The organism is Chlamydia abortus, from assembly GCF_002895085.1.
In the GTDB taxonomy this organism is placed as follows: Bacteria; Chlamydiota; Chlamydiia; order Chlamydiales; family Chlamydiaceae; genus Chlamydia; species Chlamydia abortus.
Window position 1 is genome coordinate 574,875 of sequence record NZ_CP024084.1, and the last position, 115,343, is coordinate 690,217.

Sequence of the window (115,343 nt, forward strand, 5' to 3'; positions counted from 1 at the left end):
GAAATCGCCTATCTACTCAAGTATGCCTCAGGAGAAATGAGTATTACAGAAGTAGGAAAAATAGTTAAAGGTAGTGTAGATACAGATAAACAAGTGCTCAGAGATAAAGCTAAATACCTTTTAGAGGTTCTTTTAACATTATTTAGAGATAGATTTATACTTTCTTTAAATGTAAGTGCGAGTGCTATGACTTATCCGCAATACGCTAAAGGTATTCTTAATCTGCCTGTACTTCCTCTTGAAAAGGTACTTGTGATTATAGAAAAAGCCTATCAAGCTTTGGATAATTCTTCATCAGCGACAAGCTGTATGGAATGGGTAGCCTTACAACTTGCTTCACTGAATCATCGCTCTTCGATATTAACTGAACGTACTTGTCCATAGGGGAAGGGTTTCCTGCATTTTTTGTAAAACAAGAGCAGGAATTTCATGCCCGCCATTAAAAGAAATAAACTCTCCATGTAAACGTGAAGATAAGAGCTTGTTTAGCCGTTCCCCATGGTAATAAGGCAAAATAGCATCTTGATATCCGTGACTTTGAATAAAAGGCACCTTAGCACATAAATGTATATTATTTTCCCAGCCTTTATCTAATAGTAAAGCACCAGAACAAATTAAAGCGCCTCGATAAGGGATTTTTGAAGATAAAATCAGATGCGTGGTGATCATGGCACCTTGGCTGAAGCCTCCTAGAATAATATCGTATCGTGGACGATCCAACTCTTCAATCAGGTTTTCTAAAGCTGCTTTTGGTTTCTCAAAATCTATATTGAATAACTTTTGGTATTGTTCTTCTGTTTCCGGGGTAATATCCGGATTAGAAATCAAGCTCTGAAATAACGGAACGTCTAAAGGAAACCAAGCCCTTCCACCCCCAAATTCATAAGAAAGTTGTTCAATACCATGAGGAAATACCCATGTAGGACGTATACCTTTAAAAGGACATGCCGAAGGGAAAAATGCTAAATTGTCAGCATTTGCGCCGTAGCCATGACAAAAGATAATCACAGGATCATCAGGATCCCCAGGACAGACTATGGAATCTAATCCAGCAAACTTACGACGAAAAAATGAATACTCCATGAATGCTCTCAAAAGTAACTTACGGTAAAAATTGAGACCAAATTAGTCGGATTGATTTTAGAGATCAAGGGTTTCTTTGAACCAATAAGATATAGAAAAATTTATAATTTTTTCTTCTATAGAGGAAATAATTCATGTCATTTGTTTTAAATCACTTTAATACTTCTTATGAAATAGATTCTATATTGAAAAAATTGGATTTAGAAATATGTCTGTGTTAAAGTCTCCTATAAAAATACCACCCATTTCAGTGTTTTGCAGAGAAATATTAGGGAATGGTTAATTCTGGAGTTTTTATGTCTGACACAGATCCAGATGTTTTTTTACAACAAGCTGCAGATTATTTAGATCAAGGCAAGATTGTAGCCTTCCCTACAGATACAGTTTATGGTTTGGGGGTAGCATTAAATTATCCGAATGCCGAAGAGAAAATCTACGCTTTAAAGCACCGGGATAGGGGAAAATCGTTGGTCGTGTATGTGAATACTATCGAGGATATGGAAAAATTCTCGGGATGTACATTGTCAACACGCGCACTTAAGTTATCACAGAAATTCCTTCCTGGGCCTTTGACTTTGCTCGTTGACCATAAAAACCCTAGATTTCACCAAGAGAAACTAGGATTTAGGATTCTTTCTATTCCCATAGTGAACAAGCTCATCGATCTCGCGGGCCCGCTACTTGGCACTTCTGCAAACATTTCTAATTTCCCTCCAGCAATTACCTCTAATGAAGTGACGGAAGACTTCTCTCAGGAAGATATTTGTGTGATTCCAGGCTGTTGTTCCTACGGATTAGAGTCTACTGTAGTCTCTGCAGATCCTCTAAAGGTCTATCGTGAGGGAATGGTTCCTCGTCAAGTCATCGAAGACGTTGTAGGGGAAAAGGTAGAGACTTGCTTACACACACGTCACGTATTTTCTCAACACATACAAGTTTATACAGTTAAAGATGAAGATGCTCTCAACAGTTTTCTTGAGAAAAACTCTCGATTTCAGGGGGTCATCTGCAACAACCCTAAACCACGTGATTTTTACCCTACCCTAAGACAAGCATTAAGATCTGTCGAACCTGTAGCGGTATTTATCTATGATCCGGAAACATCAGCTTATCCGGAGCTCATCCCCTACCTCATTCCGTATAGTTATACATCCCCTCGGTGAACGTCATGATCATAGATATGCACTGCGACCTTCTTTCTCATCCAACTTTTTCCTCTGAGGATCCTTGCGTGCGCTGCTCTCCAAGTCAATTACTCTCTGGGGGAGTAAGAAAGCAAGTGTGTGCTATATTTACTGAGCATAGCGAGAGCTCTCCAACCGCTGATACACAAAATCAACGATTTTTTCACCTTCCTGATGCGGATCATCGTATCCGATTAATTACTTTTGACTCTGATAACGTCAATCATGACGCAGGGGAAAATACCCTCTCTATTATTCGTAGTATAGAAAATGCTTCGGGATTAGGTTCGGATTCTCAACACCTCAGTAAGCTATTTACAAAACTTCTAGATCTCTTTTCTATGGGGCCTATTGCTTATTTGGGGATTGTATGGAACGGAAGAAATCGTTTTGGCGGAGGAGCTTTTGACCCCTATAAACTTACCTCTGATGGGAAACGTTTATTAGAAATTATGCACCAATTGGCTATTCCTATAGACCTTAGCCATTGTTGTGATCAACTCGCCGATGATATTCTAGACTATACTGTAGACAAACTTCCTAATATGCAAGTTCTCGCTAGCCACTCTAACTTTCGATCAGTACAAAATATCCCCAGAAATCTTACTGATGCCCATGCAAAAGAAATCGCCTCTAGAGGAGGGGTCGTTGGTTTAAATATCGTAAATTACTTTGTGGGGTCTTCTTTACAAGGATTACAACAGCATATCTATCATGCTGAAAAATTGGGAATTATAGATCAACTTGTCCTAGGAACAGATTTTTTCTATTCTGATGAAAAAGAAAAGTTTTTCCCAGAGTGCTCTACAGCCCAAGATTATCCCAATATCTCTCGAATTTTATCCGATAATTTAAGTAGGGAATCTGCAGAAAAAGTCTTCTGGAAATCTGCTCAACAATTCTTAAATCAGACGATTCGTCTTCAAAAAGAACGAAGGAATATGTGTTTAGATATATAAAAAAAACCCGAGGCATTGTGCCCCGGGTTTGTGACGAGAGAGCTATATGCAGAAGAAAGAATCTTAAGATTCTTCTTCGTTAGCCTCTTCAGCTATTTCAGTATCGTTCTCGTCGCTATCTTGATCGCCTGGATCCGGTTGATCACTTGAAGACGCACTCCTAGAAGTTGGGGTAACAGCTCCAGAGGAGGACTTTTTAAATTTACTGAATAGGGCGGCAATGCGATTGCTACGTTCTGTTGGGCTACCAGAATGCCCATTTAATGAAAACGTAGAACTACTTTTTCTTAAAGGTCTAGGAGAAGAAGGGGGGAGAGTCGAAGGGGTAGGTGCTGACAACTGCCTTTGTATTTGTCTAATTGTTTCTTGAGCTGCGTCTAATTCTTCCGTTTTTGTCGCTAATATGCGTGTTAATCTCGTGATTTCAGAATCATGATCGGTGGTAAGCCGTTCCATTAAATCTTGCTGACTAGCAATAGCTCGATCAAGATTTTCGGATGTTTCCTGAAGTTGAGACGCTAACTCTCTAACTCTAGCCTCTAACTGTCCTGCCTTAGCTTGTTCACCTTCTAAAGCACCTCGAGATCTTTCAAGTTGTTCTTCTTTTTGACTGAGGCTTTCTTCCGTAGCTTGTAGGCGCGCTTCAACTGCCACTAAGCTTTCACGAGATTGAGTGAGTAGTTGTGAAAATTCGTCTAGACGAGTTTGCAGGTCACTTCCCAATTCTTTTGTAGTTGTTAGTTCTTGAGAAATTTCTGCAAGTTGTGCTTGAGATGCACTCACTTCTCCTTGCAATCGGTTAACCTCTTCTGTTTTCTGCTCGACTACTTGTTTCATATTAATAAGTTCAGTAGCCAAAACGACTTCACCCTCATTATTCGCCTGTGGCTTTTTAAGAATACGAAGAGCCACTCCAAAGGAAGCCAAACTCGTTCCAAGGGCAAGAACCGTTGCTCCTAAAGCAATAGAAAATCCCGCAGGTAAACTTGTAATTGTTAAGGTTAAGAGTAAAATACCGGATATAACTAAAATAATACCCACAGCAATAAGGGTCAAACTCACAGTCTTGCGACTAACGTGAGAGTTTTGGCAAATCCGATTTAATACAGAAACCCTTTGCAACGCCTCTTCATGAGAGGAGGACCTTAATATAGAAGGTATCATATCTGAAACTATTTAAAAATAACAAAACCAGTAGGATTTTAACAAATTCATTATTATTTTTTTAGAAAAAAGAAAAATTAAATAAATCTTTATAATAAATTGTTTAACTACAAGCAAATAATGAGATGAACCGTAATTAAAAGAATTAAAAGTTTTTCTTTGACTAAAAATAAGACCTATTACATAGCATCCAGTTCTTCTGAAGCATCTTCGAATGAGTCTTCATATTCATTGCTCTCAGAAAGAAGGCGAGAGGTTTCATCTTGAAGTTCTGTGTGCTCATTCATAGATTGAGGAAAGGTAAGGGCTGGTAAGCCAGCATGCGCATGATAAGTCGTGGAGGATGTAATGAAAAATCGTGAGAGTGAAGAGACGGATGAAGAAATCGTATCGAACCAGGTCGAAGTCACTTCTTCTTTGGGTTGAGGAACGGGAGTCGCTTCTAAAGTAGAAATACGATTTTGAAGATAACTAATTCTGACACTCTGTGTGGTAATCTGAGTTTGTAAATCTAGATTTCTTTGATTGGCTTGTTCTAAATTACTCTCTAATAGAGTTGAGCAAGATTTTGCACTTTCTACTACGCGTTCCGCAAGCTCTTTTTCGGCCTTTCGTTCTTGCTGTTCATACTGCATCAAATAGAGATGAGAAATGCCTTGAGCACTCAAGCTGAAGGTACGTATATCCTGAATTCCTCCAACAAATAAAGCGGCTCCTGTAATACCCAAACCTAGACTGATACCCGAGCGGAACCAGGTAGTTAAAAGAAGTTGGGAAATGACAGCATCCACTATACAGCCTATACCCAGAACGATTTTCATCATGGCGATGACTGTTCTTACTTTCCCCATAGGGTGTATTCTACCGTATGTGAGAATATCTAAAGAAGAAGGGAAGAGAATGGAAAGAATGGGATCTGTATTCTTTTCTTGGGGCACAGGCAATCCGTGTTCCCTGAGAACATGTCTAATCTCTAAATAATTTTTCCTCCAGATTGCGTTTTGATAGTAAACGATCTTAAGACAGTAGGCGATGGCTACTGAACCTATAACTATTCCTGATACGCCTAAAGGGATACTTAGAGCCGAGGCCAGTCCTAAAGGAAGAATCAATACACAACTGGCAACTATAAGAAGAATGGTTCCTAGAGCAAGAGCTGTAGTAACGGCGAGAAAAGTTTGTCGCTCATTTTTAATGAAATTAAGATTATTTGCTAATATGGAAATAGTTTTAACTTCATTATCTGAATTTTTAAATTGAATTTCAGGAGTAACAATCATAAGTTTAAGAAAAAATACTAAAAAACAATCATGTTACCACCTCATTATAAATGATGTAAATCTAATTTTATTTACAAAAAAAGAAGATTAGTTTGCGTATTCTAATAAACGCAACAAAATATCCTGCTATTCTTTTTTTTAAAATAATAGCTAAATTTTTTTTGAAATAGTTGCCTACATTTGGATTTAGTTAGAAGATCAGTTATACGATTGGCTCTTGTGATGAGAAAAAATGATGTCCACAGCTTCCTCTGATGAATCTACGAGGTACAAATATCCCGGACATGTATGCGTATAATGTAAGTTTTTCATCCACTCTACTAAAGGCCCCCAAAACTCCATGTCTACAAGAACAACAGGATGGGGCACCTCTAGGTATCTGAAGTTGTCCAGGGCAAAAAAACATTCACTTACGGTACCTAGCCCTCCAGGAAACACGATACATCCAGAAGCTTTGCCAACCATTCCTTCTAAACGATGAGAGATATGGGAAACCTGTAAACAGTTGTCTTTGGGTATATGATCATTCAACTCCTCACCCTTTAAGATAAATCCTAAAGATGTCCCCTCAGCTCGTACAGCACCAGCATTAGCCGCTTCCATAATTCCCGGACCTGCTTCAGTAACTACAGAGTACCCATGTTTAACTAACCCATGTTTAACTAATAGATATCCTATAGTCTGAGCTTTTTTATAATTTTCATCTGTAGGGCAGAGACCACCAGCGACAACTATCCAGGGACCATGATCTTGATGAAATTGTGTAGCGGAAATGATCTGCTCACAATCGTGAATATCCAGAGCTTCCCAATTTTGAGAAGAACCGACGGTAGGGGAAATACACAGTAATAATGTGAAATAAAAATAAAGAAATCGCATTCTATAGAACTAATCTTATTAATAAATGGATTACTATATATAATCCCCGATATTTAATTAACAAATACTATAAAGATAGAGCAGGGGGAAATTAGTTTATAAACTTTACACTATTTTAGTTATACGGTAGCGTGTATCTCTCACCCTATTTTAGGATAGGCATTTGTTATCCACAGACTTGAGAAATTAAAAATGTTTTCCTTGCAGATAAAATATTTCAAACAATTATTAAACATAAAATACGCGGTATTTTCTGCCTTATTTCTTTCTGCGACTACGGTATTCGCTCTAACATTCCCTGAAATAGCATTAGGATTTAGTGAGAAAGGACTTTCCACTATACTCATAGGTGGATGTGCTTTTCTATGTGCTAGAACTGTAGGTATACTGGTAAACCAGATCATTGATCGTGATATAGATAAGAAAAATCCGAGAACCGCTTTTAGAGTGTTACCCGCGAAAAAATTATCGATAAATTTTGTTTTCTTCATCACAGTACTGGCATCCTTATGTTTTCTAGTTCCCTGTATATTTATAAGTAAAGAATGCTCCTGGCTCGCCTTATTCGCTATTCTACTTATGATTATTTATGCCTATGCAAAACGTATCACCTACTTGTGTCATTGGATCTTAGGTCTTATTTATTACCTTGCGATTCTTATGAATTTCTATGCTTTATCTTCAGGGCCTCTCTCTTTAAAGATGTTCATCATAGCCTCCCTATGGGGAATAACGGCTGCTATGATCATTGCGGCCAATGACATTATCTATGCTATTCAAGATTTAGAGTTTGATAGGGCAGAGAAGCTCTATAGCATTCCTGCATGTTTTGGGAAAGCAAAGGCTATTCGTATTGCTTCAGTATGTTTACTACTCAGTTTGCTATCTTATGTCGCTATGGCCGTGCTTGCATCCTTTAGTAAATTAGGGCTTATATTGTCTCTACTCCCTGTATTCGTTATTGGGAAAACCATCAAAAACTATTACGTATTGGATAAGAAACATGTGAATCTCGAAAGATGTTTTTTCAAAGGAAACATCTACCTTGCTTTATCCTTTTTTATCGTCATGATAAGTTTATTAATTTCATAATCGATGGATACGAATGAAACGTTATATCGTAGGGATTTCAGGAGCTTCAGGAATCGTATTAGCCGTGAAACTCATAGAAGAACTATCTAAAATGCAACATGATGTTGAGGTTATTCTTTCTCCAGCAGCAATGAAAACGCTCTATTATGAATTGGATACCTCTTCTTTGCTGTCTTTAATTCCTAAAGAAAACCATCGGTATATTCACCAACACAATATCAAGTCTATAGAAAGCAAATTGGCTTCAGGGTCCTGTCGTGTTGATGGGACGATTATCGTTCCATGTAGTATGGCTACAGTAGCCGCGATTTCCATAGGCTTAGGAGATAACCTGTTAAGAAGAGTTGCTGATGTCGCTTTAAAGGAACGAAGGAAGTTGATCTTAGTTCCTAGAGAGAGCCCATTGCATTCCATCCATTTAGAAAACTTATTAAAATTATCGCAAAATGGGGCCATCATCTTGCCTCCGATGCCTATGTGGTACTTCAAACCACAAACGATTGAAGATATTACTAACGATATCGTCGGAAAAATTCTCTCTTTGCTAGATATAGAGAGCAATTTAGAAAAGATTTGGCTCAACCCAGCTTAATTGGTACGTTTACCATTGATGACTTCGTGAAGATTTTCAATAGCGATAAAAGCATAAGGATCTTCTCTGTGAACGATTTCTTTAAGTTGTGAAAGCTGTAAACGCTCTACAACAATATAAAGGATGTTTCTAGGTTCTCCAGAATAGCCACCTTCGGCTTGAATATAGGTAAGACCTACTCCCAAGTTTTCCATAAGGATTTGCCCTAGTTTTCTTGGGGATGAGGTGATGATGGTAACAGATTTCGTATCTTCAAGACCTAGAATGACCATATCCATAACTTTCGTTGCAATGCCGTAAGTTAAGAAGGATACGAATGCCGTATGCCAATTCTGATAGACAATACCTGCCAAAGCAAAGATAAAAAAGTTTACGAAAAGGATAACCTGGCCAACAGTGTATCCTCTTTTTTTATTTATAATGATACCCATAATCTCGGTACCATCGGTAGATCCTCCGTGACGGATGATCAAACCGCAACCGACTCCTATAATGGCTCCACCAAACACGACGGTTTCCATCTCAGAGCCTTTAAAAACTATAGGGCTAAATCCAAACCATAATGGTAGGGAATCAATAAGCCATAGGGCACATGAAAAGATGATCACAGCCGTCATCATTTGAATGACAAAGTACTTACCAATCTGTTTAAAGGCTAAAATAACAAAAGGTAGATTGAATAGTACTAAGCAAAACGGCAAATACTTATGACCGAAGAAATGTGAGGCAATCAGGGATAAACCTACGATACCACCATCGATAAGTTCATTTGGAACTAAAACCATTTGAACTCCACAAGCAGCTAAAAACCCTCCAAGAATAAACCAGCTTAGAGTCTTGGAAAAGTACAGAGGAAAGCTAAACTTCGTTAAACGAGTTCCATGGGGCATTTTCAACCTCTGATTGTATGTTCGCGAGAGACGGGGCTTGAACCCGCAACTTCCGCCTTGACAGGGCGGTGCTCTAACCAATTGAACTACTCCCGCAAATGGACACGACAGGATTTGAACCTATGACCCCCTGTGTGTAAGACAGGTGCTCTAACCGCTGAGCTACGCATCCAAACAAGATTAGGTGCATAAGTTAGCAGAAGAAATAGTTTAATCACAACAATTTTCACTCTGACAATTAAGAAAGCTTGTTGTTCTCAGTAAAAGTGCGAGAAAGACACACCCTAAGATATTTCCGTTAGCATTTTTGATTTTAAGAAAATGCGAAGATACAAAGACCATGATCTATTGTAATTTGCTTTGTTTCTTTAGAGAAAAGATGGATAAATTTAAAAAAAGATCTAGAAGAACTCCATTGTGTTCTTAAACAAAAATTTCTCTTGTTTTTCGAGTACACGGAAACTGCGCGTAAGATTCAAGAATCTATAGAATAGATCGGTAGAGATCGTGTTCTACCGATATTTTCATAGGGAATACTCAGCGGGATTCTCTCAGTTTAATCCAAGAGTGTGGCACCTGATGCAGAGCTAATAAAATTATCAAAGGCTTCTTGTAACTGTTGAAACTTTGTTTCGCTAATCAAAGCTAAGGGAGAATTTCTTACAAGTAAAGGAACCACGGTGATGTAATTTTCTAAAAGAGTTCGGCACTCATCAGAAATATCTTCATCCATGACTATTTGACAATCACTTAAAGAAAAGAACTTACGTTTTCCATCATCGACGAGAAGCTTGGGCATGCCGCAGGCATATTCTTTTCCTGTAGTCACAAGGCGCATGCCTTTCCACTCTTCGTTACGTTCACTAGCAGGGAAATTTACATTAAAGCCTGATAAAATGGGGAAGGGCATCGATAAAGCATATAAAGAGAGTTTCTTTAGTATTTCAGGGGCATGGACTTCCTGAAAGAAAGAAATGTGTTGTTCTTGAGAAAAAGCTATGGAGGGGACACCTGATAAAATGGCTTCCATAGCAGCTCCAGCAGTGCCAGAATAAAAGATATTTCTTCCTGCATTAGATCCATGATTGATTCCAGACAGTACAAGATCAGGCAGAGCATTGCGGAATAGATCACCTAAAGCTAGCTTAACGCAATCTACCGGGCTACCAGAAACAGCCCAGGCGCCAGCAACAGGCTGAGGATAGTCGACCTTTTCTATAGAGACCGGTTGTGTGTAGGAAAACGACATGCTTTTCCCTGATTGTTCCGTAGCAGGAGCAACTATATAGAGATCAGCAAAGTCTGCTTTTAATAAATTTGCAACTAAAAGACTCATTCCTTTAGCGGAAATGCCGTCATCATTAGTTAACAGAATTTTTAATCTTCTGTGCATAAAATTACCGAAATAAATAAATCTTACTATAATTAAAATAGTAAGATTAATCTATAAAAATATGTTTAATTAATTTTGTTTTTTTTTGAGCTTTCGACAACCCATGTTGTTCAATAGCGAGAGCAATATTATGTCTTGCTTGAGGAAAAACATCTTCTAATAATTTTAATGCTTCTTCTGTTTTTGTTCTTAAAGATACCACTGGACAACGACAAGTAACTCGAGCGAATCCACTTTCCTTAGCGAATTTTCTTATGTAAGATTCAGGAGTGAATATTAAAGGGCGTAAGATAGTAATCCCAAAGTGAACCATATCTAAGACCGGTAACATTCCGGCAAATTCTGCTTTATGTAAGAGATTCATCAAAGCTGTTTGGACTACATCATCACGGTGATGACCAAAAGCGACGGCAGTAGCCCCCACATCTTTTGCGGCTTGGAACAGCAAACGCCTTCTAACTTGAGAACATGAATAACACTCTGGCACTTCAGGGTCATAGGGGGAGGTTACCGAACTATAGGGAACGTGAATTTTATCACAAATATTCGCTAGATACTGCTTGCTTACTTCGGAACCGCAAGAATATTTCCCTCCGATATTGACAGCATAAAGATCAAGTTTTGGAAAGCCTCTCCCAGAAATAGCTTTAAGCATTAAAAGCAAAGAAAGGCTATCTTTGCCTCCACTAAGAGCTACCACGATCTTGGTATGATTTTCCAACATGGAATAGGTATACAAAGCTTTACGTACTAAGCTTTCTATACGTTTTCCAGATTTAGTCCACGGGGGGTGTACATGTAGAATAGACATACAAAAATAGTAAAAGGATAGAATAAAGCTTGCAATACCATACTAATTTTGATGAAAACTTGTAATTGGTTTTTATCCTTATCTTATTTAAACTTTCCTTTAAAAGCCTTGCTTTGAGAACAATTGTATGACAAAAAAAGTTAACAGAAATGATCCGTGCCCGTGCGGTTCTAATAAGAAATATAAGCAATGTTGCCTTAAGAAAGACAGTCAGCCAGCACGCTATACCTCAGAAGGCAAGTTCAAATTTTCTGCAGAAGTTGTAAATCCGAATACAGCAGGCAATAGCTGCACACAACTGTTCCAACGTCTTTCTGGAAGCATCTCATCTGAACAAAAGCAAGTGGTTGATAAGTATTACGAAATTACTAAAAACAAGACTCCGCTGGGAAAGAAAACCATTAAAAAAGCTAAGTCTAAAGAAGATCGTTTGGTTTCCGAACAATTGAAAAAACATGATTTTCAAGTTATGGATACGAACTTGTCTTTAGATCCTTCCAATAGAGGGGACGACTTTGTTACCGAAGAATTTATTCCTACTCAAGAAGATTATCGTATTTCAGAAAATACTGATTCTGACTTGGAAGAAAATAACCAATAGCGTATAAATTGACTTCTTATTGTTTAACTAAAGTTTTCTCTTCAAGCAATAGGTTTACGATTTTCGCTGGAGTAGCTCAATTGGCAGAGCATTCGATTTGTAATCGAACGGTTGAGGGTTCAAGTCCTTTCTCCAGCATTCTATGGGGGTGTCGCATAGCGGTCAATTGCATCGGACTGTAAATCCGACTCCTTACGGATACGTTGGTTCAAATCCAGCCGCCCCCAAGATTTCCTTCATCGCATCTCTTTCTTTGTATTATCATTTTTATTTATTATATCCAATTAATTTTTATCATAATTAAACTAAACAGATTAAAAATTGACCTATAATTTATTATCTGATTTTTATTAGAAAAAAAATCGGAATAATAAATGACTACTTCTAATAATAACACTAATGATTGTTATTTTTCTGTAGATTCGACTTTTGAAGGTGACGTTGCTGCTGGCAACGTACAGACTAACAACGTCTCATCTCAAAGTATAGAATCCACGAACAGCTTAGTTGTAAATCCTCCTGGAAAATCAACTTTTTTAGGAACAATCACTGTGGAAGGACTTACTTCAGCTAACGACCTGAGTATCACTGGCAGCGATGTATCTGTAAATTTGCACGGTAATAGATTGAGTAACGTTGCCAGACCTTCAGCCCCGTCCTCTCCAGTCCCGGCAAATTATATACGTTCTCCAGAGTACTTTTTCTGCTCACTCAATGAGTTTGGAAGGATCAACATTAATACACAGCAACCCGTTCCCATTCTCGGCCCCGATAGGCTGGTCTACCAATCGCAAAATATTTTCTCCCACATACGCTTTGTAGACTACCCTTATGGAGCTTCAAAAGTCACGTATCCAGGATCCCACTGGGTGCAATTATTAAGCAAAGGCATCTACATGATCGATTACGGCATTAATAAACGCTGGGGATGGAATAATGGCTGGGGAGGCGACGTGCATCTGAAAAATGCTTTAGGCACGATTTATAGCAGCAATACTATCTATAGTGGGGGAGGATACTCTGGATTTGCAAGTTTATCTACAGCTTTTCGTGTCTCTAATCTAGCTAAAGATCCAAATGGCACTATAACAAATAATGCAAAAGACAGCATAAAAGAAAATTTATTCTGCGCACAGCTAACAACTAATTGGACAGTTTTAAGTGCTTTTTATTTTGGAATCATTTTCTACCCAGACCAAGGGGAATAGCCATGGATGATAAAGACAAAACTATTTCTAGATTCACATCAGATAATCCTAATAATCAAACTAGAGAAACTAATTTCGATGCGACAGGAGTTAAAGACCAAAACCTCTACCTAGAGAATGCTACGTTAAACATTGAAGGCAATTTAAATATCGAAGATGATTTTGATGCTGAGACATTAACTGTAACAAAGGACGTAAATGCAAACTGTGATTTCTTTGCTGGTAGTGAACTCTCAGGAAACAATGGGTTTTCTTTGCGTGAGACAGTTTTAAATGGGGACATCAGCATTAACGCCTCTCGAAGTTCGAGTATTGGGAATATCTCAGACCCCCTTTCTCAACGCGACGCTTTAACATTCAACTACTATAAAAAAAGCTCCGTACAAGCCTATACCTGTATGTTAGACCATCGCGGTACATATAACATTCCTGCACATTCTATTTTAGATTTAAAAAGCGGAACTTCAAAAGATATTGAAAATTACACATCGATGTATCGCAACTACTTCTATGTGGAGGGTAAGGATCTTGTGATTAAAACTCCAGGAATCTACCAGGTCACTTTTGAAATCACTAGAATGGGAGGGCAGCACTCAGGAAATGATGAAGTGAATTTATTTTTAAGGCTGGATCAAGGCAGTCAATTCGAGAACTTGTGCACAGCAGACACTCGAGGCCATTATCCTACAGATAGGACATCCACGGCCTTGTATGCAATTTTCTCTGTTTCAGATATCTCTTCACAACCTACCGTCAGAGTCTATACACATGCTCATATACGAAGTATGTTTTCTACGATAAGTGTGATTTGGTTCCCATTTGCATCAAGATTTCCTGAGGAGGATTAAAATATGTCAACACCTAAAACTAATATTAGTTTACCTACATTTGTTCGTTTTAATATCTACTCTAAGGATCTATCAGAAGAGAAAAAAAAACGGGCTATAACGGTATCGAAAACAATAACAGCCAAAAACACTAACCTTCAAAACCTAACTTGCACAAGCGGGAACCTTAACTGCAAGCAGGACCTATTTGTTAGTGGGAACATGAAGATTAATGCAGGGACGAACAACCAAACAAACTTCTTTGGTAGGGTAAACCTGAGCAATCATACCATCTTATGCGACCAACAAGCATATAGCACTAATATTCACAAATTGCCGCAACAATATGTCCCTTATCATGTTTTTCAAAGTAATAAAACTGCAGTTTCTATGCGTTCTGTTGTTTCCAGAGGACATGTAGGCCGCGGGGACGTAAAACGTGGTGTGTGGATTCCTTGGGATAAATTTGAAACTAAAGTTGAACAAGAAGGGAATCCTCAGGTGTATGTAGGCAAAGGGGTCAACTCTTGTTATCTGTATTTTCATGCCACCCAAGACAATCCTCAACTTTTCCGTATTAGTATCGTTATGTCAAAGCACGGCGGCTGGTTGGATAACGGAACTGGCGGAGAGTGTGTGTTAGTCGCGGTTGTTAATGACAAAGAGACACTTTTACAAGGATCTACGTGTTCAGGAACAAGTTACTATAGACCTAAACCTATGGAATGGATTGCAACCACATTTCTGGCAAGAGGTAATGGGCATTTCATACTGAAAAACTTATCGTATGCTTGGCGGGTAGCTTCATTTTCTTGGAACGTAGTGCAGCTGCCTTATTTTCAATAAATATACTCAACTTTTGCCCGGGAACTATTCTCCAGGCACTTTGTTCACAACTCGACCTACCAAGTCATAACCCACATATCCCGTAATTTCGATGAGATAACGTTCTCCGAATCCCGAAACTAAACGAGCTTCATTCACAATAATGCAAGAATCTACCTCTGGAGCTTGACCATAAAAACGTGCGGTGAGTAAAAATTCACTATCTGGATGGTATCCATCAATAACAGCTTCCACAATTTTCCCTACAAACTGCTTATTATGTTTCTCGACATTTTTCTTCTGTGTTTGAGAGAGAATCTTTAATCTCTTTGATTTTACGCTCTGAGGGATTTGGTCTGGCATCTCAGCAGCTAAAGAACCTTTTTCTTGAGAATAAGAAAAGATACCTAAGTTATCGATCCATCCTTCTCCAACAAAATTGACGAGCTCCTGGAATTCTTCTTCCGTTTCTCCTGGGAATCCAACAATGAGTGACGAACGAATATAGATATGGGGAATGCGTGTACGCAACTTAGTTAATAAATCTAAAATTTGTTCTCGAGATGTTGTTCTTAACATCTTTTTTAATACCCGATTATTGATATGTTGAAGAGGAATATCAACATAAGGGAGGAGGCGCTGATCTTTTTCCATAAGATCAATAAGAGTATCATCTACTTCATCGGGATACAAATAGAGCATTCTAATCCAATAATTTCCAGGCTCCTTAAGCATCTCTCTTAATACACTATATAAACAAGATTTGCGATCCTTAGACAGATCTTTACCATAGTCACCCAAATCTTGAGCAATGAGAATGATTTCTTTAACGCCCATTTTTAACAATAAGCGAAATTCTTTCATCACCTGCTCTAAAGGTTTACTTCTTAATCCTCCCTTAATGGTAGGAATAATACAGAAGGCACAGCGCTTACGACATCCCTCAGCTATTTTCAAATAGGCATAGTGCTTCGGTGTGGATAATTTTCTAGGCACTTCCCCCATTTCTAAATAACTTTTAGAAGATAACTTTTCTCCACTTTCCTTAGACTCTATAGCGGATAAGATATGTTCCACATCTCCAGAACCTAAAACATAATGTACATAGGGGAGCCAAGGCTTTAACTCCTCTTTATGCTTAGACACCATGCAACCGGTTAATATAATCTTGGCAGTTTCTTTCTTCTCATTGATGATGCGTTGGAGGTAATCCGTAGATTCATCTCGAGCAGCTTTTAAAAATCCACAAGTATTTAAAATCAAATAATCCGCTTCTCGCAGTAGTTCGGTAGCTTCATAACCAGCTTTTAATAAAATCCCGAGCATTACCTCACTATCTACAAGGTTCCTTGAGCAGCCTAAACTAATAAAATGAATTTTATTTTTTGAAGTTGCCCCTTTAAAAAAAAACTGTTCTTTAGTTGTCATGAGGATTCTCTTGTAATTATGGGGAAGTTTTCTTGATTCTTTTTGAAAATAAATATAGTATCATAAGCGATTTATCATTTTCTTAAAAGGATTCATCAATGGCTAGTAAGAATCGTGAAATCATTAAATTAAAAAGTTCTGAAAGTTCCGATATGTACTGGACTGTTAAAAATAAAAGAAAAACAACAGGTCGACTAGAACTCAAAAAATATGATAGAAAACTGCGTAGGCACGTAATTTTCAAAGAAGCTAAGTAAAAAGATTTAATTTACCTGCTAGCTTCTATTCCAAGTTGTTGAGTAGGTCATGAAATTAGAACTTCTCATTGCTTTTAAGTATCTAATACCAAGAAGAAAAAGGTTATCTTCTGCCATTGTTTCCATATTTTCCATAGGCATTATTTCCTTAGTCACTTGGTTATCCATTGTTTTTATTTCTGTTATCTACGGTTTAGAACAACGTTGGATTCATGATCTTTCCCAGCTTCATTCTCCAGTGAAAATCCTTCCTTCATCTGTTTATTATGATTCCTATTACTATCAGATAGACAGACATGCTGACCTTTCTTTGTATACAACAAAGACCATAGGGGAAAAGCTGGCTTCCTCTCTTGTAGATCCCTATGACCCAAATGTGGACTACTCCTTACCAGAAAACTTTCCCCTACCAGATAAAACTGCAGATGGAAAATTAAAGGATCCTGTAAAAATCGCTTTTGAAGTTCTTAATCCCTATCTAGAACAAAATCACGCCCAACTTTTAGAGTTTGAAGAGGGGATTGGCTATGTACAAATGGACAGAACGGCCCATCCTAACAAATCAGAATCACGAACATTTTCTCAGTTTATTGCCTATCCTTCTGATGAAGTGTATAAAAATCGCGTGCTTCCCTATGAACAAACAGATTATAGTTCCGAGATTTTAAACCCTTTTAATAGCTCTGACCAAGGTTGGGAACAAGATTTTATAAAATTACAAAATACCTATCGAGGAGCTTCGATCATCTTACCTGTGAATTATCGCGATATGGGGTATCGAGTAGGAGATAGGGGAGGGATCAGTATTTTCTCCCCAGAAACTCAGAAAGAAATCCAGCATCCTGTATATGTCATAGGCTTCTATAATCCTGGTTTATCTCCTATGGGAAGTAAAATCGTATTTATTGATATGGATCTAGCTTCTCAAATACGTTCAGAATCTACGGGAATCGGCATGCATAATGGCTTACATGTCTTCTTTCCCAACACTAAACTGATAACACCAATAAAAAAGCAAATTGAAACTATCTTAAGTCAAGCCGGTATACAAGAATATTGGGTAGTATCTTCTCTCTATGATTATCAGTATTTTAAACCTATTTTAGATCAACTACGTAGTGATCAAGTTCTATTTCTCTTGGTCTCTATCATTATCCTGATCGTCGCTTGTTCCAATATTGTGACTATGTCTATTCTCTTGGTCAATAATAAGAAGAAAGAAATAGGAATTCTCAAAGCTATGGGGACTTCTTCTCGTAGCTTAAAAGCTATTTTTGGTCTTTGTGGAGCCTTCTCTGGAGGCATCGGTGTTGTTTTTGGAACAGCTTTGGCGATTTTAACAATGAAAAATCTCTCAATAATTACTAAAGGCTTAAGTTACTTACAAGGCAGAGAAGCATTTAACTCTACTTTCTTCGGTCAAGGTCTTCCTCAAGAAATACATGTGCCGACTATTTTTATGCTAGGTGTAGGCACTTTGGTGTTAGCTGCTATTTCTGGATTATTACCAGCAAGAAAAGTCGCTAAGATGCATGTCTCTGACATTTTAAAAGCGGAATAATTATGCCTCCTCTTATTCAAGCGAAAAATCTGTCTAAGGTTGTTCTACAAAGCAATCAAGATATCGAAATATTACGTAATGTGAACTTTAGCTTACACCCTGGAGAGGTAGTTGCTATTACAGGAGCTTCAGGAAATGGGAAAAGTACGCTCCTTCATCTATTAGGAACGCTAGATACACCGTCATCAGGAGAACTCCTATTTCTAGGAAAAAGAAAAGAAGACTACAATCTACCAGCATTTAGAAACCAATATATCGGGTTTATTTTTCAAAACTTCTACCTCTTGGAAGATGATACTGTAATCAATAATGTATTAATGCCTGCAAGCATTGCGCGACAAAATATCGCTAAAGGATCTTCTGCATTTAAAAAAGCTCTGGAACTCATAGACTCTGTCGGCTTATCTCATAGAACGCACTCTCGCTGTTGTAACCTATCAGGAGGCGAAAAACAACGAGTCGCAATTGCGAGAGCTCTGATCAACAATCCCGCCATTTTACTAGCTGATGAACCTTCAGGTAATTTGGACAATCAAACCTCTGAGTACATTCATCAACTACTTCTATCTCAAGCTCATGATTCACGTGGAGTGCTTATTGTAACCCATAATAAGCAACTCGCACGTCAATGTCATCGTGAAGGAATTTTACAAAACGGAGAACTGATTTTCTAAGACGTCGTCGTTTTGGCTCCCGTTGCAAAGTCTAAAGTATATGTAGGCAAACGCTCTAAAACTTCCTGCCCCAGTAAATCGATGGACCTGTGATAGCGCGCTTGTCTAGTAAAATAATTCACCAGCCTATCCTCAGGATTCCGTACTTCTTGACTCAAAAGAGTTTCCTTATCTAAACTAAGCGCACGAATATCCTGCCATGTGATAAGAGAAATCCTAGGTTCATATAAATGATGTTTCTCATCTGAAACTTCTCCAAGACAGGGAACAGCAAATTTTCGTATTCTTTGTTTATTCCCATCAAGAGCACAGAAATAATCCCAATCATTAGAATGCATACAACGAATTAAATTTAATTGCTCCCAACAAATTCCATGTATACAGATTTCTAAAAGGGTATTTTTAATTCCCGAGAGGAAGTCGACAACATCCACCGCGGCATCCTCATCATGCTCTCTCTTTAGTTCCAAACAATCTTCCGCCACTCTCTCCTTTTCTGTAGCTAATTCCTCATTGTTCCAATCGTGATTTCGAACATAAACAGAAAATTTCTCGTAATCCTCCTTGGATACGGTCTGAGCAAGAAGATAGACATTTTCTGAAAAAATGGTCCCCGTATTATGACAACATCCAGATGTTCCTAACCAATATGCAGCAATTTCTTCGTAAGATGCGCCTGTAAAGGCTCTCTCAGGAACTGCTGGGGCTGATTGTATAAACTTTCTTAACCAATACAAAGGACAATGTTGAATCAACACTAAGTCTAAAGAAACAAGATCGATATCTTCTAGACTATCTACAAACTCCGAAATGCCATATTTATTCCACGCTATTTGTAGTTTTGGAGTGAATTTGCCTAAATACTTATGAGGAGACGTCTCCCTATCGAGTCTCACCTGTTCTAAAGCATCAAGGAGTAGGCGTATCTCTTGAATAGTCAGTTGCTTTTTTTTCAATTACATCACAAAAAACAGGAGGATATTTATCCTTAAATGTTTCTTTAAGTCCTTTAGGAAGGTTTGATCTCAAATAGTTTGTTAGAATTGCAAAAACAAATAAAGCCAAAGCAATACTACCAAAAATCCCAGCCCAAATAAATCCTATAGGGTTGGACATGATAATCGCTGGGATCAGAGCCAGTAGCAAACTGATAGAAGAAATAATCGCCATAACTGTGGCTATGGTCATACGATCTTGAACTCGCTTATCAAACGAATAGGAAGCATGACAACGGCAATCGTTTTTAAAAAGGGAATGTAAAATAATTCCTGGCATAATAAATACCCTAAAACACGCTAGTTTTGATCTTAAAAATTATGATTAAGCTTATGAATTAGAGTTAAAAAAACCCTATAAAGAGACATCTGTAAGCACACGCATTGGACTCAAGGTGTGCTTTCTATCCGAGCATTATAGCAATCAAATAGTTCTACTAAAAACTTTATTGCAATAATGCGTTGCTTATTTCTTATGGAACTGTAAATAAGATTCTTAAAAAAATAGAGGGGAAAGAGCCAACACTCTTTCTGTAAAACAAAAAAAATACATCTATCCTATTTGCCGTAAAATGCTATTGAATAGGACTAATAAATTGAAGTAAGAAATGACTCCTTACAATACCACAAGCACATAAAAACAGATTTTACCTTCCTTTGAAAAGATGATCTATTTACACTTGCAAATACATCTCTTGATTGCTTTTATTGCTTTTTATTTGGAAAAAAAATTGCACAAATTTATAATTCCCCCTTCTGATAAGGCGGTTATATTACTATGGAAAAAAGAAAAGATACGAAAACAACCATTGCCAAAGCATCTGAAGCTCAGAACAAGTCTTGGTATGTTATCGATGCTGCAGGCAAAACCTTGGGAAGGCTTTCTTCAGAGGTGGCAAAAATCTTGCGCGGCAAGCATAAGGTAACTTATACACCTCACGTGGCTATGGGTGATGGTGTTATCGTTATTAATGCAGAAAAAGTGCATTTGACAGGCGCGAAGAAAGGTCAAAAAATATATCGATATTACACGGGATATATTTCAGGAATGCGCGAAGTTGCTTTTGAAAATATGATAGCTAAAAAACCCTCTTATATTATCGAGCACGCAATTAAAGGTATGATGCCAAAAACTCGTTTAGGCAAGCGTCAGGTAAAATCCTTAAGGATACTGAAAGGGGATTATTATCAAGAGTTTAAGTCTCAGAAGCCGATCGTATTAGATGTTTAATTTGGGGTAAATTGTGGTAAAAAATACAATAGAAGAATCAGTAGCTACTGGAAGAAGAAAACAAGCTGTATCTAGTGTTCGCCTTCGTCCAGGAACAGGCAAAATCGATGTAAATGGAAAAGCCTTTGATGAATACTTTCCCTTGGAAATTCAAAGAGTTACTATCCTTTCCCCATTAAAAGTTCTTGGTTATTCCAATGACTTTGATCTAGTGATTCGTATTAACGGTGGTGGAATCCAAGGACAAGTTATTGCAACCCGCTTAGGATTGGCTAGAGCTTTATTAAAAAAGAATGTTGATTCTAAACAAGAATTAAAAAGTCACGGTTTCCTTACAAGAGATCCTAGAAAGAAAGAACGTAAGAAATACGGCCATAAGAAAGCTCGTAAAAGCTTCCAATTCTCTAAACGTTAGAGTTTGCCGTCGTTATTTTATCAAGATTTTATCAAAAGCAAGCGAGAGTCTTATCAGATTTTGTCGCTTGCTTTTTCATTTTCGTCTAAAAGGTATTCCTAAACACTCTAGAGTGTATGGTTTTTCTAAAAGAAAATCTTTCTTCTTTTCGGTATGCCAAAAAATACCTTTCCTTCTGCACTCAGAGTATAAAATTTGTCTTTCTTAAACTCTATATCTACTCCTAGAGAAAAAAGAACAACCTTGCCTATTTTTTGCACCGCATGAATCAAACACGTCGAACTTTTCTTTAACATTACGTGGGAGATTTGTGTGTTCTGATCATTTTTCAAGAAAACCATACCTCCTGGAGGGAGATCTTCGAAAGACTCTACGAGATCACAATCTTGGTACTGATCTCTAGCATTTCTAGGAATACTTAATCCATGTGCTTGAAATAAAATATTTAGAAAACCCGAACAATCTACCCCATAATCTATTAAGGAGTGGTGTAGACATCGTCCTCCCCAAACATACGGAATGTCTAAAAATTTTTCAGATTCTCTCAGCAAAAGATCTATAGAGAACGGTTCATTACAAAAACGTACGTGACTCACATTACAATAAGGAACTTCCTTACCCAGGGGGAGCTTCATTCTCTTTTTTACCTCTTGAGGCAGGGATACTTTCCCTTGAGAATCTATGGCTAATGGAGAACCATAGGGCAAAGGAATATGCCAAGGTTCTAAAAAAGCATCGAAAGACTTAACGACTGCATTAGGTAAAATATATTGAGATAGAAGAACAAAAGATGATTGTGAAGATATATTGCTGACTCGATAGGGACGCCAAAAATCGTGATCACGGATTAATTGGGAGTAGGCATAATAGGAGAGCTTACCAGCAAGTAAGCGCTCTCCAAACAATAGCTGCGTCTCTAAATCTCCTTGTGCAGATGAAAGATTTGAAACAGAGGTATACAGTTGATAATGTTTCATCTTTCCTCACTATAATTAAAGATGTGCCCATATAGAGAATATCTAAAAGTAAAATCAAGCTTTTATGCAAGCTTCAATACTTTGAAAAACATCATCAGGAGATGCCTCAGAAGGGATACGTGTTAATTTCCCTAGCTCTTGATAATAGTCAATTAACGGAGCAGTTAACTTCTCATAACTCTCGAGTCTCTTATGAATCACCTCTAGAGTGTCATCAGAGCGACGAACTAATTTCATTTGACACGTAGGGCACTCACTCAATCCCTGATTTTGATTGTATACATGTTTACAAGAAGGACAGATGAATCGAGAATGAATCCTACGAATAATCTCTTCATTAGAAACATCTAATTGTATAACACGATAATCAGCGTAAGATTGCATAAAGAAATCATTCAGAAGAATTGCTTGATCTAGAGTTCTTGGAAACCCATCAATAATACATCCAGACTGACACTCGGGTTGGTTTAAAGCTTCTTGAACCATGCCCCAAACAATCGCATCGGGAACCAGAAGACCTTGATTGATATACTCAGCAGCCTTAATTCCCAAAGGAGAAGCCGAATCTATAGCAGAACGAAACAGTTCTCCAGAACTCATGTGGGGGAGCTTTAACTGATGAGCAAGACGCTGGGATTGTGTGCCCTTACCCGATCCCGGAGGCCCCATAATAATATAAAAAATCTTGTTTAACATAACTACTTGCCAATATTTACCTACGCCACAGGATATTTACATACATTTAAAATTTACATTCTATGCTTTAGATAAGCATCAGAAATCTAATGAAAATTTTAAAAATCAAAATCCTAGAGAAAGAATAAAAAAATCACCACCTATTTGGCAATCGTTAAGCTATAAAATATTAATTAAGTATAACTGAATATACTGTGTGTATAGTTTAAAATAATTTGAAATAAAGGGGGAGTAAAATTATAATTCTTCGTTAATTTACTTCTGATTAGAATTATAAACCCATGCATGAACCACTTGATCATCTTTCCCCTAATCATCATATCCCTCAGTTTTTTGATTCTATTACAAGAAAAAAATCAACTGTTTATGAAATTTCCATACGTAGCCGTGGTCCTCTAGAGCATCTTCTACATAGGGGATCTTCTGAGCATCAAGATATTAATAATTTACTCCTCATCAATAATATCACAACATTTACTCAACCACTTTTTACTCAGCGAAGACGGATTCCACCTGCAGATGTGATTGCGGACTGTTCTCCTTGTTTCTCTCAACCTCAAAGTAGCCTCTGTTTGGACTTGTCTGAAAGTCCTCACTGTTTCCTAGTGATCATTTGTGAAATCTGTAACTTGCTTAACACCATCTATCAAAATACCTTCGGCAATGTAATCAGAAACCTTATCGCGATTTGTTCATTGGTGAAGAAAAGTCTTCTTTTCTACTGGAAAGAGCAACAAGTTCTAAGTTTTCTCCATAAGAATAACAACATTTCACCATTTAAACGGGGTGGTTATGTAGCCTCAGCATCAGCGTTGTATCACGCAAGAAAAGTTGCATTATCTTTACTTTCTTGGAAAATTGTTTCTCTTGTTATCGGCATACTTGCAGTACTTGCATTGATAGCATTTATTGTGGGAGCCATATTTACTTTTCATTCTCAGAGTGTTTTCTCTGACGCATTTTTCATGTCTCCAGCAGCATGTGCTCTTGGGTGTGGGGGGATAATCTTTCTATTATTAGGTTTGATTTCGTCTTCTTATGAGCATCATAGTAAAAAACAACGCCAAGCGGCTGTGGATTCTATACACCGTTCCCTACTGAGTCTTTATATTAGTGACAAAATTCGTGTATCTACCGAAGAGTCCGATGATTTTACTTCCTTAATCGCTAGGAGCTGTTTGAGTCATTACGGTACTCTTTTAGACCACCAGACTTTCCCACCATGCCCAGAACTAGAATACGACTCATCTTCGGATATCTCCGATTCCAATGAGAGTGAAAGTCTTTCCTTTGAGGATCCCAGGGAATTCATGACTTCTCCTGTTCCGCCCCCTTATATAGAGCTACCACCAACATATGAAGAGGTTATGGAAGAAGATAGAAGAAATAGAGAAAATAATAATCCGCATATATAAAATTTGAGGTTATACCATGGCATGCTATCTAACTTTTGGGAAACAAGATCTCAATGATTTCTCAAGCACGACAAAAGCAATGTGCATAGCTTTTGATCTTATTACTTTCCCTGTAATCTCTGTAGTTATCAGCGTTTTATCTTGGGCTATTTTATTGATCAAAATAGTAGCAAAGACATTAAAATTTCTCATGCTAAGCCTGTGTTTCCGTGACCAAGAAACGTCTTTCAGTGAAGTTTTTGGGGAAATAAAAACAGAAATGCTTTCTGAGCACTTGGTTCTTATTCCTTTCCTGGGCGCGATTGTTCACGGACTAATACTGACATATAAAGTGAATCAAAGTGGCTACGCTGCTCTTGGAACCATAGATTCTATTGTCAGTTTTATGGAGGGCTCACCTCTCTATCTAGAGCATGTAGCTCGATGGTAAAGATCTTTAAAAATAAGAAACTCTAAAGAGTGATAGCGAAATAATAGTCGTGAGTTAAAACTATAAATAATCTATAATTTCGCGTTAATTTATTTAATATATCCAAGAAAGCACGCCTATGTCAGTTAGTTCTTTAAATAATAAAGTGGAGTCAGCGAACACCGAAGCCCGTTGTGCGATTTTAAGTTTTACGGAACAAGGGAAATTCAATTTCACCAGTTTGGATTCTGGGTCCCATGTTTACAATTTCTTAACACAACACCAGGACGCGACTTCAACATCGATAAATAGGGTAGCTTTATCAGGAGTCCCTCTCTTTCCCGGTGTTGATTCAGATGCCGAGTCCGCCTTTGCCATCATGACAACTGCGGACGCTGTACTCCATTGTATAGAACATATACTCTGGATCCGCTTCTTATGTGACTTATGTCGAGGAAGTGATAGTAGAGGAGGCAGTGCAGATTCTATTTTTGCATCCTTTATTTTGGGTATCTTAGCCACTTTAGTCTTAGGAATTTTTGGTGCTTCTATAGGATCGACCATTTTAAGCTCCATGAAAATTCATCATGCTTCTCAGGAAATTTTTAAACTGAGACAAACTAATCAAGAGATCTCTTTAGATTTATCTGTATTCCAAGCGAACACTCCAGAAAAAGCTAAAACAAAAGCCGTGGCTATTGTCACCTTAGAAGCAAATAAAGAGCTAGTTTCTGCTTACAAAAACTATAGGGCTGCTAAAATTGGTTACTTGATGTGTGCGATTATTTGTTCCATTGCATTATTTGCCTTAGCCGTAGGAGTTATACTAGGCATTTTCTTCGCAGGCCCCTTAGCAACAGCGGCGCTCTCTGCAGCGATTATCGGTTGTTGTGCTTCTGGAGGGAGTTTATTGTTTATAAGCTTTGTAGGTTTTATCATCTCTTCTATGTGTATGGCTAAAAAGCAAAAAGAGGCGGTTGTACATTTAAATAAAGCAACACTATACACTATGGTAGCAAATCAAATATCTTCGCATCCTGAAGACTACCTTCGTAACGCCTTTAGTCAGACTGTAGCACAACAATGTCTTGGGAATCAGCGAAAAGAAAATATGCTGAGCCACTCAGAAGTCGCCTATTTACAGCAACTGGGTCAGAATGCGGGTCAGCCACCAGAAGCATTCCCAAATAACACTCCAAGCGCTCCTCCTCCTTATTTCAGCTATGCAGAAAACTCTCCTCCGAGTTATGAAGAGTCTATGCGTTCAGCACAATAACTGCTGCCTGATTTAGACCCTATAGGATAGGTAAACTAGATAATGTCTAGTTTATGGAATGAAGAAATCGAGTCGAAATCCTTAGGGTCGTAAGTATCAGGGGCAAGGATCCAAAATAGGGGAGTTTTCTCTTGTCCAATGAGCTCTATGGGGTAGGCTTCGCGTCGGTTATCTGAAGGGAAAAAGATACTTCTTACAATATCTTTCTTATTTTCCCCCTGAACGTAGACAACGCTATGCTTTGCCTTATAGGTGAGGGGTAGCGTAAAGGTCATTCTTTCCGTATCCAATTGAGGAATCCTTTGAGAAACGACCAGGCGCTCCTTTTCTTTTAGAGCTTCTGTATTTGGGAATAACGATAAGGTATGTCCATCTTGACCAAGACCGAGCATGATCATATCAAAACTGATCTCAGGAACTGTACGTTCTATTATGTCTTGGTACTTCCTAGCTCCCTCAGCATTTTCAGTTTCCATACGGAAAACTTGTTCTTCAGGAATATGTAAATCCTGAAGGATACTCATGGCTTGGCCATAATTGCTTTCTGGAGACGTATAAGGAACATTTCTTTCGTCTCCCCAAAATAAAAAGATCTTTGAAGGATGAGAAATTTTCTCTTTATTTATCACGATGGACTTAAAGATTTCTAAAGGAGTTCTCCCACCAGAAAGAGCAACATAAAAAGCCCCTCTTTGTTTGATCGATTTATTTGCACTGGCTATCCAATCTTTACTAGCTAGATCGATAAATAGCTCAGTTTTTTTCGTAAGCAGGAGTTTATTTGTATCATTAAAGTTAACTAATGTTGCCATAATCATCTCAAAATAAAGTTATATTACAAAGGACGCCAACTTCTTCCATCGGCTTGTAGTAATTGATCTGCCTCTTTAGGTCCTACAGAGCCGGCAACATAATTAGGGAAGCACACATCTGAAGAATCTTGTTCCCACTGCTGTAGAATGGGTGTGAACAGCTCCCAAGAAGCCATGACTTCATCACTAGATGTAAACAGGATCCTATCACCTAAAATGCAGTCACAAAGCAATCTTTCGTAGGCTTCAGGGGCTGTTGTTTTAAAATAAGTATCGTAGCGAAAATCCATTTTCACAGGACGCACGACATTATTCATCCCAGGAACTTTACAGTTAAATTGCAAAGCTACGCCTTCATCCGGTTGTATACGAATAATGAGGAGATCATTTTCTATAGGACAAATACGACAAGATTCGGGTTCAAATAAAGTCGCATAGGACTTTTTAAAAATAATAGAAATATCTGTAGAGCGTTTAGCTAGGCGTTTTCCTGCGCGTAGATAGAAAGGCACTCCTAACCAACGAGGGTTATCTATGAACATCTTCAAAGCTACGTAAGTCTCTACCATAGAATGAGGATTGACATTTTCCTCTTCGCGATAGCCAAGAACAGAAACTCCTTGGACTTCTCCAGTGCCATACTGACCACGGACTACATCGTCTTGAGAAAATGGACGTATTTTCTTGAGGACATGGATTTTTTCTTTTTTTATCTCTTCAGAATTGAAGACGGAAGGGGGTTCCATAGTAAGTAAACACAAAAGCTGCATCATATGGTTTTGCACCATATCGCGAAGCATCCCTGATTTCTCAAAGAAATTTCCTCGAGTGCCTATGCCTATGGATTCGCTAACGCTAATTTGTACGTGATCAATATATTGAGAATTCCAACAAGACTCAAATAGGGTATTGGCAAAACGTATCGTGAGGATGTTTTGTACAGTTTCTTTTCCTAAATAATGGTCAATACGATAGACAGAGCCTTCATCTAAATTGTCATCTATGTATTTTTGCAACTCCTTGGCGCTTTGCAAATCTACACCAAAAGGTTTTTCTATAATCACGCGTGACCAAGGTTTGCCTTCTCCTTGATCATGATAGAACAGTTTGTGCTTATTGATATTTTCAATAATTTCGGGGAAATAATCTGGGGGTGTAGATAAATAAAATAGCCGGTTCCCTTGAGTGCCGTCTTGCTTATCAATTTCCTCAAGTCTTTCCTTCAATGAAGCGTAGCCTTCCGAAGAAGAAAAGTTCGATTCGTGATAAAATATACGTGATTCAAATTCCTCCCAGATACGGATATCGAGTTCTTGAGCACGTGAAAAATTCTGTATAGCCTGTTTCATTTCTTCACGAAATTCTTCGTGACTCTTTTTTCTTCTTGCAAAGCCTACACAAACAAAGTTGTTAGATAGCCTGCCTTCTTTGATCAGATGGTATAATGCTGGAAATAACTTGCGCGCTGTGAGATCACCGGTGGCACCGAAAATTACCATCACACAGGGGGGGCATGGGGGTAAAGTTCTCCCACTGTCTTGATTTTCATTACTTGTCATTTCCATCGTACTTTTGAGACCTCGTGACATAAATAAAAATGTTTAGGATAACAAAAAAGAATAAAAGTAACTACGGAGAAAAGTACTTATTTTCGCACAAATAGTTTAGAGAGACATAACTCAAAAGACATGTATACAGGAAAGAATCATAGAGTAACGTGACAACCTTGTCATCCGTGTCCTCTAAGTTTTCATCGTTTCTTTGAAAGATTAAGGGGCTTTAACGTAGCGAAAATCTACGATTCCGGTAGGGGAAAAGTGGAAATTGGATAACTTTTTGTTTGATGCAAAATGAAACGCATCATGGTAGATGGGTTCAATGATATGAAAAGTTTCTAGATATAGCGATGCTTGTGAAATCAACTCACGACGCTTATTAAGATCTCTTTCTTCTTGAATCGTAGCAAGAAGAGTTATGTAATCCTTATGGTCCACTACATAAGGAGGCACTCCTGAAGGGTGAGCAAAAATGGTGAGAAATGCCATAGGATCAGAAAAATCGGCAAACCAGCCTCCAGTTGCCAAAGAGAAATGCCCCGATGCTAGTTCTGTTTGTAAAAGTGCAAATTCTTTTCCTGCTATGGGGATAGAAAACCCTAGGGTATCTTTCCATTGTTCTCGAATTAATTGTACCATTAACGCGCTGGCCGAAGATCCGGCAGGAAAGACCAGGGAATGACTTTCTAAATCTTTTGCTGAGATATTGAGCTCTTCTAAGGCCTCTTTAAAAAGTTTCTTAGCAAGCTGCTTACGTTGTTCTCTCGTAGGAAGATTTAAATTTGGGTAGGTGTGTAAGTTATTTGGGAGCAAATGTTGTGCAGGCTTTGCTCTATCTAAAAAGATTGTGGAGACTAAGGATTCCTTATCTAACGCTAAAGACAGGGCTTTCCTTAGCTTTGTGTGATTCAGGGGGAATTTATTGATATTAAAGGTTAGCCAGGACGTCCCTGCAACATCGAAGGAATGTAGGTTCCCTGTAGACTGTAGGCGAGAAAGAGTTTCTGTAGGGATACGTTCTCCCCAAGGAGGACCTTGCCAATCTAACTTTCCTTGATTAAACAATAAGGCCGCGGTATTTGGATCAGGAACAAAATGTATGGTAATCGCTTGAGTTTTTACTTGTTCCTGATTGTAGTAGTAAGGATTTTTTTCAAGACGTAACCATTGTTTTTGTTTAATCTTTTTAGGGTAAAAAGCACTACTCGCAATCGGCAAAGTTTGGTGTAACTCGCGTTGCTCCTTATGCACCGGAAAGAAAATAGGTAAGGCTAGCAGCTTAAGAAAATGTGAGGTTGGAGATTCTAACTCGATGACTAAAGTTTGCTCATCCTTGGCATGAAACCCTATATGCTCTTCGGAGAGGACGCCTTGCTGTATTTGCTTAATATTCTTAATAGGATCAAAAGCAAAATTATAAACACTGGAAACTTCTTGTCTGACTACTTGTTTCCAAGACGCAATAAAATCTTCTGATGTTAAAGGATCTCCATTACTCCAATATGCCTTCTTTAAATAAAAAGTATAGGTCTTGCCATCATCAGAAAGGGAGTAGCTCTCAGCAAGTGCGGGTTCTAGATTGCCTGTGTGCGTATTTTCCTGAACCAACCCCTCATAAATATGCTTAATTAAATTAATATCAGATAGTAAACGAACTTCGCGAGGATCTAAAGAGCGCGGGTCGTCTTTCATGTTGATAGACAGGTGGTCTTGAGATTTCCGAAAATGTTGACATCCATGCAGCATTAAGGAAGAGGAGATAAGGAAACCGAAGCAGATTCCCATTGATATCTTGCGCATGGAGTAATTCCTGAAGTGATTTTTTCTGAGAGAAATAGCTCTCTTCCTAATCCTGCTATCATCGCAGCATTATCTGTACATAACTTAGAAGAAGGAAAGTATAAAGGCAAATCTAGAGTATTTTTTAATAAGCTTTGGAAATACTTATTGTTTGCTACTCCCCCTCCAACAAGGAGAGACCTGCACGAAAATTTTTTTACAATATTAGGAAGTTTTTGCGCAACACTAGTGAATGCGGCTTTTTGAAAAGACGCTGAAATATTGTTCTTTTGACTTTCAGAAAGCTCTGGCAGTGGGGTACGATGATTACTGTTATTTCCCTTAATTGCATAAAGAACAGCTGTCTTTAATCCACTAAAAGACAAATCATAACCGGGAACTTTGGAAGGAGAAAAAGGGTAGGAGGATTCACAGCCGTGAACTGCGAGTTTTTCTATTAAAGCTCCTCCGGGATAGGGCAAACCCAAAAATCGCGCCACTTTATCGAAAGTTTCTCCTATAGCATCATCTCGGCTTTTTCCGATTAACTTATAAGTTAAAGGGTCTTCCATCAAAAATATGGCGGTATGAGCTCCAGAAACGACTAGACCTAAGGCAGGGAATTCCACAGAGCTTGCTTCCATGTAGGCGGCGTAAAGATGCGCCTCAACATGATTTACTCCAATGATAGGTTTTTGACATCCCACAGCCAGACCTTTAGCAAAATTCACGCCTATAGCTAGAGCACCTATAAGTCCTGGTGTATGTGTGACTGCAAACAAATCAATATCTTCTAAAGAAACGCCCGACTCCTTTAAAGCAGATTGCACCACAGAGGGGAAAACTTGAAGATGGGCTCGAGAAGCTAGTTCAGGAACTATGCCACCATAAGAAACGTGATCCTGTTGGGAAAAGACGACATTGGCTACAATTTTCGCATTAGCATCTACTAAAGCACACGCAGTCTCATCACAAGAGCTTTCCAACCCTAGAGTAAGCATAAAAACCAAAGAAAAATATCAGTTAGTATTCTATAGTAAAGAGGTCTTCTGAATATCAGCAAGGAAAACTTCAAAAGGCAAAATGAAAAAAACTATGGCAGTTGACGAAGCTTTAAAAGAAATTTTAAACAGAGAAGGGGCTTCTACTCAGGAAGAAATTTGTCAAAAACTCTCTTCATTAGGGATTGCCATGACACAATCCTCCGTTTCCCGTTGGCTAAGAAAAGTTCATGCCATAAAAATCCCTGGGAGAAAGGTGCACGTTACTCTCTTCCACCGTCTATAGGGGAGTCAAATATTAAACACCTGGTCCTTTCTGTTCGTCATAATTCCTCTTTGATTGTTATCCGCACAGTGCCCGGTTCTGCTTCGTGGATAGCCAGCTTAATTGACAATAGATTTACAGAAAGTATTTTAGGCACCTTAGCTGGAGATGACACAATTTTTATCACCCCGACTTCAGAGTCAACAATTTCCTTAATAGCCAAAGATATGGAAAACTTCTTGCTAGTTTTTTCTGATTAATTGCATGATTATGCTTTAATTGTAAATAAATATGCGTTGCTAATTTATGGAACATTGGGTGGCTACAGCAAGAGTACTGCTACGTGGTTGTGGTTATACGTTATTTGTTAGCGGAATTTCCATACTCTGTGGCTCCTTTTTGGGTGTAATTATCGGAACAATGACATCGCGTTATTTTCCTTGCCGCATTACGCGATGTCTAGGAAATCTCTACGTCACCGTGATCCGTGGTACACCTCTGTTTATTCAAATTCTCATATTTTACTTTGGTTTACCCTCGATAATTAGGTTGGACCCTACGCCCTTAATGGCGGGATTGATTGCCTTAAGCATCAATTCTTCTGCCTATCTTGCTGAAAACATCCGTGGGGGGATTAATGCCTTGTCAGTAGGCCAATGGGAATCCGCAAAAGTTTTGGGCTACAAAAAGTCGCAGATTTTTTTTTATATCATCTATCCACAGGTTTTTAAAAATATCTTACCTTCTTTAACCAACGAATTTGTTGCATTGATTAAAGAAAGTAGCATTTTGATGGTTGTCGGCGTCCCTGAACTTACTAAGGTAAGTAAGGACATTGTTTCTCGCGAACTCAATCCCATGGAAATGTATAGTATTTGCGCAGCCCTATATTTGCTGATGACATCATTGTTTTCTTATGTAGCCACGTTGCTTGAGAAGAGGGGGGGAGTATGACTGTTAAGGTTAGAAATCTTACGTATTCCATAAATGACAAACATATTTTATCTAAAGTTTCATTCTCTTTAGAAGAGGGCCATATTACTCTTTTTGTTGGTAAGAGTGGTTCTGGGAAAACAACCATATTACGAGCCCTGGTCGGGTTAGTAGAACCTACAAGTGGTGACATTTCAATTGAGGGGGAATCGCCAGCATTGGTTTTTCAACAACCCGAGCTTTTTCCTCATATGACAGTTTTGAATAACTGCATGCACCCACAAATCATCGTTAAGCATAGAAGTAAAGAAGAGGCTAAAGATAAAACCTTTAATCTTTTAAAATTCTTGGATATCGAAGATATTGCTCATAGTTATCCTCATCACCTTTCGGGAGGGCAAAAGCAACGTGTCGCCATCGTTCGCTCCCTATGCATGGATAAGCGTACCCTCCTTTTTGATGAGCCTACATCTGCATTAGATCCTTTTTCTACCTCTGCGTTTAAACGCCTTTTGGAATCCTTGAGAGATCAAAATCTGACCTTATGTGTCTCCACCCATGATATGCATTTTGTCCAAGGATGTTTAGATCGGGTATACCTTGTGGATCAGGGAGAGATTGTAAGCACCTATGACAAGCGTTATGGTGATTTAGATGATGAACATCCTTTAAATCTCTACTTGAATTCTGGAAAATAGTCGCGGGATATACAGCTGCTCATAGCAGCTGTTGCATGATTTAATAACGTCGCCAGCTACAGCTGTATGCTGCTTGTTATAATATACAGATCTTCGGCAAAGGCGCCTTCTTTAGTATTCTCTAAATGTATGGATACTCCACCACAGTGTTTAGGAACAGTAAATACGCGAGCATTTCCCGCAGGAAGTTCGACAATATCATAGTTACAACCTCCTATCGTCGTGGTTCCCACACAATGTAAAGGCACTTCTATAGAACTCATATTTCCTTGCAGTTCTTCCTTTGAGTTCCAAGCAAGATAATTATAGTAAATCTTCAGTTGTATACAGGGGTGGCTATAATCTAAAATCGAGGGGATGAGAGCTTTCAGAGTAAGCTCCCAGGTATAAATTCCTGGATACTTACCATAGAGCACATCGTCATCAAGTACAAAACAGCTGCGCTCTTCATCAGATGAAGAATATTGAAGAGAATTCATAGGGAATTTCCCCAAATATCTTGGGCTTTTTGCTCCCCAAGTAAATCCTAAAATACCTTGAGAAAGAAGCTCTAGAGGCAAGGGACAGTCGACTTCGTGGCTCAGACCTGTAGAACACAAAAGATAGGCTTCCGTATGCGTAGTTTGAGGTTGTACTGGAGCTTCTTCGATGGCTTTAGAAAGATGTTGCGATTCCAAATATCTCTCAAGATATTCTAAAGATATAGCATCCGAGCGTTCTTTAGGGTTGGCTAATCCTGTAATTCTATAACCATCCATATCTACAAGACCACGAAATTTCCCACCAGACACCGGCATCATTTGAAAAGTCAATGTCGTTATAGAGTTGTCATGATTTTTGACCTTTTCATGAGTTTCATGAAGTTTATCTTCTATAGGGCGCAATTTTGAATTTAAGTAACCGACAGAAGCCGCGTAAGAATCTTTAGGGTTTTTAGGCGTTTCCAGACCGGAAATCGTATGACGATTCATATCTATATTTCCTGTGAGCATCCCACCGGATATAGGCAAGAATTTCTGGTAGATCTCTATTAACACCTTCTGAACAAGGTAGTTATTATCACTTAGAGAATCATCAATACCTTCTTCTATAAGGATCTTTAAGTCTTTCAATTCTTCTAAAAGACTATGAAGAGATATCTTCATGAGACTCATATCTGTCTCTAAATCTTGAACTTTTTCATCTGTTTTCTTTGTATATAAATAATCTATATCTTGGGTTTGCTTTTTTAAAATCGTCTTAATGTCTTGGATATCCGTATACATCTTATTGAGATCGACGTTCACAGCATCCTGAGTATCGCCCTTGATCTTTTCTACCATCGTTATCGTTTTTTGAATCATAGAAGCTAGAGGTTCGGTGTTCTTGGAGACCGGGTTAAAGAAAGAATTTCGTTTTCTCATAGTTTTATCTCGTGCGAATAATTAATTATAATTCGCATATTAATAAAACAATTTAATTAATAAAGATTTAATTTTTTTATAAAAGAAAAACAAAAAGATTAATTTTATTAGAAATAGTCTATTCTGCAGGCTCTTGTTTTTTCTCCCAAGGTAAAGGGGATACCGTTTGTGGAGGCGTGGGATCCCCCAAAGAAGAGAAAAGTTTATCAGCTAACGTGCTAAATGGACTAGCAATCGTATAACTCTTTAATAGAGCAATACGCGCATATGCAGAAGACCAGTCGACCTCTGGAGATGATATCGACCCACGAATTTTGATCAGGAAGAAGTTTTTAGTTTTTAATGAAGTATTATGAAAATATTTCTTAATAATTTCTGGGTCGATCCCCAGCGTCATGAAAATCCTATCTTTAATCATATCCGTTTTACCCCAGAAGGCTAGGCGTATTCGATTATCTATTAAAGCATCAAAACGTTTACAGATAATCGTCCCTTTTTGCACTGAAAAAAATATAGGAGTGAACCATGACTCAACGAATTGTTTACTTTCTTCAATATCCAGGAACTTAAAAAGATCATACATGGTTCCCGTATTGGCTATGGAAATTTTCCCAAAGTCTAAGCTTGCCGATTGTATGCGAAATTCTTCAAATGAGTACGGGGATAGGGGAAGATAGAAGTTCTCTTTACTTACCTGGAGTAAGACAGGATGTTGTGAATACGCATTTCCTGAGATTAATGGGTTAAACTCTTTGAAAAACGCTTTATTAATTTCCTCATTAATATGTAGGGTAACCACGAGATCATCTTCTAAAAGAATAGACTGTTCCTTTAAGATGAGGGGGATATAAGCTTGGAGATTTGTTGAGTCTACCTTTACAGTTATCGGTCCCTCCCCCTTGAGAAAATGGTGGTTGATAGCCACGTTAATCCTCGGCCCAGCCAGAGATAAGACTTTAGTTTTTACATTAGGAGAGATAGGAAAGATTCCTGTAATGAACGACGAAGGAATATGCTTCCACTCTGCAGTTTGTTCAAATTCCCTTTCTGAGGGATTTAACAAATGTTCTACGGAACCTTTTATGAGAAACTCGGCAGCTGTTTTACTTTCTTGGCTAGGGACAAGACAACTTCCCTGCAAGTCATATTGCACTTTAGTATCTAAATTACTCGAATATATAGATCCTGAAAGGTTGTTAATGATAAATGTTTCCTTCGAAACATGATCATAGAAAATCATGGGATGTGTGGATAACGATCCTTCAAAACCGCCTTCTGTGAGTAAGGAAAGACAAGAAAGCCCGGATTTTTGCTGAGCACAAGAAAGCTTATAAATATCTAATCGAGCAATAGCGGTTCTGTGAAGTGTACAGGAAGGGAAACACGAGGCCTCTTCAAAAAATCCCAAGTACCGTTCTGGAGTGATTTCCCATTGTAGAGTCCCTTGAGTTTTCGAAGACAGAGTTAAAGACTCGTCCATGATCAGTTTCACATCACCCTTAAGAGCTTCTGTTTTAAACACGGAATGAAGTATCAGCCTATCTTCTTCTTTGGGATTGTATAACAGGGAAAATGTCATATCTCCAGTAGATCCAATATAGATAGATAGACATGCTTCTTTTTGCTGAATTCTAAGAATCCTATCGATAGGAAAGTCAATAACCTCGCCCGCACTTTGGATTTTAATATTATTCATATCGATCGCTTTTTCAGGATCTACAACAGAAACTAAAACATCGGGAATAAGAATCCTTGAAGGGGGAACTAAAGGATCTTCAGGATCCTCTATCATGAGTTGCACATTTCCTTTAGTTAAAGATCGTCCTCCATCCGTATGTAAAGAGAAACTCGCTTTGGTCAGCTGTAGAGGAACTAACCTGGGGGAAAATAAGCTTAAGGGTAGCGAGCTCAGCTTCCCGTGGATTAAAGTCGAGGAAGTCTCAGGACGTATAGGCTCATTCGGCTTTCCAAATTTCCCGTGTATGAAAACTTCATTTTCTCCTGCAGTGATTTTTCCTGAAAACTTAGGAAAATACAGGTGCTTTTGCGCGATCTGAACTTTTCCTGAAAAGGTCGCTGTAGCTTCAGAAAACTGTTGAGAAAACTTCTTTCTCCACTTTTCCTCAAGATGATAAGTGGCACTCCCTTGAAATAATAGAGATTGTAGAGTCCCCGAATATGAACAGTTCATTTTCAACAAGGAATTATCTAGGTGTGCTTCAGCTTTTAATTGTGAATTTTTATATTCACCTTGAATGTCTAGAGAATAGTAAGGAACTTCTAAAGGTATATTGATGACGAAAGGCCTAGGAAATAGGGCGCGTAAATATGTATGAGGCAACATGTTCTGTTGAAGAAGAAATTCCATGCGTTGTTTTTTACTATCTATAGTCAGGATTCCATGCACGTAAGATTGCGCAGCGCCTCCAAATACAGCCACAGAAGATCCACGGATATGGGTATAGCGAGTAGACTTTTTAATACTCACTTCGACATTTCTCATCTGGACAGAAAGGTTCGGGTCCTTAGGAGATAAGGACACTAAAGGCAGATTTGCCTGAAGATTCGCTTCGATATTCTTCCATTGAGTCAAGTCTAAGGGGATTTTAGCGTTAGATATATGCGCCCGGATATGCTGACTAGAAATTTTCTTAGGAAAAGAAAGCAATTCAGAACATAAAAAAGAAGCAATTTTTGGCTGCAATTCTATAAATGAAGAGCCGCCTTCTACAATATAAAAAGTCGACTGATCAATATACCCTTGAAGCTTAGCTTGGATTTGACTGCCTTGAGCAGTTGCTGTCATAACGATCTTCCCGTTATTATGTGCAGCAGCAGCGTGTAAATCGATAATCCCTTCTTCAGAAAGAACACGATCTACCATAGGCGAGGCTATGAATAGCTTAAAAAAGGAAGCGGGGACAGAATGCAATTCTGCCGTGATATTGACTTGTGGTGAGAATACGCTCTCTATGAAGACTCTTCCTGTAGCGTTGTCTTCTGTAACAACACCTTTAACCAACAACTTCTCTGGTGTCTTCTCCACATAAAATCCCGAGAGAACTAGGGTTTGCCCTTTAACTGTCTTCATAGTGACGGACCCATGTTCTGAAAGGATGGAACTCTGCATTAAATAAGAAAGAAATACTCCCGGATCCAAATTCCCTACAGAAGGTTGTTCTATGGACAAGGATTCATCAATTTGCAATGACCAGCCTGACAAGGCTATAGCCTTAGGACGCTTATAAAGAAGCAACCTAAGTAAAGACCCATCAATTTCTATCTTTTCTGCTGAGAAGAATTCTCCTGTTTTATTTTTCCCGACAACTTTAACCTTCTTAGCAGACTGAGGCCCTAACCAAGATAATTTCAAGTCTTCAATATCACATGAAAGCCCTGTTTCTTTGTGGATCAAGGAAAGAAAGAGGTATTTCCCCGACCCTTCAGAAAGTAATGAAGGAAGGAAATAGAAAAAAGTTAGGAAAATTCCCAAACTGATGCTTATCCCTAGATTCTTATACCAGGATCTTAGTTTCATTGTATCTTTCCGGCAATATCTGTAAGGGTTAGGTTGTGAGGATTTTTCGTTGCTTGATCAAACATATTTCTCAGACTATTTTGTATTAAACTTAGCGCTGCGTCTGGATGGATTTGGTTAAATGCTTTTAGGTGGAGAAGTTGCTCAACGATATCTTTAATAGTGAGCCCTGAAATTTTATGAGTAGGCTTATACGCTCTCTTATAAGAGAGAATTAAACCTTCATTTTCTAAAATGTCTAAACATTGAGAGATCTCCCCAATGGGAATCTTCGAGTTTTTCGCGATCATCTTTGCCGTAGGCGGTGTAGAGGCTTGATCAAAATCTTTCGATATCACGGAAAGAATATACGTGCATACCACGAGTTTGATATAGCAATTAGGGAGGTATGCCTCTGAAGGAAAAATAAAATTGCATCCCTGATTTTGAATGAGAAAAGTAAACGCCCCTCCAAAAAGATAAATCATCGCATAAAGATAAAGAAGAAGTAAAAATGAAGGTAAGGCGACCAAAGCTCCATAAGTAAAGCTATAGTTAAATAAGTACACCTGCAAACAAAAGAACACCTTTTGAAACGTGATCCAGATAGTCCCTGCTGTTAAGGAAGCCACGAGCGCTGCGGTCTTTTGTACAGAAACTCTCGGCAAGAACGCATAACAACAAAACAAAGCAAAGTAGATAAAAAAATAGGGGGTAAGACGTGAAAACACATATAACGCAGTAATCGAATGGCTTAAAGAAAACAGCTTGGCATACTCTACAGGCATGATTTGTGTAATGTAAATCCATGATCCACAAACAATAATGAAAATCATTGGACTAACTAGCGTGATGATGAAATAAGAAATCAATCTCTGAATGGATATAGGCGTCCACCCAGTTCTAAAGATCTTATTCAAACTATCTTCCAAAGATAAGAGCATAAGAATCCCTGCCCAGCAAAAGACAAAGAAGCTTCCTACCAGGACTAAACCTATATTACTCGTTGTAGAATGATAAGCGGCTTCAACAATCGCCAGGATAGGTCCTTTATAATCAGGAAATTTAACAAGAAGCCACTCCTTCCAGTCCAGGTTGGCAAAAAGATGTTGGGATAGCCTTAAGAAAAAGACAAGTATGGGTATGCAACTAAACAAACCGTAATAACTCAAAACACAGGCTTCTTTAGAAACCTCATTTCTTAATAACACCCTAGGAGCAAGTAGGAAAGACCTGATGATATGATGATTTCGAAATCCCGACTTTGGATTCTTTTTTTTTTTTGAAAATAGCGAGAGCTTTCGAAACATAGTTAAATCAAATAATCATTTTTTACTTATTTTAATAAAAAGTGATTATTTAACACTAAGTTAATAAATTTTATTTTTATTAATTCTTATGTGTTTTAATACATGAGATTAATAAAAATAATGGAAACTCTTCGCGACTAACGTTTTCCGCCTTTGCCCGTGTTCCTATAGATTTTTTAGGGGATACCCATTCTTCCATACTTTGAATCAAGAACCCATGTTTTGATAATGCTTGGGTCCAATAACTTAAGGGAAAGTGAAAAGAAATCGAAGATTCTGACTGCTTCTTCCCCGGATGAGCAATAATGGGAATAGTCATGTTAGAAAGATAGCGGTCGATCTTTCTTGAAAATAGCTTTTTATCTTCGTCATAATGCCATGAAGAGACTCTAGGAATACGAAAACAAGGATGATTTAACACAATAAAGAATCGTCCCTGATCACAAAGAAGCCTGGCAACATTAGCCATTGCCCGATCCGGAGCCTCCATATTTTGTAGGGATAAAATCGCGACAGCTGTGGAAAAAGATCGGGTATTCTCTATTCTCAATGTTTTTGTAAGATCAGAAACAATAAATTCATGAGATGGTGATCTCCGCAATTTTCTTGCTATGGAAATCAAACTCGGGGAGATATCTATACCTAAATAGCCACATTCCTTAGGGAGAACCCGTTCTAAAACTCCTTGACCACAACCCACATCGACCAAAATATCTTCTGATTTTACATCGAGTAAAGGAAGTAATTTAGGAAGGATAACTTCCCTATGATAGTAATGCCCATCACTCTGAACGATCTTATGATAATCTTCAGCTATAGGCTCCCAAGATGTAGACTTGGCATCTTTTTTCTTGGAATACGAACGGTGCTTTTTATTGGAAAAATATCGCGACATGAGAGAGAATTTACTCAGAAAGACAAAAAAAGGCAAGAAGAAGCTCTCTGCCTTTTTTTGCATCATGCCATGATGGTGATTACTGGTCATATATTGGGAAGCCTTGATCATCATAATTGATGATTCTACGCCTTTCTGACGTACTCCTGATTGCTGATAAAGGAACGCTAGGGGAGCTCTGTCCACCCCTTCCACCACGGGGGTCTCTATTCGGATCTCTCGGGATATCCGCATGTTCCGTCACTGCGGTAGAGGCCAATGATGCACGCCTCGTATCCTCATTGACAGCACTCACAATACGGCTCTCGACAGCTTGTAAGTTAGAAGTAGAACTACGCAATTGTTCAATGGAAGCTGATAGAATTGAACAAATAGATTCTAACTCTTCCTTACGCTGTTCTAAGTAAAGTAAATGCTGCTCTCTTAGTCGAGCATCAGATTGTAGCTGTTGTAGAACAGCTCGAGTCTCATCCACATGTGTTTTTAATGTTCCCATTTCCAATCTCAAAGCACTCACAGCATCCACCATGTTTTTCACCGCCTCTTTGGAGAATACCTCAGTTAACGATGCCGCTAAACGCTCAAATGGAGAGACTATGGTCTCAACTCGATTACCTAAAGATTTGAACGCTTCTAAGTTCACCTTAAATTCTGAGATCAGGTCATCAAATTCTCCAGTACATGTTTCCAGTTTATTGCCGAAATCAGACAGCTGCTCATGCAACTGTTTAAGTTCTGCAATTTGGCGCGTAAGCTCAATATTTGCAGATACTAAAGTATTGACTTCTTGATGTAAGCGTGTGTTTTCTTGGCTAAATTGATGCAGTTGTTGTTTCATTCGACGCGCCACTTGAGAAGGTGTGCTATCCTGAATGACCATAATGACAATGACAAACGAAACGAGCATAATGGCAATCATGAGAACAAGAGAAAGAGTGGAAACAGCAACGCCGAATTGTAAGCAAATTAAAGCAGCTATACCTACCGCAAGCAATGAAACAGCAGAAATAATTTTAATGAGATGGAAAATGCGCTGAAGCAGCGAAACCCTAACCTCAGGAATAACTAGCTTTTGAGCAGGTGTAACTGCTGGTAAGGAAGGACTTGGTAATTGAGTTGCCATAGGTACGACCGTATGTTCATCTGCTCTACCACCTTCAGAAAGAGACAAGGGGTTATTTACTAGCATAGTGCTTGTAGCAGATTCTACCGTCGATGTCATAACTTGATTTCCGTATTAAAATTTAATTCGCAGAGATTAATTATACTTGTTTATAAAATCAAGTTCTTTACAAAGGGTTATGCGATTGATACTGAATAGATAAAAAAACAGACGCTTTCGAATAGGAAAATATTGAATCATTTCAGACAAAAATCATCCTTTCAAAAGTTCTCAAGATGATTTCTAGATAATCTAGATAAAAAGAAATCCCTCTCTTTTTTATCTAAATCGAATAAGACATCTAGGAATTTTAATCAAAAGATGTAAGAATCTATGCTCTCCGAAGTTTTTCTTGTGGTTATCCTGTCCTACAGGATATGGTGAGATAAATAATTTGCTCATGACACCTTAAGAAGCTTCTTTTAATTTTGATCTGTTCGCAATAGGCTATAGGTGAATAACAAACAACGTCCGAAGACATTAATCGCCCCCTCAATTATGGGAGGAGACCTTGCTTGCATAGGTGCAGAGGCAAAAAGAATAGAGGAATCGGGTGCAGACCTTATTCATATCGATGTTATGGATGGTCATTTCGTACCCAATCTCACTTTTGGTCCAGGAGTCATCGCAGCAATCAATAGATCCACAGACATCTTTTTAGAAGTGCATGCTATGATCTACACGCCGTTTGACTTTGTAGAAGAGTTTGTCAAATCCGGTGCGGATCGTATTATCGTACATTTCGAAGCCTCTGAAGATCTTAAAGAGTTATTGTCTTATATTAAAAAATGTGGAATACAAGCGGGGTTAGCTTTCTCTCCAGAAACCTCCATAGAATTTATACCTCCCTTCTTACCTTTTTGTGATGTCATACTGTTAATGTCCGTGCACCCAGGATTTTGTGGTCAGGGTTTTATTCCGGATATTCCAGACAAAATTCGCTTTACAAAACAGGCAATAAAAACCATGGGGTTAGAAGGTTCTTGCCTAATTGAGGTTGATGGGGGAATTAACGAAACTTCCGCAAAAATATGTCGTGAAGCAGGTGCGGATATTCTCGTGGCTGCATCATACATATTCGAAAAGAACGAACAGACTATGGAAGAAAAAGTTTTGCTACTTCGAGGAGAAAATCATGGTATTAAGTAGCCAGCTCTCTGTGGGAATGTTTATTTCCACAAAAGATGGTCTTTATAAAGTCGTGGCGGTTTCTAAAGTCACAGGCAATAAAGGGGAATCTTTTATCAAAGCTTCGTTAAAATCTGCCGATTCCGAAGTCATTATTGAAAGAAATTTTAAAATTGGCCAAGAAATAAAAGAAGCCCAGTTTGAATCCAGAAATCTTGAATATCTGTATATTGAGGATGACCACTTTCTTTTCCTTGATTTGGGAAATTATGAAAAAATCCATATCCCTAAAGAAATCATGAAGGATAATTTTTTATTCTTAAAAGCAGGAGTCACCGTTTCTGCCTTGGTTTATGATAATGTTGTTTTTTCTATAGAGTTGCCTCACTTCTTAGAGTTGATGGTGTCTAAAACAGATTTCCCCGGGGATTCACTTTTAATTGCCGGTGGTACAAAAAAAGCTTTATTAGAAACAGGCATCGAAATTACAGTACCTCCTTTCATAGAAATTGGGGATATTATAAAAATTGATACGCGCACGTGTGAATATATTCAACGCGTCTAACTTCAGGCTGAGAAGATAAGAGAAAATAAATATGGATTTAAAGCAAATAGAAAAGCTCATGATTGCTATGGGACGTAATAGCATGAAGCGTTTTGTGATAAAACGTGAAGGGCTAGAGCTTGAATTGGAAAGAGACACAGGAGATAAACCTAATCAAGAACCCGTGTTTTACGACAGTAGGTTATTCGCAGGTTTTGCTCAGGAGCGCCCTATTCCTACCGATCCTAATAAAACAATCGCTAAAGATGTGGCTCCTGAAAAAACAGAAACTGAATCTCAACAAGCTCTTGGAGATTTTATTAGCTCTCCACTAGTAGGCACATTTTATAGTTCTCCTTCTCCAGACTCTCCATCTTTTGTTAAACCTGGTGATGTCGTTTCTGAAGATACCATTGTTTGTATCGTAGAAGCTATGAAAGTGATGAATGAAGTTAAAGCTGGTATGTCCGGTCGCGTTGTTGAAGTTCTCATCGCCAACGGCGACGCAGTACAATTTGGATCTAAGTTATTTCGTATAGTTAAAGCTGAGTAATGAAAAAAGTCTTAATCGCTAATCGCGGAGAAATTGCAGTGCGTATTATACGTGCTTGTCATGATCTGGGATTGGCCACAGTTGCAGTATATTCCCTGGCAGATCAAGAAGCCCTACACGTGCTACTAGCAGATGAAGCCGTGTGTATAGGAGAGCCTCAAGCGGCTAAATCCTACTTAAAAATATCGAATATTCTCGCTGCTTGTGAAATTACAGGAGCAGATGCTGTTCATCCCGGCTACGGTTTTTTAAGTGAAAATGCTAATTTCGCTTCCATATGCGAAAGCTGTGGTCTGACTTTTATTGGTCCTAGCTCAGAATCTATAGCGACAATGGGAGATAAAATCGCAGCGAAACAACTCGCTAAGAAAGTGAAATGTCCTGTCATTCCTGGCTCTGAAGGCATTATTAAGGATGAAGCCGAAGGATTAAAAATTGCAGAGAAGATAGGTTTCCCAATAGTCATCAAAGCTGTTGCTGGTGGAGGTGGTCGCGGTATCCGTATCGTTAAAGAAAAAGATGAGTTTTTCAGAGCTTTTTCAGCAGCAAGAGCAGAAGCAGAGGCGGGATTCAATAATCCCGATGTCTATATTGAGAAGTTTATTGAAAACCCTAGACATCTAGAAGTCCAAATCCTCGGAGATAAACATGGGAACTATGTGCATCTAGGGGAGAGAGATTGCACAGTACAAAGACGTAGGCAAAAACTCATTGAAGAGACCCCAAGTCCCATACTTACCCCAGAACTCCGAGCAAAAGTAGGGAAAGTCGCTGTTGATTTAGCAAGAAGTGCAAACTACCACTCCGTAGGTACACTAGAATTTCTGTTAGATAAGGATAAGAAATTCTATTTCATGGAAATGAATACGCGTATCCAAGTCGAGCACACGATCACTGAAGAAGTTACGGGCATAGATCTCCTGAAAGAGCAAATTTATGTAGCTATGGGGAATAAACTGACTTGGAAACAAAAAAATATTGTTTTCAAAGGGCACGTCATACAATGCCGTATTAATGCTGAGGATCCTAGCAACAATTTCGCACCCTCTCCAGGGCGTTTAGACTACTATCTTCCACCTGCAGGCCCTTCTATACGTCTAGATGGAGCTTGCTATAGCGGCTATGCTATTCCTCCTTATTACGATTCTATGATTGCTAAAGTGATTTCTAAGGGCAAGAATCGCGAAGAAGCTATAGCAATTATGAAGCGTGCTCTGAAAGAATTTCATATTGGGGGTGTCCACTCCACAATTCCTTTCCATCAATTCATGCTGGATAACCCTAAATTCATTAACTCAGACTATGATATCAACTATGTTGATCATCTTCTTTCCCAGGGCAACTCCTTATTTTAAGAATTTTTTTACAATTCTTGTGTCTAGAGATTCCTTCTCTAGACTCATGGGTCGATAATGACAATGTTAATAAAAATTAAGAGAAGTGATTCTAGAAATCAGCATTTCATGCTATAATTGCTTAGTTTTTTTAACATTGTTTTCGTCTTTATGAGAATAGCTCCTCATTTCTGTTTAAGTTCTTTTTAAGTTCTTTTAATAAAGAGCCCACTTATTGTGATAAAATAGTGTCTAAATTAGATAACTACTTCTATTTCGGCGGGAAACAAATAGAAATCGTCGGAAGAAATGAACAAACTCAGGAAATCATCTGCATGTCCAGTTCAGGGCGGCATGTGCCTATTGCTGAGAAGATCATAAAAATACTTTCTTATGTCTTACTGCCTATCGTATGCATGGCCTTGCTTATACGCTTCTTACTACATCAGGCATTGCATAGCAAGGTCGTCCTCATAAACCAACAGGGAGCACATACTCCTTGTGAGGCCTACTTAAATCAAGCTAAAGCTATCCGCAATAAATAGAGCTTCGCCTGGAACATCCTCATGATAATAACGCCTTAAAAGATGCTCTACATCGCGAAGGATTACAGGTTATCTACTTTTATAGAGAAGAGTCTACTAATCAGTTACTTCTTACCATGACATCGAAACATGTCCCGAATATAGCCTTTACATTAGCCATTCCTATCACAACCGCTACGCCTGAGGAAAGAGAACAGGCACTAATGAAACACTTGTGGAACTGTCTAAAATCAATCAATATCGCTAAGCGCAAGCATTTAGATAACCTAAATGATAAGTAACCCTATAGGTATGAACTTAAAAGATGGGGTGATTATTCATCATATTCGTGATACGCATCTCACGGAACATACGTTAAATAAACAAGATGCTTCAACAAGTGTAGAAGAACATAATCATCTACAAAATGCATTCAATGACCTTACGAACTTTACCGTACTTACCGGATACCCAGGTAAAGTATTTGCCAAATCAGAAAGGAAGTTTGTCTGCTTGGATAGTGCTACCAATACACGAGCCCTGTTGATAATTGATCCCGGCCATGTGACAACCTATACTGATACAAACAAGGAAAGAGAACAACGCGCTACAGCTCTCATACCGATACTTAAACACGTACCTCCAGAATATCTCAAAGGGATGATCAACCAAATTCCAGAATCTATAAAAGCTACAATCAATAATCTACATTCTCTAATATCCCAAGAATTTCTTGATAAGACGTTAAATATCGAAGCTCCTCTATTTACACCCGATCACCTACACGCTCCATTGTCTCATCAAGAAAAGAAACAATTAGTCAAGAACTTCCTAAATTCCATATCCCGAAAAGTTGTCATTCAAAACGATGCAGGTCGCAAGATGATAGTCTTCGATAAGCACGATCAAAGCTATCTTGGAGGAGGAGAGGGTGCCCTCATGAATCAATATAATAACTATGGATCCATGTTTTATAAACCTGAAGAGACTCAAGAAAAATGTCTAGGGGAGAGCCTTATGGATCAGCTGATTGCGATAGGTATCTTCTCTAGTTACGAAAACCCCCAGAAATATCATGTTAAACTCTGTAACATTTTCTCCACTCTATTCTCCCAGTCGGTTAGAAAGGTTCTCTGCTGCTCTAGATGCCTATTTCCATCTAGGCGGTAAGCAAACAAAAGTTATAGATAAATCATCGGAACTGGGGTTCAGACTTGTTACTCAATATGACACAAGAGCTGTGTCTACTATTGAAAAAATATTAAAATATTCTCTTGGATCTTTATTCCTATTACCATCACGGCTTGGTTACTACGCATAGCTCTACATCTCTATCTACACATCATGTATCCGTGTATATATCTTGACACGGCTCTACCAGAAGCGCTCCAGAAAGATATTTTTGCTACATGTCAAAAAATATCCCATACCCTAGAAGCAGATGCTTACCAAGAACTGTCTAATGAAGGTATTACTTTACTCAAGCCTCAAGAAGAATTCTCAACTGTGCTCCCAGAAAGATTTTACCTAGATTCTCATGAATCTCATACCTTTTATCTTCTAGGACGCCGAGATAAAATCGACGCCCGGGGTTTAGACCTTTACAACCTAATTCAATTAGGAAGAAATTTTATTTCTGGGCATGAAGTTAAAGGTAAAAACATAAAGAAATCTATAGAAATATGTTTAAAAGACAGATTCGGAATTACGGCAAAAGTTGCTAGTCTTCCCAAACCAAATCAAGCGCTATACCATGGTCTCAAAGCAGAATTCTGCTTTGATCACTATCCTAATTACGTTTGCACATTGAAGGATAATTCCATGAGTATTCGTAAGATAGTAAACTCATATGCTGATGAGTTAGAAGAATCTGCTATTGCTACATTTGTAAAAAACGTTCTAGAAGCACGCTATTTAGAAAAAAGAGATAGCTCCCATATATCTTGGCCTAAGTATGTGGGTTGTGAAATGGGCACAAGGATCGTTATTCTCGATGATGAGGAGGAACATAAGGAGATTATCATCTCAACCCCCGAAGGGGATACCACAACTAATCTTAGATACTTCTCTTCAAAGTCTTTTGTAGAGTGCTATCATAATATGAAAAAAAGAAACCTTATTCCTTATGTTTTAGGGCAGAACGCCGTATTTAAACATGATCAAAATAGATACCAACTGATTATGAATGAATCTGGCAGCCGTCTACTTGTTACAGATACAGATCAAAGTAAAACAGTCATGTCTGCCTTTTTAAGACAAGTTCCCAGCGCTTTCCTTAAGGATGTATTACGAGAAGCGACCCCACAAGAAGTTACTGTTGCTTTACCATCTTTGGATATGAAGAAAATTGCCCGATCTCTAAATCTGGATCACATTACGATTCCAAAAAGCCATATTCTTAGCTACAATCCTCTATTACGAGGCCTTTCTGATAAAGAAATCAAACTAGAATTAGCTATGGAATTCATTGAAAAAATTTTATTCCCCACACATCCAAGTAGCGAAGAAATATTCATTCCTTATAGAGAAGAATATTCTCCTAACTCTCTCTCTAGTATGACAATCTGGGGATGTCTTGCTAATGCAACAAGTAACAGTTTGATAAGCTCCATACTTATGCAATTAGAAGAAATGCATATCATTGCAAGATTTACAGAAGTACATCGGGGAGTATTTGTACGGCTAGGGAAACTTTAAACTAAGAAATACCTGAATCTATCTATTCTCAAATACAGGAGTCATTAAATTGACTTCGTATTCTAAAAAAAATAGGTATCCTGGTTAACAGAATACCCATGCTTCGCTATAGAGAAGTATCACATAGATATAATTTTAAGTTGGAATAGTTCCTGGGTATCGGAAGTCATCACAACTAGTGTCAGGCGTTGAATGCCTAATTAAACGATTCTCTCTTTGAACAGCTGCTTGTTCATTACCAATATACCAGCGAGCTTGCTGACAGAAGCAATTGTATAGAGACCTCCACCGAAACTCAGGAGTTCCTTCTTGATAGAATCTATCTCGTCTACTTGCAATATCTGCAGCCGAAACATCATTTTGGCTGTACATATGTAAATGTCTTAATAAAGAGTAGGAAAGTGACATCTGATAAAATGTTTTATAATAAGCAGACTCTTGTCGGGATAAAGCTTCTAAATTTGAAGTAACTTCTGGGAACTTTTCCCTGTATGCTTCTAAATCTCTGAGGGAGTACATACTCACAGCAAAAGAGAGTTCCATTAACTCTGTAACTGCATTTACGAGAACTGGATCTCTAGAAGCTTCATCATCAGGGAAAGCCAATCGACCATTTCGATCTACATGCAATAACTCTAAGACCTCATTATTTTTCCTATCTTTTAAAGTAAGTAAACGAGAAATATCGGGATTAACTGGATCACGCAAACCTCCCCAATCAGAAAGAGGCAACGTATCTCGCTCTTCATCAAGCTTCTCCATGGCATTGTTTAAAGCAACTCTTCCTTCAGCAGTTAATTCGGGACAAGGTTGTGGCTCTCTTTCTTCTTCTTCCCGAGGAATAAATCCAACTTCTTCTGACACAGGAACGGATTGTCTTGATCTGATACAAGAGGTAGCCACAACTAAACCCAGTACAGCAAGAGAAATACCGCCAAAAATTAATAAGCCTGAACTAGCACTTCCAGCCAGTCCTAAGCCACCGACGACCATAAGAATTATAGGAATAGCGATTGCTAGAATAGCAAGGCTGACTTTCAATGACTTAGACTGACAAACTCCTTGACTTGTTTCACTATTTTTTGTTAAATTTGGGCAGCTGCATAGCCTGCTTAAATTAATCATATTTTACCCATTTGGATGAAAGAAAGGAACGAGCACAATATTTTGCAGGTTGGTCTATTTAAATGCAAATTGAAAATGGGTTTTTCGGTATGATTTTTTATTGATGTCTTCAAACTCATTGAGTTAGGCGTCTTTTCTATAGGTTACCTATTTCCTCTAGGGCAAGAGCTTAAGTCTTCTCTCTGCAAAGTAATTTCTTAGAAAGTTCAATCTCTAATAGAGGAGTTATTCTTACAACTGAAAATATGAAGGTCTAGGGCTATTAAAAGATTAGAACAAAATTTAGAATGATCAATATATTTTCAAGTCAATTCTGAAAATGGAAAAATCCAAAACAAGCACTGCGAGCACATCTTCAAGCACTTAGAATACCCAAAATTATTGCAGGTGAAGTCCCGAAATTACTAAATCATGCTTTCAACGAGGACCATCAGAGCAAAACTTTGGTTACTGACTTTCTACAACTATAATTTTGTCTGCTTACTACAAGCAAAAAAACCACGAACCTATTCCCATAAGAACCCCATCACACTATGAGCTAGAACTTCGTCTTAAAAGTTCAGGGGACGCCAGTGAACAATAACTCTACTAAAAGTATACAAATGGACTTCTGAGCTACCAAGAACACCTAATTTTTCTAATTCTTTTAATATCCTCGGTCCAAGTAAACCTCGTGTTTCGGGATTCTCATCGGCATAATCAAAGAACAAAAGTTTAGCCCACAGCATATCTGGAGTCCCTAGGGGAATCACACTCTGTATTTGGCCGTTCTCTTTTTTTTCAGCTATATGAATGATAAAGGCTAAAAATAATCTAGAGAGCTTTTCTAACCCTTTTTGACTGACTGTATCCCTGGATTCTGTCTTTAAAATTTCTCGGCAAAGCTGGGGGAAGTTAATAGAAAAGTCTGTCGATATTTCTTTAACGAATGGGCTTTTTTGCACCTTCTTGAGTTTGTATGTAGAAAGCTTTATACCAGAAAGATCCAATTTACTAGATAAGCTAGGATAATTTACCCAGAAGCTTACGGTATCTATTTTTGAGGATGTTTGAGAAGAATCAAAAGTCATGAAACAGCTTTCTAAAGGCAAAGAAGCATAAACGAGGGGTAGATGACGTACATTTTGTAAAAGTTCAGGATGGTTAACGAGTAGTTGCTTTTTATCTTTAGGCACTAAAGAATCCAAAGAGACAAATGCGACGCTTATAAGAGAGATAGCTATGCAAAAGAAATCGTATAGCCAAAGCAATAAGAGTAATAGGGAAGAGGAGTACACCGATATAGGTTGGGGAAGCACGGCCAGGAAGAGTGAGAGACCAAGCTCTATTCTCAGAATCTCGAGCAACTATGTAGGATTGCTCACCCCCTAAGTAAAAGCAGGCATCCAGAAAAGAAACGGTTTTTTCTAAAAACGAAGGTTTGGAATAGTTAGAAAAAATGAGATAAGGCATCTTTCCTCCCAAATAACAGATATTCATTATTATAACATAAAGAATAGGAAAGGCTTAGAATAATTTTAACAACTAAATTCTCTTGCCTAGAAGAAATTATGGGGGAACTGTCTGGAAGCGGTTCTAGATGATTTTATTGTAAAAAATCCCCTTACACTATCTAGACAAAAGGAAGTTACCGAACCCATAACACTGTCGGCTATCAAGATTTTATTTTAACAGGGGTACAGGGTTAGCAGTTGAGGGGAGTTGGTTGAGATCCAGGGGGTATAGAAAATCCCAAGGCTTTAAAAATAATTTTATTACTAGTGATAAATTCTTCATCTTCATCTGTAGTAGAACCCGAGCTGCACTCTAAAACAGAGGACTTAAAACCCACTCGATAAACATGTTGACTGCTAAGGCTCTGTTGGAATCCGGATTTAATTTTACGAATGGCATAGACTTGTTCTGAAGGAATTTTAATTTCGGAGACTTCTTGATCGATTAAAACTGCGGCTACAGTGTAAGGACCGACTTGTATCTGGTAATTGAACATACCTTTATCAATCCCTTGAAGGTCCAACCACACATCTCTTTCTGTTAAAATTTGACTTTTGGCTAGACTTCTCCAAATATTACAGTAAGACATCTTATTAATGAGAACTTTGGCGTCACGCTTATAAACCTTCACGACATCTTTAAGCTTCGGAGTGTAGCTCGAAAAGAGTTGTCTACGTTCTACTGATATCTCTTTGGATTTTGATTTAGAAACTTCTTCTGAAAAATGACTGCAAGTAGGTGAGGAAGGGGAAAAACGGCTAAACCCTCCTCCAAATGGAGGTAGACCGCTCACACAAAATAAAGAGGGCTCGACTTTGTCGGGATAGGGAACAGTTAAAACTTCTCGCCAAGGAAATAGTTTCCAATCCATTTCCGTCTCTTTAACATAGCCTCAAAAACACGTAAACGAACCCTTAATTATAGAAAAGAAGATAATGTTTTTTATCCAAATCACTTATATTAAAGTATTTATGGACTATACTAAGACAAACAACGTTAAAAAGATCAAAAGATTTTTTGTTGAGAACAAAATTTTATTCGAAAAATTATTTTCTCTATTGCCTACGGCTGGATGTATATGGGGTGTTCGTTTTCGAAAGGATGGATAAGTAGCTAACTATAATATCCTTATATTAAGGTTTAGTATTAATTAATTCAACATAATACATATTATCAGACGTTATGTAAACGCCTTGTATGCACAGAGCGAGCCCAGTTCGTCCACCTCAACGGCGGCAATGTCGATGCTCCTGATTGAAGAGTCAGCAAACACTCTCCTGTCGTCAGGTTAAATTTCCTTACCTCCTTCTCAGCTTTCCACAAAATAGGATCAGAAATAACAATTGGATAACCGCAGATCTCGCTAAGATAACGAGAAAACTCTGCATCACTCTGAGGAACTCCGTGTTCTCTCAATTCTGACCAAGTAAGTATCTGTAATGCTTGAGAGAACTCTCTATTATCCAGGCAATCAAAAGGTAGAAATACAACATAATGGTTATCGGGATTATAGATAGCATTCCCGAATGACTTCATCCATCTGGATAATCTATTTCCCTTCTCTCCTGTTGTCAAATCTTGTAATGTCAACACTTGCTCTAAAGTCAGAGACCTTAAAAGACGCACTCCACGCAAAGAAAACCCATGTTTTGCTAACAACAGCAGATATTTTGCAAAATGTTCTTCCGTGAGCTTAAGGTTGATAAGCGCAGATTCTCGGCTGTGAGAGACGTATTGACAGTAGCGGGCAAACAACGAACTTACAATCTCTTTATTTTTCTCCCAAGTATCTAAATCTGCGTGATAAACAAGATAACTGTACTCAGTATCCGATATGATCTCGGCGACTACCCAGAAAACAGGAGAAAAAATAGTAATGGATTCATCTGAAAAACCTAAGCGAGAAACCCAATATGCAGACAGGGAACCCCGAGATTGCCAAGCTTCTCGGGGAAGAGGACATAGTAAAAAACGATTTCTTTCTAGGGCGCATACATCGCAGAAATTTGACAGCCATAAAAATGGACAATACGATAATAAAATGTCCTCGAATTTGTCTTGGATAAGAGATAGCAACTCGATGTCTCTAGAGCTGAAAAATGCAGAAATTCTATCCATACCGAAATCGGTGATCTTCTCCCTAAGAGACCGAGATAAGGTGTTTAATGACAGAGAGGAATGGAGAAACTTCAGATGATCCATAAACTCGTCAAATTCTTCAAAGCTCAAGTTTTGCTCTACTAGCAGCTCCCCTATAACTGCGGGAAAGTTATCTCGAAAAACGGCAAGTAGATCTCTAGATATGACCGTATGCGTTTCCTCTGCCCCCTCTTCCCGTGTATTAACTAAAGTAATCGGATGAATAGCTACTGGACCTTGCGGAATTTCACGATCATTCTCAATACATTCATGATCGCTTTCTTCTCTTTTAAGCTGATACTTCTGTAGTAATAAGATGTGTGTAATAAGTTTAACAACCAGAGCTATAATTACAGGGATAACCAAAAGGTATGCTAGTATCTTCATACAACTTTGTATGCAAGAAAACTCGGGCTTAACTACCCTATAGCATAAGGATCCGCTCTCAGACAAATCTGTCACTTGAATTTTAGGACCACAAATATGAAGAAAACTGCCTATGCGTTCTATTACTGTCTCTAAACGCACAGGCTGTCCTGAAGATACTTTCTTTTCTATATATTGCGGAGAGAACGATACGGGTGTGAAAAAATACAGGTCCACGCTAACTTAATCCTCAAAAATAATTCTATCTACACTAAATCCTTTATTATCAAGACCCCCCACATGTTCCCCTAAAGAAAACGTGGTTTGACGTATATAAAAGGTCTCTAAGCCAAATACTCCCAAGAGTGCGTTTGTTTGTCTCCCTTGCTGAATAAGATTTTCGACTTCTTCCTGAGTCATACCATCTCTAACAGGTACACCCAATAAGAAATTCGCCGTGTTATCTAATCTGTCCCGTGATACCTCACAAGTTTTGGTCGCTGATGTCACGATATCTTGACTACCGTTATCCCATGTGTGCAAGAAACCGGGATAATGGATAAAACTGCATCCGGGTATCTCGGTTAACCTAAATTTAAAATGAACTCAGCGTTTTTTTGTAATTCTTCTAAGTTGCGCGCACCTAACTATCCCATACCTGACCGCAGCCCACCTAAGATTTGATAAAGCACATCATCAAACGAACCTTTGTACGGTACAAGTCCTTCTACTCCTTCTGGAACAAACTTTGTAGCACTACGTTCTTGAAAATAACGCTCGGCACTTCCCTTTTCCATAGCGCCCTGAGAGCCCATACCCCTATACATTTTGTAAGCTTGACCATGAACATGAACAATATCTCCTGGGGCCTCGTCAGTGCCTGCTAACATACTGCCAAGCATAACGCAATGCGCGCCAGCAGCAAGAGCTTTAACAATATCGCCAGAATACCGCATGCCTCCATCAGCAATAATACGAACAGAAGAACCGTGCAAGGCCTCTACAACATCCATAATAGCTGTTAATTGCGGCATCCCCACGCCCGAAACGATCCGTGTTGTGCATATAGATCCAGGTCCAATACCCACCTTAACAGCATCAACACCAATTTCAGCTAAACACAAAGCTGCTTCCCTGGAGACAATATTTCCTACTATGAGCGTCACTTCAGGGTAGTTCTAAGATATAAGGCGGTATCCAGCACGCATCTAGAGTGTCCATGAGCAGTGTCGATAACTAAAGCATCGACACCAGCTGCAACTAAAATATCCGCTCGTTGCCAACCTTGTTGGCCAATACCTACAGCACAGCCCACTGCAAAAGAGGAATCTTGTGACTTTATTTGCTCTACAATATGAACTTGCTCATTTACAGTGATATTTTTATGAACAACCCCCAACCCTCCAGCTACTGCCATACCTCTAGCCATGGAGAATTCTGTAACAGAATCCATGGCTGCAGATAAAATAGGAACGGCTAAAGGCAAAGACTTTGAAACAGAAGAGAACAAACAAGTTTCTTGTGGAAGTACTTCAGAGTACTCAGGTTTTAATAAAACATCATCAAAAGTCAGAGCTTCGCGCATATAGTTCTCAAAGTGAAGATAATCAAGTTCGGTACGCAATTAAAGAACCAACGCTTCTCACTAAACAACAGACAGTCTGCCGAAAATCCAGGTAAAAGCATTGTAGTTGCGCGGATACTAGTACTTATTTGCAATAATCTCAACGGATTATTACAAAATGGAGTAAAAATTCCTTAATAAGGAAGTCCGGTAGATGTCTCCAAAACTCTTCGCACAATTCCCAACAAAATCCAAAAAACTTAGACAATTTTGCTTCGCTCTAGTATTGACAACTAAGCAAATTCAACAGAATAACTGAGAGCTTATAAAAAGCTCTCAGAATACATTGAGATGACTGCATTCACAGTGCAACAGACAACGCTAATAACGAATAGGAGCGTCTTTATATTCATCGTGAATGGTTTTTACCGATCGACCATCAGCTAAAAAAGTTGTTTCCAAATAATCCTCAGAAAAGTGTTCACCAAAACTCTCTCTGACATTATCTGATGTGATTCCATCCCAGATCATGGAATAGTACCCCTTGACAGGAAGCACATGCTGGGTGCAAACCTGGTCCCCAGCGATCCACGCATAAGCTACACTGTGCTTACATTGCCCTGAAGAGATATAATCAGAAACCACAACGGGAATGCAGTCATAAACCCCTTCACGACGGCGACAGGCAACGAAATCATCTTCTCCAAGGGCTAAAACAATTCCATTGCAACGCTTCCCAGGAGCATACTGCAAATTCAGGGCACCATGATTATCTTCACCATCCGCATCTGTAACTCTAGAGGAACTCTCGAAGAGACGAATATCCAAATTATATACTCTAACATAATTATGAAGCCAAACAGCATGCGGGTAGTATTCTTGAAGAGTATGTTGCGCTGAAATAGGGTTCATTAAACTTCCATAAACCACTATAGGAATGTAGGGAGTTGTTAATTGCATTTTTGTATGTATCTCCTTCCAAATCCTTCGTGATTCATTGTCTACGCTTTCGCTAACCTTAGGATCTAAATATTCTTTAGATAGATATTGCGAAGGTAGGTAGGCAGCAGGATAGGATAGAAAATCAGAAACAGGGAATTGAATACAAAACACCTGTTCAAGCGTATCAGTACTATTTTTTGAAGAAATAGATTGGGAACAACCAGTAAGAATGAGTAGAACACATCCCAATAAATATATCAGTAATTTACGCATAAAATCCTTTCTGATAACGAGAAGAAGACAATTAATATCATCTGAGCATTCTTAACTAACTGACTTCTGCACAGGCTAATTTTCGTTAAGTATTTCAACGTGAAGAACGTTGTAGGCATTCTCACAACTTGCAATATAGCAATGAAACACCTGTCTCAAAGAAAGAGGAAATGTTCTTAGAAATACAGCCTTAAATTCTCAATACGCACGAATTCGTCAATTGTCGTCATATTGCAGAACAAAAATAGCGGAAACAACAGGGCACTTTTTTAGATTTTTTTTGAAATTTTTTTACAAAAATCTCAGTGAAGATAATGAGTATCCCTATGAAATTAAATATCTTTTCTTATCCCCTAGATGCAGCAGCGTGGTTTTCGATGTTCAGGAATGCAGATGATCCGTTGCGATTAAAAAAATTTTTATATATCCTGTTCAACCAAAACTAATGAACCAATTAGGGATTCGGCATGTCAAATCCAGTACCTACACACAACAAAACTCTTTCCTCATTCCCTTCAACTATAAGCCTTACTCAGGCAGACAAGACCCCATCACAACGTTGCTCATCTCTTAGACTGTTTCTAGACACGATGTTAATCATTTTGGGCTTTTCTACCATAGTTACCATCTTCGCTGCCATTTTTTTTCTTAATGGCCTTAACTTGCTCAACACAACAACAATTATCTTATCTTCAGTTTTGATGCTTATAGGCATCATATTTATAAGCGTGGGTGTTCTTTTCTTTGTCAATAATATAGAGGATGGACTCTCAGGCATCTTAAGAAAACATTTAAAAGAGAAAGAGTCGGAAATAGCCGAACTCAAAAGCCAAATCGAAACGTATCAACTTAACCTAGAGTTTTCCGCTTCAGAATCCCCCTCCAACATTATAGAACATTCCGAACCCATAGAGACGAGTTCTGAAGCGATTTGAGGCATGCATGCGATGGGTTCTAGAATCATGGTTAAGGTGGATACATGACTCCACAATGTGAAAAACATGCAAAAAAAAAAATCCATGGTTTAGATTAGAACTTCTTTTATTCTCATGATTAAAAATCCCTATGGGATCACTATCTGAACAGTCTTTTTTATTTTTATCTAATATTTTTTTATCGCAAACAAAGTTGTAAGTTGTTAGGGTCTTTTGCTTTTAAACTAAATAAAGCGAATGCGGCAAAGATATGAGAACACAAAACTTCTTCCTATCGAAAATCAGATTATTGGGTGCTTTATGTCTAGCTTCCCTTTCTGTTTTACTTACCGGATGTGATGCAAATGACGCATTCACTACTGATAAATCTATAGTTCAAGAAGCTAAAAGTTCAGCTCCCATCTTCACAAACACCAAAGATGCAGACAATATCTGGGACACGATCAAAGCAGCCTGGAGCCTATCTGAACAAATGAACTGTATTCCTATAGTCATTTACGATGATCTCATGAATCCTTCTCTATTCCAAAGCCAAGGAATATCCCTTTGAAATACTGCTGTAAATGTTGAGAAAACCCAACGCATTTTCAATTACGATTCACGTAAAGAGAAAAAAGATTCGTCTAAAAACTATGCCGATCTTAATGCTATTGCCCTCGACTTACAAAATGCTGAAGGAAAAGAAGACGTTTACGCATCCGCTATTTTATATGGCATAGAAAAAGAGACATTTGTTGCTTTATGCAAGCACTACCCTCAACACAGCTTAGTCCCTGTAATCGTATCCAAACAGCTCAATAACAGCCCTGTCTACAGCCTGGGATATATGTTCTCAGTCACTAATCCTGCTTTACTCACTCCTCAAGAGGCTCTACCTGAGCAAAAACGTTTTTCAGAAATCTGGCAAGCTATCAATTCTCAGGAAGTCATTGAACTCTACGGCAAGCAATTCCCAGTTGACTACGTGAATACAACAGTATTGGCTAATGGCAAGACGATTAATTCTTTAATTCCGCCAGCAAATGAATAAATAACAAGATAAAAATGTAGATTAAATCTAGTTGTTGAAAAACCTTGCTACCCGCGGGGTTTTGTTGTATTGATGCCTCTGGCTTTCTTGGCAATATCCAATATCTCAATTATTACCGATACACTACCCAATCGAGATACTCATCAAGTCTCTTTAATTAGAAAAAAATTTTTCGAATAAAAAATAAAATATAATAAAATCCCTCTTCTTCCGTATAGGCTCTTCTCTCCTCTATTAAAAATAAGGCTAGTTTAATTTTAATGATTTATGATAAAATTTCCGCCCATCAACAAAAAATTTGGTGAACTATGTTAATTAAAAGATATGATACACCCGCAGATTTTGCAGAACAAACTGCAGGTGCTCCCTACCTAATTAAAAGCGCTTTTTCTCGCCAAGGCTGGAATGGGAACATTATTAAAACACAAGATAAAGAATCTATTAAAGAAGTCATGTTCTCCGTACTGGTAAGCTCTATACCTATTTTAGGTACAATCCGAGGCTTAGCACGTATGTACAGTCTTTGGTCTGTTAAAGACAGAAGCCTGGATACAACTCGCAATTTAACTCAACACTCTATAATCGCTGCCTTTGAGATTTTAGGTCTGGCTCCTCTCTTACTCGCTCTACAGATCTCTTTAATAGCTGCAGCATCCATCTTAGGACTTGCTATTTTTCTCGTTATTGTTGCCGTTGGTGGAACAGGATTCCTCGCTTATTGCGGCATTACAAAACTTATTGAATGTGTTAACAACTCTTGTTGTTCTAGATAGATCTCAGTGAATGGGAGAAGATGATATTCGATTTATGAGATATACAATACCTCCCGTTCTGACTTAGTTAGAAATTCTACTCCTTAACTTACCCGAAGCATACGCTATAGAAGTAACAGCATAACCTTGAGAAAAGATTGAGCAAGATCGCTTCCTTCCAGCTATCTATAACTTTAGTTCCAAAAACCCATCTTCCTCTTCTAGACTTAGCTTCTAGAAAACTGTTTGCCCGACATCAAATGTTTTAGTCTAATCTTTATTTGAAAAACTTCGAGAACTTTCTCCGAACTTTCAAGCAAAATCGATACAAATTAAGCTCTTTTTCCTATACTTGTAAGTCGTTTTCTGGTCAGATTGCCTTTTTATTTGTACTGTCTATGAGGCTTAGACCGATGAACTCTACTCAATCCATGGAGATACTGTTGTGCATAATGAAATGATCTTCATAGCACAAACCCTTTTTGTTGTGCTTGCAGGGATATTTTTTTCTTCTAAAAGTACAGGCTGGCTAACAGGCTGGTTGGCTACCCTATCAGTAATTATGAACGTTTTTGTATTAAAACAAATCGTTCTATGCGGCCTAGAAATTACCTCGGCTGATGTTTATATGATTGGTATCTTGTCTTGTTTAAATTTCTCTAGAGAAGTTTACGGACAAAGTAAAGTAAATGAAGCTATGGTTGGCTCGTGGGTAATCACTATAGCCTTTCTTCTTTTAACCCAGTTCCATCTTGCACTGAAGCCTTCTCCTAACGATACTAGCCAAAACCATTTTATCGCGCTGTTCTCACCCACACTACGATTAACCCTAGCTTCTTTAGTGACCGTAATCCTCGTACAAATTATAGATCTGAAACTCTTTTCCTACCTAAAAACCCTGTTTAAAGATAAAGCATTCGGAACCAGATCAGCCATATCTTTAGTTTCTTCTCAAATCCTGGATACCTTGCTATTTTCTTTTCTAGGCCTCTACGGGATCGTAGCGAACCTTACTCATGTCATTCTATTTTCTTTAATTACCAAAATCTGTGTCATCGCCATGTCTGTCCCCATTGTGGTCTTTGGTAAACACCTTAGAAAGCGCAACGCTACCTAAAAGGGCAAGGTAAAAGGCCTGATGTATATAGGAATTTTTGTCATTTCAAAGAGCTTGCCGTCTACTGGATAAATTCTATTTACAGGAAAATATGCTCCCCTATAGGCTTATTCTACTGTTTTCGAATGAGATGAAAGCAGAAGTCTTTTTTCGGGGCAGCAGTTTCGGGTTCCTATCGTGGCATTAAAATTTCATGTCCTCCATCAATCTAAAAAATCTCGAGCACGTGTCGGCAGAATAGAAACTGCTCATGGCATTATCGATACCCCAGCTTTTGTTCCTGTAGCGACAAATGGCGCTCTGAAAGGTGTTGTAGACCACAGCAATATCCAATTAATGTTTTGCAATACCTACCACCTTCTGGTCCACCCTGGCACAGAAGCTATCGCCGCTATGGGAGGCCTGCATAAGTTTATTCATAGAAATTCCCCTATAATCACAGATTCTGGAGGATTCCAAATCTTTAGCCTGGCTTATGGCTCCGTTGCCGAAGAAATCAAAAGCTGTGGGAAAAAAAAAGGCTCGTCATCCATCTTAGAAGTTACTGATGAGGGAGTTTGGTTTAAATCTTACCGAGATGGTAGTAAGCTCTTCTTATCCCCAGAAGTTTCTGTACAAGCACAAAAAGACCTGGGTGCCGATATCATCATTCCTCTAGATGAGCTTTTACCCTTTCACTCCGACACAACATATTTCCTATCTTCCTGTGCACGAACCTACGTATGGGAAAAACGCTCCTTAGATTACCATAAAAAAGACCCAAGACATCAATCTATGTATGGTGTGATTCACGGCGGTATAGATCCCAAACAAAGAAAAATTGGTTGCGCCTTTGTTGAAGATCACCCTTTTGACGGATTTGCCATTGGGGGAAGCTTAGGAAGAAATCTCAACGAAATGGTCCCTATTGTTGATATAACAACTTCTTACTTATCCAAAGACCGTCCCGTACATCTTTTAGGCATAGGAGACCTTCCCTCTATACAGGCAACTATTGGTTTTGGTATAGATTCTTTCGATAGTTCCTATCCAACTAAAGCCGCACGACACGGATTAATCCTGTCTTCTCAAGGCCCTATCAAAATCGCCAACCAGGCGTATACTAACGATCTCTCTCCTATAGATCCAGAGTGCACGTGCCTCACATGCACCTCTAAGATCTCTAGAGCTTATCTGCGACATCTTTTCAAAGTTCACGAGCCTAATGCAAGCATTTGGGCCTCCATCCATAATCTTCACTACATGCAAGAATTTATGAAAAATATCCGCGAACAAATTTTACATGATAGGATTTAGTTTTTTGTTTTTCTTTTCGGATTATTGTACTTAACTCGAAGTATTTAAGATGAGTTTACATAAAAAACAAATAAGAGAAATTTGATTTTTATGTAAACTCATCTTAAATTGCTTCTCTGAGTTCTCTCAATGTACAATCACACAAAAACTCCATAAGAATCCTTATTTCTTCATTAACATTAGAAACACAACACACAACTCGATTCTTAACCCCGGCTGTTATCTTCTAATAAATATGGAGTGTTTTTTCTATAAGTATAAAAACAATACGGACTTCTTTTATGATAACCAGAACGCTCACTGGTTACTGAAAGATGGCTTTATCAGATCAGAAACCCACCTGTATCCCTATACTATGGATTGGGAAATTGACATAACTCACTCTGATGAAATTAAAGAACTCCTCATCAGGTGCACCCCTATCATAGGGAATATCCTAGGCTTTGGGAAACTCTATAGCCTATGGTCTACCAGAGATCCCGAAGATCGATACAAAGACATCCTATTTCATACTCTCTCAGGAGTATTAGAAACTCTAGGACTCGGTGTCGTGGCTCTAATATTAAAAATAACTTTGACTATGGCTTTCTATTTCTTGGAATTTCTCGAATTCCTAATACATACACTAGTATCTTTAATTCTTCCTAATAGCCAATCCCCAAAAAGATTTTCTTTCCTCTAAATACCCAACTAACCGGATTAACCATAAGCCTATAACGATGAACTCGTTATATCAAGATAAGCAAATACTTAAGATAGTAGATTTAAAAAGTTTTTAGATGATTTAATGTTTATTATTGAAATAATTTACAAACAGAAATAGACTATTTCCCTCTCAATATCCAATAGTAAGAATGTCGCCATGTGTGCTGACACAACTGCCCGGATATTCTTTGTTTTGACGTTCTAAACCTTCCGATATTTCAGGTTTTTCTTACAGCCTCAATTCCACCTGTAGCCTATTTCCTTATACAAAACATACAAGACATACGAGAGCACGCTGGAATCACCGTCCTCATCTTCATTCCTAAATGACCAGCCTTTTTTCTATATGATGATCAATATAAATAATAAGGAAATCGTCACTCATGTTCATAAATCAATATCACGATAATACAGAATTCAATCAATCTACACAAAACTACCCAACACTGTTTAGGCTTGGATTTGTCCGTGATCAATTTGGTTTAAAATCTTGGACTATTGAATGGATATTTTCTGATGACATAGAAGATTTGGATGCGGATGGTGTGATTATTCAAGTGCTACGCGCTTTACCCATTATAGGAGTAATTCTAGGGATCGGGAAACTCTACAGCGTGTGGTCTACAGATACTCTTGAAGATAACCGTAAAGATAAAATTATCCTAACACTCACGGGAATTATCGAAATTTGCGGTTTAGGCATCATCACTCTAATAATGAAAATCCTTTACCACGCTCTAGCGCATATCCTCATCTTCTGCCTACCCCGCCTTGTCCATAGAAGAAATAGCGATGCTGAGGACAACTTCAGAGAACATCTCATCAGTCAACTTAGCTGCGAACTATAAGCTACTCAAAAACCACAGACTTCGAATCACAAAAGCACCAAAACATGATCAATTAATAAATTGCGATTAATAATTATATTTAAAATTGAAACAATTTCAATCTAATGCTAAAATACTTCGCATTCAATTATTTAAAAGTAAAAAATATAGTTATGTTTATTAACAAATATCCTAATGACTAAGATTTCTTAAGTGGAACAAGAAAATATTGCCCACTATTCCGTTCTGGATTTGTCCGCAATCCTACTGGCATCCAACCTATAGCTCAAGAATGGCATGCGGACGTTCTTTCCACAAGCAGTATCCTGGAAATTAAAAAAGCTACACCCATTCTCGGAACAATCATGGGACTAGGCAGGTTGTATAGCGTATGGTCAACTGAAGATAGTCTAGTCAATACAAAGGAACTCCTGTTGCATACTCTAACAGGGATAATAGAAACCTTAGGGTTAGGGATTCTTCTGCTTATTGCGAAGATACTATATGTTGTAATCCATAGATTATGGCAAAAACTGCGTCTTTGCTGCTGCCAAGACCGCTATCAAGAGGAGATACGCAATCCAATAATTCCAACAATTTCTGAGAATTTCGATTATAACCCACCTGAAAGCATATTAGACTTATCCCAAATACGTCCTGAACAATTTGAGAACGCATTTTCTACTAGCGTACAAGGCGATCCCTCTAAAGGAAAACCCGTAACTGTATCGCTCACTGTAAATCCACAAACAATAGATAGCATGATACAAGTCACAACCCAATTACTCTCAAATATTCGAAATCTACACGAAGATGACGAAGAAGGTATGCAAATAAGTATCTCTCAGTTCGGAAACATAGTCGGTCAAGGTATGCTACGGAGCCAAATGAGTAGAGTACAAGCAACTTTACAAGAACTACCTTCTTACGAAGAAGAGGAAAAAGTCAATACGGAAATACAATCAGTCAATTAAATATAAGCAACTTTTGAGTCACTCAATACATTAGTCTACATTTCCTGCTCTTCTCTGTGTTATCCTGAGAATACAAAATACAAGAGAAGAGACTCTTCTGATGCTCCCGTCTCGGGCACTATCTCTTTTTACTGTCTGATAAAATCAATAAGCAAGAAATTGCACAAAACGCTAATGCCGAGGCCATAGGAATAGTAATAAATCCAAAAATAAATAGCTTTGTTGAGCAAGATACCCGACCGCAAATATCTATGGTCATTCCGGCAATTTCTTGTAGGCAAATCTGATAAACAGCGATGAGCATCCCCATGATAGACAAAGGTAAAGCATAAATCTTTACTAAATCATCTTCTCGATACGTAGCTATCCCTAGAATAATCGATAAAGGAAATAAGCAAATCCTTTGATAATAGCACAAAACACACGGCTCTATATTTAACAAGTAACTGTAGTAAATACTCATTACCGTTCCCGTGCAACTAATTAACCACGCAAAATATAAAGCATAGTTACGAAGGAATCTAATCATGGTTTTCCTCCGTAGCTTGCAAATAGCGGATTTGTCGAATCACACGCTCTAGTTCCTCAAACGTAGGATCCTCTATGAGATAATCCCCAACAACAGCTGTTGGTGTGGCTAACTGACCTCCAAGAACCTGCGAGCCATAAATGTTATTTTTTTTAATTTGCTCTTCATAACGTTGAGAATCGATACATTGCATCAACCCCTTAGGATTAATGCTACGGCCAGAATGCGTTTTTAAATTCTCAGTAAGCTTAGTTAATACTTGAGGAGTTGCCCAATGCTTACCCTCCTCTTTAGGATGAATAAGCAATCTGTGAAAATACTCCGTATACGCTTCTATATCTGGCTCACGGGGATCATGATGATAAACACAAAGTAACGCTTGAGCCGCAGGCATCGAACCTCGAATAAAACATACGGGAATCAAGGTAAACGACACCTCTCCTGTATCAATGTAGTTCTTTTTTAATAAGGGAAAAACTTCAGTGCTAAATTCTGCACATGCCAAACATGAAGGCTCTTCAAATACTGTGATATTGATTGGTGCGTAACGATTACCAAGAGTGGGAAAATGCTTGGCATTTGTAGGAATATGAGCTTTCGGAGGTAATATCGTCTGCTTTTTATAAATCATTAATCCAAAGCATAGTACGAAAAAAACGCTGGTAACTATGACTAATATCTTTTTATTCAATGACTATTCTCTTATCTTACATGGCTCACACAGAACTCAGAAATAAAATAAAAAAATAAAAATTGAAAACTATTTTTTGTCCAAAGAAGTCTAGCTCTCTCTTGTTTCTATATGGAGATATGTCCACATGGATAAAAAACCTTTTAGTTTTATCATTCCCATTCTATTTAGAAAGAAAAATCACAACATTTTTCCTTGTATGGATAAAGAAACCCTAGACAATATTTATAAGCATTTCCGTTATCGTTTTTTTAAATTAAGTATTCTCCCTGCATTTTTAGGATTATTGCTTATATGCACTCCTAATACACTGAACTATCAAGCTCCTAGTGTTATCCTTTCCGAGAGGATCTGCGGCAGCCTGCTCATTCTCTTAGCATGTGTTTCTTTCTATAAGCGCTCTCTCCTGTGGTTCGGTGTATTTGTAGGAACTTGGGTCTCTCTTTTTCCCTGTTTCCCAGAACGCTCTTCTATCGTATTTGCAAACGATACTCTAATCGGTTTTGCTATCTTTGCTGTTGTCTGCATTCCTCCTACACGTCCCGAAGCTTTAGAAGTCGGCCCAACTCTACCTGAAGGGATTTCCTATAACCCATCTTCTGGAGGACGTCGCGCTGCTGTTTTGATATTAAGTTTATTAGCCTGGCTACAGTCACGTTATTTAACAGCATCTGCCTTAGGAATATCCTCCAGTAGTTTTGAGTGCAGCTTCTTTGTTTATGCCATGATGATGACTGCCTATTCTTTACTTGTTGTACTCTCTCTGTCCGGAGGAGAGCGTCGTTGGCATACACGTCCTAAAGTCGTCATAGCCACAGCCATTACCCTCCTATCTACCATCATTCTCACTTTCATTCCTATTGTCACGCAACAACTCACCCTAGATTGCTGGCTATGCTTATGTCTCACCTTACAACCTGGTTTGGCGTTTGTTTTCGCTTACGATGAATTCAGAGCCACATTTACCTATCTAGCACGATTCCTCGGTAAAAAACGCGAGCTTATTCGTATATCTCTCTTTGGATCAGAATACTATAGGGATTCCCTCTTTTGGGAAGAACGCACCGTCTTGCCCTTTATCAAAGCATGCAAGCAAGCTTTTCAGGGTATTTCCTTTCCTATCCACCTTCTGATTACTATTGGCGTAACTATAGGATTTATCAAAATGAGCGATGAACTCGCCATTACAAATACATGGAAAAACTACACGAATATCTGCTGTTGGTTCATTATTGTTCTCTCTACTCTATCTTTTGCCGATAGTCTTCGGCACTTGCGCTGGCTCTGTGTGATTTTTTCAGCAGCGATCTTACTCTCTCCTGTGTTCTTTCATATTCCCCTACATGCGCCAGTCTTGATTCCTACCATAATCACAGGAATTGCTTTGATCTTTTTATCCGTAGGGAAAATACTACAAAAAAAGTAAGACGAGAGTCTGATTATGTGAGTAAAGGAGAAACTCCTAAAGACGCTTCTTCTTCTTGCCTTTGCTCTGCAGCTCGCGCTTCTTCCTCGGCTTCCAGGCGGTCGCGTTTTTCTTTGTCGTACTCGCTCGCATAAATATCCTCTTTAGCTCGGTCAACCCCCTCAGCAATGAGAGAATCATGTAAAGAAGATCGCGAAGAATCTTTCTCAGGAATCACCTTCAGGGTCTGCAATAACGTAACAAAAGAAAACCTAGGTGTATATTCAACCAACAAAACTTGAGATGCTATAAATCCAGCTACATCTTTTTTGGTGATCTTCCCTGTCTGACTATTACAGTAATGTAAAATCTGTACGTAATTACTTTCTGCCAATTGTTTATGCTTACTTAAAGCTGCCTTATGATACTGAAAAGCATACATCATTAAAGGAGCCGCAATCAGCACGAATAAAAGACACCCGGGAAGAAGAAAGGGCAAAAAGATATCAGAAACAAAAACCAATCCCTGAAGGGGATATCCCAACAAACACGATCCTATCAATACAAGTACCAAAGCAAAGATAAAGGCAAGGGTACCGACCACTACCAGAGGTCCCCCCTGACACCGATGTCTACGAATGTCGCCGTAAAGAGTAAGCTTTTGTTCTGAAGAGAGTAGAGTATAATCTAACTCAGGAGCAGGTAAATGGGATAACGGCAATGTCACGTTGAAAGACACTCCCGGATATCCTTTATGAGCAGGTGGACATTACTCGAAGAACGCGTTAAATCATTAAAGAACACAGGAACCAGCCCATGATTTTTAAGCACATAAAATGCATCACCAAGAAAAGCAACATCACGAAAATCATGCGTAACAAGAATCACGGTTTTATGGTCTTTTCTTGCTAGTCTTAAAATGTACTTATACAACTGTTCTTTCGTCGTAATATCTAAAGAAGAAAAAGGTTCATCTAAAAGTAATATTGGCTTTGGAGATAAACATTGACAAGCCAATGAGACTCTCTGTTTTTGACCTTCAGAAAGTTCATCAGGATAACAATCTAATAAATCACCTAAATTGAAGCTTTCTACTACCTCAAGCAACTTCTCAGGAACGATAGGAAAACGCTTGTGTTTCCCTCCTAATTCAGAGTGTAGGTGTATATTTTTCAATACAGTTCGCCAGGGAAGCAACGTCTGTTTTTGCTGCATATAAGCAACATCCGTTTGTTGCACAGGTTCTCCTAACCAAAGAATTTCCCCTGCAGCTGGTGCTAAGAAATTAGCTATTAAACGAAATAAGGTAGTTTTCCCAGTCCCAGATACCCCTAAAATAATAGTAATCTTTCCCGGATAAGATATAAAAGAAGCGTTCCGAAATATGAGCTTGTCAGAATAAGAATAGCCAAGACTTTTGACTTCTAACATGTAGAAACCACAGAGTTTAAAGGGAAGTCAGCTTGCGGTTACCAAGACTTGAACTTGGGACCTCGACATTATCAGTGTCGCGCTCTAACCAACTGAGCTATAACCGCGAGTTTGGAGACTAGGAGAGTCGAACTCCTGACCTTCTGAATGCAAATCAGACGCTCTACCAGCTAAGCTAAGTCCCCGTCTATTCTTCTCTTATTGTGATCAAAAAAGAAAAAGTTATCTTAATAACTAAGGGATTTAACCTCAACCAAAGAATTAGGAAAAAAACAAATTAATGGGTTAAACAGATTTCTTGGAGAACACTTTTCAATAGAGAATCCGTGTAAAACTGACTAGTTTCACTTTGTAATTGTAGCCAAACTTCATTACTGGACGACTCTAAAGGATGAGGTAAGAGAATATTGACTCCTAAACAAGGAACGCCAAATTCATAACATACCTGGGCAACAGCTCCTCCCGCACTATCAAAATCTTGAATTTCAGAATACATTTGTTGCAGCGATAGAAAGTAATTCTTCGACATGGTGAAGGCCTCGCCAGTAGCTATAATGCCTTCTGTAAGATCATGTTCTGTAGATGTTGTAGGTTTTAAGTAGCCATATGTCTTCAGTAAATGCTCTATAGAGTGTTTATGCATGGCAAGAAACTTTCTCCCTCCAATCTTGGCAGCCTCCCTATACGCTTCGCTGGTAGAGAAAATACTCTGATGTATATTGGGAATTTCAAATCTTTTGAAAAAGGGACGTACATCAGAATCATAGTTAACATACCCATGAGAAATCAGAACATTCCCAAAACGACCGGTTTCCGAGCGTGAGTAACATGTCCCTATAATCAAGATAAGCTCGACTCTATGCTTGAGAATCATATTACAGCTAATCACAGCAGCAGAAACTTTATTTGGCCAAAAAGAAGACATAACTAAATATTTGCCGAAATAATCCCCAGAATAGTACGTCCGCTTGCCTTCTATTGTCTTCTTACTATTAGCAAACCAAGGGATGGGGCACGTGGAATCTGATGATTCGGAAATCTCAGGAAGAGCAAAGATAATGCCTATACGCGAGATACAGGAGCGTGTTTCTCACTGAAAATATCTATAGAAGATGCTTCTAAAGAGATAAGGGAACAACAAAAAAACAACGGCTAAAACAACGCGAAGAACCATAACAATTCCGCTGATAGAATTCTGGCTCTTTATAGAAAAACATCGTATTTAAGAGAATGAAAAAGCTAAAGTGAAGATAGCTCTTTCGAACCTAGAGGTAGCGAAAAACTAGACTCGAAAGAGCTAATCTTCGATGCATTTTTAATTCATAACACAGCACTACACGCGTTTTTCAAAGTCTAACTTTCTTTTTTAAATCTAGATTTCTTGCCTCACGTACTTTAGTAATTTTAAACGATTTTGTGAATGTCTCGTATTCTTTATCTAAAGCTTTAGCATTCTTATTTTTATAAACTACGAAAACCTGATATAGAGTGTGATTGACCGAAATCAACATTCCCCTGAAATAAATATCTTCACAAGATATCCAAAATTCTAAAGCCTTGTGTCCCTGTACCTCTTTTGCCTGCATAAATAGGACTTGTGATTCTGGAAGCGCCTGGAGCATCCCAGCAAACCCTTCTTGAAGATTTAATTCCGGACGACTCACGTCCACCTTCTCAGGGTACTCCCATACAGATACAACATAAACAGTGTTATCTGCTTGCGTTTCTGTAACGTATGTGTCATAGCGTATGGTAAGTTCCGATTGAGGAATCTCTATGACCTGTCCCGAATGTTCTGGATCTCCAGGGAACTCCGCAGAAAAGCCACAACTTTTCGTATAATCATACCGTTTCCACGGTAGACCATCTTTGATCTTAGAAACTAACACGTCACCGTCTTTTATCTCCTTATCAGAGAACCAACTCTTCATTTTAGAGAGAAAACCCGTCTTGGATTCTCCCGCAACTAATGAGGTTGGGTATAGAGCTTGTAGAGATATTAATACGGTTAATAAGAACTTACTGACTTTTGAAAGCATAATAAAATAAAATACGTTTATTAATTTAATGATATAACTTCCGCGACTTTTTATTATAAACAAAATACAAAAAATCAAATTCATCAAAAACCTTGTGTTTTATAAACCCTCCAATAATAATCCCAACTGTAAAAAATCTTAGACACTAAGGAGTTTCTGCGGCTTATGGAAGAACAGACATTTATCAGTAAGAAGGTGGGAGTTTTACCAGCGAGATGGGGTAGTGTAAGATTTCCTGGGAAACCCTTAGCCATGATCCTGGGAAAGTCCTTAATCCAAAGAACTTACGAAAATATCATCCAAAGCGAAACACTAGATAAAGTAGTTGTAGCTACTGATGATCAACGCATTATGGATCACGTTCTAGATTTTGGTGGTGCGTGTCTGATGACGAGTCCAGAGTGCGCTAATGGTACCGAACGTATGGCGGAAACCGTATCGCGTTATTTCCCTGAGGCTGAGATTATGGTGAACATCCAAGGAGATGAGCCCTGTTTACGCCATACTGTTGTCGATGCCCTTGTAAGAAAACTGGAAGAGCATCCAGAAATTCAAATGGTGACTCCCGTGGCCCAAACCACAGATTCTCATGAAATCTTAACAAATCAAAAAGTAAAATGTGTTTTCGATAAAAATGGAAAGGCTTTATATTTTAGCAGGAGCCCTATTCCACACATTTTAAAGAAAGAAACACCAATTTATCTACATATTGGCGTGTATGCATTTAGAAGATCTGCTCTGTTCAGTTACATTGCTTCCGCTCCTTCTCCTCTAAGTCAAGCTGAAGATCTTGAGCAACTACGTGTACTAGAACACGGTGGATCCATTCATGTATGTGTAGTGGAAGCTAAGAGCCCTTCGGTGGATTATCCAGAAGATATCAGTAAGGTGGAAGAATACTTAACATGTCATTCAAGTGCATCTTTTTAACAGGAGGAGTCGTATCCTCCTTAGGCAAGGGATTAACTGCTGCCTCACTTGCTCTACTACTAGAGCGACAAGGACTTAAAGTTGCTATGTTAAAACTGGATCCTTATCTTAACGTCGATCCAGGAACAATGAATCCTTATGAACACGGTGAGGTTTACGTTACCAATGACGGTATAGAGACAGATCTCGACCTTGGTCATTATCATCGCTTTTCTTCAGTAAACCTATCTAGGTATTCTACAGCGACTTCAGGGCAAATCTATGCCCGAGTAATTAAAAAAGAACGCGATGGGTTGTATCTAGGAAGTACAGTTCAAGTTATCCCGCACATCACTAACGAAATCATCGAAGTTATCTTAGAGTGTGCTAGGGAAAATCATCCCGATGTATTAATCGTAGAAATCGGTGGTACCGTTGGAGATATAGAATCCCTACCTTTCTTAGAAGCTATCCGACAATTCCGTTATGAGCATGCTGAAGACTGCTTCAGCATTCATATGACCTACGTACCTTATTTACAAGCCGCAGGAGAGGTAAAAACCAAACCTACGCAGCACTCCGTCCAAAGTTTGCGAAGCATTGGCATTATTCCTGATGCGATTCTCTGCAGATCTGAAGCTCCTTTAAGCTCAGAAGTAAAAAAGAAAATCAGCCTATTTTGCAATGTTCCTAGTACCGCGGTTTTTAACGTTGTCGATGTGGAACATTCCATATACGAAATGCCCTTAATGTTATCTCAAGAAAAGATCTCTACGTTTATCACAGAAAAATTAGGACTGTTTACTAAAAAAGAAGATCTAAGTGATTGGGAAATGTTAGTAGAACGTTTGCGCCATCCTCTTCCTAATAAGATACGCTTAGGTTTAGTCGGTAAATACGTACAACATAAAGACGCGTATAAATCTGTTTTTGAGTCTATCACCCACGCCGCTTTAAGCTTGAATTGCTCAGTAGAGTTATTCCCTTTAGACTCTGATGATCCGCATTTCCTTGAAACCTTAGAACTCTGTGACGGCTGCCTGGTCCCCGGAGGTTTTGGGTCTCGAGGTTGGGAAGGGAAAATTATTGCCGCCAAGCTGTGCAGAGAAAGAGGGATCCCTTATTTTGGAATCTGCTTAGGTATGCAGGTTCTCGTTGTTGAATATGCTCGTCACGTCCTCCATCTAGAACACGCAAACTCTACAGAAATGGACAAAGATACACCTGATCCTGTGATTTGTATGTTGGATTGGCAAGCTTCATTAATCGCTACAGGCGGTACGATGCGTCTTGGAGCCTATCCCTGTGCATTATCACCAGGAAGTAAAGTATACGCGATGTATGGGCAACCTGAAATTATGGAACGCCATCGCCATCGCTATGAAGTGAATTTCAACTATATACAACAATTAAAAGATCACGGATTGGATATTGTGGGTACGTGCCCAGAACAAGGACTTTGCGAAATCGTAGAAATCAAAGATCACCCTTGGATGATAGGAGTACAATTCCACCCAGAATTCCTTTCAAAATTGATCAAGCCTCACCCACTCTTTGTAGGCTTTATCGAGGCAGCACTTCTTCACTCTAGGAATAAAACTTATGTCTAATCCTCAGGTAGCAAAAGTTTTCCTTGGTGTAGATTATGGAGAGAGGCGGATAGGTCTAGCCTACGCGGCCTACCCCCTGGGCATTAGTTTGCCCATAGGGTTTATAGCAACAGGAAAAACACTAGAAGCCACAGCCAAGCTTCTCGTTGGAATTATTCAAGAACGCCGCGTTTCCACTGTGGTATTAGGCAATCCTCTCCCCATGCAAAAAGGGCAAAAATCCGCCTTACAAGAAGATATACTCAAGCTATCCTCTTTACTCCAAGAGTCCTGTCCTGTTGAAGTTATCCTTTGGGATGAAAGGCTATCCTCAGCACAAGCAGAACGGATGCTAAAAGGAGACTGCGGACTCAGCAGGAAAAAGAGAAAAGGAAAAACCGATAGCATCGCTGCAACCCTGATTCTGACTAGCTTCTTAGAACATTCTCCTCGCTTACCCTCTTAATCTGGTTGCAGCTATATATTCCTTGACAACAAGGACAAAGTCTTACCCGTTTATTAAAACTCGTTTCATCTTTTTTTCTTATATAAATTATTTAAATTCAAGGATCAATAAAATTACTTTGAACAAAAAACTCAAAAATCTTAACCTGCTATCTTGAAAGTTCCGCAATCCACTTATCCTTCTAAAAGATTTGCAGTACAATCAGTACGGCACAGTGGGATAAGTCACAGTGTCTTTCCGTTAAAAAATGACATTGAAGGTATTTGCTTTTTTTATGAAATACACATGGTGGTTGATTGCTGTTGTACTCACGTCTTCAATTTTAGGAGGCTGTTTTTCAACAGCCTTAAGATCGTCAAAAACCCTTACGATTGCCATCCATGACGACCCGGAATCTTTATCCCCTGAACAAGCGAAACGTGCTTTAGATCTTTCTGTATCTAAACTTATTTTCGAAGGACTTACAAGAGAAAATCCGAACAAACATAATCAAGTAGAATTTGCCCTAGCAAGTCACTATACCGTATCGGCAGATGAAAAAACCTATACGTTCTTTATCAAACATGGGGCCCTATGGAGTAACGGCACTCCAATCACATCTCAGGATATTACTCGGGCATGGCAACATGCAAAAACTTGCTCTCCTCACCACCAAGCATTTGAAGGTATCCAGTTTAAAGCCTGTTCGCCATCCAGCATTACCTTAACACTCGATTCCCCAAATTCTAATCTACTGCAATTGCTCGCTTTTCCAGCATTTTCTGTTTTCAACCCCGAAAATTTGAATATATTTAGTGGGCCTTTCCAGTTAATCACTTACAATCCTGGGCATTGCCTCTTATTAGAAAAAAATCCTTACTACTATGATAAAGACAAGGTCCTGATCTCCTGTGTTAACTTATTAGTTATTCCGGATTTGTATACCGGAGCTCTTTTACAAAATCGTGGAAAAATTCATTGGTTAGGGCAACCCTGGCATCAAGGGTTGACAAAAGAACTGAAAGAAAATACTCCCTACCACTACACTTGCTACCCCGTAGAAGGAGCTTTTTGGCTTGTACTGAATACAAAAGATCCAGTTTTATCTCATATCCATAACCGCTACAGATTAGCCGCCGCGATTAATAGAGAAGAAATTATAGATTATGCTCTACAAGGCAACCAAGATCCCGCCTATACACTATCTAGGCAATCCTCTCCGCAGCACCCACAGAAAAAACAAAAACTGATTACCCCCACCGAAAAACTGACTCTAACCTATCCTTCAAATATTTTACGATGCCAACGCATCGCAGAAATTCTTAAAGAACAATGCAAATCCGTAGGGATTGAGTTATTTCTTGAAGGATTGGAATACCATGTTTTCTTAACCAAAAGACAAATGTGTGATTTTACTATAGCTACGGCAACAGGAGTCGCTTATTACCCAAGCGCTTCGCTAATCCCACAAGCAGACAGGTTAATTAAAAACTTAGAGATTATTCCTATCTACCATATGAGCTACGATTATATCACTCTATCTCCAATAGAGAAAATTATTCATAATGCCTCTGGAGCCGTCGATCTTAAATACGCACGCTTACCTTAAAAACTCGCCAAAAATACAACAGAAAATACAATTTTTTTCACAAATTCAAAAATTGGAAATTATTTTTTTAATCAGTAATCTAACTCCAACTGACTATTTAACTTGAGGACAATCCTGTGGTGCTCCGATTTAGCAAACATTATGCAATCTACTTCCTCTGTTTTTCTAGCTTGCTTCTCACGAGTTGCCATCATCAACAGTCTCCACAAAATGCTGGTCGGTGCTTGAGAATTGGCATATCGTATGATCCTGTTTCCATCGATCCTAGATGCACTTATCTTAAAAAAGACGTTTCCCTAGCCAAAGCCCTTTACGAAGGCTTAATTCGAGAATGCATTTCTCACGATCATGTGATCCTAGGCATGGCGGAAACATATACAGTGTCTGACGAAGGCTATGTGTATACCTTCAAATTGAGAAATACATCATGGAGTAATGGCGATCCATTAACAGCTCACGATTTCGAAGAATCTATAAAACAAATCCACACGAAAAACCTCCCGATATCCTACCACAACCTTCTATACATTATCAAAAACTCTAAAGCAATTATGGAAGAGAGGTTACCTATAGAAAAATTAGGAGTTAAAGCTCTGGATGAGAAAACATTAGAAATTACTCTAGAACATCCCTCGGAAAATTTCATTGAGATGGTCGCCCATCCGTTGTTTTTCCCAGTCCACAGTTCTCTAAGAGAGCACTATGCCAATCCAAAAAACCCACCCACCTATATTTCTAATGGCCCTTTTCAATTGAGTGATGTGCAACCGCAAAAACATCTGAAAATGCAAAAAAATATACACTACTACGATGCAGACAAAGTACAGATCGATACTCTAGTCTTTACCATCATGTCAGACTCTCATACTGCAGCAAAATGCTTTAAAAATAACCTGATTGATGTTTTAGGCAATCCCTGGATAGCAAAAATCCCGCAAGAAATATTAAACAATACACCTAAAGAGATCACTCACGTTTATCCAGTTTGCTCAACTTCTATATTGATCTATAACCTCAACATGCCTGTACTACAAAATAAAGCTCTAAGGAAAGCTTTAGCCTATGCTATTGACAAGGAATCCCTCCTGCCTCTACTCAATGCAGCCAGAGTTGCCCACTCTTTTTTACCTCCGGAATTATCTGAAATCCACAATCAAAAAGTACTCAGCAAAGAACAACGAGAAAAAAAAGCCCGAGAATACTTTGAAGAAGCAAAATCTACTCTATCAGAAAAAGAACTCGCTGAACTCTCTCTTATTTACCCTCAAGAATCCAGCGTTTTTTCGTTCGTAGTTCAAGAACTACAACAACAATTTAAAAATGTTCTCGGTATACACATACCCATTCAAGGGGTTGAGTACTTTTATTTTTTAGAAAAAAGAAATAAAGGAGATTTTTATCTATCCGTAGGAGGATGGATTGCAGAATATCTCCATGCTAGAAATTTCCTTACTATCCTGGGGAACCCAGAAAATGCAGAGACAAGCCATCAATTAGGAAAATGGAATAATCAGCAGTTTAATAAAATCTTAGAAAAGTACCATACGGCAACGTTCACTAAGAGAGATCAAATCCTAGCTGAAGAACTTATCGAAGAAGATCTTCCCGTATTCCCTCTATACCATTTCAACTATATTTACATTGCCCATCCGCGAGTCAAAAACCTCAATATCTCCCCTTTAGGACATGTTGAACTGAAAGAAGTGGAAGTTCTTCCTACGTGACACAACCTCTAAAAACTTTTTACAAAATGATAACGATGTCTTACAAACTAAAATATATTTAATATAAACACCTAGTTTTAAGATATTTAATCAGATGATTATATTGATAGAGCGACTCTAATTACACAATTGGGTAAAATAAAAACCGATTGTGAAAACCTCGGGTAAGCATCCAACATGCTTTTTAAATAGACGACAAAAACAATGCACAAATTCCTAACCCCCATTCTATCGGTTATTCTATTTCTGGGAATTTCATCGCTATGCACAAGTTGCTATAGACATACTTCTAAACACCAGAACTCTCTAAAAATAGCGATGAGCCACGATCCTATGTCTTTAGACCCGAGAAGTGCTTGCCTAAGTAAAGATATCTCTATAGCCCAAGCTCTCTATGAAGGTCTTGTGAGGGAACGTTCTGCAGGTCCTGAGCTCGCTCTTGCACAGTATTACACAGTATCCAACGACCAAACAGTCTATACTTTTTATCTTAAAGAGGCTTCATGGAGTAATGGAGATCCTGTAACTGCTTATGATTTCGAAGAATCCATAAAACAAATTCATAAGCTCGAAGTGGCTTGCTCATCAAATTTTCTTCTCAGTGTGATTAAAAATTCGCATGCTGTGATGAGTAAACAGATGCCTGTGGACACCTTGGGAATTCGCGCAGTCAATGCATCGCAATTGGAAATTACCCTAGAAAAACCTCTTCCCCACTTTTTAGAGATTCTTGCCTATCCGATTTTCTTCCCTGTCCACAAATCCCTCAGGGAATTTTCTGCCTCAAGAGGAACCAAACTCCCTAATATCACAAATGGCCCTTTTCTCATTGAAGATTACCAACCTCAAAACAAACTGATCATTAAGAAAAATCCCCTGTATCACGATAAACACGCGGTGCATCTCGATACCATCACTTTCCAAATTGTACCGGACACACATACAGCCACACAACTTCTGCAAAAAAATCTCATTGACTGGGTGGGTTCCCCATGGAGTTCTCCCATTTCTAAAGAAGACCAACACCATATCCCGAAAGATAAGTTGCACAATTACCCCGTGCTAGGAACAACAGCTCTCATATGTAACCTAAAACATAGCCCAACGAATAGCTTAGCACTACGCAAAGCCCTCGCCTATGCCATTGATAAAACTACCTTACTGCAGTTTATCAGCCATGGAAAGGTCGCCGAACATTTCCTACCGCCAGAACTCTCACAACTCCCTAAACAATCTTATCAATCACCAGAAGAACGTAAAGAATTAGCACGCGCGTATTTTAAAGAAGCTGAAAAAGAACTGTCACCCAAATGTATCGCAGAATTATTGATCATTTATCCTTTGGAATCTGCATGTCTGAACGCTATTGTTCAAGAGATACAACAGCAAATCAAAAACGTTCTAGGGATTCATGTCCCTATCCAAGGCATGGAATATCATTGCTTTTTAGATAAAAGACGTCGCGGAGACTTTACCCTAGCTACCGGAAGATGGATAGCAGACTATCCAAGGCCAACATCGTTCCTTTCCATCCTCGGCAATCTTAAAAATGACGAGCCAACAAAGTCACTAACAAAATGGGAAAATACCCAATACAATCGTATCCTAACGACTTTACTTTCAAAAGATGAAACAATGAAAGATCAAATCATCGCTGAAGAGCTCATCGAAGAAGATCTTCCTATTATTCCTCTTTACCATTTTGAATATACTTACGCAGCTAACCCTAAAATTCAAAACTCCTACACCTCATTGCTCGGACATATCGACCTGAAAGAAGCAGAGATTTCAAAATAATATGTACTTCGTATAGGTGGAAAAAAACATCTTGGGTTTGGACTTAAGTCAAACAAAATATTGACTTAAACTTGAAAAAAAATACCTTAACAGCAACTCTCCACTCGAATCAATGAATTATTTTATATTGAAGCTACGATAAATCAGAGATATAATACTTGAGGTGAGGTAAGGTTCTAGATCATGAATCCTTATTGACTTATCAATGACATCAAAGGTGTAGATAATGTTCCGTTATATAAAGAAACGCCTGGTATTTAACTTGCTTTCTTTATGGATTATCCTAACCCTAACTTTCCTCGTCATGAAAACCATTCCCGGTGACCCATTTAATGATGAAAGTAGCAACACCCTGTCACAAGAAACTCTACAGATCCTGAAGTCCCGCTACGGATTAAATAAGCCCCTATATCAGCAGTACATTCATTATCTCAAATCCTTAGTCACTTTAGATTTTGGGAACTCCCTTGTTTACAAAGATCGTAGCGTAACGAGCATTATCGCCACAGCATTTCCAGCCTCAGCAATTTTAGGACTTGAAAGTCTCCTACTTTCGATTTCGGGAGGCATATCCCTAGGAACTCTGGCGGCATTAAGAAAGAAAAAACAAGGACGCTATATCCTTCTTTCTTCTATTTTACAGATTTCCATTCCAGCTTTTGTTTTAGCTACCATGCTGCAGTATATTTTCGCAGTAAAAATCCCCATTTTCCCCATTGCTTGCTGGGGAAATTTCTCCCACACGATTTTGCCGTCCCTGGCTTTAGCCATAGCGCCGATGGCCTTCATCACACAATTAACTTTCTCATCCGTCTCTTCAGTCTTAAATAAAGACTATGTGTTGCTCGCCTATGCTAAAGGACTCTCTCCAATAAAAGTGATACTTAAACACATTCTTCCCTACGCCGTGTTTCCTACCATTTCCTACGCTGCATTTCTTGTAACTACGGTGATGACAGGAACATTCGCTATAGAGAATATTTTCTGCATACCAGGTTTAGGAAAATGGTTCGTCTGTAGTATTAAACAGCGCGATTATCCAGTAACCCTGGGATTATCAGTATTTTATGGAGCTTTCTTTATGTTAGCTTCCCTACTTTCAGATCTCATACAAGCCATAATAGATCCTCAGCTGCGCTATTCCTATAAAGAAGCTGATAAAAAAGTGAGTTTCTCTCAAGAAAGTGAACATCTCTAACACAATTCATAGCATTTAGGTGAAGAATAAACAGAAACTAAAAGAAATAAATAAGGCTATTGAAAAACTTCATGGACATTCCTTTAAACTCTTCTCAACCCACTCTATGGCAACGTATGACAGGAAATACCATGTTTATGGTAGGAGCTTCATTGCTAACCACCTTAATCATAGGAGCTGTTCTTCTTCCATGGATTTACCCTAATTACGAACAGACATCTCTAGAATACACCCTACAATCACCGGGAAGTATGTTTCCTTTTGGGACCGATTCTCTAGGGCGTTGCATGCTAGCAAGAACGGTTCAAGGTTTACGCCTGTCCCTGCTTATTGCGGTTACGGCCACCCTTATCGATGTCTTCGTAGGACTGTTTTGGTCTACAGTAGCATTATCTTCAGGGAAAAAAGTGGCTTTCCTCATGATGCGCATGACGGAAATCTTATTTTCCATTCCTAGAATCCCCGTCATTATTCTTCTTCTTGTGATTTTTGATCACGGAATCCTTCCTTTGATTCTTGCTATGACACTGACGGGGTGGATACCTATAGCACGCATTATCTACGGACAATTTTTATTATTAGAAAATAAAGAATTTGTGCTTTCCGCAAAGACGATGAATGCCTCTACATTTCACATTCTCAGAAAACATTTACTTCCTAACACGCTCACTCCGATCATCTCCACATTGATCTTCACTATTCCTGGAGCCATTTATACAGAAGCGTTTATTAGTTTTTTAGGTTTAGGTATCCAACCTCCTCAAGCCAGTCTAGGAACATTAGTCAAAGAAGGTATCAACGCTATTGACTACTACCCATGGTTATTTTTCTTTCCCTCATTTTTCATGATTACACTCTCGATAAGCTTTAACCTCATCGGGGAAGGAGCAAAAGCACTATTCATCGAGGAAAATTCTCATGGCTGATACCTTACTCAACATACAAAATCTTACGATAGCCTCAAACAATCCACGTAGATTGCTCATAGATAATCTCAGCCTTTCCATTAAAAAACGGCATAGCCTAGCGTTAGTTGGTGAAAATGGCTCAGGAAAAACAACAATTACTAAAGCGATTCTAGGTTTCCTTCCAGATAACTGTGAAATCTTAGAAGGAAATATCTTCTTTGAAAATACGAATTTAAAAACCCTGTCCTATAAAAAATTTCAAAAGATCCGCGGGAAGAAAATAGCGACAGTACTGCAAAATGCCCTTGGATCTCTTACGCCATCTATGCGTATAGGAGCACAAATTGTAGAAACCTTACGACAACATAATCCCATCACAAAAAAAGAAGCGTATGCAAAAGCTTTAGAATTACTCACAAGCGTATGTATCCCGAATCCTGAACGATGTTTTCACCTTTATCCTTTTGAATTAAGTGGAGGTATGCGACAACGTACCGTAATTGCGATATCTCTTGCGAGCTCTCCTGAACTTATTCTTGCTGATGAGCCAACAACAGCTCTGGATTCTGTGTCTCAGGCTCAGATATTACGTATATTGCGTAAAGTGCATAAAGAACATCATACCGCCATGTTGTTAGTTACGCATAATCTCGCTTTAGTCACAGAACTTTGTGATGACATCGCCATTATTAAAGATGGCCAACTTGTAGAAACAGGCAGTGTAAAAGAGATCTTCTCTTCTCCACAGCACCCTTATACAAAACGTCTTCTGAAAGCTGTATCAAAAATTCCCCTAACTGCTTGCTCTTCGCCTATTTTAAAGGCAAAGCTCGAAAATTTAAGAAATACAGATACTCCACAGACAATATATGACTAACTTAATTACTATAAAGAATCTATCCATTGCCATTAGGAAGCAAGTCATTCTCAATGACATTAACCTAGACCTCAAAAAAGGAGAATGTCTGACTGTTGTCGGTGCGAGTGGTTCAGGAAAGTCGTCTCTAGCTTTGGCCATTTTAGGACTCATGCAGCCCAATCAAGGGACAATTACCTTTCACGTTGACCCTAAAACACCCAAGGCAAAAACCGTACAAATTGTCTGGCAAGACATACACTCGAGCTTAAATCCTACAATGAGTGTTGAAGACCTCATTTTAGAACCTCTCCATATCATAGGCACCTACTCTAAAGAAAAACAAAAAGAAAAAATCCTGAGTGTCTTACGTCTCGTTAACTTACCTTTATCAGTATTACGATTAAAACCTCATAAGCTGAGTGGAGGCCAAAAACAACGCGTGGCAATTGCAAAAGCTTTAGTTTGTGAGCCTGATCTCCTTATTTGCGACGAGCCCATATCCGCTCTAGACACCCTAAATCAATCACTCATCTTAGAACTTTTCCAAACAATAAAACAGCAATGTGAAAGCACTCTTCTATTCATTACCCACGACATGTCAGCAGCATACTATATTGCAAACACCATTGCTGTTATGGATAAAGGATCTCTTGTAGAATACGCACCTAGAGAAAAAATTTTCACCGATCCTAAACATCAAAAAACCCAAGAACTTTTGGATGCTATCCCCCTATTTTCCCTAGAAGATACCGAATGTAACCATAGCTATACGTCTCATGAGAAAGTACTCATTTAAAAACTAAACAAAAAATTCGACACTGCCTGAAAACCTAAAGTTCTTTGTAGTATGTGAAAAGTTATGTATACTGCGATCCACGCTCATTTTATGATTTGCCTGAAATTAGATGTTTGTAAAGCAACAAGGACAAGGATACAAACAGTCTTACCAAACCACCTAAAGATCTACGACTCAATAACGTAGGAAAACCGTTATTGAGTCCTTTAGGCATGACGTGTAAATCGTTGACAGGAAGAAGTTGGGCGTGCTACGAATCAAACTAACCGCCGTTAGCATGGAGCATCATTGACGATGGAAATTTCTCATATCTTGGAAGACCTCGCTTACGATGAAGGGATACTTCCCAGAGAGGCTATAGAAGCTGCGATCGTCAAACATGCACAAATCACTCCCTACCTGCTGCAAATTCTTGAAGACGCTACAGAACGCGTGCCAGAGTTAATCAACGACGGCAGCTATCAAGGGCATCTTTATGCTATGTATTTGCTAGCACAGTTTCGAGAAACTCGAGCTCTTCCATTAATTATTAAGCTCTTTTCTTACTCTGATGATACACCTCATGCCATTGCTGGTGATGTGCTTACTGAAGATCTCTCAAGGATCCTTGCCAGCGTATGTGATGATGAATCTTTAATTAAAGAGCTTATCGAATCCCCAGGCATTAATCCTTATGTAAAAGCCGCAGGAATTTCTAGTCTTGTGCATCTTGTAGGAATAAAAAAAATCTCTAGAGAGGCAACTATCCGTTATTTTGGAGAACTGCTAAACTACAGATTAGAAAAAATTCGTTCTTTTGCTTGGGATAGTCTCATTGCTGCTATATGCGCTTTGTATCCCGGGGAATTATTCTACCCGATTAGCAAAGCTTTTGATGCCGGTCTTGTAGATATAACTTTCATAAGCATGGAAGATGTAATAAATATCATAAATGAAGAAACTATTGAGTCCTGTCTTCAGGAACTTTTGTCCTCACCAGAACTCATTAACGACACCCTAGAAGAAATGGAAAAATGGCTCGAAGATTTTCCTATAGAGCCTTAAACCCTCTCGGGATTTTCCAACAGACTATAACGCAAAGAGGTCCCAAGTGAAAAAACAAAAACGATTCCTGTCTCTTTTATTTCTCACATTTGTACTCTTAGGCATATGGTTTTGTCCTCATCCCGAAGCAATCAATCCTAACGCTTGGCATCTATTCGCTGTATTCACAACGACAATTTTAGGTATTATCCTGCAGCCCGTGCCTATGGGAGCCATAGTCATTATCGGGATTTCTACACTGCTACTTACGCAAACACTAACCCTAGAACAGGGTCTATCGGGATTTCATGATCCTATAGCTTGGTTGGTCTTTCTATCCTTTTCCATAGCCAAAGGCATTATTAAAACCGGTCTCGGAGAACGCGTGGCTTACTTTTTTGTAAGTATCTTAGGGAAAAATCCTCTGGGCTTAAGCTATGGGTTGGTCATTACAGATTTTCTATTAGCGCCTGCGATTCCTAGTGTTACAGCACGATCCGGGGGGATTCTCTATCCCGTAGTGATGGGGCTATCAGAATCTTTCGGAAGCTCCGCAGAAAAAGGAACAGAAAGCCTGATCGGCTCCTTCCTAATCAAAGTTGCTTATCAAAGTTCTGTAATTACCAGTGCCATGTTTCTAACTGCTATGGCCGGTAACCCTTTATTAGCCGCTTTAGCAAGCAATGCAGGCATAGCACTGACTTGGGCAACATGGGCAAAGGCAGCCGTATTCCCCGGATTATTGAGTTTAGTGCTGATGCCTATCGTCCTTTATAAGCTCTACCCACCGACAATTACCTCTTGTGAGGAAGCCATTCGCACAGCAAAATTACGTCTTAAAGAAATGGGCCCTTTGAAAAAAGGAGAAAAGATCATCTTGATGATTTTTACTTTGCTTGTTGTTCTATGGACATTCGGAGACCTACTAAGAATATCAGCGACTACAGCAGCATTAATTGGCCTATCACTGCTCATCCTGACAAATATTTTAGATTGGCATAAAGATGTCATGGCCAATACCACTGCCTGGGAAACATTTATTTGGTTCGGGGCTCTGATTATGATGGCATCGTTCCTCAATCAATTGGGTTTCATTCCCCTCATTGGAGATAGCGTAGCCGCAGGAGTTGCAGGACTATCTTGGAAAATTGGCTTCCCTATTCTATTCTTGATGTACTTTTACTCACATTACCTATTTGCAAGTAACACAGCGCACATCGGCGCCATGTTTCCTGTATTTCTCGCTGTTTCCATCGCTTTAGGGACCAACCCCATTTTCGCCTGTTTAGTACTCGCTTTTTCCAGTAACCTGTTTGGAGGACTCACTCACTATGGTTCGGGACCGGCACCCCTATACTTTGGATCACAACTCGTTTCTATTAAGGATTGGTGGCAATCTGGTTTTATTCTCAGTATTGTCAATATTGCCATTTGGGTAGGTATCGGCAGCCTGTGGTGGAAAATTCTTGGTCTTATCTAAGAAATATTCCTCAAACAGCGAGAAAGAAAACCTTCTAACCAGAAGGTTTTCTTTTATTCGATAAAGAAAAACACAGCGAATTTACGAAAATACTGTATCCATTAACTGTTATGCAATCGAACTCCAATGATCTCAATGACGTAGTTATCCCAGGCACCCCGCCACTCCCCAGGGAACTACAAAAATTCCCCTCTTTGATTCCAACAAATGATTTACGATTTTCCCCTAAGTTTGATGCCGACGTTGCGAAGCTTTTCCCTAATACCTATGACAGTCCTTACCTAAAATTTACTTCAGGAACTCCTGACCAACCTGTTCGCCCACTAAAAGTCGGTGTGATGCTATCGGGAGGTCCCGCTCCCGGAGGTCATAACGTTATTTGGGGATTACTTCACAGCTTAAAGAAAATTCATCCCGACAGTTCGCTCATCGGTTTTCTTAATAACGGCCAGGGGATTCTAAATAATCATACAATAGAAATTACCGAAGAATTCATGGAGTGTTTCAAAAATTCCGGAGGATTCAACTGCATAGGCACAGGAAGAACAAATATCATCACGGAAGAAAATAAAGCTGTATGTTTAAAAACAGTACAGGCTTTAGACCTGGATGGTTTGGTCATTATTGGCGGTGATGGTTCGAATACAGCAACTGCTATCCTAGCAGAATACTTTTCTCAGCATCATCCTAAAACGTGCGTTGTAGGCGTCCCTAAAACTATTGATGGTGATCTTCAACACCTATTTTTAGACCTCACCTTTGGATTTGATTCAGCAACAAAATTCTATTCCTCGATTATTAGCAACATTTCTAGAGATACGCTATCTTGCAAAGCGCATTACCACGTGATCAAGCTGATGGGCCGCTCTGCATCGCACATTGCTTTAGAATGCACTCTACAAACACATCCAAATATCACTCTTATAGGAGAAGAAATCGCAGAAAAGAATGTTCCTCTAAATACGATCATCCATAAAGTCTGTTCCATCATTGCTGATAGAGCCGCTATGGGGAAATACTACGGCATCATTCTTATTCCTGAAGGCATTATCGAATTCATCCCCGAGATTAACAACCTGGTGAAAGAAATCGAAAGAATCCCTGAGCATGCTGATAAATTTTCTTCTCTATCCCGAGAATCTCAAAAATTACTAAAAAGCTTCCCGGAAACTATCGCTAAACAACTCCTGAATGATCGTGATGCTCACGGGAACGTCTATGTATCTAAAATCAGCGTGGACAAATTGCTTATCCACCTCGTAGATAACCACCTGAAGAAACATTTTAAAAATGTTCCGTTTAATGCGATTTCTCATTTTTTAGGTTATGAGGGAAGGTCCTGCTTACCAACAAAATTCGATAATACCTACAGCTACGCCTTAGGCTATGGCGCAGGAGTTCTTACTTATAATCGCTGCAACGGCTACCTCACTGTCATCGAATCACTTATCAATATTGTAGATAAATGGCGGCTACGCGCTATGCCTATTGTAAAAATGTTCACAACAAAGAAAAAGTCGGATGGAACTATAAAACCTCTGATAAAAAAGAGTTTAATTGATATTAGCAGTCCTGCTTTTGTGAAGTTTAAACTCTATAGAAAGATATGGGCTCTAGAAGATTCTTATCGTGTTTTAGGACCATTACAGATTGACACCCCACCAAACTCTCATTCCGATCATTTTCCTCCTCTTACTCTCCTCCTCAATCATAATGAATGGCAAAAAAGGTGTTCTATATGTATGGAAATCCCTGACTGTGATTATTAATTTCCACTCGCGATATCACACGATGATGCCATAAGAAAGTGGAGTTTATTATCGACGAATTCTTTTTAAAAAATTAAATTTACGCATAAATACCGTCTTCAACCTAGGGAAAGTACAACGGAATGAGCACTACATGCCATAAACACGAACATCGTCATGTGATTACATTTAACATCCTCAATAACATTACCACTTTTGGTGTTCTCCATATACCTGCACAGGTGTCTCCTCCCTATCCTTTGGTCATTACCCTGCATGGATTAGCCTCAAGTAAAATAGGTTCTAAACGCCTGCACGTACGCCTTGCCGAAAAATTGTCAAAATGTAGCATTGCAGTTTTACGTGTGGATTTTCCGGGACATGGAGATGCAGAAGGCGATCCCTATGACTTCTCGTTCAGCGACTATGTCTTAAGTGCCAATGAAATTATTTCTCACGGCTATGGCTTAAACCATATCGATACAAAAAATATCGCGGTTTTTGGTTCTTCATTGGGAGCGACTTTATCTTTGTTAAATATGTCTACCCTACACTATGTAAAAAGCCTTGCAGTATGGGCACCGACCATTCAAGGGGCTGTATGGCTACAAGAAGCTGTTCATCTTCCCAATAACCTAATTACACATTCACCATCCTCAGAAGATATTTTTTATGGAGGTATGCGCATCAACAAAACGTTCTGTTCCCAATTCATTGACATGGATGTAACTAAGGAAATCCCGAGATTTTCTGATTCTCTATCTATACTCTACATGCAAGGAGAAGATGATAACGTCGTATCGTTACATCACCAAAAAATCTTCTCTGAGGCTATCAGTCACAAACCCAATCCTTATGAGATACGCGTCTATCCCCATACGGGCCACCATATTCCTCAGTCTTGCTCTATGTTATCGGAACTTGTACAATGGCTAAAACATCAACTTATTCCCTAGGAACTACCTGTGGAGCTTCTCTCTGTAAATAAAAGTTACTTTGAATTGCAACGTTTGCACTACCGTCCGGAAACCTTAAGATTTTTACAGGGTATCACATCTCTGCACATTGTAGACTCTGTCTCTACAGCCTCTCCTCAGGTTCCTAAAGATCTTCAAGAACATATTCCTTATTTGTGCAATATCCCTGAAGTCACTATTGAAAAGGGAAAAGCAAAGCCTTCCCAACCTTTGAAGATTGGGGTATTACTTTCTGGGGGTCAGGCTCCCGGAGGCCACAACGTTGTTATAGGGCTATTCGAAGGACTGCGCGCCTTTAACCCTAAAACAAAACTTTTTGGGTTTATCCAAGGCCCTTTAGGATTAACACGTGGTTTATATAAAGATCTCGATATCTCTGTGATCTACGACTATTACAATGTCGGGGGTTTTGACATGCTCTCTTCAAGTAAAGAGAAAATCAAAACCAAGGAACAAAAAAGCACCATTCTTACTACTGTAAAAAAGCTCAAACTTGATGGTCTACTGATTATAGGAGGGAATGATTCTAATACCGATACAGCCATGCTCGCGGAGTATTTCCTCAAGAATAATTGCCATATCCCCATCATTGGGGTGCCAAAAACTATTGATGGAGATCTAAAAAACTTCTGGATTGAGACCCCCTTAGGGTTTCATACTTCCTGTCGCATTTACTCAGAAATGATCGGAAATTTAGAAAAAGACGCTCTATCCATAAAAAAGTACCATCATTTTGTCCGTCTTATGGGACAAAAAGCTTCTTACACAACTTTAGAATGTGGTCTACAGACTTTACCTAATATCACCCTCATTAGCGAACATCTCGCTATGAGAAAGATTTCCCTACAAAAGCTTAGTGAACATCTCGCTATGGGCTTAGTGAATCGCTACAGATCTGGGAAAAATTATAGTACGATACTGATTCCTGAAGGGTTGCTTGAGCATATATTCGATACAAAGAAACTCATCAATGAACTCAATGTTTTGCTTTTAGACAATACCCTCAACTTTGATAATGTAAATAAACAACTTTCTCCAGAGTCTTTAAAGACATTTTCTGCTCTACCTACAGAAATTGCTCAGCAACTACTGATCGCTAGGGATTCTTATGGGAATGTACGGGTCTCTAAAATTGCTACAGAGGAACTCTTAGCTGCTCTAATAAAAAAAGAAATCCAAAAAATAGAACCAAAAATGGAATTCCAATCTGTGAATCACTTTTTTGGCTATGAGTCGCGTGCAGGATTCCCTTCAAATTTCGATGCCAATTACGGACTCGCCTTAGGCATTGTTTCTGCTCTTTTCCTTGTCAGACAACGGACAGGTTATATGGTAACTATCAACAACCTGGCTCTCCCTTATAGCGAATGGAGTGGTGGGGCTACGCCTTTATATAAAATGATGCAATTGGAACAACGCTTAGGTGAAGAAATCCCTGTAATTAAAACAGATTCTGTAAATCCAAATGCTCCGGAAGTTCAATACCTTTTAAATCAAAGTGATACTTGCTTGATGAAAGATATGTATTCTTTTCCGGGGCCATTACAATATTTTGGTGAAGAACGACTCATAGATCAACGACCACTAACATTGTTATGGGGAAATAAAACATAGAGAAAAATAAGCACCTTTGCCAAGGCAACTATCTGGCCACTTCAGAAACCACTCTCTAAAAAGATGCTTATAGAAGAAAATTAGCGGTAGTCGGACTTGAACCAACGACTCGCAGATTATGATTCTGCTGCTCTAACCATCTGAGCTATACCGCCACACTAGATGGTAAAATTAATAGCGGGAGAAGGATTCGAACCTCCGACCTTTGGGTTATGAGCCCAACGAGATGACCACTACTCTATCCCGCGATAGATAAAAGACTTTAGCAAAGCTCTATATTTTTGCACAAGGGATATATCGTTTAAAAGATTCCCAGGTGCGATCAAAAGCGACTTTCTCCTCATGTAAAAACATCTCACCTTTCTGAATATAAGCTGCTCTCTCTTCAGGATGATCTAATAAAAATGTAATCACTTCGACGATATTTGCCTTGTCTAAACAACACCCTGCACCCATGGACAACAGACGCTCTGCTAAATCTGACTGGGATTGGATGTGTGGGCCAAAAATTAACGGCACACCACATTGTAACGGCTCTAATAAATTATGCCCGCCTATCCTATCATCAAATGTACCCCCTACAAAAGCAAGATCAGCAGCAGAATACAATTGTTTTAACCAACCAATAGCATCGACAATAATGGCGTCATGCTGAGCAAATGTCGCTTCTTGACTCCACAAACCATAAGAAATATTTTCTTTAATCAAGAGGCCTTCTAATTCTTTGGATCTCTCAATATGTCGAGGTACCCAAAGAACTTTTAAATTTCTACGTAATGCACGGACTGCAGGAAGCCAAACCTCAACATCTTTAGGATGTACAGAACCTAAAACAAGCAATTCTGTATCTTGAGTTAATTGTAATTTTTCTCTCCAATAATCTCGCTGGCTATTTTCAGATATGGTTTCTGTATACGTCTTGATATTTCCAGTAACTTCTATTTTCTCTTTATCAACACCCAGCTGCAAAAAACGTGCTTTATGCTGCTCATCTTGTAGTAAAAAGCCGTCTATAGGGGAAAAATAGTTTCTACCAAAACGTTTTAAAATGGTGAACCGTTTACAAGAATTAGCTGAAAGCTTCCCATTAATAATAATGGCAGTAGCACCGAGCCTTTTGGCCTCTTCAATAAAATTCAGCCAACAGTCTCCCTCAGAAAAAACTACTAAAGATGGTGCGATAGCTCGAACAACAGGTTTAATGATTATGCTTAAATCTAAAGGTAAAATAAAAGTTGTTACTCCGAGAGGTCCAAACAACCTGTGAGCATTCTCATGTCCTGATTCGGTACAAGAAGTCACAACACAACGCCATTCCGGATAATCTTTCATGAACTGTTTTAATAAGGGAAGAAGGAGAGCTGTCTCACCTACAGAAGCTCCATGAAACCAAGCTACGGGTCCCGTTCCTGGCACTTCTGGTTTCTTAAAACCAAAACGAATACCTAATGACTTGGTATACTTCCCATGAACGAATCTCTTATAAAGAATTCTAGGAAGCCCCACCATAAATGCGAAGATTAAAAAACAATCGTAGAGGAAAGTATGCAGCTTAGTACGTCGACCTTTGATCATAGAACGAAATTCACCAATCTATTAGGAACAAAAACTTCTTTTTTAATTTCTTTATCTTCTAGATATTTAGCGACGGACTCTCTTGCTGCGGACAAGATGTCTTCTTGTGAAGTGTTCTTATCCATATCTAAACGCGCTCTTAACTTTCCATTGACCTGTATTACAAATGTTACGGAAGTATCTTCTAAATATTTCGGGTCTACTTCTGGCCACCCTGCATTGTCGATACCGGGAGCGTAGCCCAAAACTGTCCACAATTCCTCACTGATATGAGGAGCTATAGGAGCTAAAGCACGCACAACCATAGACAAAGCAGATTTAGAATAAGTATCAAGCTTTGCGAATTCATTGATGAATTCCATAAAAGAAGATGGTATCGTATTTAAAGACATTTTTTCTATATCTTCCCCAACCTTATGTACGAGTCTGTGCGCAAGAGCCATTCCCTTAGGATCATCAATATCTTGAACAGCAGATGAAGTAGCTAACTCATAAAAACGATTTAAAAAGCGCCTACAGCCTGAAACACCCTGATTACACCACAGCTTGTTTTTATCTAACGGTCCTGAAAACATCGCATACATACGCAACGCATCAGCTCCGAACTCATCTATTAGGATTTGAGGATCCACTCCATTTAACTTAGACTTCGACATCTTTTCCTGACGGACTTCTAATTCTTCTCCAGAAGCCGTTGTCCATTTGCCGTTATCCTCTCGAGCATCTTCAGGGTGAACATACCCCTTACCAGGAATCCGGTACGATGTCGCAAGAACTAAACCTTGATTGATTAACTTTTTAAAGGGTTCTGGCGTCGAGACCAAGCCGGCTTCATAAAACACCCGATGCCAAAAGCGAGAATATAGTAAGTGCAAAACCGCGTGTTCTGCACCTCCAATATACAGATCCACAGGCATCCAGTAGCGTTCATTTTCATGAGACCAAGGTGCTTGAGAATTATGCGCATCACAAAAACGCAAGTAATACCAGCAAGATCCTGCCCACTGAGGCATAGTATGTGTTTCACGTCTTCCCGGACGCTGAGTCTTTACATCATGAATATCTACCCACTCTTTTACCTTTGCCAAGGGCCCTTGACCAAAACCCTTGGGGCGGTAGTCTTGAATTTCGGGAGGCAGTAAAGGAAGTTCATCATCTTCTAAAGGACGGCATGTCCCATCTTCAAAATGAATAATGGGAATTGGCTCTCCCCAATACCTTTGGCGAGAAAATAGCCAATCATGCAGCTTATACATCACTTTAGCTTCTCCCAAATTCCTCTTTTGCAAATAAGCAATCACATAATCGCTAGCTTCTTTGCCTTGCAGGCCGTTGAGAAGAAAATCCCCATGGTTACTATTGATACAATGTTCATTTTCATCGAGAACCTCATCAATAGGTAGAGCAAATGCGTTAGCAAACTCTCTGTCTCTCTCATCATGAGCAGGGACGCCCATCACCACTCCGGAACCATATCCCATGATCACGTAATCGGAAACCCAGATAGGTAAAGCAGCACCTGTGATCGCGTGCTTAGCATAGGCTCCTGTAAATACTCCGCTTTTTACCTTAGTTTCACTTATACGTTCACGTTCGCTTTTACTTTGTGCACAGCGAATATAGCTTTCTACAGCACTACGTTGTTCCTCAGAAACGAGTTGCTGTATCTCAGGATGTTCTGGAGCCATGACGAGAAACGATACACCACATAGGGTATCGGGACGTGTAGTAAATACTTCTAAACACTTGTCTTTATCTACTACAAAACGTAGGAGAGCCCCTTCTGACTTCCCTATCCAATTTCTTTGAAGCTGTTTGACGTTTTCTGGCCAATCTAAATCCTCTAAACCCTGCAATAGCTGATCTGCATACGCTGTAATACGTAAAATCCACTGGCGCAACATTCTACGCTCTACGGGATACCCTCCCTCTATGGATAAACCATTCTCTACTTCTTCATTAGCTAAAACAGTCCCTAACTCTTCACAATAGTTGACTGCCATATCTGCCATATAGGCCAGCCCCTTTTCATACAAAAAGAGAAAGAGTTTTTGAGTCCAACGATAGTACTCAGGGTCACTAGTAGCAAACTCTCTCGCCTCGTCATAGGAAAATCCCATAGCTGAAAGTTGCTTTCTAAAATTCTCTATATTCTTTTTTGTAGTTTCCCTAGGATGTGTTCCTGTTCTAACTGCATATTGTTCTGCAGGCAAGCCAAAACTATCCCAACCCATAGGATGTAGAACTGAAAATCCCTTAGCCCTCTTATAGCGTGCGACAATGTCTGTAGCGGTATAACCTATGAGATGTCCGACATGCAGGCCGGCTCCAGAAGGATAAGGGAACATGTCCAATACATAATATTTAGGCTTATCGGCAGTTTCGTCTGCCTTAAAGCTTTTGTGTTCCTTCCAAAATTGCTGCCACTTCTTTTCTATTAAACTAGGATCGTACCGCATAATATCCTGACAAAGAGATCTTTTTAAAATAAAATAGAGGCTAGTGTATCGTTCACTCGATGAAAAGACAAGAATCTTCTAATCAAAACCCGCAAAGCGTTAAATTTTTTCTATAAAAAACGCACTTCTGCTATATTCTTGCCCCATTTCCTTCCCAACACATTGACAAAAAAAATATAAAACCTTATTTTAGTTATCTTTTAATTAGGTTGCTTTTCATGTTAGTTAAAATGAGCAAACTATTCGCTTTTATTTTTTTATTTTTCATAGTAGCTAATGTATCTCAAGCTGAATCAGTTAAAATCCCTGGATTTCCAGAAATCCCCGAGAGCTTGCTTGTAATTAACAGAACACAGACTCCAAAAAACGAAATCTGCCGAGCTGTCAATATACAAAGTGGTCAGCATAACCTTGTAGGTACGCTCCACTTACCCGTGACTCCTATGCCTGAAGGTGGTTATCCTACCATCATTTTATTTCATGGCTTCCGAGGAAGTACCGTGGGTGGCTTGACAGGATCTTATAGAAAGATCGCACGAGCTTTAGTTGAAATGGGTATAGCTTGTGTACGTTTTGACATGGCTGGGTGCGGAAATAGCGAGGGCATTGCTATCGAAGTACCTATTAAAACCTATCTCAAAAATGGTGAGGACATTCTTGAGACGGTAATACAGTATCCTGAAGTGAATCCTTCTAGATTAGGTATTGCCTCCTTCTCTCTAGGGTGCCACACTGCTTTCCACCTCGCACAATTTTACTGTCCTTCCCAATTTCAGATTCGTGCAATCAGCCTTTGGGCTCCAGTTGCTGATGGAGCAATTTTATTTAAAGAAATGTATGAGTCGGTGAAAAACAATACCAGTATTGTGGATAACCTGGGAAAAGACTTTGGATTTGGCCTTGCGCCTTTAGTGATTTGCGAAGAAGACGTTAAGGATTTTCTCTCTCTTCAAGATCATATTGTTTTGAACTCTCTTCCTACGAGGATCCCTATTTTACATCTACAGGGCAGAGAAGATAACTTAGTATCTTTAACTCAAAGAGACTTATTTAAAAATACAGCTCCAGGGAATACCGAGTTTAAAATCTATAACGATACAGATCACAATTTAGGCACCTCTCCCCATATGCAAGAGATCATTCAAGATATCGTTACATACTTCTCCATTCATCTATAGACTGTATTCACTTTGGCTTCTATCTCTACAAATACTTCTCAGAAAGGAAGGTCTTTGTGAGCTTTTCTCACAATATTCCCTGCTTGATTCATCAGATCCTTTTCCCTATACTAGGATTTACTTCTACTCATAGAGATCGATATGACAGATGTATTAGTCATAGGCGCCAACCCCACGGGTCTCATTTTAGCAAACATGCTCATTCAGCATGGCATTCTTGCAAAAGTGATAGACCATCGGGATTCTGCAGACGAACCCGATTTTATAGATTTTAGGGATCTGCCTGTTGTTTTATCCTGCTCTTCTTTAGAACTTCTAGACAATGCAGGTTTGATCGATGATTTCGTAGAAAAAGGGCACAAACTCTTCGGAGCTCGTTATCACTGGAAAAAACGTACGGTATTGTTCAAGTTTAACCAAGCATCAGAATCACGTTTTCCGTTTGCTTTATCCACTTCTTATCAAGAGTTCACCAAACACCTGATTCGTAAGTTTGAGGAAAATGGTGGAGCCATCCATTGGGGAACACGTCCTGTTACCTTAGTAGACAATAGTATTTTTATAGAGAGTACGAAAACATCACAAAATTTCGAAAATCGAGAAATTTACAACCCTAAATGGGTGATTGCCAGCGAAGCTGATAGCGATCCTGACATTCGCGATCTATTTAAAAATCAATTAAAGCCTCGGAAGCAAGCAAAAGAAGTCCTTTTTGTTGATTGTGATGAAGGGGAACCTTTCGAAGAAAGCCATATTCACCTAGTCCCCAACTCAAAAAGTTTCTTGAATTTCGTTTTTTATAATCACAAGAAAGGTACCAAACAGTTGTGTCTTAGCAACACCGCTTACCCTTTATCAGTAAAGCAAAAGCAGAAATTACTTTATAATTATAATCTTGCTGTTACTGATGAACATCACCATATAAAATCTGTTTTTCATCAGTATCCTGCAGACCACAACAACTTTCTATTTGTTGGTAATTTAGCTAATAATCTGAATTTTTCTTATCTTACAGGAATCAATTCCAATATCCATACAGCTTTTAATTTAACATGGAAGCTGATCCCTGTAGTCAAAAAGGCTGCCTCAAAATACCTCATAACGGCTAAAGAACACGAAATTGGGAATATTCTTCCTCACCTTAGCGAAAAGAGGCAAGGACGGGCTAAAAATCTATTATTCTCGAATCTTTATGCGCCCGCTCTGATGTATTATTTTTTAAAGGGTTGCCGTCAATTGGATGTGTCTGGAGGAGAGTATTACTATCCCCCCCACAAGGCATTGAAATATCAAAATAGCGATATTATTAAGATGTCTTCACAAGATAAAGAAATTCTTGGTCCAAGTCCTGGTATGCGAGCCATCAATGCTCAACTTGATAATGGTAGCTATCTACTCGACGGTTTAAAAAGTACCAAACACTTGCTCATCTTCTTTAAAGAACGTACTGATCTAGAGCAAGCTCTTAAAGAAGAGTATGGTGAATGGTTAGAGGTCATTGTTACTAAAGATCCCAAGATTGCCAATCTTTACCATGCGAATCCGGATTCATTATTTATTATCCGTCCTGATTGTTATATCGGCTATAGAACTCATAAATTCAAGTTACATGAACTGATCTCCTATCTATTGCGGATATTCGCAACAGAAAAAATAGATTAAGCACGTACTCTATCTAAACGTTTTTCTACTTTTCTCACTATCATCACTCTTCCGAATTGCCTACTCTGTACCCTAGCTAGTAGAGTGCCCTACTCCATGAAGATCTAGAGATGACTCGAGTATAACGTATGACCTAGCGCAATTTTTTCTTGAATTAATGCCCGTTTTCTTTTCTGTAACTCTTGAAGAGTTTGAGACAAAGCTTCTAATTCTCTTTCCCATTCAGTACGTCCCTGGGCAAACATCTTATCTTTTTCCCCGACTACGCTAGAGGCTATGATGTATTTTTTCTCGATTTCTTTAACATTTTGTATTTTTTGTGTGGCCGTTAGTGCTTTCACTTGGAAATCTTTCACTAAACGTGTCAAAACATACTTCGGCTGTTGCAATAGTTTCTGGTACAAATCACGCAATAGATCCTGATTCTGACCATCTACCCTCTCATTAGCACGGACATGTTCGAGTAAATTGGCAACTAATCGAGTATTTTTTCTCTTATGGACATTCTTCATGATCCAACTATCAATACGTTGCGACGCTAAAGAATACAAGTGGTGTCTACCCATGGTTGCGTTTACCGCTACCACCCCTTGGAGAGATTTTCCTTCTCTTATAATTTGTGTACTTCTAACAAAGTTTTCGTCTCCTAGCAGCGTCCCATAGGCTAGTGGGGATAAGTTTCTTTCTACTCTTAAGTAAGAAAAAAGTAATCTTTGTGCTTTTCGATACTCTTCTGTAGAAACTTCTTCTCCGTCAGAAATTTTTTGCTTTAAGCATTGAAGCTCTCCTAGAGCACCTTGAGCTAGCGACCATCCTTTACCAGGAATAGGAGAAGAAAACTCTAAGAATGGGGAGAGATGACCTATACCCAAATAATCCAAGGCTCTCTTACGCACTTCGAGCTCTTGCTCACCGACAATCGTCCTTTGAGATGGATCTTCTAAAGTTCTTGCTCTAGAGACTTCGAAACGTGCTAGCTGATCCCTACGGTGTTGATCCAGTCTGACGTCATTGTTCCCTAAGCAAGAAGATAGTTCTAATGTATTTTGAATCTCCTGTAGGTACCCAGCTTCAGCAGATTCTTTAACTAGGTTATCGAATAACTGTTTAGCTTCGTTGACTATAGCATCAGACGCATTGGGGTCATCAATTTTAAACATCAATTGAGTAAGAGCCTCTACCCGACTCTTGATTTCATTAGCATCGACTTGCTGATCTGGTATTTGAGACACTATTTGAGATAGGACATCCGCCATACCTCGACTCTCCACAAGCATCTGTTCTAATTCAGAGAACTGTGCTCTAGCATGCTCAAGACGCTGTTGTAGCTGATTTTTATACGCTACCTGCTGACGATAACTGAGTAGCTCATTATCATAACGCATGCGATGGTTGACTATCTTATTTTCTTCTTCTTCTAGTCGACCGATCTCTACAGTAATTTCATCCAAACGTCGCTGACCACTAGCTAAGATCATTTCTCTAGCAGCATCTGTAGGTTGTAGAACAAGGTGATCTGTAGCCTCCTGTTGATCGGAAGTTAATGACGCTGGGTCTCTAACGGTTTCCTCAGACGCTTTTTTTCTATCTATAACACCTTGAAGATCTGTAGTGCCAAAGCGTCTCTGTATCCTTTTATCTAAAGATTTTGAAAAACTTTTCAGCTCTTGGATCGATTTTTTGAAATCGTCCTTCTTATGAGAAGGATCTCCATCTAAATCACGAACGATTCCCCTAGCCCAGCTATGCTCAAAACCTTCTAGCTGTAAAATATCCTGAACTCGAGAAAGACGCTGCACATCAGGATTGTTAAATTCTGAAGGGAGGATCTTTGTTGCCGGCAGTAAATCTTTGGCTAATGATGCTACACGCACATCAAAAGTTTTCTCCTCGATGATATGGTCAAAAACCATAGGAATGATTTGTAAGACCAGTGCCGCAGCACTAAGACCTATCGGCAGCCAGACCATTTGCAGAGACAATAGAGATAAGCTTGCTATAAGCATCCCTACTCCCAAGACAAACATGACCAAAGATTGTCCTTTGTTCCACTTACTGGCTATTTTTTGTACCTGATTCAAGAAACTGCTTAAATCGTTATTACGTGTTTCCCAGAAACTCTTGCTTACATTCTGGGCATCACTCACCGTTTGCGCAGTACTTTCTGCTACCTCTCCAAGTTCTGCTACCTCTACCAGGACATCCTGTTCACCATAGGATGACAATACAGTTTCTAAATCTGCTAACTTACCCGATCTAGGCTCATGCATAACTGAAAATAGCTGATTCGATGCACGTATGACCTCTTCAACAGCAATGTTATCGGGAGAACTTAAAGATTGTTCTAAATGAGTCATCTCCGTCAGGATCGCTTGTATATGATCAATACCTGAATCAAGTAAAACATCGATCGTTTCCTGAGGTCTCGGTTGGGTCGATTGAATAGCGGCTACGAGCTCTAATTCCTTCTTCTTAGATGCTGTCTTTAATGAAGACTCCTTACTTGCCAGTGCCTGCCATAACAAGGATCTTGTCGTTGTCCCTTCAACTTGAATTCTTTGTCCAATACTTTGAATTTCAGGAACAATAGAGTACAACTCTCCCATAAGAGCTTTAAACTCCTCGGCCCATGCCGCAATATCTTCTTTGGTAGGAAGAGCTGCAGCACCTCCAAGAGCATTGTAGGTCGTATCTAAGAAAGTACGACATCCTTGAATAAAACCTGCGACATCCTCAGCTTGATGATGTGATGTCTTTAACTTATCAATTTCAGATTCTATAGTCGCATAGTTCTCTGAGAAATCATGCATCAAGACTAGAGCCATCTTTTGAGATTTAAAGGTGTTATACTTCTCACTCCACCCTTCGACCTTCTCACGGGCTTTTTCTAAGTCTTGAATAATTGCATTCTTGTCTTGGAGAATCTCTTCCACAGGTTTTGGAGATATAGCTCCCCAACTATCCTTATTCACTAAGTTTAACAGCTGGTTTATAGAACTCAAAATTCTCACACGCTGCTTGTCAGGATGTTTCTGGATAGCCTTCTCTATGTCCATCCGGACAAACTTCCCAAGCTGTATGCACCTATGAATTTTATCAAACAAGGAACTCAGATTGCCAAGATTAGCAAGATAACCGATCAACTCTGTCTGCACTTTATTAGATAAATCCGCAGCATTGGCACGTTTATCCCCTAGGAATGTACGTATGTTCTTCGTCTCTGTCTTTATCGAGGCTTGCAGAGCTGTTTTTATAGTATCTGCCTCGGCAACATTCCCGGATTCATGTTCTGAGATGATATTCTTAAGCTGATCTACAATATTTCTAATCATCAACTGACGCGTAGCGTCTATACTCTCATGAGTATTCAGCTTATTCGCGCCGGCTTGAATTTTTGAATACAGATCGGTTAACGTAGGGTCTTTAGATAAAGCATATACATCCGTTTTCCAAGCTTCAAACTCTACTAACCAATCTGCAAGTTGGACCTTGGCGATATGCGTTTGCAACTTTGTGAATATATCTAAGGTGATATCCACAGTTTGTTGTTCCTGAGACAAATATAAACGTGTCGCCGGTGTAATATCTAATAACCAGGACGAAAGTGTATTGCTATGTAAGTAGGTACGCTCATACTGGTCTAGAGTCTGACGAATCTCCAGACCAACTTTATTGCCAAATCCGCAGATACTCATCAAAGATTTTGCAAGGTCGACGAAGTCGATTCCTGGGAGGAGTGCTGGCAAATCTACCCCAGTTTCTTGAAGAGAGGAGTTAGAAAGTGCGCGTAAAGTAGAGTATGCGGAATTATTCTTTAATAACTCGACCTTAGCATTCAACACATCAGAAAGACGTTTTTGCCAGGCTGCGTCATCAACACCGTCAACACCTAAAAGTGCGTTACATTGGTAACGGGAGTGCATTTCCCCAGATAACCCGATATTCTTATCAAGAGTGGCTCCTCCGTCATAAACATTTTGGCTCATGTCTGGACGTAGCTTAGCAAGAAGCTTCTCTTTTAAAGATCCCCCCTTAGGAATCTCAATATGATACTTAGATAAAGTCGAGCTTCTTAAATCTGGATGCTGACTCATTAAATGTCTGTGATACACCTGTAGAGAACGATATTTTAATCTTATCTCCTGACAACGGGCGCGTAATTTCGTGCTGGCAAGCCCAGTAAATAAAGACATACCTAGAGTAATAACGACAGGAATCCACAGACTGATATTGAAAATCATCATTACAGGAATAACAAAAAGAATCGCTAGTCCTACGAGTGTCAGAATAATCAGGGCAATCTTGTACAAACGCATCTTTTTCAGATCCGTTTGTTCCATAGAGGAGAGCTCTCCCTCTACAGCTTCTAAAAGAACTTGCTGAGTAGTCAATCCCGCACGTAGGCCTTTTGCCTCCGGGCTCAATGGAGATGGTAAGGAAACAGAATCCCGCTGTCCTCTCAGAGAATTTTGATTAGTGTCTCCATTAACTAGAGAAATAGACACAGACAACCTCAAAAAATATAGTAATTTAAAAAAAAATTGAACTTTCAGATAAGCATTATAACTCTAAAAGAATTTTTATTAAATCATATATGCGAAGATTGTTCTTATCATTTTATTAATAAAAAATAATTAAGAACTTAACAAATGAGATAGTTTGACTTTAGTAAAGAAGTTTTAACAACTCATCCTCACTAAGAATGGGGACTCCCAGTTCTTGAGCTCTTTTTAACTTGGATCCGGGATCTTGGCCCACAACAAGATAGTCAGTGTTTTTAGACACGGACGAACCCACCTTACCGCCACAATTGCGAATGTAAGTTTCTGCTTCGGACCTAGTCAATTTTTCCAGGGTTCCCGTGATCACGAAGGCTTTCCCTAAACAAGAAGAGCTTGCCCTATGGCAAGGTAAAATATGCACCCCTAGAGAAAGCATTTTTTGAATCTCTTCGAGATGTTCTGGTTGATGAAAATACGCAACTATCGACTCTGCCACCTTATCTCCGATGCCCTCTATAGCTTTCAGATCATCTAAAGAGGCCGCCATCACAGATTCTAAAGAAAGAAAATGTTGAGCAAGAGCGTTGGCTCCGCCTATACCCACATAAGGAATACCAAGAGCCGTAATAAAACGATCTAAAGGTACACTTTTGGCTTTCTCTATACTTTTAAGAACGTTTCTTATGGACTTATCTTTAAATCCTGGAACCTGGCGGAGATCTTCTTCAGTGATTTGAAAAATATCACAGCGTCGATGAATGCACCCTAAATCAAATAACTTTGTCACAACTTTTTCACCGAGATGATCAATATCTAAAGCATCTCTTCCACAAAAAAAGCGGATTTTTTCAATAACTCCTGCAGAACACAAGGAGTTCGTACAACGGACAGAAACTTTATCGGATTCGCGAGTGACCTTCTGATGACAAACAGGACAATATTCGGGCATCACCCAAGGCTGGGTGCCTTCTGGACGCTTTTCTAGGCAAACACCAACAACTTGAGGAATAATTTCTCCCCCCTTCTCGACATAGACAGTGTCACCTATACGGATATCTTTTCTCTCAATTTCATCTTCATTATATAGAGAAGCCCTAGAAACCCTAGATCCTGACAACACTACCGGTCGTAGTTTAGCCACTGGGGTCAACACCCCCGTTCTGCCTACCTGAACTATGATGTCTTCTAAAATAGTTTCAGCCCGTTCTGGCGCATACTTGTACGCCAGTGCCCAGCGATAATGCTTCGCTGTCATTCCTAAGACTTTTTGATCTTCTATATCATCTACTTTGATCACCACACCATCGATTTCCATGGGGAGTTGCGCTCGCGCTACTTCTATCTCGTGGAGAGAGGCGACGACTTTCTCTATAGTTTGGCACTGGCGGGGCTGACCAAATACAGGGAATCCCCACTCCTTACACAGCAGGAGATTCTCATAATGCGATCGCTTATTTTCTTCTGCTAACGATCCGTAAATAGAAATTTCTAAATTTCTTTGTGCTGCTTCCTTAGCGGATAACAATTTCAAAGTGCCACCCGCAGCATTTCTTGGATTCGCAAATTCAGGTTTCTCAGCTTGTCTTTGTGCAGCATTTATCTGGCAAAAAGTAGCTCGTGAAAAAAACACCTCACCTCGAACTTCAAGGAATTCTGGAGCCTCTTTGGATAAACGTAGGGGAAGCGAGCGTATCGTACGGATATTGGCTGTGATATCCTCTCCCTTACGTCCATTCCCACGGCTTAAAGCCTGTACAAGAACTCTCTGCTCATAACGAATAGCTACGGCAATACCATCGATTTTGATTTCTAGGGTATATTTAGGAGTATACCCTAACGTTTTCTCTATACGGGAAAAGAACTCGTAAAGCTCTTCTAAAGTATAGGCATTAGCGATAGACAGCATAGGGTGCGCATGAGCGACAATAGGGAAGCTCCCTGAAGTGCGATCTCCGAGACGCATAGAAGGAGACCATAAGACTTTCCATTCGGGATGCTGAGCTTCTATAGAAAGAAGCTGCCGCATTTTCATATCATAGTCATAATCTGAGATTGTGGGATTATGAAGAACATAATAGCGATAATCATCTTCTTCGATATCTTTACACAGAGAGATATACTGTTCTCTGGAATATGTACTTTGCATGCAGTATTTACTTAACTCCTTTTGCGCAGCGGAAACCATAGGTACTATTTACCGCACCAGGATTATTACGATGACGATGAGCACAACGAAGATCATCTTTTAAGCTTTTCCAGCAACCACCGCGCAAGACGCGATATACCCCTTGAGCAGGGCCTTGCGGCGCATGGGATTCTTGAGCAGAGAGTTCATAGAAGTCATAGCTATACCAATCTTCACACCACTCGTATACGTTTCCTGCCATATCATATAATCCATAGGCATTTGCAGGATAACTCATGACTGCTGTTGTATCGGAACTAAAGAAATTCGCCAGACTCTTATCGATTTCTTCACCACAAGGATAACGCTGCTGAGCGACACCTCCATATGCGGCTATTTCCCATTCAGCTTCTGTAGGGAGACGCTTCCCTACCCAAGCAGCATAGCCAGAAGCCCCGTACCAAGTCACACCAACAACCGGATGTTTCGCATAACCTGGCTCGATAACCAGCTTGCCTGAACGTCGTTGTATGCGAGAATCTTTAAGCCGGATCAGCTCATTATAATACTTATCCTGTTCGCTTCCTGAGCATTCTAAATAACGCACAAATTGCTCATTGGTCACAGGATGTATATCTAGGAAAAAGCTCTGCAGGAAAATCTCATGTACAGGATGTTCGTCTCGTTGCCCTTCGCGACTCCCTCGAATAAAAGCTCCTCCCTCGATAAATACCATTTCTGTGAATAAGGGTTGGGGTTTCACCTCTTCTTTTTCTTCTTCTACATAACGGCTAACAACAGGTTCTCGTATTAATAAGGACTGCAAGGCATTCGCATAGCTTTCATCTTCCCTAACAACCTCTTCTGTAGAATCTACAGAAGTATCCATAGCCTCGTCTATAGATTTTGCTTCTACAAGAACAAAAGCTAAATGATCAGAAGGTTCTTGATGTATTCTTTTCTCACCTTCTCGGAAAATATTCGCAACGCTAGGGACCTGCGGTTCGTTACTTATTTCCCTCAGTTGTTCTTCCTTACACTGCATTTTCGCAGTAAGGAGCTGTTCTCCCAGTGTTTTTTTTACAATTAAGAGAGTCAGTTTCCTGGGTCTTTTATCTATAGAATAACTCAAACAGGATTTAATTAATTGATCCCATGAATAAATGTAATCAGGGAAAGCTTCCGATGGCAAAGGAAAGACTCCCTGAGGGAACTTTCTAAATAATAAAAAGTAAACAATCACTCCAAAAGCATAAACATCTTCAGAAATTGTTCCTGACATAGGTTCTGGAGCTTGAAATACAAGTAATTCCTTTAACTTATCTAAAGATGATCTCTCTGGGAACTTTGTTAAAAGATGCTGAGTATAGTGATCCTTGAGCAAAAAAGAAAATCCTAACTCAGGTAAAAACACCGTAGGAGACTCTCCTGAAAGATCCACATGTACAGAGTCTAAACTCAGGCCACCATGAACTAACCCTCTAGAGTGTGCATAATCTAAAACCTCTGCCAACTGTACAACAATCTCTTGAATTTCTAACTCTGATAATCCCTGAGGGAAACTAGAAAGATATTGACTTAAGGAAAGCGTGGGAACTTCTTTTTCTTCAGTGACTAAAAAATACTGATTATCTGCTTGTGAAACATTTTCTATAGAGAGAATGCCAGGATGTTTTATTGTTGCTAATTTTATAATAGTTTCATGAAAAGCATTCATAAATGCTTCTGATGAGGAAAATTCCGAATGCAGTAGTTTTAAAATATACCGTTTTTTTATAAAACGGTGCTCAGCAAGGATATCTTGGCACCATAAGTCCTTTCGCAAATAACAGAGAATCTTATAGTCACCTAAAAACTCAATTCCAATATTCTGCTCGCTTTCCATGGAGCAAACTCCTTGCCTTTTTGAGATTTTCTATCTTCTGCTTATATTGAGCTAACTATAGTAAGGGAAAGGGATGATTGCAATATACAAGAATAACACAGAAGGACTTTGGAAAGATTCTCCTAAAGTCCTTCTTTGTTCTTAAGAATAAACAACACGCGAAAAGATTGTGTGCTCATCACTCTCTCTTAACCACAGTTAGTTACAATCTATTGTTATTTCTATAGTCACTTAACTACAAACTTCGGCAGCTCGCACATCGGTCACTACGCGGTCGGCCCTATCTCCTTCTTCTATACCTGCAACTCTTACCAAAGGTTCTTTAGTAATTTTCCCCACGCCACATAAACGAAGAATCATTACCACAACCCAAGACAATAAAAGAATCCCCAAAACAATCGTACATCCACCTGCCAATCCAGACGTCGGACAACATAAATTTAAGGCTGTCACTCCAAGAACTAAAATTGCAATAGAAAATATAGCGCCAACAACAGCAATCACTGCCCTACTGATATCTACACATCTACGCTCTGTTCTAAATGCAGGGATTTTGTCTACGGATAGATCACAATTCCCTAAGCCACCAAAAACATCTTTCACATTTTCAATAAAAGGCATCAAAACCTCTCTATTTTCATAAATATCCAGAGACAGCACATAGATTATATAACCAGATGCAAACATTCAATCAGAGATTCTCTGATCATAAAAATAATGAGAAAGCCACCGTCCTAGAGCCAAGATTACCCGCTACCAGACTTTGATCAGATCCTTTGCAAAAAATACATTCTATTTTCTTGAAGCGCTAAGAAGACCTGTTTACATTATGAAAAAAGAAAAAACCTTTCCTATACATCGAGAAAGATCCTGTGGAAGCCTATTTTAAGGAGTGATTTCTGTTAAAAATAGATCCATAGTTATGGAAAACTGCACTTTAGACATAATCACTAGGCGAAGAGATGGAGAATCACACTAAAGCTGTAGTACCATTCTCAAAAAATACGCCACAAATAGTGTCTATGGGCAAGGATTCATGCTACAACGGAACACATACCGAGGTATACAATCTAAGCAATCGCTGGGAGAGTCACAAATCCTGCCCTTAATAGAAAAGAGAGATTTTTTCAGAACAGTCTACTCTCTCTTCTATCATCAGCCCTTTGTAGAGTCATGGCAAAAGGGCGATATCCTATCTTATCAGCTAACAAACATACGTTTTAATACAATAGCTGACCAAGCAAGTCCAACTAGAGATGAAGCAATGGTGATAACACCACAATATGCACTTGTTCCACCAACGGAGCAACTCATGCTAGCTACAATGATAGATACTATCGCTATGATGGCTACTAGTGCTGCAATAGCAACTCGGTTATACTGGGGCATAAATGCTCTTGTTTATTAAAAGCAAGAACAGCTTCTCTTGATAAATCAATTCGTCCTAAACCATTAGCAACTACGTTGAGGCTCGTTACGAAACTCATAACCATCTCCTATCTTAATTTTCAGGAGAACGATATAAAATGTTAATTTTTAAGTACATAAAAACAAAAATTTACTATAACTGCCCACAGATGTCTAACCAACGTGTAAGGACAGGTTGATAACAAGCACTAAGAAGAAGTTCGTGATTAACTAGAGACCTGTACCCTTAGACGTATCTGCAGATATGCCTCCTGTGTGTATGAGAAATCAGCTCGTGAAGGCATTATCGCATAAAAAAACCGTTCTATCATCTTTGAATTATAGAACGGTTTTCAACAAACTTGAGTTATTTATCTCAGTAACGCTTACACTCTATTTGAGAAGCTCAATTAGGGGGTTTGTAGATTGGGAGCGAGCTGTACTGTTCTATGACGATAACTAGACATAGCCCCGTACCCCCAGTAGCTAGCTAACATGAGTAAGACTAATCCTAAAGCTATAGAAGCACCGCCAGCTAAAGACATCACTGTGAACGCTGCTGCTGTGCAAGTGCCAATACCACAGATTAAAGCACCTAAACCAAGAAGCACGGCGACTAAGGTCATAACTAGACGAGTCAAATTAACAGACAATTTATTCTGTACAAGATGAGCAGAAGTAAAGCCACTTAAGCCTAAACCATCACGTATGTCCAACACGACTTGTTTACACGACATAATACACCTAAAATATTGATTTATAATTTTGCTATTGAAACATCTCTAGGCAAAAATATAAACATATAACAATGAAAAATTTATTAACCACTCGCCTTGAGTACACCTCAATTTCAAGAATGGCGTGCTGTATGTCCTAGAGGGTATTGTCTATTTAAATCACTTACTAGGTGATACCAGCGCATAGTGAGACTTCTCCACTCTCTTTCTCTCCTGAGTTCACCCTGTCGTAAGAAAACAGATGTAATCGCGAAAGTTAGCAAAGCAACACCCAGAACACATCCTGTGGGTACTAGCCAAATACTCGAACTCAAAGCTACGAGACCGGTTAAAGAGGCTATAGATAACGCCAAACACCCTGTTCCTATAATAGCCGCCGCAAGTTCGAGAACGACTCTACATCGCGGAACAACCAGAGCTCTCTGATTCATTACCATCACAAGATCTGAACACCTAGAGCGAATACTCGAGACACTCAATCGGGTAGGCACGGAATTTCCCTCTATACTAGAAGCCATAAAACACATATATAGAAATAACGGACAACTAAGTATATAGAAAATTAATATTAATCTCAATAAATCAAAATATTAATATTAAGGTGCTATTAAAAATATTTTTTTGCGAATTTCGTGGTACAGAGTAAACGACTTCTTATCATCCTGTATTCCCCTACCTTTCAATAGGCCATCCGCTATTAAAAAATATTTCTGGGCTTTTACATAATCATGACGGTCGCAAAGAACCTTAGATAATTTTAAATGTAGAGCGATGTCTTCTGGTGCTTCCTTAGCGCTCTGCTCTAAAAGAGCCACACCCTCAGCTATTTTCCCAAGATGAAGTAATACAGAGGCCAGTCTACGACGAGATTCACAACATTTGGGTGAGCGTTGCACAGCCTTTTTTAACGCCTCTTGGTAAGAAAGGACCTCGTCGTATGTAGATCCTGGATGTGTAAACAAGAGTTTCAATGTTGTTTGATCTATATTTCCTTGGAGGTAATCATGAGCTACTGACCCCGTAGTCTGTGCTTGTGCAGAGCTTTTAAGAAGAGCCTCCCCTTCTTTTCTCTGACCTTTTAGGATTTTTACAATACCCAAAAGCTCTTCGAGTTCATGATCGTCTACGTATTCCTTGGCTTTTTCATAAGCTAGGTCAGCTTCATGATATCGTTGCTTTTGCAAAGCAAAAGACCCTTGGTTAATAAAAGTTAGGCCTATAAGCTCTTTTTCAGAGCGTATTCTTAACTCATCAACGTGTAAACAATCACAATAATGCTCCGTAGGAAGATGTCTTCCTCCTGCAGTGGTTTCGATATTGACCTTTCCTCCTCCGTATCTTAAGTAGATGTGTCCTGGGGGCGTAACTGATTCTAAAGGGAGTTCTAAACGTTGTGCTAGGGATAAATAAAGAGAAGACACGCCCAAGCAGACACCGAATTTTCGGTCTGCTACCGAAGATAAAAAAGAAAATTCATCGGAAAACATTTCATTTTTTGATGGGTAACGAATCCCTTCTTCATAAAACAGAATCGTATTCAGAGCTTCTATAGTTGCTCTATGATAAGCCTCCGATCCTAATGGACTTTGTTCCCTATCTAAGTAGCGCTGACGTTCTATATAAGCACGCAGAGCTAAAATATCTAAATAATGTGTATAATGTTCTGCTTTACTCTTTCCCTCTTCTCCGGGGAATTCAGCGTATACCAGAGCACGCGCAAGATCTTTTGCAGGAAGAAAAGACGTATCATCCTTGTAGCATAGAAAAGAGATCCCCTGCAGGTTCAGTTTTTTTATAACTTCAACATCTTCTTTTGAAAAAACATAATCGGGATTTTTAGATAGTAAAACACAATGAGATAAAGTTTTTAGTTCATCAACGGTTAGCTGAGGAAAAAACTTTTCCAGTTTCTGTCTACTTTGTTGATTACCATGTATCACAAAATAAGCGCACAAGCTTTCCAAACAGTAGGGATCAAGATTCCAAAAATCCTCATATTGATCTTGCGGGATCGTCGCACCTTCACAAAATATCTTTGAGCCAAATCCTTCTACAGCAATAACAAACACAAAAATAGCAAACAGCGACCTTGGCATCATAAATGGTACTTCCTGAGTATCTTTTATCTGAACTTACTGATGTGAGAATTATACCACGGTTCCTCTCATATTGTGATTCTTTATTTACTCATGACTTAGATCACAGATAGATCATGAAAAGAAATAAGGAATAGTTTCTATTTCATCATCTTCCAAAAGCCTACCTATCTTTGCAATCACAAATGCGTATATGTAAAAGGTTGGAGTTGTGTCTAAATTAGAGACGATCCCCTTGACTTTTTAATATTTTTATGATCGACTTGGGATATCTCAAATCACCCAAAGCATGAATTTATGAAACATCCAGTCTACTGGTTCTTAATATCCTCAAGCCTACTCGCCTCGAATTCTTTGAGCTTTGCTCAGGTAACAAATGAAACCTTAACTTCCTCGGATAGCTATAATGGAAATGTCACCTCTGATGAATTCGAGGTAAAAGAAACTACATCAGGAGCAATTTATACTTGCGAAGGTAATGTGTGCATCTCCTATGCAGGGAAAGATTCTCCTCTAAATAAAAGTTGTTTCTCAGAAACTACTGAAAATCTTTCTTTCATAGGAAATGGTTACACCTTGTGTTTTGATAATATTACTACACAATCTAGTCACCCCGGAGCTATTAGTGTTAGTGGTACCAATAAAACCTTAGACATCTCAGGATTTTCCTTATTTTCATGTGCCTATTGCTGCCCTCCAGGAACCACCGGTTACGGAGCTATACAGACTAAAGGCACCACAACTTTAAAAGATAACTCTAGTCTTGTCTTCCATAAAAACTGTTCGACAGCAGAGGGTGGCGCTATTCAGTGTAAATCAAGCAGCTCTACTGCTGAGTTAAAGCTAGAAAATAATAAAAATCTTGTTTTCTCAGAGAATTCTTCTAAGGAAAAAGGCGGGGCTATTTATGCCGATAAACTCACCATTGTCTCAGGGGGACCGACGTTATTTTCTAACAACTCCGTATCCCACAATTCATCCCCTAAAGGCGGGGCTATTTGTATCAAAGATTCAGATGGTGAATGTAGTCTAACGGCGAATCTTGGGGATATTACCTTTGATGGAAACAAAATCATCACAACTAATGGTGGAAGTCCTACAGTAACAAGAAATTCCATCGATCTCGGCTCTGGTGGAAAATTCACAAAACTCAATGCTAAAGAAGGTTTTGGTATTTTCTTTTATGACCCTATCGCTAACACAGGAGGATCTACAGAAATCGAGCTAAATAAAACTGAAAGCGACACTACTTATACAGGAAAGATCGTCTTCTCAGGAGAAAAGTTATCTGATGAAGAAAAAACGGTTCCGGCCAATCTGAAATCATATTTCAAACAACCCCTAAAAATCGGTGCGGGTTCTTTAGTCCTTAAAGATGGTGTCACTCTAGAAGCAAAAAAAATTACACAGACAAAGGGCTCTACCGTTGTCATGGATCTAGGGACTACGTTACAAACACCGTCCTCCAGTGGAGAAACTATTACCTTAACGAATTTGGATATTAACATCGCCTCGTTGGGGGGGGGGGGGGGGTACTGCTCCAGCCAAACTCGCAACGAATACAGCAAGCCAAGCTATAAGTATTGCCGCTGTTAATCTAGTCAATACTGACAGCAATACTTATGAAGATCCCATACTCTCCGCATCAAAATCTTTCTCAGCAATAACAGCCACAACCTCCTCAAGCACAGTCACACCTCCCGAAACCAATCTAAAAAATTATACTCCTCCTACCCATTACGGTTATCAAGGTAATTGGACGGTCACTTGGAAACAAGGATCAAGCGCCCAAGAAAAAACAGCCACTCTAACTTGGGAACAAACGGGTTACTCTCCTAATCCAGAACGTGTAGGATCTTTAGTGCCTAACACTCTCTGGGGCGCATTCTCTGATACCCGTGCTATACAAAACTTAATGGATATCAGCGTCAATGGCGCTGATTACCATAGAGGTTTTTGGGTATCTAGTCTAGCCAACTTCCTAAACAAAAGCGGTTCTGACACTAAACGCAAGTTCCGTCACCATAGTGCTGGGTATGCTTTAGGCGTCTATGCACAAACTCCTTCAGAAGACGTATTCAGTGCGGCTTTCTGCCAACTCTTCGGAAAAGACAAAGACTATTTAGTCTCTAAAAATAGTTCCACTGTCTATGCAGGTTCCATCTATTATCAACATATTTCTTATTGGAATACCTGGAATACGTTGCTACAAAATACTCTCGGTGCGGAAGCTCCGTTAGTCCTTAACGCACAGTTAGCTTATTGTCATGCTTCTAATAATATGAAGACAAACATGACAAATACATATACTCCTAAAAACGTCACACCCTGAAATCAAAGGTGATTGGGGAAATGATTGTTTCGGAGTCGAGTTCGGAGCTAAAGCGCCCATAGAAACGGCATCTCTCCTCTTCGATATGTATTCACCTTTCGTGAAGCTACAACTTGTGCATGCGCACCAAGATGACTTTAAGGAAAACAATAGCGATCAAGGAAGATACTTTGAAAGTAATAACCTCACCAACTTATCTATGCCCATAGGTGTGAAATTGGAAAAATTCTCTCACAAGGATACCGCTTCTTACAACCTTACCCTGGCTTATGCTCCAGATATCGTAAGAAGCAACCCTGACTGTACTGCCTCTCTGTTAGTGAGCCCAACCTCTGCTGTCTGGGTAACTAAAGCTAATAACCTTGCGCGGCATGCTTTCATATTACAAGCAGGAAATTACTTGGCTTTAACTCGCAACACGGAGCTCTTCAGTCAATTCGGTTTCGAACTCCGAGGTTCTTGCCGCACCTATAACATAGATCTCGGATCGAAGATCCAGTTCTAATCTCATCCACCTCCCCTGCTCCGTAGACACGGAGCAGGGCCTCCCTTTGTCTACTCTAGCTGGTGACCTTGACTTTTAATTATTTTTATGATCGAGTTAGGATATCTCAAATCACCCAAAGCATGAATTTATGAAACATCCAGTCTACTGGTTCTTAATATCCTCGAGCCTATTTGCCTCGAATTCTTTGAGCTTCGCTAACGACGCTCAAACAGCCTTAACTCCCTCCGATAGCTATAATGGAAATGTGACCTCTGAGGAGTTCCAGGTAAAAGAAACTTCATCAGGAACAACGTATACTTGTGAAGGCAATGTGTGTATCTCCTTTGCAGGGAAAGATTCAGGTCTAAAGAAAAGTTGTTTCTCAGCTACTGATAACCTTACCTTCCTAGGAAACGGGTATACTCTTTGCTTTGATAATATTACTACTACAGCTAGTAACCCCGGAGCCATTAATGTTCAAGGTCAAGGAAAAACCTTAGGCATCTCAGGATTTTCTTTATTTTCATGTGCTTATTGTCCTCCAGGCACAACTGGTTACGGAGCTATACAGACTAAAGGCAACACAACTTTAAAAGATAACTCTAGTCTTGTCTTCCATAAAAACTGCTCAACAGCAGAAGGTGGGGCTATCCAGTGTAAAGGAAGCAGTGATGCTGAATTAAAAATAGAAAATAATCAGAATCTGGTTTTCTCAGAAAACTCCTCCACTTCAAAAGGCGGGGCTATTTATGCTGATAAACTCACCATTGTCTCAGGTGGGCCTACATTATTTTCTAACAACTCTGTATCCAACGGTTCATCCCCTAAAGGCGGAGCTATTAGCATAAAAGATTCAAGTGGTGAATGTAGCCTAACCGCTGATCTCGGAGATATTACCTTCGATGGGAACAAAATCATCAAAACTAGTGGTGGAAGTTCTACAGTAACAAGAAATTCCATAGATCTCGGCACAGGGAAATTTACAAAGCTACGTGCTAAAGACGGCTTCGGAATTTTCTTCTATGACCCTATTACTGGGGGAGGATCTGATGAACTAAACATTAATAAAAAAGAAACTGTTGATTATACAGGAAAGATCGTCTTCTCAGGTGAAAAATTATCCGATGAAGAAAAAGCACGAGCGGAAAACCTAGCTTCTACTTTCAACCAACCCATCACATTATCAGCAGGATCTCTTGTACTTAAAGATGGTGTATCTGTAACCGCAAAACAAGTAACGCAGGAAGCGGGATCTACCGTTGTCATGGATCTAGGGACCACATTACAGACGCCTTCTTCAGGTGGAGAAACCATCACCCTAACTAATCTAGATATTAACATCGCCTCGTTGGGGGGGGGGGGGGGTACCTCTCCTGCTAAACTCGCAACAAATACAGCAAGTCAAGCTATAACTATTAACGCTGTCAATCTAGTCGATGCTGATGGCAATGCTTATGAAGATCCTATTCTTGCTACGTCTAAACCTTTCACAGCAATAGTAGCTACAACTAACGCTAGTACAGTCACACAGCCTACAGATAATCTAACAAATTATGTCCCTCCTACTCATTACGGTTACCAAGGAAATTGGACAGTAACTTGGGACACCGAAACAGCTACAAAAACAGCCACTCTAACTTGGGAACAAACTGGCTACTCCCCTAACCCAGAACGTCAAGGACCTTTAGTCCCGAATACTCTTTGGGGTGCATTCTCTGACCTCAGAGCTATACAAAACTTAATGGATATTAGCGTCAATGGCGCTGACTACCATAGAGGTTTTTGGGTATCCGGTCTAGCTAACTTCTTACACAAAAGTGGCTCTGATACTAAACGCAAGTTCCGTCACAATAGCGCCGGATACGCTTTAGGCGTCTACGCAAAAACTCCTTCTGATGATATTTTCAGTGCGGCTTTCTGCCAACTCTTCGGAAAGGACAAAGACTATTTAGTGTCGAAAAACAACGCCAACATTTACGCAGGTTCTCTCTATTATCAGCATATCTCCTATTGGAGCGCTTGGCAGAATCTGCTACAAAACACTATCGGTGCAGAAGCTCCGTTAGTCCTTAACGCACAGTTAACTTATTGTCATGCTTCAAACGACATGAAAACCAACATGACGACTACTTACGCTCCTCGTAAAACAACGTATGCAGAAATCAAGGGTGATTGGGGTAACGATTGTTTCGGAGTCGAGCTTGGTGCAACTGTGCCTATCCAAACAGAATCTTCTCTCCTATTCGATATGTACTCACCTTTCCTGAAGTTTCAACTTGTGCATACGCACCAAGATGACTTTAAGGAAAACAATAGCGATCAGGGAAGATACTTCGAAAGCAGCAATCTCACCAACCTTTCTCTGCCTATCGGCATCAAGTTTGAGAGATTTGCTAACAACGATACAGCTTCTTATCATGTCACTGCTGCTTATTCTCCTGATATCGTAAGAAGTAACCCTGACTGTACTACTTCTCTGTTAGTAAGCCCCGACTCTGCTGTCTGGGTAACGAAAGCCAACAACCTTGCGCGAAGCGCCTTCATGCTACAAGCAGGAAACTACTTGTCTTTAAGTCACAACATAGAAATCTTCAGCCAGTTCGGTTTCGAGCTCAGGGGATCTTCACGAACCTATAACGTAGATCTCGGATCGAAGATCCAGTTCTAATCTCATCCACCTCTCCTACCCCGTTCCCACGGGGTAGGGCCTCCTCGGCCTGTGACGCTAAGACTCTTCTTCAAACATGAAAAAGCTCACAATCACGAAGAATTTCTAAGAGTGTACTTCTTGGAAATTAACCGCTAACTTTTTTAAACAGTATGATATCTTTGGACATCGTTAACTCTATAGAAGTATCTGCTTTAATATCACCTTTAAGTAAAGCTTTCGATAATAGTGTAACTACCTTCTGCTGAATTAACCGTTTTAAAGGTCGTGCTCCAAAAGCACTATCATACCCCTGCTCACTGAGATAGAGTATAACAGAATCATCCCATGTTAACGTGACTCGTCTTTCTAACATGCGTTGGGCAACCCTACGCATCTGAATGCCGACGATTTTTACAATATCTTCGGTACTTAAAGGAATAAAAGGAAGAATGTCATCAATACGATTGATGAACTCAGGACTGAAGTATTTCCGTAATGTTGGAGAAACTACCGACAACACTGTCTCCTTACTGACTTCACTTCCCTTTTTCGCGCAGTAATCGGCGAGTTCTTGAGAACCTATATTCGAAGTCATAATGAATAAAGCATTTTTGCAATTTACCTTACGTTTCTTACTATCTGTAAGGATGCCCTCATCAAAAATCTGCAAAAGAATATTAAAAACTTCCCTATCTGCTTTTTCGATTTCATCGAAGAGTACAACAGAATACGGTCTTCGACGTAAAGCTTCGGACAGGCTTCCGCCTTCTTCATAACCTACATAACCTGGAGGCGATCCGATCAACTTGGACACGGAATGCTTTTCCATATATTCGGTCATATCGAAGCGTACCATAGCCTCTTCTTTATTAAACAAAAGATCCGCGAGAGCTTTAGCGAGCTCTGTTTTTCCAACTCCTGTAGGGCCTAAAAATAGGAATACCCCCAAAGGACGTTGGGGATCACTCAGTCCAACACGCGCCGCACGTATAGAATCACTTACCGCAGAAATAGCAAACGGTTGACCCACAACACGTTCTTCCAAGGATTCTTCTAAAACAAGAAGTTTTTCTGCTTCACCTTCTAACATCTTTTGCACAGGAATGCCTGTCCAATTTGCGACTACTTGAGCAATAAGACGCTCGTCTACCTCTTCTTGAAGCAAACGATGATCCCTTTGATTTAATGCTTCTTCATCATGACGGATTTCTTCTTCAAGAGCAGGGATCAAGCTGTAGCGCAACTCCGCAACGCGATTGTAATCGGCAATACGTTCTGCTTCTTCTTCAGAAAACTTCATGTTTTCTAAAGAATTCTTTTTTTCTTTCAGACCGGAAATAAGTTTTTTTTCCTCGTCCCAACGTAGTCGTAACACTGCAAGTTCTTCTTTCAGCTGATCTATAGACTGTTGCATAGCTTCAGCCTCTTCTTGATAGGCAGGAGCTTTTTCGCGTTTTATAGCTTCTTGTTTAACAATCAATGCTGCGAGCTCGCGTTCTTTTTCATCGATAGGTAGAGGTAAACTACCAATTTGCATACGAATTAAACTAGCAGCTTCATCAATAAGATCGATCGCTTTATCAGGAAGGAAACGATCAGGAATATATCTATAAGAAAGAAGCACGGCAGCATTTAATGCTCCCTCAGTAATACGTACGCCATGGAAAATTTCATACTTCTCACGGAGACCACGAAGAATAAATAC

89 protein-coding genes, 8 tRNA genes and 10 pseudogenes (2 of these 107 cut by a window edge) are annotated in these 115,343 nt (G+C 39.1%); 57 read left to right on the forward strand and 50 right to left on the reverse strand.

Annotated features, from left to right (window positions below; translation table 11 throughout):
* A protein-coding gene (locus tag CHAB577_RS02630) for a DNA polymerase III subunit delta' (RefSeq protein ID WP_041461329.1) crosses the window boundary here: on the forward strand, positions 1-384 show its final stretch. 504 nt of this gene lie to the left of the window's left edge; 384 of the gene's 888 nt are visible here — the last part of the coding sequence; the start codon falls outside the window, past its left edge; its stop codon occupies positions 382-384.
* On the opposite strand, the gene CHAB577_RS02635 is transcribed toward CHAB577_RS02630, so the two are convergent.
* A complete protein-coding gene (locus CHAB577_RS02635) occupies positions 361-1,083 on the reverse strand; it encodes an alpha/beta hydrolase family protein (protein WP_011097120.1) in 723 nt (240 codons plus the stop codon). The two genes, CHAB577_RS02630 and CHAB577_RS02635, sit on opposite strands and share 24 nt — an antisense overlap.
* A gap of 296 nt (positions 1,084-1,379) precedes the next feature.
* Between CHAB577_RS02635 and CHAB577_RS02640 the strand changes: the two genes are divergently transcribed.
* Positions 1,380-2,246 (forward strand): L-threonylcarbamoyladenylate synthase, encoded by an 867-nt coding sequence (locus tag CHAB577_RS02640; RefSeq protein ID WP_041461330.1) that lies wholly within the window; start codon positions 1,380-1,382, stop codon positions 2,244-2,246.
* A gap of 5 nt (positions 2,247-2,251) precedes the next feature.
* A complete protein-coding gene (locus CHAB577_RS02645; RefSeq protein WP_035395307.1) occupies positions 2,252-3,226 on the forward strand; it encodes a membrane dipeptidase in 975 nt (324 codons plus the stop codon).
* Positions 3,227-3,289: 63 nt separating this feature from the next.
* Here CHAB577_RS02645 and CHAB577_RS02650 read toward each other — a convergent pair whose 3' ends face one another.
* The 3 genes from CHAB577_RS02650 to CHAB577_RS02660 all read right to left on the reverse strand — a co-directional run bounded on the left by CHAB577_RS02650 (position 3,290) and on the right by CHAB577_RS02660 (position 6,549).
* Positions 3,290-4,390, reverse strand: a complete 1,101-nt coding sequence (locus tag CHAB577_RS02650; RefSeq protein WP_011097122.1) for an IncA family protein — start codon at positions 4,388-4,390, stop codon at positions 3,290-3,292.
* A 179-nt stretch (positions 4,391-4,569) separates the two neighbouring features.
* Complete coding sequence (locus CHAB577_RS02655; protein WP_011097123.1) at positions 4,570-5,670, reverse strand: CPSIT_0556 family inclusion membrane protein; 1,101 nt, start codon at positions 5,668-5,670, stop codon at positions 4,570-4,572.
* A 198-nt stretch (positions 5,671-5,868) separates the two neighbouring features.
* Entirely contained in the window at positions 5,869-6,549 is a 681-nt protein-coding gene (locus CHAB577_RS02660) for an LOG family protein (RefSeq protein WP_011097124.1), read from the reverse strand.
* Positions 6,550-6,741: 192 nt separating this feature from the next.
* On the opposite strand from CHAB577_RS02660, the gene CHAB577_RS02665 reads away from it, so the two are divergent.
* Together CHAB577_RS02665 and CHAB577_RS02670 are read left to right on the forward strand one after the other, a co-directional pair.
* Complete coding sequence (locus CHAB577_RS02665; RefSeq protein ID WP_011097125.1) at positions 6,742-7,641, forward strand: 4-hydroxybenzoate octaprenyltransferase; 900 nt, start codon at positions 6,742-6,744, stop codon at positions 7,639-7,641.
* Positions 7,642-7,654: 13 nt separating this feature from the next.
* Entirely contained in the window at positions 7,655-8,233 is a 579-nt protein-coding gene (locus CHAB577_RS02670; protein WP_006344144.1) for a flavin prenyltransferase UbiX, read from the forward strand.
* Here CHAB577_RS02670 and CHAB577_RS02675 read toward each other — a convergent pair.
* The 5 genes from CHAB577_RS02675 to CHAB577_RS02695 all read right to left on the reverse strand — a co-directional run bounded on the left by CHAB577_RS02675 (position 8,230) and on the right by CHAB577_RS02695 (position 11,327).
* Positions 8,230-9,123, reverse strand: a complete 894-nt coding sequence (locus CHAB577_RS02675; protein ID WP_006344145.1) for a YitT family protein — start codon at positions 9,121-9,123, stop codon at positions 8,230-8,232. The genes CHAB577_RS02670 and CHAB577_RS02675 overlap by 4 nt on opposite strands.
* A gap of 22 nt (positions 9,124-9,145) precedes the next feature.
* Positions 9,146-9,219 (reverse strand) — tRNA-Asp (locus tag CHAB577_RS02680).
* A 3-nt stretch (positions 9,220-9,222) separates the two neighbouring features.
* Positions 9,223-9,295: transfer RNA gene (locus tag CHAB577_RS02685), tRNA-Val, on the reverse strand.
* A gap of 384 nt (positions 9,296-9,679) precedes the next feature.
* The gene (gene surE, locus CHAB577_RS02690) at positions 9,680-10,516 is read right to left on the reverse strand and encodes a 5'/3'-nucleotidase SurE (protein ID WP_006344146.1); all 837 of its coding nucleotides are present in this window, start codon (positions 10,514-10,516) and stop codon (positions 9,680-9,682) included.
* Positions 10,517-10,562: 46 nt separating this feature from the next.
* On the reverse strand, positions 10,563-11,327 hold the full coding sequence (locus CHAB577_RS02695; protein ID WP_011097126.1) for a tRNA 2-thiocytidine biosynthesis TtcA family protein: 765 nt from the start codon (positions 11,325-11,327) through the stop codon (positions 10,563-10,565).
* Positions 11,328-11,454: 127 nt separating this feature from the next.
* Here CHAB577_RS02695 and CHAB577_RS02700 point away from each other — a divergent pair, with 127 nt between their 5' ends.
* From CHAB577_RS02700 to CHAB577_RS02725, 6 genes are all read left to right on the forward strand, one after another.
* The gene (locus CHAB577_RS02700) at positions 11,455-11,928 is read left to right on the forward strand and encodes a YecA family protein (RefSeq protein WP_011097127.1); all 474 of its coding nucleotides are present in this window, start codon (positions 11,455-11,457) and stop codon (positions 11,926-11,928) included.
* A gap of 65 nt (positions 11,929-11,993) precedes the next feature.
* A tRNA-Thr gene (locus CHAB577_RS02705) sits at positions 11,994-12,066 on the forward strand.
* 6 nt (positions 12,067-12,072) lie between these two features.
* Positions 12,073-12,155, forward strand: a tRNA-Tyr gene (locus tag CHAB577_RS02710).
* A gap of 147 nt (positions 12,156-12,302) precedes the next feature.
* Complete coding sequence (locus CHAB577_RS02715) at positions 12,303-13,136, forward strand: hypothetical protein (RefSeq protein WP_011097128.1); 834 nt, start codon at positions 12,303-12,305, stop codon at positions 13,134-13,136.
* A gap of 2 nt (positions 13,137-13,138) precedes the next feature.
* Positions 13,139-13,984, forward strand: a complete 846-nt coding sequence (locus CHAB577_RS02720) for a hypothetical protein (RefSeq protein WP_011097129.1) — start codon at positions 13,139-13,141, stop codon at positions 13,982-13,984.
* 3 nt (positions 13,985-13,987) lie between these two features.
* Complete coding sequence (locus CHAB577_RS02725; RefSeq protein ID WP_011097130.1) at positions 13,988-14,809, forward strand: hypothetical protein; 822 nt, start codon at positions 13,988-13,990, stop codon at positions 14,807-14,809.
* 24 nt (positions 14,810-14,833) lie between these two features.
* Here the strand turns inward: CHAB577_RS02725 and rimO are convergent, their stop codons facing one another.
* Positions 14,834-16,216: a 30S ribosomal protein S12 methylthiotransferase RimO gene (rimO, locus tag CHAB577_RS02730; RefSeq protein WP_086393191.1), complete on the reverse strand. Its 1,383-nt coding sequence runs from the start codon at positions 16,214-16,216 to the stop codon at positions 14,834-14,836.
* Between the two features lie 98 nt (positions 16,217-16,314).
* On the opposite strand from rimO, the gene rpmG reads away from it, so the two are divergent.
* From rpmG to CHAB577_RS02745, 3 genes are read left to right on the forward strand one after another with little or no spacing between them, the layout of a single operon-like run.
* Positions 16,315-16,473, forward strand: a complete 159-nt coding sequence (gene rpmG / locus CHAB577_RS02735) for a 50S ribosomal protein L33 (RefSeq protein ID WP_006343203.1) — start codon at positions 16,315-16,317, stop codon at positions 16,471-16,473.
* A 49-nt stretch (positions 16,474-16,522) separates the two neighbouring features.
* Complete coding sequence (locus CHAB577_RS02740; RefSeq protein WP_011097132.1) at positions 16,523-18,034, forward strand: ABC transporter permease; 1,512 nt, start codon at positions 16,523-16,525, stop codon at positions 18,032-18,034.
* A gap of 2 nt (positions 18,035-18,036) precedes the next feature.
* On the forward strand, positions 18,037-18,708 hold the full coding sequence (locus tag CHAB577_RS02745; RefSeq protein ID WP_011097133.1) for an ABC transporter ATP-binding protein: 672 nt from the start codon (positions 18,037-18,039) through the stop codon (positions 18,706-18,708).
* Here CHAB577_RS02745 and CHAB577_RS02750 read toward each other — a convergent pair.
* Positions 18,705-19,983: pseudogene (locus tag CHAB577_RS02750) on the reverse strand (DUF1389 domain-containing protein). The gene CHAB577_RS02745 and the pseudogene CHAB577_RS02750 sit on opposite strands and share 4 nt — an antisense overlap.
* A 498-nt stretch (positions 19,984-20,481) precedes the next feature.
* Between CHAB577_RS02750 and rplM the strand changes: the two are divergent.
* The gene (gene rplM, locus CHAB577_RS02755; protein WP_011097134.1) at positions 20,482-20,934 is read left to right on the forward strand and encodes a 50S ribosomal protein L13; all 453 of its coding nucleotides are present in this window, start codon (positions 20,482-20,484) and stop codon (positions 20,932-20,934) included.
* A gap of 13 nt (positions 20,935-20,947) precedes the next feature.
* Positions 20,948-21,349 carry a 30S ribosomal protein S9 gene (gene rpsI, locus CHAB577_RS02760; RefSeq protein ID WP_011097135.1) on the forward strand — a complete coding sequence of 134 codons (402 nt, stop codon included), beginning with the start codon at positions 20,948-20,950 and terminating at the stop codon, positions 21,347-21,349.
* 125 nt (positions 21,350-21,474) lie between these two features.
* Here the strand turns inward: rpsI and CHAB577_RS02765 are convergent, their stop codons facing one another.
* The gene (locus CHAB577_RS02765) at positions 21,475-22,326 is read right to left on the reverse strand and encodes a C40 family peptidase (protein ID WP_011097136.1); all 852 of its coding nucleotides are present in this window, start codon (positions 22,324-22,326) and stop codon (positions 21,475-21,477) included.
* A gap of 54 nt (positions 22,327-22,380) precedes the next feature.
* Positions 22,381-23,022 carry an adenylate kinase gene (locus CHAB577_RS02770; RefSeq protein ID WP_011097137.1) on the reverse strand — a complete coding sequence of 214 codons (642 nt, stop codon included), beginning with the start codon at positions 23,020-23,022 and terminating at the stop codon, positions 22,381-22,383.
* A 281-nt stretch (positions 23,023-23,303) separates the two neighbouring features.
* Here CHAB577_RS02770 and garD (CHAB577_RS02775) point away from each other — a divergent pair, with 281 nt between their 5' ends.
* The 3 genes from garD (CHAB577_RS02775) to garD (CHAB577_RS02785) all read left to right on the forward strand — a co-directional run bounded on the left by garD (CHAB577_RS02775) (position 23,304) and on the right by garD (CHAB577_RS02785) (position 26,122).
* Positions 23,304-24,437, forward strand: a complete 1,134-nt coding sequence (gene garD / locus CHAB577_RS02775; protein WP_011097138.1) for an inclusion membrane protein GarD — start codon at positions 23,304-23,306, stop codon at positions 24,435-24,437.
* A gap of 16 nt (positions 24,438-24,453) precedes the next feature.
* Entirely contained in the window at positions 24,454-24,867 is a 414-nt protein-coding gene (locus CHAB577_RS02780; protein WP_011097139.1) for a hypothetical protein, read from the forward strand.
* Between the two features lie 118 nt (positions 24,868-24,985).
* The gene (gene garD / locus CHAB577_RS02785) at positions 24,986-26,122 is read left to right on the forward strand and encodes an inclusion membrane protein GarD (protein ID WP_011097140.1); all 1,137 of its coding nucleotides are present in this window, start codon (positions 24,986-24,988) and stop codon (positions 26,120-26,122) included.
* Positions 26,123-26,157: 35 nt separating this feature from the next.
* Here garD (CHAB577_RS02785) and pgl read toward each other — a convergent pair whose 3' ends face one another.
* From pgl to tsaD, 4 genes are all read right to left on the reverse strand, one after another.
* Positions 26,158-26,934 (reverse strand): 6-phosphogluconolactonase, encoded by a 777-nt coding sequence (pgl, locus tag CHAB577_RS02790; protein WP_011097141.1) that lies wholly within the window; start codon positions 26,932-26,934, stop codon positions 26,158-26,160.
* Positions 26,935-26,957: 23 nt separating this feature from the next.
* Positions 26,958-28,499, reverse strand: a complete 1,542-nt coding sequence (gene zwf, locus CHAB577_RS02795) for a glucose-6-phosphate dehydrogenase (protein WP_041461331.1) — start codon at positions 28,497-28,499, stop codon at positions 26,958-26,960.
* 204 nt (positions 28,500-28,703) lie between these two features.
* Positions 28,704-30,290: a peptide ABC transporter substrate-binding protein gene (locus CHAB577_RS02800; protein ID WP_011097143.1), complete on the reverse strand. Its 1,587-nt coding sequence runs from the start codon at positions 30,288-30,290 to the stop codon at positions 28,704-28,706.
* Positions 30,236-31,270, reverse strand: coding sequence for a tRNA (adenosine(37)-N6)-threonylcarbamoyltransferase complex transferase subunit TsaD (gene tsaD, locus CHAB577_RS02805; protein WP_011097144.1), 1,035 nt, complete (start codon positions 31,268-31,270; stop codon positions 30,236-30,238). The genes CHAB577_RS02800 and tsaD overlap by 55 nt, the downstream gene beginning before the upstream one ends.
* An 82-nt stretch (positions 31,271-31,352) precedes the next feature.
* Here tsaD and argR point away from each other — a divergent pair.
* The 3 genes and pseudogenes from argR (at position 31,353) to CHAB577_RS02820 (ending at position 33,166) form a co-directional block, all read left to right on the forward strand.
* Positions 31,353-31,795, forward strand: a pseudogene (gene argR, locus CHAB577_RS02810) (arginine repressor).
* Between the two features lie 46 nt (positions 31,796-31,841).
* Positions 31,842-32,489, forward strand: coding sequence for an amino acid ABC transporter permease (locus CHAB577_RS02815; RefSeq protein WP_011097145.1), 648 nt, complete (start codon positions 31,842-31,844; stop codon positions 32,487-32,489).
* The gene (locus CHAB577_RS02820; RefSeq protein WP_011097146.1) at positions 32,486-33,166 is read left to right on the forward strand and encodes an ATP-binding cassette domain-containing protein; all 681 of its coding nucleotides are present in this window, start codon (positions 32,486-32,488) and stop codon (positions 33,164-33,166) included. Before CHAB577_RS02815 ends, CHAB577_RS02820 begins: the two co-directional genes overlap by 4 nt.
* Before the next feature lie 40 nt (positions 33,167-33,206).
* On the opposite strand, the pseudogene CHAB577_RS02825 reads toward CHAB577_RS02820, so the two are convergent.
* The 5 genes and pseudogenes from CHAB577_RS02825 to CHAB577_RS02845 form a co-directional block, all read right to left on the reverse strand.
* A pseudogene (locus tag CHAB577_RS02825) lies at positions 33,207-34,569 on the reverse strand (hypothetical protein).
* A 118-nt stretch (positions 34,570-34,687) separates the two neighbouring features.
* Entirely contained in the window at positions 34,688-38,107 is a 3,420-nt protein-coding gene (locus tag CHAB577_RS02830; protein ID WP_086393190.1) for a hypothetical protein, read from the reverse strand.
* Complete coding sequence (locus CHAB577_RS02835; protein ID WP_011097149.1) at positions 38,104-39,396, reverse strand: YhjD/YihY/BrkB family envelope integrity protein; 1,293 nt, start codon at positions 39,394-39,396, stop codon at positions 38,104-38,106. The genes CHAB577_RS02830 and CHAB577_RS02835 overlap by 4 nt, the downstream gene beginning before the upstream one ends.
* Positions 39,397-39,475: 79 nt before the next feature.
* Complete coding sequence (locus CHAB577_RS02840; protein WP_035395318.1) at positions 39,476-40,291, reverse strand: class I SAM-dependent methyltransferase; 816 nt, start codon at positions 40,289-40,291, stop codon at positions 39,476-39,478.
* A gap of 79 nt (positions 40,292-40,370) precedes the next feature.
* Positions 40,371-41,513: an IncA family protein gene (locus CHAB577_RS02845; protein ID WP_011097151.1), complete on the reverse strand. Its 1,143-nt coding sequence runs from the start codon at positions 41,511-41,513 to the stop codon at positions 40,371-40,373.
* A 393-nt stretch (positions 41,514-41,906) separates the two neighbouring features.
* Between CHAB577_RS02845 and rpe the strand changes: the two genes are divergently transcribed.
* From rpe to CHAB577_RS02875, 7 genes and pseudogenes are all read left to right on the forward strand, one after another.
* Positions 41,907-42,602 (forward strand): ribulose-phosphate 3-epimerase, encoded by a 696-nt coding sequence (gene rpe / locus CHAB577_RS02850; protein WP_006344169.1) that lies wholly within the window; start codon positions 41,907-41,909, stop codon positions 42,600-42,602.
* Positions 42,589-43,146, forward strand: a complete 558-nt coding sequence (locus CHAB577_RS02855) for an elongation factor P (RefSeq protein WP_011097152.1) — start codon at positions 42,589-42,591, stop codon at positions 43,144-43,146. The genes rpe and CHAB577_RS02855 overlap by 14 nt, the downstream gene beginning before the upstream one ends.
* A gap of 31 nt (positions 43,147-43,177) precedes the next feature.
* On the forward strand, positions 43,178-43,678 hold the full coding sequence (gene accB, locus CHAB577_RS02860; RefSeq protein WP_011097153.1) for an acetyl-CoA carboxylase biotin carboxyl carrier protein: 501 nt from the start codon (positions 43,178-43,180) through the stop codon (positions 43,676-43,678).
* A complete protein-coding gene (gene accC / locus CHAB577_RS02865; protein ID WP_086393189.1) occupies positions 43,678-45,033 on the forward strand; it encodes an acetyl-CoA carboxylase biotin carboxylase subunit in 1,356 nt (451 codons plus the stop codon). Before accB ends, accC begins: the two co-directional genes overlap by 1 nt.
* Positions 45,034-45,203: 170 nt before the next feature.
* A complete protein-coding gene (locus tag CHAB577_RS05255) occupies positions 45,204-45,557 on the forward strand; it encodes a DUF648 domain-containing protein (RefSeq protein ID WP_257614963.1) in 354 nt (117 codons plus the stop codon).
* A gap of 270 nt (positions 45,558-45,827) precedes the next feature.
* On the forward strand, positions 45,828-46,706 hold the full coding sequence (locus tag CHAB577_RS05260) for a hypothetical protein (RefSeq protein ID WP_231908321.1): 879 nt from the start codon (positions 45,828-45,830) through the stop codon (positions 46,704-46,706).
* A pseudogene (locus CHAB577_RS02875) lies at positions 46,612-48,233 on the forward strand (DUF648 domain-containing protein). Before CHAB577_RS05260 ends, CHAB577_RS02875 begins: the two are co-directional and overlap by 95 nt.
* A 135-nt stretch (positions 48,234-48,368) precedes the next feature.
* On the opposite strand, the gene CHAB577_RS02880 reads toward CHAB577_RS02875, so the two are convergent.
* From CHAB577_RS02880 to CHAB577_RS02910, 7 genes and pseudogenes are all read right to left on the reverse strand, one after another.
* Positions 48,369-49,358: a hypothetical protein gene (locus tag CHAB577_RS02880; protein WP_006344174.1), complete on the reverse strand. Its 990-nt coding sequence runs from the start codon at positions 49,356-49,358 to the stop codon at positions 48,369-48,371.
* Positions 49,359-49,909: 551 nt separating this feature from the next.
* Positions 49,910-50,810: pseudogene (locus CHAB577_RS02885) on the reverse strand (DUF648 domain-containing protein).
* 232 nt (positions 50,811-51,042) lie between these two features.
* Positions 51,043-51,723, reverse strand: a complete 681-nt coding sequence (locus tag CHAB577_RS02890) for a hypothetical protein (protein WP_011097156.1) — start codon at positions 51,721-51,723, stop codon at positions 51,043-51,045.
* Positions 51,724-52,025: 302 nt separating this feature from the next.
* The gene (locus tag CHAB577_RS02895) at positions 52,026-53,594 is read right to left on the reverse strand and encodes a DUF1389 domain-containing protein (protein WP_011097157.1); all 1,569 of its coding nucleotides are present in this window, start codon (positions 53,592-53,594) and stop codon (positions 52,026-52,028) included.
* Positions 53,595-53,623: 29 nt separating this feature from the next.
* Positions 53,624-53,954 (reverse strand): annotated as a pseudogene (locus CHAB577_RS02900) (adherence factor); the annotation flags it as partial.
* Positions 53,955-54,007: 53 nt separating this feature from the next.
* Positions 54,008-54,942: pseudogene (gene guaB, locus CHAB577_RS02905) on the reverse strand (IMP dehydrogenase); the annotation flags it as partial.
* A 360-nt stretch (positions 54,943-55,302) separates the two neighbouring features.
* Positions 55,303-56,136: a gamma-glutamylcyclotransferase family protein gene (locus tag CHAB577_RS02910; RefSeq protein ID WP_011097158.1), complete on the reverse strand. Its 834-nt coding sequence runs from the start codon at positions 56,134-56,136 to the stop codon at positions 55,303-55,305.
* Positions 56,137-56,603: 467 nt separating this feature from the next.
* Between CHAB577_RS02910 and CHAB577_RS02915 the strand changes: the two genes are divergently transcribed.
* The 8 genes and pseudogenes from CHAB577_RS02915 to CHAB577_RS02955 all read left to right on the forward strand — a co-directional run bounded on the left by CHAB577_RS02915 (position 56,604) and on the right by CHAB577_RS02955 (position 63,772).
* Positions 56,604-57,071 (forward strand): membrane protein, encoded by a 468-nt coding sequence (locus tag CHAB577_RS02915; protein WP_011097159.1) that lies wholly within the window; start codon positions 56,604-56,606, stop codon positions 57,069-57,071.
* A 250-nt stretch (positions 57,072-57,321) separates the two neighbouring features.
* Positions 57,322-58,101 (forward strand): annotated as a pseudogene (locus CHAB577_RS05335) (hypothetical protein).
* Positions 58,102-58,409: 308 nt separating this feature from the next.
* Entirely contained in the window at positions 58,410-58,874 is a 465-nt protein-coding gene (locus CHAB577_RS02925; protein ID WP_006344180.1) for a hypothetical protein, read from the forward strand.
* Positions 58,875-59,298: 424 nt separating this feature from the next.
* Positions 59,299-59,970: a queuosine precursor transporter gene (locus CHAB577_RS02930; protein WP_011097160.1), complete on the forward strand. Its 672-nt coding sequence runs from the start codon at positions 59,299-59,301 to the stop codon at positions 59,968-59,970.
* A 177-nt stretch (positions 59,971-60,147) separates the two neighbouring features.
* The gene (tgt, locus tag CHAB577_RS02935; protein ID WP_011097161.1) at positions 60,148-61,266 is read left to right on the forward strand and encodes a tRNA guanosine(34) transglycosylase Tgt; all 1,119 of its coding nucleotides are present in this window, start codon (positions 60,148-60,150) and stop codon (positions 61,264-61,266) included.
* A 235-nt stretch (positions 61,267-61,501) separates the two neighbouring features.
* The gene (locus CHAB577_RS02940; RefSeq protein WP_011097162.1) at positions 61,502-61,948 is read left to right on the forward strand and encodes a hypothetical protein; all 447 of its coding nucleotides are present in this window, start codon (positions 61,502-61,504) and stop codon (positions 61,946-61,948) included.
* 406 nt (positions 61,949-62,354) lie between these two features.
* Positions 62,355-62,819, forward strand: a complete 465-nt coding sequence (locus tag CHAB577_RS02950) for a membrane protein (RefSeq protein ID WP_011097163.1) — start codon at positions 62,355-62,357, stop codon at positions 62,817-62,819.
* A 344-nt stretch (positions 62,820-63,163) separates the two neighbouring features.
* Positions 63,164-63,772, forward strand: coding sequence for a hypothetical protein (locus tag CHAB577_RS02955; protein WP_231908330.1), 609 nt, complete (start codon positions 63,164-63,166; stop codon positions 63,770-63,772).
* Between the two features lie 118 nt (positions 63,773-63,890).
* Here the strand turns inward: CHAB577_RS02955 and CHAB577_RS02960 are convergent, their stop codons facing one another.
* A complete protein-coding gene (locus CHAB577_RS02960) occupies positions 63,891-64,301 on the reverse strand; it encodes a disulfide formation protein (protein ID WP_011097164.1) in 411 nt (136 codons plus the stop codon).
* A complete protein-coding gene (locus CHAB577_RS02965) occupies positions 64,294-64,932 on the reverse strand; it encodes a thioredoxin domain-containing protein (RefSeq protein ID WP_173024159.1) in 639 nt (212 codons plus the stop codon). Before CHAB577_RS02965 ends, CHAB577_RS02960 begins: the two co-directional genes overlap by 8 nt.
* 259 nt (positions 64,933-65,191) lie before the next feature.
* Here CHAB577_RS02965 and CHAB577_RS02970 point away from each other — a divergent pair, with 259 nt between their 5' ends.
* On the forward strand, positions 65,192-66,418 hold the full coding sequence (locus CHAB577_RS02970; RefSeq protein ID WP_173024179.1) for an SPW repeat domain-containing protein: 1,227 nt from the start codon (positions 65,192-65,194) through the stop codon (positions 66,416-66,418).
* Between the two features lie 13 nt (positions 66,419-66,431).
* Here the strand turns inward: CHAB577_RS02970 and CHAB577_RS02975 are convergent, their stop codons facing one another.
* From CHAB577_RS02975 to CHAB577_RS03000, 6 genes and pseudogenes are all read right to left on the reverse strand, one after another.
* A complete protein-coding gene (locus CHAB577_RS02975; RefSeq protein ID WP_011097167.1) occupies positions 66,432-67,136 on the reverse strand; it encodes a hypothetical protein in 705 nt (234 codons plus the stop codon).
* On the reverse strand, positions 67,121-67,828 hold the full coding sequence (locus CHAB577_RS02980) for an ABC transporter ATP-binding protein (RefSeq protein WP_011097168.1): 708 nt from the start codon (positions 67,826-67,828) through the stop codon (positions 67,121-67,123). Before CHAB577_RS02980 ends, CHAB577_RS02975 begins: the two co-directional genes overlap by 16 nt.
* A 33-nt stretch (positions 67,829-67,861) precedes the next feature.
* Positions 67,862-67,935: transfer RNA gene (locus tag CHAB577_RS02985), tRNA-Ile, on the reverse strand.
* A 5-nt stretch (positions 67,936-67,940) separates the two neighbouring features.
* A tRNA-Ala gene (locus CHAB577_RS02990) sits at positions 67,941-68,013 on the reverse strand.
* Between the two features lie 92 nt (positions 68,014-68,105).
* Positions 68,106-69,002 (reverse strand): annotated as a pseudogene (locus CHAB577_RS02995) (5'-methylthioadenosine/S-adenosylhomocysteine nucleosidase family protein).
* 172 nt (positions 69,003-69,174) lie between these two features.
* Positions 69,175-69,867, reverse strand: coding sequence for a hypothetical protein (locus tag CHAB577_RS03000; protein WP_006344191.1), 693 nt, complete (start codon positions 69,865-69,867; stop codon positions 69,175-69,177).
* A 165-nt stretch (positions 69,868-70,032) separates the two neighbouring features.
* On the opposite strand from CHAB577_RS03000, the gene kdsB reads away from it, so the two are divergent.
* The 15 genes from kdsB (at position 70,033) to CHAB577_RS03075 (ending at position 88,543) form a co-directional block, all read left to right on the forward strand.
* Positions 70,033-70,797, forward strand: coding sequence for a 3-deoxy-manno-octulosonate cytidylyltransferase (gene kdsB, locus CHAB577_RS03005; protein WP_011097169.1), 765 nt, complete (start codon positions 70,033-70,035; stop codon positions 70,795-70,797).
* On the forward strand, positions 70,773-72,386 hold the full coding sequence (locus CHAB577_RS03010) for a CTP synthase (RefSeq protein ID WP_006344193.1): 1,614 nt from the start codon (positions 70,773-70,775) through the stop codon (positions 72,384-72,386). Before kdsB ends, CHAB577_RS03010 begins: the two co-directional genes overlap by 25 nt.
* Positions 72,379-72,831, forward strand: a complete 453-nt coding sequence (gene ruvX / locus CHAB577_RS03015; protein ID WP_006344194.1) for a Holliday junction resolvase RuvX — start codon at positions 72,379-72,381, stop codon at positions 72,829-72,831. The genes CHAB577_RS03010 and ruvX overlap by 8 nt, the downstream gene beginning before the upstream one ends.
* Positions 72,832-73,105: 274 nt before the next feature.
* Positions 73,106-74,419 (forward strand): ABC transporter substrate-binding protein, encoded by a 1,314-nt coding sequence (locus tag CHAB577_RS03020; protein WP_041461363.1) that lies wholly within the window; start codon positions 73,106-73,108, stop codon positions 74,417-74,419.
* A gap of 116 nt (positions 74,420-74,535) precedes the next feature.
* Complete coding sequence (locus tag CHAB577_RS03025; RefSeq protein WP_011097171.1) at positions 74,536-76,143, forward strand: peptide ABC transporter substrate-binding protein; 1,608 nt, start codon at positions 74,536-74,538, stop codon at positions 76,141-76,143.
* A 204-nt stretch (positions 76,144-76,347) separates the two neighbouring features.
* Entirely contained in the window at positions 76,348-77,940 is a 1,593-nt protein-coding gene (locus tag CHAB577_RS03030) for a peptide ABC transporter substrate-binding protein (RefSeq protein ID WP_011097172.1), read from the forward strand.
* A 226-nt stretch (positions 77,941-78,166) separates the two neighbouring features.
* Complete coding sequence (locus CHAB577_RS03035; protein WP_011097173.1) at positions 78,167-79,138, forward strand: ABC transporter permease; 972 nt, start codon at positions 78,167-78,169, stop codon at positions 79,136-79,138.
* Positions 79,139-79,209: 71 nt separating this feature from the next.
* Positions 79,210-80,064, forward strand: coding sequence for an ABC transporter permease (locus CHAB577_RS03040; RefSeq protein ID WP_041461332.1), 855 nt, complete (start codon positions 79,210-79,212; stop codon positions 80,062-80,064).
* A complete protein-coding gene (locus CHAB577_RS03045; protein ID WP_011097175.1) occupies positions 80,057-80,923 on the forward strand; it encodes an ABC transporter ATP-binding protein in 867 nt (288 codons plus the stop codon). The genes CHAB577_RS03040 and CHAB577_RS03045 overlap by 8 nt, the downstream gene beginning before the upstream one ends.
* The gene (locus CHAB577_RS03050) at positions 80,916-81,701 is read left to right on the forward strand and encodes an ABC transporter ATP-binding protein (protein ID WP_011097176.1); all 786 of its coding nucleotides are present in this window, start codon (positions 80,916-80,918) and stop codon (positions 81,699-81,701) included. Before CHAB577_RS03045 ends, CHAB577_RS03050 begins: the two co-directional genes overlap by 8 nt.
* Positions 81,702-81,989: 288 nt before the next feature.
* Positions 81,990-82,745: a DUF1186 domain-containing protein gene (locus CHAB577_RS03055; protein WP_006344202.1), complete on the forward strand. Its 756-nt coding sequence runs from the start codon at positions 81,990-81,992 to the stop codon at positions 82,743-82,745.
* A 46-nt stretch (positions 82,746-82,791) separates the two neighbouring features.
* Complete coding sequence (locus tag CHAB577_RS03060; RefSeq protein WP_011097177.1) at positions 82,792-84,204, forward strand: anion permease; 1,413 nt, start codon at positions 82,792-82,794, stop codon at positions 84,202-84,204.
* Positions 84,205-84,314: 110 nt separating this feature from the next.
* Positions 84,315-85,973, forward strand: coding sequence for a diphosphate--fructose-6-phosphate 1-phosphotransferase (locus tag CHAB577_RS03065; protein ID WP_011097178.1), 1,659 nt, complete (start codon positions 84,315-84,317; stop codon positions 85,971-85,973).
* Between the two features lie 122 nt (positions 85,974-86,095).
* Complete coding sequence (locus CHAB577_RS03070; RefSeq protein WP_041461333.1) at positions 86,096-86,908, forward strand: alpha/beta hydrolase; 813 nt, start codon at positions 86,096-86,098, stop codon at positions 86,906-86,908.
* 9 nt (positions 86,909-86,917) lie between these two features.
* A complete protein-coding gene (locus CHAB577_RS03075; RefSeq protein WP_011097180.1) occupies positions 86,918-88,543 on the forward strand; it encodes a diphosphate--fructose-6-phosphate 1-phosphotransferase in 1,626 nt (541 codons plus the stop codon).
* Positions 88,544-88,624: 81 nt separating this feature from the next.
* Here the strand turns inward: CHAB577_RS03075 and CHAB577_RS03080 are convergent.
* The 4 genes from CHAB577_RS03080 to leuS all read right to left on the reverse strand — a co-directional run bounded on the left by CHAB577_RS03080 (position 88,625) and on the right by leuS (position 92,577).
* Positions 88,625-88,698: transfer RNA gene (locus tag CHAB577_RS03080), tRNA-Met, on the reverse strand.
* 20 nt (positions 88,699-88,718) lie between these two features.
* A tRNA-Met gene (locus CHAB577_RS03085) sits at positions 88,719-88,791 on the reverse strand.
* Between the two features lie 25 nt (positions 88,792-88,816).
* Positions 88,817-90,118, reverse strand: coding sequence for a lipid IV(A) 3-deoxy-D-manno-octulosonic acid transferase (waaA, locus tag CHAB577_RS03090; protein ID WP_082047644.1), 1,302 nt, complete (start codon positions 90,116-90,118; stop codon positions 88,817-88,819).
* A complete protein-coding gene (gene leuS, locus CHAB577_RS03095) occupies positions 90,115-92,577 on the reverse strand; it encodes a leucine--tRNA ligase (RefSeq protein WP_011097182.1) in 2,463 nt (820 codons plus the stop codon). Before leuS ends, waaA begins: the two co-directional genes overlap by 4 nt.
* 230 nt (positions 92,578-92,807) lie before the next feature.
* Between leuS and CHAB577_RS03100 the strand changes: the two genes are divergently transcribed.
* Positions 92,808-93,755 (forward strand): alpha/beta hydrolase, encoded by a 948-nt coding sequence (locus CHAB577_RS03100; protein WP_006344209.1) that lies wholly within the window; start codon positions 92,808-92,810, stop codon positions 93,753-93,755.
* 141 nt (positions 93,756-93,896) lie between these two features.
* On the forward strand, positions 93,897-95,417 hold the full coding sequence (locus CHAB577_RS03105; protein WP_011097183.1) for an FAD-dependent oxidoreductase: 1,521 nt from the start codon (positions 93,897-93,899) through the stop codon (positions 95,415-95,417).
* Between the two features lie 104 nt (positions 95,418-95,521).
* On the opposite strand, the gene CHAB577_RS03110 is transcribed toward CHAB577_RS03105, so the two are convergent.
* The 8 genes from CHAB577_RS03110 to CHAB577_RS03145 all read right to left on the reverse strand — a co-directional run bounded on the left by CHAB577_RS03110 (position 95,522) and on the right by CHAB577_RS03145 (position 108,172).
* On the reverse strand, positions 95,522-99,922 hold the full coding sequence (locus CHAB577_RS03110) for a hypothetical protein (protein WP_041461334.1): 4,401 nt from the start codon (positions 99,920-99,922) through the stop codon (positions 95,522-95,524).
* Between the two features lie 160 nt (positions 99,923-100,082).
* The gene (ligA, locus tag CHAB577_RS03115; protein WP_011097185.1) at positions 100,083-102,065 is read right to left on the reverse strand and encodes an NAD-dependent DNA ligase LigA; all 1,983 of its coding nucleotides are present in this window, start codon (positions 102,063-102,065) and stop codon (positions 100,083-100,085) included.
* 7 nt (positions 102,066-102,072) lie between these two features.
* Positions 102,073-103,929 (reverse strand): SUMF1/EgtB/PvdO family nonheme iron enzyme, encoded by a 1,857-nt coding sequence (locus CHAB577_RS03120; RefSeq protein ID WP_011097186.1) that lies wholly within the window; start codon positions 103,927-103,929, stop codon positions 102,073-102,075.
* 231 nt (positions 103,930-104,160) lie between these two features.
* Complete coding sequence (locus tag CHAB577_RS03125; protein ID WP_173024160.1) at positions 104,161-104,616, reverse strand: hypothetical protein; 456 nt, start codon at positions 104,614-104,616, stop codon at positions 104,161-104,163.
* Between the two features lie 513 nt (positions 104,617-105,129).
* Positions 105,130-105,318 (reverse strand): hypothetical protein, encoded by a 189-nt coding sequence (locus CHAB577_RS03130; protein WP_231908331.1) that lies wholly within the window; start codon positions 105,316-105,318, stop codon positions 105,130-105,132.
* A 428-nt stretch (positions 105,319-105,746) separates the two neighbouring features.
* Positions 105,747-106,073: a hypothetical protein gene (locus CHAB577_RS03135; protein WP_006344216.1), complete on the reverse strand. Its 327-nt coding sequence runs from the start codon at positions 106,071-106,073 to the stop codon at positions 105,747-105,749.
* A gap of 113 nt (positions 106,074-106,186) precedes the next feature.
* Complete coding sequence (locus tag CHAB577_RS03140; RefSeq protein WP_173024180.1) at positions 106,187-106,504, reverse strand: hypothetical protein; 318 nt, start codon at positions 106,502-106,504, stop codon at positions 106,187-106,189.
* Between the two features lie 165 nt (positions 106,505-106,669).
* Positions 106,670-108,172: a transglutaminase family protein gene (locus CHAB577_RS03145; protein WP_011097190.1), complete on the reverse strand. Its 1,503-nt coding sequence runs from the start codon at positions 108,170-108,172 to the stop codon at positions 106,670-106,672.
* Positions 108,173-108,466: 294 nt separating this feature from the next.
* Between CHAB577_RS03145 and CHAB577_RS03150 the strand changes: the two are divergent.
* A pseudogene (locus tag CHAB577_RS03150) lies at positions 108,467-111,006 on the forward strand (autotransporter domain-containing protein).
* A gap of 130 nt (positions 111,007-111,136) precedes the next feature.
* Positions 111,137-113,656 (forward strand): autotransporter domain-containing protein, encoded by a 2,520-nt coding sequence (locus CHAB577_RS03155; protein WP_011097191.1) that lies wholly within the window; start codon positions 111,137-111,139, stop codon positions 113,654-113,656.
* 127 nt (positions 113,657-113,783) lie between these two features.
* On the opposite strand, the gene CHAB577_RS03160 is transcribed toward CHAB577_RS03155, so the two are convergent.
* Positions 113,784-115,343, reverse strand: partial view of an ATP-dependent Clp protease ATP-binding subunit gene (locus CHAB577_RS03160; protein WP_011097192.1) — the 3' portion only. The gene runs 1,035 nt beyond the window's last position; only the last 1,560 of its 2,595 coding nucleotides appear in the window; the start codon falls outside the window, past its right edge; the stop codon is at positions 113,784-113,786.

What these genes read in the sequence shown, in the direction of transcription:
- CHAB577_RS03155 (WP_011097191.1), top strand. Translation starts at nt 111,137, where the DNA reads ATGAAACATCCAGTCTACTGGTTCTTAATATCCTCGAGCCTATTTGCC.
- CHAB577_RS03100 (WP_006344209.1), top strand. Translation starts at nt 92,808, where the DNA reads ATGAGCAAACTATTCGCTTTTATTTTTTTATTTTTCATAGTAGCTAAT.
- CHAB577_RS02820 (WP_011097146.1), top strand. Translation starts at nt 32,486, where the DNA reads ATGACTGTTAAGGTTAGAAATCTTACGTATTCCATAAATGACAAACAT.
- surE (WP_006344146.1), bottom strand. Translation starts at nt 10,516, where the DNA reads ATGCACAGAAGATTAAAAATTCTGTTAACTAATGATGACGGCATTTCC.
- CHAB577_RS02650 (WP_011097122.1), bottom strand. Translation starts at nt 4,390, where the DNA reads ATGATACCTTCTATATTAAGGTCCTCCTCTCATGAAGAGGCGTTGCAA.
- CHAB577_RS03120 (WP_011097186.1), bottom strand. Translation starts at nt 103,929, where the DNA reads ATGGAAAGCGAGCAGAATATTGGAATTGAGTTTTTAGGTGACTATAAG.
- CHAB577_RS03070 (WP_041461333.1), top strand. Translation starts at nt 86,096, where the DNA reads ATGAGCACTACATGCCATAAACACGAACATCGTCATGTGATTACATTT.
- CHAB577_RS02740 (WP_011097132.1), top strand. Translation starts at nt 16,523, where the DNA reads ATGAAATTAGAACTTCTCATTGCTTTTAAGTATCTAATACCAAGAAGA.
- CHAB577_RS02980 (WP_011097168.1), bottom strand. Translation starts at nt 67,828, where the DNA reads ATGTTAGAAGTCAAAAGTCTTGGCTATTCTTATTCTGACAAGCTCATA.
- CHAB577_RS03010 (WP_006344193.1), top strand. Translation starts at nt 70,773, where the DNA reads ATGTCATTCAAGTGCATCTTTTTAACAGGAGGAGTCGTATCCTCCTTA.
- CHAB577_RS02855 (WP_011097152.1), top strand. Translation starts at nt 42,589, where the DNA reads ATGGTATTAAGTAGCCAGCTCTCTGTGGGAATGTTTATTTCCACAAAA.
- CHAB577_RS02695 (WP_011097126.1), bottom strand. Translation starts at nt 11,327, where the DNA reads ATGTCTATTCTACATGTACACCCCCCGTGGACTAAATCTGGAAAACGT.
- accC (WP_086393189.1), top strand. Translation starts at nt 43,678, where the DNA reads ATGAAAAAAGTCTTAATCGCTAATCGCGGAGAAATTGCAGTGCGTATT.
- pgl (WP_011097141.1), bottom strand. Translation starts at nt 26,934, where the DNA reads ATGGCAACATTAGTTAACTTTAATGATACAAATAAACTCCTGCTTACG.
- CHAB577_RS02640 (WP_041461330.1), top strand. Translation starts at nt 1,380, where the DNA reads ATGTCTGACACAGATCCAGATGTTTTTTTACAACAAGCTGCAGATTAT.
- CHAB577_RS03000 (WP_006344191.1), bottom strand. Translation starts at nt 69,867, where the DNA reads ATGCTTTCAAAAGTCAGTAAGTTCTTATTAACCGTATTAATATCTCTA.
- CHAB577_RS05260 (WP_231908321.1), top strand. Translation starts at nt 45,828, where the DNA reads ATGATAAGTAACCCTATAGGTATGAACTTAAAAGATGGGGTGATTATT.
- CHAB577_RS02700 (WP_011097127.1), top strand. Translation starts at nt 11,455, where the DNA reads ATGACAAAAAAAGTTAACAGAAATGATCCGTGCCCGTGCGGTTCTAAT.
- CHAB577_RS03130 (WP_231908331.1), bottom strand. Translation starts at nt 105,318, where the DNA reads ATGCCCCAGTATAACCGAGTTGCTATTGCAGCACTAGTAGCCATCATA.
- CHAB577_RS02940 (WP_011097162.1), top strand. Translation starts at nt 61,502, where the DNA reads ATGGAGTGTTTTTTCTATAAGTATAAAAACAATACGGACTTCTTTTAT.
- CHAB577_RS03040 (WP_041461332.1), top strand. Translation starts at nt 79,210, where the DNA reads ATGGACATTCCTTTAAACTCTTCTCAACCCACTCTATGGCAACGTATG.
- CHAB577_RS03065 (WP_011097178.1), top strand. Translation starts at nt 84,315, where the DNA reads ATGCAATCGAACTCCAATGATCTCAATGACGTAGTTATCCCAGGCACC.
- CHAB577_RS02665 (WP_011097125.1), top strand. Translation starts at nt 6,742, where the DNA reads ATGTTTTCCTTGCAGATAAAATATTTCAAACAATTATTAAACATAAAA.
- CHAB577_RS02840 (WP_035395318.1), bottom strand. Translation starts at nt 40,291, where the DNA reads ATGTCGCGATATTTTTCCAATAAAAAGCACCGTTCGTATTCCAAGAAA.
- ligA (WP_011097185.1), bottom strand. Translation starts at nt 102,065, where the DNA reads ATGCAAAGTACATATTCCAGAGAACAGTATATCTCTCTGTGTAAAGAT.
- CHAB577_RS02955 (WP_231908330.1), top strand. Translation starts at nt 63,164, where the DNA reads ATGGGACTAGGCAGGTTGTATAGCGTATGGTCAACTGAAGATAGTCTA.
- CHAB577_RS02925 (WP_006344180.1), top strand. Translation starts at nt 58,410, where the DNA reads ATGTTAATTAAAAGATATGATACACCCGCAGATTTTGCAGAACAAACT.
- garD (WP_011097140.1), top strand. Translation starts at nt 24,986, where the DNA reads ATGTCAGTTAGTTCTTTAAATAATAAAGTGGAGTCAGCGAACACCGAA.
- CHAB577_RS02715 (WP_011097128.1), top strand. Translation starts at nt 12,303, where the DNA reads ATGACTACTTCTAATAATAACACTAATGATTGTTATTTTTCTGTAGAT.
- zwf (WP_041461331.1), bottom strand. Translation starts at nt 28,499, where the DNA reads ATGGAAATGACAAGTAATGAAAATCAAGACAGTGGGAGAACTTTACCC.
- CHAB577_RS03145 (WP_011097190.1), bottom strand. Translation starts at nt 108,172, where the DNA reads ATGATGCCAAGGTCGCTGTTTGCTATTTTTGTGTTTGTTATTGCTGTA.
- garD (WP_011097138.1), top strand. Translation starts at nt 23,304, where the DNA reads ATGCATGAACCACTTGATCATCTTTCCCCTAATCATCATATCCCTCAG.
- CHAB577_RS03020 (WP_041461363.1), top strand. Translation starts at nt 73,106, where the DNA reads ATGAAATACACATGGTGGTTGATTGCTGTTGTACTCACGTCTTCAATT.
- leuS (WP_011097182.1), bottom strand. Translation starts at nt 92,577, where the DNA reads ATGCGGTACGATCCTAGTTTAATAGAAAAGAAGTGGCAGCAATTTTGG.
- CHAB577_RS02970 (WP_173024179.1), top strand. Translation starts at nt 65,192, where the DNA reads ATGGATAAAGAAACCCTAGACAATATTTATAAGCATTTCCGTTATCGT.
- CHAB577_RS03045 (WP_011097175.1), top strand. Translation starts at nt 80,057, where the DNA reads ATGGCTGATACCTTACTCAACATACAAAATCTTACGATAGCCTCAAAC.
- CHAB577_RS02960 (WP_011097164.1), bottom strand. Translation starts at nt 64,301, where the DNA reads ATGATTAGATTCCTTCGTAACTATGCTTTATATTTTGCGTGGTTAATT.
- CHAB577_RS02950 (WP_011097163.1), top strand. Translation starts at nt 62,355, where the DNA reads ATGTTCATAAATCAATATCACGATAATACAGAATTCAATCAATCTACA.
- CHAB577_RS02635 (WP_011097120.1), bottom strand. Translation starts at nt 1,083, where the DNA reads ATGGAGTATTCATTTTTTCGTCGTAAGTTTGCTGGATTAGATTCCATA.
- CHAB577_RS02880 (WP_006344174.1), bottom strand. Translation starts at nt 49,358, where the DNA reads ATGATTAATTTAAGCAGGCTATGCAGCTGCCCAAATTTAACAAAAAAT.
- CHAB577_RS03105 (WP_011097183.1), top strand. Translation starts at nt 93,897, where the DNA reads ATGACAGATGTATTAGTCATAGGCGCCAACCCCACGGGTCTCATTTTA.
- CHAB577_RS02890 (WP_011097156.1), bottom strand. Translation starts at nt 51,723, where the DNA reads ATGGATTGGAAACTATTTCCTTGGCGAGAAGTTTTAACTGTTCCCTAT.
- CHAB577_RS02845 (WP_011097151.1), bottom strand. Translation starts at nt 41,513, where the DNA reads ATGACATCGACGGTAGAATCTGCTACAAGCACTATGCTAGTAAATAAC.
- CHAB577_RS02670 (WP_006344144.1), top strand. Translation starts at nt 7,655, where the DNA reads ATGAAACGTTATATCGTAGGGATTTCAGGAGCTTCAGGAATCGTATTA.
- rplM (WP_011097134.1), top strand. Translation starts at nt 20,482, where the DNA reads ATGGAAAAAAGAAAAGATACGAAAACAACCATTGCCAAAGCATCTGAA.
- kdsB (WP_011097169.1), top strand. Translation starts at nt 70,033, where the DNA reads ATGGAAGAACAGACATTTATCAGTAAGAAGGTGGGAGTTTTACCAGCG.
- ruvX (WP_006344194.1), top strand. Translation starts at nt 72,379, where the DNA reads ATGTCTAATCCTCAGGTAGCAAAAGTTTTCCTTGGTGTAGATTATGGA.
- tsaD (WP_011097144.1), bottom strand. Translation starts at nt 31,270, where the DNA reads ATGCTTACTCTAGGGTTGGAAAGCTCTTGTGATGAGACTGCGTGTGCT.
- CHAB577_RS02770 (WP_011097137.1), bottom strand. Translation starts at nt 23,022, where the DNA reads ATGTTAAACAAGATTTTTTATATTATTATGGGGCCTCCGGGATCGGGT.
- CHAB577_RS03125 (WP_173024160.1), bottom strand. Translation starts at nt 104,616, where the DNA reads ATGTTTGCATCTGGTTATATAATCTATGTGCTGTCTCTGGATATTTAT.
- CHAB577_RS02830 (WP_086393190.1), bottom strand. Translation starts at nt 38,107, where the DNA reads ATGAAACTAAGATCCTGGTATAAGAATCTAGGGATAAGCATCAGTTTG.
- CHAB577_RS02745 (WP_011097133.1), top strand. Translation starts at nt 18,037, where the DNA reads ATGCCTCCTCTTATTCAAGCGAAAAATCTGTCTAAGGTTGTTCTACAA.
- CHAB577_RS03035 (WP_011097173.1), top strand. Translation starts at nt 78,167, where the DNA reads ATGTTCCGTTATATAAAGAAACGCCTGGTATTTAACTTGCTTTCTTTA.
- CHAB577_RS02835 (WP_011097149.1), bottom strand. Translation starts at nt 39,396, where the DNA reads ATGTTTCGAAAGCTCTCGCTATTTTCAAAAAAAAAAAAGAATCCAAAG.
- CHAB577_RS03135 (WP_006344216.1), bottom strand. Translation starts at nt 106,073, where the DNA reads ATGTCGTGTAAACAAGTCGTGTTGGACATACGTGATGGTTTAGGCTTA.
- rimO (WP_086393191.1), bottom strand. Translation starts at nt 16,216, where the DNA reads ATGACAACTAAAGAACAGTTTTTTTTTAAAGGGGCAACTTCAAAAAAT.
- waaA (WP_082047644.1), bottom strand. Translation starts at nt 90,118, where the DNA reads ATGATCAAAGGTCGACGTACTAAGCTGCATACTTTCCTCTACGATTGT.
- CHAB577_RS02655 (WP_011097123.1), bottom strand. Translation starts at nt 5,670, where the DNA reads ATGATTGTTACTCCTGAAATTCAATTTAAAAATTCAGATAATGAAGTT.
- CHAB577_RS03140 (WP_173024180.1), bottom strand. Translation starts at nt 106,504, where the DNA reads ATGAATCAGAGAGCTCTGGTTGTTCCGCGATGTAGAGTCGTTCTCGAA.
- CHAB577_RS02725 (WP_011097130.1), top strand. Translation starts at nt 13,988, where the DNA reads ATGTCAACACCTAAAACTAATATTAGTTTACCTACATTTGTTCGTTTT.
- CHAB577_RS02915 (WP_011097159.1), top strand. Translation starts at nt 56,604, where the DNA reads ATGTCAAATCCAGTACCTACACACAACAAAACTCTTTCCTCATTCCCT.
- rpmG (WP_006343203.1), top strand. Translation starts at nt 16,315, where the DNA reads ATGGCTAGTAAGAATCGTGAAATCATTAAATTAAAAAGTTCTGAAAGT.
- CHAB577_RS02675 (WP_006344145.1), bottom strand. Translation starts at nt 9,123, where the DNA reads ATGCCCCATGGAACTCGTTTAACGAAGTTTAGCTTTCCTCTGTACTTT.
- accB (WP_011097153.1), top strand. Translation starts at nt 43,178, where the DNA reads ATGGATTTAAAGCAAATAGAAAAGCTCATGATTGCTATGGGACGTAAT.
- CHAB577_RS02720 (WP_011097129.1), top strand. Translation starts at nt 13,139, where the DNA reads ATGGATGATAAAGACAAAACTATTTCTAGATTCACATCAGATAATCCT.
- CHAB577_RS02965 (WP_173024159.1), bottom strand. Translation starts at nt 64,932, where the DNA reads ATGATTTATAAAAAGCAGACGATATTACCTCCGAAAGCTCATATTCCT.
- CHAB577_RS02800 (WP_011097143.1), bottom strand. Translation starts at nt 30,290, where the DNA reads ATGCGCAAGATATCAATGGGAATCTGCTTCGGTTTCCTTATCTCCTCT.
- CHAB577_RS02660 (WP_011097124.1), bottom strand. Translation starts at nt 6,549, where the DNA reads ATGCGATTTCTTTATTTTTATTTCACATTATTACTGTGTATTTCCCCT.
- CHAB577_RS02645 (WP_035395307.1), top strand. Translation starts at nt 2,252, where the DNA reads ATGATCATAGATATGCACTGCGACCTTCTTTCTCATCCAACTTTTTCC.
- CHAB577_RS02780 (WP_011097139.1), top strand. Translation starts at nt 24,454, where the DNA reads ATGGCATGCTATCTAACTTTTGGGAAACAAGATCTCAATGATTTCTCA.
- CHAB577_RS02815 (WP_011097145.1), top strand. Translation starts at nt 31,842, where the DNA reads ATGGAACATTGGGTGGCTACAGCAAGAGTACTGCTACGTGGTTGTGGT.
- CHAB577_RS03030 (WP_011097172.1), top strand. Translation starts at nt 76,348, where the DNA reads ATGCACAAATTCCTAACCCCCATTCTATCGGTTATTCTATTTCTGGGA.
- CHAB577_RS02765 (WP_011097136.1), bottom strand. Translation starts at nt 22,326, where the DNA reads ATGAAACATTATCAACTGTATACCTCTGTTTCAAATCTTTCATCTGCA.
- CHAB577_RS02910 (WP_011097158.1), bottom strand. Translation starts at nt 56,136, where the DNA reads ATGCGTAAATTACTGATATATTTATTGGGATGTGTTCTACTCATTCTT.
- CHAB577_RS03050 (WP_011097176.1), top strand. Translation starts at nt 80,916, where the DNA reads ATGACTAACTTAATTACTATAAAGAATCTATCCATTGCCATTAGGAAG.